Genomic DNA, 112,531 nt, shown 5'->3' on the forward strand with positions numbered 1-112,531 from the left:
GGCGGCGTGAACTCTCCCGTACGTGCCTTCCGCGCCGTGGGCGGTACGCCCCGGTTCATGGTGTCCGGTACCGGCCCGTACCTCACTGACGCGGACGGGCGCGAGTATGTCGACCTCGTCTGCTCGTGGGGTCCGATGATCCTCGGGCACTCCCACCCGGCCGTCATCGAGGCGGTGCAGGCCGCGGTCGCCCGCGGCACCTCCTTCGGCACGCCGGGCGAGGGCGAGGTCGCCCTCGCCGAGGAGATCGTGGCCCGCGTCGAGCCGGTGGAGCAGGTACGGCTTGTTTCCAGCGGTACGGAAGCGACGATGTCCGCGATCCGCCTCGCCCGCGGTTTCACCGGCCGGGCCAAGGTCGTGAAGTTCGCCGGCTGCTACCACGGACATGTGGACGCGCTGCTCGCCGCGGCCGGCTCCGGGGTGGCGACCTTCGGGCTGCCGGACACCCCGGGGGTCACGGGCGCGCAGGCCGGCGACACCATCGTGCTGCCTTACAACGATCTCGAAGCGGTGCACGAGGCCTTCCACAACCACCCGGGCGAGATCGCGTGCGTGATCACCGAGGCCTCGCCGGGCAACATGGGCGTCGTGCCGCCGCGGCCGGGCTTCAACGAGGGGCTCAAGGCGGCCTGCGCCAAGAACGGCGCGCTGTACATCTCCGACGAGGTCATGACCGGCTTCCGTACGTCGAAGGCCGGCTGGTACGGCGTCGACGGCGTCGCGCCCGACCTGATGACCTTCGGCAAGGTCATGGGCGGCGGCTTCCCGGCCGCCGCGTTCGGCGGCCGCAGGGACGTCATGGAGTACCTCGCCCCGGCCGGCCCCGTCTACCAGGCGGGCACCCTCTCCGGTAACCCCGTCGCCACCGCCGCCGGCCTCGCGCAGCTGCGGCTGCTCGACGACGCCGCGTACGAGAAGATCGACGCGGTCTCGGCCGCGATCCAGACGCTGCTGACGGACGCGCTCGCCAAGGAGGGCGTCGCCCACCGGCTGCAGACCGCGAGCAATATGTTCTCCGTCTTCTTCACGGACAGCGACGTCAGGAACTACGAGGACGCGAAGAAGCAGGAGTCCTTCCGCTTCAACGCGTTCTTCCACGTGATGCTCTCCCAGGGCGTCTATCTGCCGCCGTCCGCCTTCGAGTCCTGGTTCGTCTCCACGGCCCACGACGAGCGGGCGATCGAGCGGATCGCCGCCGCACTTCCCTCCGCCGCCCGCGCCGCCGCCGAGGCGACGGAGGTGTCCGCATGAGCGAGATCACCGTCGTCCATCTGGTGCGGCACGGCGAGGTCCACAACCCCGACGGGGTGTTGTACGGCCGCCGTTCCGGCTACCACCTCTCCGAGCTCGGCCGGCAGATGGCCGACCGGGTCGCCGAGCATCTCGCGGGCCGCGACATCACCCATGTGGTGTCCTCGCCGCTGGAGCGCGCGCAGGAGACCGCCGCGCCCGTCGCCAAGAGCCACGGCCTCACCCTCGACACCGACGAGCGGCTGATCGAGGCAGGCAATGTCTTCGAGGGCAAGACCTTCGGAGTGGGCGACGGCGCGCTGCGCAAGCCGGCCAACTGGAAGCATCTGACCAACCCGTTCCGCCCGTCCTGGGGTGAGCCGTACGTCGATCAGGTCGTACGGATGATGGGCGCGCTGAACTCCGCGCGGGACGCGGCCCGCGGGCACGAGGCCGTCTGCGTCAGCCATCAGCTGCCGATCTGGATCGTGCGGAGCTTTGTCGAGCGGCGCCGGCTCTGGCACGATCCGCGCCGCCGGCAGTGCACTCTCGCGTCCCTGACCACCTTCACGTATCAGGACGACAACATTGTCTCGGTCGGCTACACCGAGCCGGCGCGCGATCTCGTACCGGCGCATCTTCTGGCGGGCGCGAAACCCGTGAAGGGCAAGTCCAAAGCATTCGGTGCGTAGTTGCTCACGAAATTAGTTGGCACCCTTCGGAACCTCCGCCTTCCACCCGGCATCTAAGTCGGTGCCGGTGTGGATGGGCTCTCTGGACCAAGAGAGAGCGCGGATGGGGACGATATGCGCGACGTCAGTCGAAGGGGTTTGCTCGGGGCGGGACTTGGGGCGGCGGCCGCGATCGGGATCGCGGGCTGCGGCTCCACCGGCCAGGGCGGAGCGGGACAGGCCGGGTCCGGCAAGGGCAGCGGCAAGGGCGGCAAACCCTCCAAGATCGAAGGCCGGCCGATCGGCGACGGTTCCACGTCCGACACCGGAAAGCAGCCGCATCAGCCGCCGAAGCCCGTTCCTCTCGAACCGGGCCAGACGCCGCCGCAATTCGTGATCTTTTCCTGGGACGGGGCGGGCGAGGTCGGCAACGGCCTCTTCCCGCGCTTCCTCGAACTCGCCAAGAATCACGATGCGGCGATGACCTTCTTCCTCTCCGGGATCTATCTGCTCCCCGAGTCGAAGAAGACGCTCTACCGCCCTCCGAACAACGGCATCGGCGCGTCCGACATCGGCTATCTCACCGACGACCACATCAAGGCGACGCTGAAGTACATACGCCAGGCATGGCTCGACGGCCATGAGATAGGCACGCACTTCAACGGGCACTTCTGCGCCGGTTCCGGAACGGTCGGCAACTGGTCGCCCGCGGACTGGCAGAACGAGATCGACCAGGCTGTGAAGTTCGTCACCGAGTGGCGTACGAACACCGGCTGGACCGACATCGACCCGCTGCCGTTCGACTACCGCAAGGAACTGGTCGGCGCCCGCACCCCCTGTCTGCTCGGCCAGGACAAGCTGCTGCCCACCGCGAAGAAGCTCGGCTGGCGCTACGACGCGAGCTCGCCCGGCGGCCGCCAGATGTGGCCCGAAAAGCGACAGGGCCTCTGGGATCTGCCGCTGCAGCAGGTGCCGTTCCCCGGGCACTCCTTCGAGGTGCTCTCGATGGACTACAACATCCTCGCCAATCAGTCGCAGAATTCGACCAAGGGCATGCCCGAGCGCTATCCCGGCTGGAAGAAGCAGGCCACCGAGGCCTATCTCGCCGGATTCAAGCGCGCCTACGAGTCGAATCGCGCGCCGCTCTACATAGGCAACCACTTCGAGCAGTGGAACGGCGGCATCTACATGGACGCCGTCGAGGAAGCCCTCAAGGGCATGGCCGGCAAGAAGGACGTACGGCTGGTCTCCTTCCGCCAGTTCTGCGACTGGCTCGACGTCCAGGACCCGAAGGTGCTCGCCAAGCTCCGCACGCTCGAGGTCGGTCAGTCCCCGGCCGGCGGCTGGAACACATTCCTTAAGGCAGCCTGACAAGGGGCTATCCGGGCACCCCGGGGGGCGCGGAAAGATCCCCGGAACGGCCATGCGAAACTTTTCACATGAGCCTTAGCCGTGCCTCCCGCGCCGCCCTGCTGACCGCCGTGGTCGCAGTCGGCGCGCTCAGTCTGTCGGCCTGCAGCGGTGACTCCAACGGCAAGTCCGGGGGTGGCGGCAACACCAACTTCGTCACCGACTCCGGCGGTATCTCCACCGTCGCGAAGGGGAAGCGCACGGCCCCCAACAAGCTGTCCGGCGAGACCCTCGAGGGCAAGCCGCTCGACATCGCCGACTTCAAGGGCAAGGTCGTCGTGATGAACGCCTGGGGCTCGTGGTGCCCGCCATGCCGCGCCGAGGCCCCGCATTTCGCGAAGGTCTCGAAGGAGACGAAGGCGAAGGGTGTGGAGTTCGTCGGGATCAATACCCGAGACCCCAACAAGGGCCCGGCGCTCGCCTTCGAGAAGGATTTCGAGATCGGGTACCCCAGTCTGTACGACCCGGTGAGCAAGCTGATCGTCAATGGCTTCCCCAAGGGCAGCCTCAATCCGCAGTCCATTCCCTCGACGATCGTGCTCGACCGCGAGGGAAAGATCGCCGCCCGCTCCCTCAAAGCGCTCAACGCCACGGAACTCCGCAAGATCATCGACCCGTTGATCGCGGAGAAGTGATCCTGTGGAAGCTCTGACGCCGTGCTCCTGGGGGGAGCCCCAGTGAACGAGACGGTCTTCAGCGGGGCGCTGCTGGTCGCGCTGCCCATCGCCGTACTCGGCGGCCTCGTCTCCTTCTTCTCGCCCTGCGTACTGCCGCTCGTACCCGGCTATCTCTCGTACGTCACCGGGGTCAGCGGCAGCGACCTGGCCGAGGCCAAGCGCGGCCGGATGGTCGCCGGAGCCTCCCTCTTCGTCCTCGGCTTCACCGCCGTCTTCGTCTCCGGCGGCGCGCTCTTCGGCTACTTCGGCGCGACCCTCCAGGGCGAGAAGGAGACCCTCTCCAAGGTTCTCGGCGTGCTGATGATCCTGTTGGGCGTCTTCTTCATGGGGCTGATGCCCTGGCTCACCCAGCGCGAATTCCGCCTCCACAAGCGGCCGGTGACCGGTCTGGTCGGCGCACCGCTGCTGGGCGCGCTGTTCGGCGTCGGCTGGACGCCCTGCATCGGCCCGACGCTCGCGTCCGTGAACGCCCTCGCCGCCGAGCAGGCGAGCGCGGGCCGTGGGGCCATACTGACGGTCGCGTACTGCATCGGCCTCGGCCTGCCGTTCGTCCTCGCCGCGGTGGCCTTCCGTAAGGCGCTCGGCGCGTTCGGCTGGGTCAAGCGCCACTACGCCTGGGTGATGCGGACCGGCGGCATCATGATGATCGCGACCGGTCTGCTGCTGCTGACCGGTGTCTGGGACAGCCTGGTGCAGGGCATGCAGGGCTGGACCAACGGCTTCACGGTGGGGATCTGAGTTCCATGAGCAAGACAGAGTCCGACGAGCAGAGGGACAGCCAGGACGGCAAGGACCTCGGAGCGGCCGGAGCCCAGCTCTCCACCGCTCCCAGGGAAGAGCTCATCGCCGGTCCCTCCCTCTCCGTCCTCGGCTGGGTCCGCTGGTTCTGGCGGCAGCTGACCTCCATGCGGGTCGCGCTGATCCTGCTGTTCCTGCTCTCCCTCGGCGCGATCCCCGGCTCCCTCATCCCGCAGAACAGCGTGGACGAGCTGAAGGTGCAGACCTTCAAGGAGGCGCACAGGACGGTCTCGCCGCTCTACGAGAAGCTGCAGTTCTTCGACGTCTACAGCTCGGTGTGGTTCTCGGCGATCTACATCCTGCTGTTCGTCTCCCTCATCGGCTGCATCGTGCCGCGCACCTGGCAGTTCGTCGGCCAGCTCCGCGGCCGGCCGCCGGGCGCCCCCGGCCGGCTGACCCGGCTGCCCGCGTACACCACATGGCGCAGTGAGGCGGAGCCCGAGCAGGTGCGCGCCGCCGCGCTCGCGATACTGAAGCAGCGCCGCTTCCGCGCCCACACCGTCGGCGACGCGGTCGCCGCGGAGAAGGGCTATCTGCGCGAGGCCGGCAATCTCCTCTTCCACATCGCGCTGATCGTGATGCTGGTCGCCTTCGCCGTCGGCCAGCTCTTCAAGTCGGAGGGCGGCAAGCTGATCGTCGAGGGCGACGGCTTCTCCAACAGCCTCACCCAGTACGACGACTTCAAGTCCGGCTCGATGTTCAGTACGGACGAGCTCGCACCGTTCAGCTTCACGCTGGACAAGTTCACGGGCACGTACGAGAAGAACGGGCCGCAGCGCGGCACGGCGCGCACCTTCGAGGCCGACGTCAGCTACTCCCAGGGCGACGGCCCGGACAAGAAGTCCGTCATCCAGGTCAACAAGCCCCTGGTCGTCGACGGCACCAAGGTCTATCTGCTGTCGCACGGATACGCGCCCGTCGTGACCGTCCGGGACGGCAGGGGCAAGGTCGTCTTCAACGGCGCGGTGCCGCTGCTGCCGATCGACAACAACATCACATCGACCGGCGCGATCAAGGTGATGGACGGCTACCGCGACAAGAACGGCAAGAAGGACCAGCTGGGCTTCCAGGCGTTCTTCGTGCCGACGTTCGGGGGCGCGGGCAAGGGCACGATGTTCTCGCAGTTCCCGGGTCTCGAGTTCCCGGTGCTCGCCCTCACCGGCTACCACGGCAGCCTCGGCGTCAACGCCGGTCTGCCGCAGAACGTGTACCAGCTCGACACCCGCAAGCTGACGCAGTTCAAGGACGCCAAGGGCCAGATCCTCAAGGCACGGCTGCTGCCCACCGAGACGATGACGCTGCCGGACGGCGCGGGCTCCATCACCTTCGAGAAGGAAGTGAAGGAGTGGGCCAGCTTCCAGATCTCGCAGCAGCCGGGCAACGGCTGGGCGCTGACCGGCGCGATCGCCGCCATCGGGGGCCTCGTCGGCTCGCTGTTCATCCAGCGCCGCCGGGTCTGGGTCCGGGCCGTGGCGGGGGAGGACGGCGTGACCGTCGTCGAAATGGCGGGGCTCGGCCGCAGCGAGTCCCCGAAGCTTCCCGAGGAGCTGGCCGACCTGGCGGTCACGCTCCATGCAGAGGCGCCGACCGCGCCAGATCCCGATCCCGCAGATGTACCTGCCGAAGGGGCTGAGAAGTGACTCTCGCCGCCGCAACCACCAACGAAAATCTGGCGCACATCAGCAATGTGCTGATCTATTCGTCGATGGCCGTCTACACGCTGGCCTTTCTCGCCCATGTCTCCGAATGGGTCTTCGGCAGCCGCAGCAAGGTGGGCCGTACCGCCGCCGCGCTGACCGGCACCGGCACCGCTGCCGCGGCCGGCTCGGTGAAGGTCCAGGTGAAGCAGCAGGGTGGCGGCACCGCCGTACTGGACAAGCCCAAGGTCATCACCCGCTCGGCGGCCGGCACGCGTGACGTCCCGGACGGGCCCGGCGCCGCGGGCGGCACCGAGAAGGGCGATCTGTACGGCCGGATCGCCGTCTCGCTGACCGTCCTCGGTTTCTTCATCGCGGCGGGCGGCGTCGTCACCCGCGCACTGTCGGTGCAGCGGGCCCCCTGGGGCAACATGTACGAGTTCTCCATCACCTTCTCCACGGTGGCGGTCGGCGCGTACCTCGGCTTCCTGCTCGCCGGGAAGAACGTCCGCTGGATGGGCCTGCTGCTGGTCGCGACCGTGCTCGCCGACCTGGGCATCGCCACCACCTGGCTGTACACCGACAGCGATCAGCTGGTCCCGGCCCTGCACTCGTACTGGCTGTGGATCCACGTCTCCACCGCGATCTTCTGCGGTGCGGTCTTCTACCTCGGCGCGGTCGGCACGCTGCTCTATCTGTTCCGTGACAGCTACGAGAACAAGCTCGCCCGCGGCGAGCAGCCCGGCGCCTTCGCGACCTCGGTCCTGGAGCGGCTGCCCGCGGCCGCCTCGCTCGACAAGTTCGCGTACCGCATCAACGCCGCGGTCTTCCCGCTCTGGACCTTCACGATCATCGCGGGCGCGATCTGGGCCGGCGACGCCTGGGGCCGCTACTGGGGCTGGGACCCCAAGGAGGTCTGGTCCTTCATCACGTGGGTTGCGTACGCCTGCTATCTGCACGCCCGCGCCACCGCAGGCTGGAAGGGCCGGAAGGCGGCAACCCTGGCGCTCATCGCCTTCGGCTGCTGGCTCTTCAACTACTACGGCGTGAACATCTTCGTCACCGGCAAGCACTCCTACGCCGGCGTCTGACCGTTACGCACGCGTCCGACCGTCGCCCACGGCCCCCGGGCGCAGGCGTGCGGAACGGCTGAGTGCGCGCGAGGCTGGTGCCATGACCGCAACCATCGACCAGGGCACCAGCCGGAGCGAGGGACACACCCACACCCTTCACTTCGAGCTCCGCCTCGCCCACCCTGTGGACCGGGTCTGGGCGGCCGTGGCCACACCCGGGGGCCTGCTGGGCTGGCTCGCGGCCGCCGATGTGCTCGAGCCCCGGCTCGGCGGCGTGGTCACGCTGCGCCGGCTGGACACGGATGCCGAGGGACGGCACACGGTCGTCGAGGGCCGCATCACCGCCTGGGACGTCGAGCGCGTCGCCGAGTACACAGTGGACACCCTCCCCGGCCGGATGCGCTTCCATCTGGAGCCGGCCGGCAGCACCGGCACGACGGTCCGCTTCACCAACGAGTTCAACGGCGACGACGAGCTGCGTCTGGACTCCCTGGCGGGCTGGCACAACCACTTCGAGTACCTCGTCGACGCACTCGACGGGCGGCCGAAGGACTGGTCCGGCTGGACTCCGGAGCGCCGGCAGGAGCTGCGCGAGGCATACGTGGCCAGGGGGCGGGACGTCAGCCGGCCGTGATCGCGTCGAGCTGGGCCCGCAGATAGGTGTGCGAATCGATGCCCCGGACCTCGGTGCCCGGATCGCACTCGTAGAAGTAGACGAGCGAGATCAGCTCCTCGGCCGGTACGTCCGCCGGCGGCGGCAGCACCCGGTGGCGGCCCGAGCGCCAGCGCTCGCCCGTCCAGCGGGCCATCAGATCCCCGATGTTGATGGTGAACGCCTCGGGGTCGTACGGCGCGTCCTCCCAGCCGCCCTCGTCGGTGAACACCTGCAGCCCGCCCTTGCCCGCCTGCCGGTCCAGGACCGTGACCGTGCCGAAGTCGGTGTGCGGGCCGATGCGGAACTGGCCGGGCTGCGGCTCGCCGACGGTGTCCGTCCCCGGGTACCAGTTGATGTTGAAGCCCCAGGTGGGATGCCCGGTGTGCCGGGTGAAGAAGTCCTCGGCCTCGCCCAGCGCGACCGCGAGAAGCTCCAGCAGCAGATCGGAGAGCGCCCGCAGTTGCCCGAGATACGTCTCCACCCGCTCCTTCAGTCCCGGCACCTCGGCCGGCCAGGTGTTGGGCAGGAACCACTCGGCGTCGACCGCCGGCTCGCCGGTGGGGGCCTCGGCCGCGAAGGACAGCGACTCCTTCAGGTCCGGTGGTGTCTCGGTACCCTCGGCGTACCCGTTCGCCTCGGCGCCGGGTCCCAGCCAGCCGCGTCCGCCGACCTTGACGGCGTACGGCTCCTTGACGCCGGACGGCAGCCGGAAGAACTCCCTTGCCACCTCCCGGATCTCGGCACGCAGCCCTGGGTCGATTCCGTGTCCTGTGACCAGGAGGAATCCGGCGGTCCGCAGGGCCTGGTCGACGGTCGCCGCGATCTCCGCGCGGACGGCCGCATCCCCGGTGAGCCAGGGGCGCAGGTCGATGCTGGGAATCCTGGAATCAGTCACCGATGTCCTCGTTCCACAGTTCGGTGTCGGCCTTGATGACGTCACGCATCAGGCTCCCGCACTCGGCGCCGTTCAGGACTGCTTGGGGTCGTCGCCGTCCTCGCGGCGCTTGAGCTCCTCCTCGCGGCGGCGCAGATCCGCCTCCCAGTCCTTGAGGAGCGCCTCGTCCTCTACATCTTTGGAAGGTGCGGCCTCGTCCTTGAGGGACTTGAGGAAGTCGGGGTTGTCGTCGGGCGCGACCCACTCCGTGCGGTGGTTGCGATGCCGCTCGGGGGATGTGCTGCCGTCGGCGGAGACCTTGCGTGCCCGGCCGGCGACGAGCCAGGCGACCGGGCCGATCAGCACCTCGCCGAAGAGCAGCACGATGATGATCCACACCACCTTGGGGAGGTGTTTGACCTCTTGCTCAGGGGTGTTGAGGCAGTCGATGAAGGCGTAGATCCACAGCGCCAGGACCAGCAGGAAGGGCAGATACCGGAGCATGGTGGTGCGATCCCCTCGGGGGAGCGGTGGCGGGGCGGCGTGGGCCCCGGTGACGGGTACAGGGTAGTGGGTGGCCGATACTGGTTGGCATGGCTTACGACGATCTTCGCTCCCTGCTCCGGGCGCTGGAGCGCGAGGGAGACCTCAAGCGCATCAAGGCCGAGGTCGATCCCTGTCTGGAGGTCGGGGAGATCGTCGACCGCGTGAACAAGGCGGGCGGTCCCGCGCTGCTCTTCGAGAATGTGCGCGGATCCGCGATGCCGCTCGCGATGAACGTCTTCGGTACGGACCGCCGGCTGCTCAAGGCGCTCGGCCTGAAGTCCTACTCGGAGATCAGCGACAAGATCGGCGGGCTGCTCAAGCCGGAGCTGCCGCACGGCTTCGTCGGTGTGCGCGAGGCCTTCGGGAAGCTCGGCACGATGGTGCACGTACCGCCGAAGAAGGTGAAGGACGCGCCGGTGCAGGAGGTCGTCCTGCACGGCGACGACGTGGACCTGGACCAGCTGCCGGCGCTGTTCACCTGGCCGGAGGACGGCGGTTCCTTCTTCAACCTGGGCCTCACGCACACCAAGCATCCGGAGACGGGCGTACGCAACCTCGGTCTCTACCGCCTGCAGCGCCACGACAGGCGCACCATCGGCATGCACTGGCAGATCCACAAGGACAGCCGCAACCACTACCAAGTGGCGGCCAAACGCGGTGAGCGGCTGCCGGTCGCGATCGCCTTCGGCTGCCCGCCGGCCGTGACGTACGCGTCCACCGCGCCGCTGCCCGGTGATATCGACGAGTACCTCTTCGCGGGCTTCGTCCAGGGCAAGCGGATCGAGATGGTCGACTGCAAGACGGTGCCGCTGCAGGTCCCGGCGAACGCCGAGGTCGTCATCGAGGGTTGGCTGGAGCCCGGCCAGATGCTCCCCGAGGGCCCCTTCGGCGACCACACCGGCTTCTACACCCCGCAGGAGCCCTTCCCGGCACTGACCATCGACTGCGTCACGATGCGCAAGCGCCCGCTGCTGCAGTCGATCGTGGTGGGCCGGCCGCCGACGGAGGACGGTCCGCTGGGCCGGGCCACGGAGCGGTTCTTCCTGCCCCTGCTCAAGATCATCGTGCCGGACATCGTGGACTACCACCTGCCCGAGTCCGGCGGCTTCCACAACTGCGCGATCGTCTCGATCGACAAGAAGTACCCGAAGCACGCACAGAAGGTCATGCACGCCATCTGGGGCGCGCACATGATGTCGCTGACGAAACTGATCGTCGTCGTGGACGCCGACTGTGACGTCCACGATCTGCACGAGGTCTCGTGGCGGGCGCTCGGCAACACCGACTACGCCCGTGACCTGACCGTCGTCGAGGGCCCGGTCGACCACCTCGACCACGCCTCGTACCAGCAGTTCTGGGGTGGCAAGGCGGGCATCGACGCGACGAAGAAGCTCCCCGAGGAGGGGTACGTACGGGACGGCGGCTGGCCGAACATGGTCGAGTCCGACCCGGAGACGGCGGCGAAGGTCGACCGCCGCTGGAAGGAGTACGGCCTGTGAGCAGTGCCGCCGCCGCCGCAGTCCCGCAACCCGGTGGGACCAAGGCCTTTCTCCGGCTGGTGATGATCGAGCACTCGGTCTTCGCGCTCCCTTTCGCGTACATCGCCTCGCTGACCGCGATGTTCCAGCTGGACGGGAACATCCACTGGGGGCGGCTGCTGCTGGTGACGATCGCGATGGTGGGTCTGCGCACCTTCGCGATGGCCTGCAACCGCATCATCGACCGCGAGATCGACGCCCGTAATCCGCGTACCGCGGGACGCGAGCTGGTGACCGGCGCGGTCTCGGTGAGGTCGGCCTGGACCGGCGCACTGGTCGCCGTGGTCGTCTTCCTCGGGGCGGCCGCCGCGCTGAACCCGCTGTGCCTCGCGCTCGCCCCCATCGCGGTGATCCCGATGGTGGTCTATCCGTACGGCAAGCGGTTCACGAACTTCCCGCACGCCATCCTCGGACTCGCCCAGGCGATGGGGCCGGTCGGCGCATGGATCGCGATCACCGGCCAGTGGTCCTGGGACGCGGTGATCCTCGGTCTCGCGGTCGGCGTCTGGATCGGCGGCTTCGACCTGATCTTCGGCTGCCAGGACGTCCAGGCGGACCGTGCGCACGGCGTGATGTCCGTCCCGGCCCGCTTCGGCATCCCGGCCGCGCTGTACGGCGCGCGCGTCTCGCATGTCGTCACCACGGTCCTGCTGGTCTGGTACGCGCTGGCCACGGACGCGGGCGGGTTCTTCTGGCTGGGCCTGGTGATCGTCGCGGCTGCGTTCCTGTACGAGCACACGATCGTGACGCCGCACGACCTGTCCCGTCTCGACCGTGCGTTCTTCACGGTCAACGGCTTCATCGGGATCGCTCTCTTCGCGTGTGCGCTGCTCGATCTGCTGGTGCGCGGCCTGACCGTGTAGCCATGGCGCACGTGACGGCTGAAGACCGCGAGCCGCCGGATATGGTCAGAGGTGTGGAGCCTGTGGAAGTGAAGAGCCGTCAGCCGTGGGTGGTGGGGGTCTCCGGCGCGTCCGGGACGCCGTATGCCGCCGCTGTACTGCGCGGGCTGCTGGCCGCGGGCGAGAGTGTGGACCTGGTGGTCAGCCGCGCCTCGCGGCTGACGCTGCTCGACGAGACCGGGATCGCCTTCCGCGACGCGTACTGGCGCGAGGATCTGCGGGAGTGGCTGGCGCGCGGGGCCGACGGGAAGCCGGGCACCTTCCGGGTCGATGTCGATGCCGTACGGCACTGGGCCGCGGGGGATCTGGCCGCCGGGCCTTCGTCCGGTTCGTATCCTGTGAAGGGGATGCTGATCGTGCCGGCGTCCACGGCGTGTGTGGCCGGGGTGGCGCTCGGGCTCTCGAAGGACCTGCTGCAACGCGCGGCGAGCGTGACGCTCAAGGAGCGGCGGAAGCTCGTGGTCGCGGTGCGGGAGACCCCGCTGAACGGGCAGACCCTCAAGCATCTGGTGACACTGGACGAGGCGGGCGCCGTGGTGCTGCCCGCCTCTCCGGCGTTCTACGCGGGGGCGACGCACATCCAGGATCTGGTGGACTTCGTCGCTGGGCGGGTGCTGGACGCGGCAGGGGTGCCGCATCAGCTGTACCGCCGTTGGGAGGGAGAGCTGGGTGGCTCTCGTACGGATTAGCCCGGGTTAGCGCTTCTTGGCGCGGCGAGCCGTGCGGGTCTTGTCGACCCGGTGGGCGGCAGCGGGCTGATGGGCACGCGAGCGGTTGGCCAGCTCCTGCAGCTGTCGCATGTGGGCGTAGGCCATCTCGATCGAGTACACGGTGCCACTCCTGAAGTTTCGAAGGATCATTGCTGATCGTCTGAAAGATTTGCAGGGTGTTGACCCTGCGTGCCTTAGATTCTATACGTAAACTTGCGAGATCGCTGAACAATGGAAGGGTCCAGGCATATGGACGCGGTGGACAGGCAGCTCATCCAGGCGCTCAGGGAGAACGGCCGGGCTTCGTACGCCGAGCTCGGCCGGCTCGTCGGGCTCTCGGGGCCCTCCGTCACCGATCGCATCAACCGCCTCGAGGCGGCAGGCGTCATCACCGGCTACCGGGCCACCGTCGACGCCGCCTCGCTCGGTCTCGGTGTCACGGCACTGATCGGGATCTCGCTCTCCGACGCGGCCGACCATGAGGATGTGGCGCGCCGGCTGAAGGACCTCGCCGAGATCGAGGACTGCTGGTTCATCGCGGGCGACGACTCGTACATGCTCAAGGTGCGGGCCGACAACGTGGACGGTCTGGAGAAGACGATCCGCCGGCTCTCCGGCACGAGGGGCGTCTCCCGTACGCGTACCACGATCGTGCTCTCCACCAAGTGGGAGAACCGGGTCGGCGATCTGCCCGAGGAGGGCTAGGCGTACGGTGGTGGAGCCTCCGGGGGTCCCGGGGGTGTCCCCTCGGGACAGCATGGCGCAGACATATGGGAGGCGGCCTAAGTGACTGCATCTATTCAAGATGTGGGCCTCAAGCGCGAGCTGGAGGAGAAGGTCAGGGCCGGGGAGCGGCTGACCCGCGAGGACGGCATCGCCCTCTACGAGTCGGACGACCTGGCATGGCTCGGCGGACTCGCGCACGAGGTGCGGACGCGCAAGAACGGTGACGTCGTCCACTTCAACGTCAACCGCCACCTCAATATGACGAATGTGTGCACCGCGTCGTGTGCGTACTGCTCGTTCCAGCGCAAGCCGGGCGAGAAGGACGCGTACACCATGCGCATCGAGGAGGCCGTCCGTCTCGCCAAGGCGATGGAGGGCGAGAACCTCACCGAGCTGCACATCGTCAACGGGCTCCACCCCAACCTGCCGTGGCGGTACTACCCGCGCTCGCTCAGTGAGCTCAAGAAGGCTCTGCCGAACGTCTCCCTGAAGGCCTTCACCGCCACCGAGATCCACCACTTCGAGACCATCTCCGGGATGTCCGCCTCCGACATCCTCGACGAGCTGATCGAGGCCGGTCTGGAGTCGCTGACCGGTGGCGGCGCCGAGATCTTCGACTGGGAGGTCCGGCAGCACATCGTCGACCACCGCACCCACTGGGAAGACTGGTCGCGCATCCACCGCCTCGCGCACTCCAAGGGGCTCAAGACCCCGAGCACCATGCTGTACGGCCATATCGAGGAGCCCCGCCACCGCGTCGACCATGTGCTGCGGCTGCGTGAGCTGCAGGACGAGACCGGCGGTTTCCAGGTCTTCATCCCGCTGCGCTACCAGCACGACTTCGTGGACATGCAGGACGGCAAGGTCCGCAACCGGCTGCAGGCACGGACGACGATGGCGACCGGTGCCGAGGCGCTGAAGACCTTCGCGGTCTCGCGGCTGCTGTTCGACAACGTGCCGCACGTCAAGGTGTTCTGGGTGATGCACGGTGTGCAGACCGCGCAGCTCGCGCTGCAGCACGGCGCGGACGACATGGACGGCTCGGTCGTCGAGTACAAGATCACGCATGACGCGGACAACTACGGCACGCCGAACAAGCTGACCCGCGACGATCTGCTGGACCTGATCCGCGATGCGGGCTTCCGTCCGATGGAGCGGAACACGCGCTACGAGATCATCCGCGAGTACCCGGGCCCGGACGCGGATCGGCGCGAGTCGCCGCAGCCGATGCGGGTCTGACCCCAACTCCCAACTCTCCAACTCATCGGGAAGCCCCGGCCGCAGGCCGGGGTTTCCCGCGTTCTGGACACGGCTTGAGCATCGCCACTTGTAATGACTAGCCTCGCCCCATGGGCCTTACCTTTGAGCTGGATCCACCGATCGACCGTCCCCTGCGGGACGGGGTCGTCTCGCTCTGGGCCGACGTGTCCAACACCGGCGGCGCCGTCGGCTTCGTGCCGCCGGTGACCGACGACGCCGTGCGGCCCGAGTTCGTGAAGCATCTCGTCGCGATGGCCGAGGGTCGCACCCGGCTGCTCGTCGGCTACGACGACGAGGGCGCCGTCGCGGCCACCGCCTTCTTCACGTACAACACGCACCGGCTGATGCTGCACTGGGTCTGGCTCTACACGGTGATGGTGCACCCCAAGCACCAGGGCAAGGGGTACGGGCGCGAGCTGATGGCCGCGGCCGCCGAAGCCGCCCGGAGCTTCGACGGGATCGAGGCGATACGGCTCACCTGCCGCGGCGGCACCGGAGCCGACCACTTCTACGCCGCCTGCGGCTACAAGGAGGTCGGACGCGTGCCCGGCGGGATCCGGGTCGCCGAGGGCGACGACCGCGACGACATCGTGATGCTGCTGCCGCTGATCTGAACCCCCTTGAATCGGACAGGACGGGGCGTGCTTCACTGGACGGGCACGACCTGTCGTACGAAGAGAGAAGGCCCGCCGTGTCCGCTGCCAAGTCGAGCGCCGCGATCCGGTACACCACGATGCGCCTCGCCATCTTCATCGGCTGCTTCGTCCTCGTGGGCACCCTGGTCCAGGTCGGCGTACTGCCCAAGGGGCTTGGTGACTCCAACTTCGTCTGGGTGATCCTGCTCGCGCTCGTCGTGTCCGCGCCGCTCAGCTTCATCCTGCTGCGCAAGCAGCGTGACGCCATGTCCGAGCAGATCGTCGGCAAGGTCGACCAGGCCAAGGCCAGGCTCGAGGCCAACCGATCGCAGGAGGACGGCGCCGTCCAGTAGACGCCGCGTCAGCTTCTTCACACTCAACCCGCGCCCCGGCAGGAGCAGTCGCTCCGCTGCCGGGGCGTCGGCGTTCCCGGCGTGCCAGGCCTGCCCGGGACCCAAAGGGGAGCTTTGAGGTTCTCAAAGTTCAAGTGTTAACGTGTTCGATGTGAAGACAGCAGTGCGCCACCACGACGCCGTGAGCATCCCGCTCGTGGCGCGCCTGCATGTCGATCTGTGCCGCTGTATGTCCGCGGTCTGTTGCCGCTCGGTCTGATCCCGGCATCACAGCGGCGCTGCGCACTGCGCATGGGCGCCGCACCCCCGTCCCCGTATGTCTTCGATACGCCATATCTGGAGTGTGTCCTCCGTGTCCGCGAACACCGCGTCCACCACGGCCGGAAAGCCCTCGGGCTCCGGTTTCCGTATACCCAAGCTCCCCTTCTGGGCCCAGATCGCCGCCGGTCTGGCGCTCGGCGTCCTGCTCGGCTGGCTCGCCCGCAGCCAGGACATCGGCTGGCTGAAGGACACGCTCGACCAGGTCGGCTCGATCTTCGTGCAGCTGCTGAAGCTGGCCGTCGCACCGCTCGTCTTCTTCGCGATCCTGGTGTCGATCACCAACCTCCGTAAGGTCAACAACGCGGCCAGGCTGGCCACCCGCACGCTTCTCTGGTTCATGATCACGTCGCTGATCGCGGTCGCCATCGGCCTCGCGATCGGCCTGCTCACCAACCCGGGCGCGGGCACCGGGCTTACGCCGAAGGACGGCAAGGCCCCCGAGCACCACGGGACCTGGATCGACTTCCTCACCGGAATCATCCCGACGGACATCGTCACGCCGTTCGCCACGCTCGAGGTTCTCCAGATCGTCTTCCTGGCCGTCGTCGCCGGTATCGCCGCGCTGGCGCTCGGCGAGAAGGCCAAGCCGATCCTCACGCTCAGCGAGGCCGTGCTCGAGCTGCTGCAGAAGGCGCTGTGGTGGGTCATCCGCCTGGCGCCCATCGGTACCGTCGGCCTCATCGGCTTCGCCATCGCCGACTACGGCTGGAACCTGATCAGCAAGTACGCGACGTTCACTGCGGACGTCTACATCGGCTGCGCGCTGGTGCTGTTCGGCGTCTACCCGCTGCTGCTGGCGACCGTCGCCAAGGTCAACCCGGTCCAGTTCTTCAAGGGCGCCTGGCCGGCCATCCAGCTGGCCTTCGTCTCCCGCTCCTCGGTCGGCACGATGCCGGTCACCCAGAAGGTCACCGAACGTCTCGGCGTACCGAAGGAGTACACCTCGTTCGCCGTTCCGTTCGGCGCGACGACCAAGATGGACGGCTGCGCCGCGATCTATCCGGCGCTCGCCGCGATCTTCATCGCGCAGATCTTCGATGTGCAGCTCGGTGTCCAGGACTACCTGCTGATCGCCTTCGTCTCGGTCGTCGGCTCGGCGGCCACCGCCGGACTGACCGGCGCGACGGTCATGCTGACGCTGACTCTCTCCACGCTGGGTCTGCCGCTGGAGGGTGTGGGTCTGCTGATGGCGATCGACCCGATTCTGGACATGATGAGGACTGCCACGAACGTCGCAGGCCAAGCGCTGGTTCCGGTCATCGTCGCGGCCCGCGAGAAGATCCTCGACCACGACGCGTACAACTCGGCGACGTCCTCGCCGATCGACGAGTACGACGTCCGCGAGGCCGAGCAGAAGGTGGCCGTGCCGGTCGCCGCGCAGGTCACAACGGTCTGAGACACCTGTGCCCGCACCCGGACCTCCGGGTGCGGGCACAGCCGCTGTCGCGGGGCCGCCGTTCCGCAACGCGGGCTTTCGGCCGTTCTGGGCTTTCAGTCTTCCTTCGGGCCCACCCGCAGTGCCTTTGGCATCTGAACCGCGGCGGTCGGTTCAGGGATCGTGGCCACCCGCTTCGCGGCGAATTTGCGGTTGGCGACCGTCTGCTTGCGATAGGCGTCGGGAAGGTCGGGCATCGCAAGAAGGCGGTCGCACGCCTGGAGCGAGCCGGCGTAGTCGCCCACCCAGTAGGCAGTGATCGAGAACTCGAACAGCAGTCCCCAGCGGTACACCCACGGCTGGATGAACAGCAGGTCGTCCGGCGGCTCCTGGCCCAGCCCGGCACGGACGATCGCGTGCGCGGCATGATGGCGGCCCAGTTTGCGCAGCCGCGCGGAGAGTTCGTAGGACGCTTCGAGCCGCTGTGGACGCGACTCCCAGGCGCGGGAGAAGGCGTCCATCGCTCCCGGCCAGTCGTCGGAACCGTCCTTGAGAATCCCGACCTGCAACAGCGAGTAGTACACCTCTTCGACCCAGCCCCCCATCGCGGCGCGGCGCTCGTACAGGGTGATCGCCTCGTCGGTGTTGCCCATGTCGCGCATGGTCTGTGCCAGGTAGAAGACCGTGCGGGTATTGGCGGGGTCGCGCTCCATCTCGGCGCTCAGCAGGCGCGCGTCGCGCTCGAACTTGTCGTGCCGTGAGCCTCCGTCGTGGAAGTCCTCGATGATGAGCGCGTCGAGATTCTCCTGGTCGTGCCGCTGGTCGGCAGTGAGGTACTCGTGGGTGACGCCTTCGTAGCGCCAGGCGATGTCGCCGCGGACCAGGCGCCTGATGCGGTACTCGGTCGCGCCTTCGTGCCGCAGCATGTAGGCGTCGGCGGTCAGCCGGGGCAGCGGGCCGTCCCGGCGGATCACGAGGTCGGCGTCGAGGAGGAGCAGATAGTCGGCCTTGCCGTGGGCGTGCCTGATGTTCAGGGTCCGGTTGTGGCCGAAGTTGACCCAGGGCTCCTCGTGCAACTCGCCCGGGATGCCGTGCATTGCCGTACGGATCAACTCCTGGGTTCCGTCGGTCGAACCGGTGTCGGAGATCACCCAGGTGTCCACCAGGTCACGCACTGAGGCGAGGCATCGTTCGATGACTTTCGACTCGTTCTTGACGATCATGCACAGGCACACGGACGGCTTCACAGCATCACCACTTCCGGCGGGTCGGTCCGGCGGCGACCCTATGCACCGGACTCAGCGGCGCGGAGACGGCACGCCGACGGCCCGTGCCGGTTCGCTGCCGCGTACGCACCCATTGGTGTGTCTCTCATAGGCCATTCCGTTGATAACCCTGGGAGGGTCTCAAGGCGTTGCGTCCGCGAACCGATGATGCCGAAGGAAGCCCGAACTCGCTTCCGGAGCGTCACTCGAACTGGTTCAAAAAGGAGCAGTGTATGAGTCCTGAACACAGGACCAAGTCCCCGCTGGGCCCGCTTCCAAGGCGGCGTGCCTGGCTGACCGGCGGCACGATCGCGTCGATCGCGCTTGTGCTTACGGGGATGGCGAGTCCCACGATTGCCGCCGCGCAGGCCACCAAGGCGAACTCTGACGTTGTCGCGGCCGGCCAATCGGACAGAGACAGATGCGACAACAAAACGAAGGCGCAGCCCAGGGCGGAGACAGCGCCGCAGGCAGCGGGCGGCAAGGACAAGTGCAAGGTGGGCCCCACCGGGCCTACGGGTCCCAGAGGGCGCAAGGGGGCCACGGGGCCCACCGGGCCCACCGGGGAGCCGGGTCCCACGGGTCCGACCGGGCCCGCTGGTCTGGACGGTCTGGACGGCAACACGGGTCCGACCGGTCCCACGGGTGACATCGGGCCGACGGGTGACACGGGTCCGACCGGGCCGGCGGGTGACACCGGGCCGACGGGGCCGACGGGTGACATCGGGCCGACGGGTGACACGGGTCCGACCGGGCCGGCGGGTGACACCGGGCCGACGGGGCCGACGGGTGACATCGGGCCGACGGGTGACACGGGTCCGACCGGGCCGGCGGGTGACACCGGGCCGACCGGGCCGGCGGGTGAAACCGGGCCGACCGGGCCGGCGGGTGAAACCGGGCCGACCGGGCCGGCGGGTGAAACCGGGCCGACGGGTCCGACGGGACCGGCGGGTGACACGGGGCCGACCGGGCCGGCGGGTGAAACCGGGCCGACGGGTCCGACCGGGCCGGCGGGTGAAACCGGGCCGACGGGTCCGACGGGACCGACCGGGCCGAGGGGTAACACCGGGCCGACCGGGCCGACCGGGCCCACCGGTCCCAAGGGGCACTGCAATGACACCGAGAGCTACACTGCCACGCTCACGGCAGGTGGGACGGTCCAGCACCACGTCCTGCTCGTCGAGGGGGTTGCGTACGACCTGAACGAAGTGACAACGGTCCATACCAACCTCAGCACCCTCGCGGGCTTCCCGCTGGACGTCTGCGGCGTGGACGTCGAGGTGAACGGCCTCATTGTCACCGTCAGAGTGGTGGCCGGGGACGGGGGCATTTGGGAGATCACCGGCACCATCGATCCGCTCACGGGTGGCGTGACCTTCGTTGGCCCGTGGGTCCAGGTGGCACTGCCGCCGCCGCTGTTCCGGACAACCGAGTTGAAGGGTCCCCTGTCTGCCAACGGCGAGATGAACTATGGCCTGATGGGTATGGACCGCCCCTGATCCCGTCGGGATCGTGACGACGCGTGCTGTGCCCGTTCTCGGGTACAGCACGCGTCTTCTTGTGTGGCTCCAACTGGACCTACGCCCAGGGCAAGCGCTCACAGCGTTGCTCTCGGCCTTGCTCACCGCTCCGCGTCACCGCCGCTGTGAAGGGGCCGTAGGCTTACCGCGGAGTTGGGGTGTGGGGTGGGGAGGATGTCTGACATGGGTGCTGTGAAGGGCATGAAAAGCAAACGCATGCCGCGCGCCGTGCGCGAGCGGCAGATGATGGACGCGGCCGTGCAGACTTTCGGGCAGCGCGGCTACCGGGCAGCCTCGATGGATGAGATCGCGGAGCTGGCCGGGGTCTCCAAGCCGCTGGTCTATCTGTACTTGAACTCCAAGGAAGAGCTCTTCACGGCGTGCATCCGGCGCGAGGCGGAGGCGCTGATCGTCGCCGTGCGAGCGGGAGCCGAGCCGGGGCTCGCAGCGGACTGTCAGCTGTGGTCGGGGCTCGCGGCGTTCTTCACGCACACCGCCGAGAACCCGGACGGCTGGGCGATCCTGCACCGGCAGGCGCGCACGCACGGAGAGCCGTTCGCCGCTGAAGTGGCGGCCATGCGGGACGAGATAGTGGCCTTTGTGACCGGGTTGATCGGGGCCGCGGCACGCGAGAAGCAACACAACCCCGAGCTGGCCGGCCGGGATGTCGGGGGGCTGGCGCAGGCACTGGTGGGCGCGGCGGAGTCGCTCGCAGGGTGGGCGAACGAGACCGAGGGCGTCTCGGCGAAGGAAGCGGCGGGGACGCTGATGAACTTCGCCTGGATGGGGCTCGGGGACCTCATGAAGGGTCAGCGCTGGTCTCCCCGGTGAGGTGGACACGGTCGCCGCTGCGGAGTTGGAACGCCGAGCCGTCGGCCGCGTATGTCACGGTCGTGGGGAGCGGTACGGGTGCCTTGAACTCCGCGCGTACGTACGTCACTTGATCCGGATCGGCCTCGGCGAGGCAGCGGGCGAAGGTCCACATGCCGTGCGCGATCGCGCGTGGAAAGCCGAAGAGCTTCGCCGTCAGCGGATGAAGATGGATGGGGTTGCGGTCGCCGGACACCGCGCCGTAGCGGCGTCCGAGGCCGGCGGGCAGCCGCCACTCGGCGACCGGGGGCAGGGCCGGTACCGGAGTGGCCTCGCGAGGAGCGTCGGGACGGTCGTACGTGGTGCTGTGCCGGGCGAGGTAGCCGCTGCGTGACTCCCACACCAGCTCGCCGTTCAGCCGCGCCTCCGTCACCATGGTGACTTCGGTGCCGCGCCGGTGTGGCAGCAACTCCTCTGCGTACACGGTCAGTTCATGGCTTTCCTTGGCATGTGTCGCTCGGTGCCGGGTGATTTCGATGCGTGTGTGGACCAGGCCGAGGAGGGGCAGCGGGAAGCGCCGGTCCGCCATCAGCCGCATCGCGAGCGGGAATCCGAGTATGTGCGGATACGGGAGGGGCAGCGGGTCCGTCTGTCGGAAGCCGCAGATCTCTGCGTACGCGACGAGGCGGGCCGGACTGATCCGTACACCCCGCTCCACCAGCCGGGTCGCGGGCAGCCGGGCCTCCGCGTGGACGTTCCGCTTCAATGGTGAGGTCAGTGCCCCGCGGGCCAGGGTCAGCGCCGGCAACGGCCCGTCCAGGGACCGGTGTTCCGGGCTCCAGCGGTGCGGCGGTGCCGGCCCCGGCCGCCGGTTCGGGAAACGGCCGAATGCTGAGCGAGAGAAGTGCGGATGCCGGTCGGCCATTGTCCAGGCTCCCTGCGCGGTCGTGGATTTACTCCGAAGTAAGTTTACTTGGGAGTCAGGAACTGGTCGAGATGGCGCACGCGGTCGGCGAGTTCGGGGCGCGGCGGCGCCGTCCTGAAGTACGGCCGGGACGTCAACCTCGCCCGGGAGGCGACGGGGAATCGAGCTGCGCGGCGCGCCGCAACGGGCGGTCGACGCGGCCAACCGCCCGGTGTCACGGGCTCAAGAGGGCAGCGGTCGTACGGGACTTCGCGGCGGAGATCGAGGCGCTGTACGCGGGGCCGGCCCGGTGACCTTCTGAGAGGGCCCGGTTGCCCAGAGTGCGGACGAACGGGGCGGCCGACGAGTGCGGTTCGCCACAATCGGGCCTTCGGGGCCGGGTCGTACGGTGGTAGTGAGGACGGCTCCGGTGACGGTCCTGAGCAGGATCGATGCGATTCGACCAGGAGCCGCGCGGGCTGATGCGGTCCGGTGGGCTGAGCCGCGTACAACAGGCGAGTTGGGTCAACGCTGGATAAACTCCTCGTTTGCCGTGCGCGGGATGGGGATTCGGCGCGCACTCCACACGACCGACGGAGAGTGAGAGATGCGTACGAGCCAGCCTGGCATCCACCGGAGCCAACCCGCATGGAGCGACCTGTCGGCCGACGATCGGTGCGCTGTATGACTATGGCCCCGGAGTCCCCGGCACTCCTCGATCCGCTGCTCGACGAGGCACCGGCGCCCGCGCTCTTCACCGCGGGAGGTGCCGCCTCCGAGCGCACTCTGCTCGACATCCTCGACGAGACCGCACGCCGTCACCCGGACGCACCAGCCGTCGACGACGGTGACGCACCGCTCACGTACCGCGCGCTGCTCGACGAGGTCGAGTCGCTGCGACTGCGCCTCGCCGCCGCCGGGATAGGCATCGGCGACCGGGTCGGCGTACGCGTGCCGTCAGGAACCGCCGACCTGTATGTCTCGATCCTCGCGGTGCTGGCGGCGGGCGCCGCGTATGTCCCGGTCGACGCCGAGGACCCCGACGAGCGGGCGGAGCTGGTCTTCACCGAGGCGGCGGTGAGCGCCGTGATAGGCGCGGGCCGGGCCATCGAGCCGTGCGGCACCGCGGCGGGTGCGGCGGGTGCCGGCCCGGGGCCGGAGGGTGCCCCTGGTGATGCCGTCGGCAGTCGGCCGGGCCCGGACGACGACGCGTGGATCATCTTCACCTCGGGCTCCACCGGCAAGCCCAAGGGCGTCGCCGTCAGCCACCGCAGCGCTGCCGCCTTCGTCGACGCCGAGGCCCGGATCTTCCTGGCGAAAGAGCCTCTCGGCCCGGACGACCGGGTCCTCGCCGGGCTCTCCGTCGCCTTCGACGCCTCCTGCGAGGAGATGTGGCTCGCCTGGCGTCACGGCGCCTGCCTCGTCCCCGCACCCCGCTCCCTCGTACGCACCGGCCTCGACCTTGGCCCCTGGCTGGTCGAGCAGCGCATCACTGTCGTGTCGACGGTCCCCACGCTCGCGGCCCTCTGGCCCGCCGCGGCGCTCGACGACGTACGACTGCTGATCTTCGGCGGTGAGGCCTGCCCGCCCGAGCTTGCCGAGCGGATGGCCGTCACGGACCGTGAGGTCTGGAATACGTACGGCCCGACCGAGGCCACGGTCGTCGCCTGCGCGGCACCGCTCACCGGCGAAGGGCCGGTACGGATCGGGCTGCCGCTGGACGGTTGGGAGCTCGCCGTCGTGGACGGCGCCGGTGACCTCGTCCCCATGGGCGGGACCGGTGAGCTCGTCATCGGCGGCGTCGGCCTCGCCCGCTACCTGGACGCCGACAAGGACGCAGAGAAGTACGCGCCACTGCCCGCGCTCGGCTGGGCGCGCGCCTACCGCAGCGGCGACCTGGTCCGGGCGGAGGAGGACGGCCTGCTCTTCGTGGGCCGGGCGGACGAGCAGATCAAGCTCGGCGGCCGCCGTATCGAACTCGGCGAGATCGACGCGGCGCTGCAGGCGCTGCCGGGCGTCGCGGGGGCCGCGGCTGCGGTACGTACGACGGCCGGCGGGCATCAGCTGCTGGTCGGCTATGTGGTGCCGAGCGAGCCGGCCGCCGGCGACCTGGCGATCGCGGACACCGCGGACGGCGCGGGCTCTGCGGCCCCTGGCCTCGTCGACGGCCCGGCCTCCGCCCCGGTGGCCGACGCCGACGTGCCCGGCGCCCCCGGCATCGGTGCCGCTGCAGACCGCGCTGACAGCGCACACGCCTCCAGCGACGCGAGCGTCGGCGCTGCGCCCAGCAGCCGGTCCGGCCTTGTGTCCGAGGTGGGCAGGGACGCCGTGTCCGGCGTCGGTGTGCCGGATGGCGCGGGCCTTGCGGCTCGTAGTCTCGTCGGCGATGCGGCCGTCGGCCCGTCGGCGGACCCTGGTGCCCGCGGCCCTGTGTCCGAGGCGGGCACGGACGCTGACTCCGGCGTCGGTGTGCCGGATGGCGCGGGCCTTGCGGCTCGTAGTCTCGTCGGCGATGCGGCCGTCGGCCCGTTGGCGGACCCTGGTGCCCGCGGCCCTGTGTCCGAGGCGGGCACCGACGCCGATGCCGGCGCGGCCTCCGCCGCCGCAGGCGGCACCCGCCCCGCCGACGCACCCGACGTCGTCGCCGACGCGCTGCCCCTCGACGCGGATTCCTTCGACCAGGCCGACGCCCTCGCGCGGCTGCGCAAGGAGCTGCCCGCCGCTCTCGTGCCGCTGCTCGCCGTCGTGGACACCCTCCCGACCCGTACCTCGGGCAAGGTGGACCGGGCCGCGCTGCCGTGGCCGCTGCCCGCTCTGGACATTCCGGCCACCGGTCAGGCCGAGCTCACGGCCACCGAGGCCTGGCTGGCCGAGCAGTGGACCGATCTTCTCGGGGCGCCGGTGAACAGCCCCGACGTGGACTTCTTCGCGAGCGGCGGCGGCAGTCTGGCCGCCGCGCAGCTGGTGTCCCGGATCCGGGAGCGGTACGCCGCCGGATCGGTCGGCGACATCTACCAGAACCCGACGCTCGGCGCGCTCGCCCGGACGCTGGAGGCGCCCTCCGCGGGCGCGGCGCCGGAGCGGGACGTGCGGCCGGTGCCGCGCCTGACCGGTGTCGCGCAGGTGGTGCTGATGCTGCCGCTGCTCGGCGTCGCCGGGCTGCGCTGGGGCGTGGTCGCGGCCGCGGTCAGCAATGTCATCGGGCTGCCGTGGGCGCCGACGGTGTCGTGGTGGTGGGTGGCGCTCGGCTGGCTGCTGCTCGTCAGCCCGCCCGGACGGATCGTGATCGCGGCGGGCGGTGCGCGGCTGCTGCTGCGCGGGCTGCGCCCCGGCACGTATCGGAGAGGCGGCAGCGCGCACCTGCGGTTGTGGACGGCGGAACGCCTTGCCGAACTGAGCGGCGCGACCAGCCTTGCCGGGGCGTGGCTCACGTACTACGCACGGGCGCTGGGCGTCCGTATCGGCGAGGGCGTCGATCTGCACGCCCTGCCGCCGGTGACCGGCATGCTGCGGCTCGGCAAGGGCTGCGCGGTCGAGCCCGAGGTGGATCTGTCCGGGCACTGGCTCGACGGCGACCGGCTGCACATCGGCGCCGTCCGTATCGGTGCCGGAGCCACCGTCGGCGCCCGCAGCACGCTCTTCCCCGGCGCGCGGATCGGCAAGCGGGCCGAGATCGCCCCCGGGTCGGGTGTGACGGGCGCGGTTCCGGCCGGCGAGCGCTGGGCCGGCGTGCCGGCGGCCCGCAAGGGCAAGGCCAACCGCCGTCTGCCCGACGGCCGCCCGCTGCGCAAGCGCCGCTGGACGGCGGTCTACACGCTCACCTCGCTGGTCCTCGGCCTGCTGCCCGCGCTCGCGGCGCTGCCCGGCCTGCTGGTGGTCGGCCTGTTTGTGCACGGCCGGACCGGCCTCGGCCAGGCGCTGACGGCCGCGCTGACCGCCGTACCGCTCGCGACGGTCGCCTCCATGATCACGTACGCGCTGATCGTTCTCGCCGGTGTGCGCCTGCTCAGCATCGGGCTGCGCGAGGGCTACCACCCCGTCCACGGCCGGATCGCCTGGCAGGCGTGGGCGACCGAGCGACTGATGGACATGGCCCGGGTGCACCTCTTCCCGCTGTACGCGAGCCTGTTCACGCCCGTGTGGCTGCGGGCGCTGGGCATGAAGGTGGGCCGCGGCGTCGAGGCGTCGACCGTGCTGGCGCTGCCCGCGATGACGACGGTCGGCGACGGCGCGTTCCTCGCCGACGACACGATGGTCGCCTCGTACGAACTCGGCGGCGGCTGGCTGCGGATCGCCGAGGCGCGGGTGGGGAAGCGGGCCTTCCTCGGCAACTCCGGTATGACGGCCGCGGGCCGCTCCGTGCCCAAGCGCGGCCTGGTCGGCGTGCTGTCGTCGACCCCGAAGCGGGCGAAGGCGGGCAGCTCCTGGCTCGGAATGCCGCCGATGAAGCTGCCGCGGGCGGCCGAGGGGGGCGATCAGAGTCGTACTTTCGCCCCGCCGAAGCGGCTGAAGTGGGCACGCGCGACCGTCGAGATCTGCCGGATCGTGCCGGTCATGTGCAGCGTGGCGCTCGCCGTACTCGCGCTCGCCGCCTTCGAGCTGCTGGCCGACCGCCTCGGCCTCGCGCTCGCGGTGCTGAGCGGCGGCGCGGTGCTGCTGGCCGGCGGAGTGGTGGCCTGTGTCGTCGCGATCGCGGCGAAGTGGCTGCTCGTCGGCCGCTTCCGGGCGGTGGAGCACCCCTTGTGGTCGTCCTTCGTATGGCGCAACGAGCTCGCGGACACCTTTGTGGAGGTGCTCGCCGTGCCGTGGCTGGTCGGCGCGACCGCCGGCACACCGCTGATGAACCTGTGGCTGCGCGGGCTCGGCGCCCGCATCGGCCGCGGAGCCTGGTGCGAGACGTACTGGCTGCCGGAGGCCGACCTGGTCACCGTCGGCGTCGGTGCGAGCGTCAATCGCGGGTGTGTTGTGCAGACGCACCTCTTCCACGACCGGATCATGCGCATGGACAATGTCGTTCTCGGAACGGGCGCGACGCTCGGTCCGCACGGAATCGCGCTGCCCGGCGCGGTCATCGGCGCCCGGGCCGCGGTCGGTCCGGCGTCGCTCGTGATGCGTGGGGAGCGAGTGCCCGCGGGCACCCGCTGGCTGGGTAATCCGATCGCGGCGTGGAAGCCGTAGCACCTAGAACACGCGCAAGACAGGCAAGACAGGCAAGACGGGCGAGACCGGCAAGACGAGCAAGACGCAGAGGACGCACAAGGGTGACGGATTCGTACCTGCCGCAGCACGGCGACAGCGGCTACCGGACGACGGAGTACGACCTGGAGCTGGACTACCGCCCGCACGCAGGCCGGCTCTCCGGCCGGGCCAGGATCACCGCCGTCGCCCAGCGCGCACTGTCCGAAGTCGTCCTGGATCTGGGCCCGTTCCGGATCAACCGCGTCATGGTGGGCGGCGCCCGCCCGGCCCGGTACACGCACCGCGCCGACAAGCTGCGCGTACGGCCCGCCAGGCCGCTGCGCGCCGGGGTGCCCTTCACCGTCGAGGTGCGCTACACCGGCGTCCCCCGCCCCGTCCGCACGCGCGACTGGGGCGACCTCGGCTGGGAGCAGCTGGAGGAGGGGGCGCTGGTGGCCTCCCAGCCGAGCGGTGCCCGGTCCTGGTTCCCGTGCAACGACCGCCCGGACGACAAGGCCGTCTACCGGATCGCGGTGACCACTCCGTCGCCGTACACCGTGGTCGCCAACGGCTCCCTCGTCTCCCGGACGATCAGTGCCTCCACCACCACCTGGGTGTACGAGCAGTCGGCGCCGATGGCCAGCTATCTCGCGACCGTCCAGATCGGCCCGTACGAACTGGTCGACGTGGCGCATGCCGGGCGGGTGCCGCAGCCGGCCGCCGTGCCCCGCGGGCTGCTCGAGCGCTTCGAGTACGACTTCGCCCGGCAGCCGCAGATGATGACGGCCTTCACGGACCTCTTCGGCCCCTACCCCTTCGACGACTACGCGGTCGTGGTGGTGGACGAGGAACTGGACGTGCCCGTCGAGGCGCAGGGCCTGTCGATCTTCGGCGCCAACCATGTGGACGGGCGGCGCGGCAGCGAGCGTCTGGTCGCGCACGAGCTGGCCCACCAGTGGTTCGGCAACAGTCTGACCGTCGCCGACTGGCGGGACATCTGGCTCAACGAGGGCTTCGCGAAGTACGCGGAGTGGCTGTGGTCCGAGGTGTCGGGCGGGCCGTCGGCGGCGGCTCTCGCGGCCAAGTCCCGGGCCCGACTCGCCCTGATGCGGCAGGACATCAAGATCGGCGATCCGGGCCTGCGGCGGCTGTTCGACGACCAGGTCTACGAGCGCGGCGGCCTCACGCTGCACGCGCTGCGTACGGTGATCGGGCACGCGGCCTTCGTGGCGGTGCTGCGCGAGTGGACCGCGACCCACCGGCACGGCACCGTGACCACCGAGGAGTTCATCGCCCTCGCGCAGCGGCACTCGGCGCATCCGCTCGACGGGCTCTTCAGGATGTGGCTGTACGACGAGAAGCTCCCGGCCCTGCCGCAGCCGCGGCGCTGAGGCGTTGGGCGGTCCGGGTCGCTCTGCGGCGGGCCCCCGGGCCCCGTACGCCGGCGGGACACATCAGCCTCGCCGGCGATTGAGGCGCGGGGTCTGCGGCGGAGCCCCGGTTACGGACGGGCCGCGCGCCAGTCGCGTACGACAGCCTCGACGTCGAAGGGCGTGAGCCCCAGCGGCGGGCCCGGCGGCGGGCGGCGGATCGCCGCCTCGATCTTCTCGTTGACCTCGGTGAGGATGCGCCGTACCTGGGCCTCCGTCGCGGCGCTGTCGACCGCCTCCCGCGCATCCTCGGCCTCCTTGCGCAGGGCGAGCGTCGGAGGTAGGACGGAGACGCCCTCGCGGTGCAACTTGCCCTTGACCCACCACAGTTCGTCGTACGGGGCGGTGTCGTCCGGCAGCGGCTTCCCGAAGCCGGCCAGGGACGAGAAGTCGCCGCGGTCGGTCGCCTCCCGGATCTGCCTGTCCACCCACGACTCGAAGCTGACGCCGGGGGGTTTGCGCTCGGTCACGGTCGGCTCCTCACGTCTCGTCCTTCCATCGTAGGAGCGGAGCGTGCGGTGACCGGAAAAGCCGCCCCCGGTATACCCCGGGTACAAAGGCAGGAGCCCCGATCCATACGGAACGGGGCTCCTTGGTACTGCTGAGTCGTGCGCGATCGCCGACCCTGGCTGACTAGGCCGGGGTGACGTTCTCCGCCTGCGGGCCCTTCGGGCCCTGGGTGACGTCGAAGTTCACGACCTGGTTCTCCTCGAGAGAGCGGAAACCAGACGCGTTGATCGCGGAGTAGTGGACGAAGACATCCGGGCCGCCGCCGTCCTGGGCGATGAAGCCGAAGCCCTTTTCAGCGTTGAACCACTTGACGGTTCCGGTAGCCATAAGCCCTCCTTGGGCCAAAGGGTTGCCCTGCTCCAGAACCTGCAAGAAGTCTGAAAACTACAAAAGCCTGCGGGTTACATGCTCCGCAGGCTCTGTACTGCAAGGGAAACCAAACTGCAACTTGCGTCGAGCCTAGCACGCAGCGTGTGCGCAGCGGTAGAGGGAAAGATCACGTCACCCGTGAGTTTGATGAGACCCAAATCGGCTGACGGTGCAGCTCGGACGGGGGCGAGAAGTCGTACGGCGTCGGCCCGGCCCCGGCGCGGTCAACGGCGGGCCGCGGGTCTAGCCTCGCGATGTGGACAGTCTTGGAGAAAGCACAGCAACCGACCACCGTCGCAGCCGGCCACGTGTCGGCCACATCCAGTTCCTGAACTGTCTGCCCCTCTACTGGGGGCTGGCGCGGACCGGAACTCTCCTCGATTTCGAGCTGACGAAGGACACCCCGGAGAAGCTCAGCGAGAAGCTGGTGCGAGGCGAACTCGACATCGCGCCGATCACCCTCGTGGAATTCCTGCGCAACGCCGATCAGCTGGTCGCCTTCCCCGATCTCGCGGTCGGCTGCGACGGGCCTGTCATGTCCTGCGTGATCGTGTCCCAGGTGCCGCTGGAACAGCTGGACGGGGCGCGGGTGGCGCTCGGTTCCACCTCGCGCACGTCGGTACGGCTGGCGCAGCTGCTGCTCGCCGAGCAGTACAAGGTGACGCCCGACTACTACTCGTGTCCGCCCGACCTCGGTCTGATGATGCAGGAGGCGGAGGCGGCCGTGCTGATCGGGGACGCCGCGCTGCGCGCTTCGCTGCACGACGCCCCGAAGCTCGGCCTCCAGGTCCACGACCTGGGGCTGATGTGGAAGGAGTGGACGGGACTGCCCTTCGTGTTCGCGGTGTGGGCGGCGCGCAAGGACTATCTGGCGCGCGAGCCCTTCGTCGTACAGAAGGTGCACGAGGCCTTCCTCGCCTCGCGGGACCTGTCCCTGGAGGAGGTCACCAAGGTCGCGGAGCAGGCGGCGCGCTGGGAGATCTTCGACGCGGAGCTGCTGGAGCGCTACTTCACGACGCTGGACTTCCGCTTCGGGGCCGAGCAGCTCGCCGGCGTACGGGAATTCGCGCGCAGGACCGGACCGACGACCGGGTTCGCGGCGGATGTGACGGTCGAGCTGCTCGGCGGCTGACGGTCTGCGGGGTGGGACCGTCCACGGGGTGGAACTGGGCCGGGCGGTCTACGGGGTGGGGATGGGCGCCTGCATGTGCTCGCTGATCCACTGGATCGTCCCGTCCTCCATGCCCTTCACATAGGTCTTGGCGTTGTGCTCGCCGCCCTGGATGATCTGCAGGCGGGTCTTCACCGGGCCCTTGCCGTAGTTCCGGATGAAGTGCTTGAGGTTGTTCATCCCGCGCTCCTTGGTGCCTATCTGGAACGCGAGACAGACGTCCTTGTCCTTGCCTGCGGGCGAGGTGGAAAGGGCCTTCGCGAGCTTTTCCGGGTTGTTGGCCGCCTTCTCCTTCGTGTGGCTGCCCCAGAGCGGGGAGTCGGGCACGGTGTCCGGGCCGGAAGCGATCACGGCCTTGAACTTGTCCGGGTGCTGCAGTACGGACTTCAGGCCGACGAACGCGCCGGACGACGATCCCATGAAGGCCCAGCCGTCGCGGGACTTGAAGGTACGGAAATTGGCCTTCACGAAGTCGGGGACGTCCTCGCTCATCCAGGTACCCATTTTCGGCTGCCCCGGAATGTCGCTGCCGTCGTAGTAGTACTTGGCGTCCGGATTGAGTACCGGCATCACCACGATGAACGGGAGGCTCTTGCCTTCCTTCGACCACTTGCTGATGCTGCTCTGCAGCTTGAGGTCGGTGCCCATCCAGTAGTTCTTCGGATAGCCGTTGCCGCCGGGCAGGGCTATCAGTACGGGGAAACCGCTGTTCGCGTACTGAGGGTCGAAGTACTGCTTCGGCGCCCACACCCATACCTTGCCCGTGAAACCGGACTTGGCGCCTTCCAGGGTGGTGACGCCGATCTTCGTGCCGTCGTCCAGGGTGTTCTGCGTGGTGAACGAGGCCTTCGGGCCGGTCGGCATCAGGGTCTTCGCGGAGGCTTCGTTCGCCGCTGTGCCGCCGTTGCTGTCCTGTGCGCCGCCGCCCGACTGACCGGCGGCGGGGGCCTTGGCGCTGGGGCCGTCGAAGGAGACCGGATCGCCCTCGTCCGAGCAGCCGGCGACGAGCGCGACAGAGCCGATGGCGACGGCGGCTATGAGGGCCTTGGACAGGCGTTTCATGGAAGGCTCCGAGGGTTCTGGCACCGTCGGCACGGACGGTTTCGGACAACACGTGTGAATTACGCCCAGGGAGACGGCGGTTGGCTCTGTTCGGTTGGCTCCGCGGCGGCGGGAATCCTCGTGATGCGGCACACGGCGGGCCCTAGGCTGAAGCGCAGCACGCGCAATACAAGGCGAAAACGCGAGGTAATCGGGGGAGTGCAGATGCAGCCGCTGGACCCGGGCGATCCGCAGAACATCGGTGCGTACCGGCTGCTCGGCAGGCTCGGAGCGGGCGGAATGGGCCGCGTCTATCTGGGTCGCAGCGCCGGTGGCCGCACGGTCGCGGTGAAGGTCGTCCATCCGCATTTCGCGCTCGACGAGGAGTTCCGGGCGCGGTTCAGGCGTGAGGTGGAGGCGGCGCGGCGGGTCGGCGGGGAGTGGACGGCGCCGGTGCTGGACGCCGACCCGGAGGCGTCCGTGCCGTGGGTCGCCACCGGCTATGTGGCCGGTCCGGCCCTGTCCCAGGCGGTGACCTCGCACGGTCCGCTGCCCGCCCGTTCGGTACGGGTGCTGGGCGCCGGACTCGCGCAGGCGCTGGCGGCCGTCCATGCGCTGGAGCTGGTGCACCGGGATGTGAAGCCGTCCAATGTGCTGCTCACGCTGGACGGTCCGCGGCTGATCGACTTCGGGATCGCCCGGGCCACCGACGGCACCGCCTCGCTCACCTCCACCGGGGTCTCGGTCGGCTCGCCCGGCTATATGTCGCCGGAGCAGATCCTCGGCAAGGGCGTCACGGCAGCGGCCGATGTGTTCTCCCTGGGCGCGGTCCTGGCGTACGCGGCGACGGGCGAGGCACCCTTCCCGGGCGACTCCTCGGCCGCTCTGCTCTACAAGGTGGTGCACGAGGAGCCCGAACTGGGTTCACTCGAGGGCGACTTGCGGGAGCTGGTCGCCGACTGCCTCGCCAAGGAGCCGACGGCGCGGCCCGCGCCGGCCGAGATCGCGAGCAGGATCGCGCCCGGTGGGGCGGCCGGACCGGTCGGGGCCGGGTGGCTGCCCGGACCGCTGGTGGAGCAGGTCAGCAGGGCGGCGGTGACGCTGCTGAACCTGGAGCCTTCGGCGGACCCGGTGGTGTCGGGGCCGGTGGCGTTCAGCAGCCCGGCGGTCGGGGTCTTCGGCCCACCGGTGGAGCCGCCCCAGGACGCGCCGCCGAAGACGGAGGGCGCCTCCAACGGGCGGCTGTCCCTGTCGGTGACGGCCGATTCCGTACCGACGGAGTCCGTTGCTCCTGGCGCACGCCGGGGCCGGAAGGTGAGCTGCACGGTGGCCCTGGCGGTGGCGGGTGCGCTCGCCGGCGTGACGGTGGGCGGCGCGGTGCTGTTCGATCTGCTCCCGGGCGAGAACGACAAGGCCAGCGACACGGCGGCCCGACCGCCGGCCAGTAGCCCGTCGGCGCCGGACGGTTCGTCGGCCGAGCCGGGCGAGCCGGGCGAGCCGGATGAGCCGGTGAAGGAGGTGCCGAAGGCCTTCATCGGCGCCTGGAAGGGGCCGTTCGACGTCGACCTCGCCGGCAGCAAGATCAGCGCCGGGACCTTCAGGGTCGTGATCGGCACCGGGAAGGCGGGCGCGAAGATCGGCACGGTCACCCAGTTCGACGTCCTGGGGAACTTCGCCTGCGAGGACAACCTGGTGCTGCGGAGCGCGACCGCGACGGAACTGGTCGCCGACGGCAAGTCCAGCGGCAAGGCGGGAAACCACTGCACGCCGGGCACGCACACGGTGAAGCTGCGACTCACCGGAGCCCGCCTGCAGTACACGTCCCAGGAACCACGGGCGGGCGACCCGCGCGCGCTGCTGGACCGGGAGCAGTGACAGGGCGGGCCGGCCGGCCCCGGAGCGGTGACCGGCTGCCGTGCCTCCCGACCGCGCCCGCGGATCGTGACAACGGCTGGCGTAGGCTGGATCGGCCCGCAGATGCTCTGAAACACCGCCGAAAGGTGACGCCCGGTGACCGAGAAGGCCGACCTTCAGTCCGTGCTGGACCGTGCTGCCGAGGGGGGCCGGATCACCCCGGAGGAGGCGCTCGACCTCTACCGTTCCGCGCCGCTGCACGCGCTGGGCGCTGCGGCGGACGCCGTACGGCGGCGGCGGTACGCCGGTACGGAGCACATCGCGACGTACATCATCGAGCGCAACATCAACTACACCAATGTGTGCGTCACGGCGTGCAAGTTCTGCGCCTTCTACGCCCCGCCGAAGGACGTCGAGAAGGGCTGGACGCGCGACCTCGACGACATTCTGCGGCGCTGCGCCGAGACCGTGGAGCTCGGCGGCACGCAGATCATGTTCCAGGGCGGGCACCACCCGGACTACGGCGTCGAGTACTACGAGAAGCACTTCGCCGCGATCAAGAAGGCGTACCCGCAGCTGGTCATCCACTCCCTCGGCGCCTCCGAGGTCGAGCACATGGCCCGTATCTCCAAAGTCTCCGTCGAGGAGGCGATCCAGCGCATCCACGCCGCCGGACTCGACTCCTTCGCGGGCGCCGGCGCCGAGTTGCTGCCCGAGCGGCCGCGCAAGGCGATCGCGCCGCTCAAGGAGTCCGGCGAGCGCTGGCTGGAGATCATGGAGGCCGCGCACCGTCTCGGCGTCGAGTCCACGTCCACCATGCTCATGGGCACCGGCGAGACCAACGCCGAGCGGATCGAGCATCTGCGGATGATCCGCGAGGTGCAGGACCGGACGGGCGGCTTCCGGGCCTTCATCCCGTACACGTACCAGCCGGAGAACAACCATCTCAAGGGCCGTACGCAGGCGACGCTCTTCGAGTACCTGCGCATGATCGCGATCGCGCGGCTCTTCCTCGACAATGTCGCGCACATCCAGGGCTCGTGGCTGACCACGGGCAAGGAGGTCGGCCAGCTGTCGCTGCACTACGGCGCGGACGACCTGGGCTCGATCATGCTCGAGGAGAATGTGGTCTCCTCGGCGGGCGCGAAGCACCGGTCGAACCGGATGGAGATCATCGACCTGATCCGTAAGTCGGGCCGTGTCCCGGCGCAGCGGACGACGACGTACGAGCACATCGTGGTGCACGACGACCCGGCGAACGACCCGGTCGACGAGCGCGTCGCCTCGCACATCTCGTCGACGGCGATCGCGGGCGGTACGGCGCATCCCGAGCTGAAGCTGCTCGCGTCCAACTGAGGCTGTTTTGCTGACTATTCATGCCGCGCCGCTGGTTCTGCCGGTCGGCGGGGCGCCGGTGCCGGGCGGTGCGGTCGTCGTCGACGGCAACCGGATCGCGGCCATCGGCCCGTACGAGGAGCTGGCGGCGGACCGTCCGCGGGCCCGCGTCCGGCGCTGGCCCGGTGTTCTGACGCCCGGCTTGCGTCAGTGGCACGGCACCTGGCTGCTGAAGCGCTGCTACCACCCCGACCCGCGGGAGGCCGACGAGCTCGGTGAACTGCCGCTGTCCGGAGCGGAGCTGGAGGCGCTGGAGCTGGACGGTGCCCGCTGGGCGGGCAGCGTGCGCCGCGGTCTGCAGCGGATGCTGCGGCACGGCACCACGGCGCTGGCGGTCACTCTGAACGAACCGGTCGTACGTACCGCGGTCGTCCGCTCCGGCCTGACCGTCGTCTCCACGGTGGGCGCCCCGGGAATCCTCGCCGAGGGTCCGGATCTCGACCCCTTCGTGGCGGGGCATGACCTCGCGGGCTCCGTGCACGCCCCACTGGTCGTCGGCGCCCGGGCCGACTTCGCCGTGTTCGACGTGGCGGACGAGGCCGCTCTGCAGGCCACCGGCGCCGGGAGTTGCGTGGCCACCGTCCTCGACGGGCGGCTCGTCCACCGGGCGCGCTGACTGATCACCGAGGACAACTGGATGTTCCCGCCCGCAGAGGGCTGGGCCGTCGACCGGGTGAAGGACTTGGACCTGGCCGCCCTGCTCGAACCCTGATCCCGCCCGACCGGCACAATGGAGCCGTGACCCGAGCATCCCTGGACAAGCAGCCGCACGAAGTCGCCTCGATGTTCGACGACGTGGCGGCGAACTACGACCTCACCAACGATGTGCTCTCGCTCGGCCAGGACAGGCTGTGGCGCAGGGAGGTCGCGAAGGCGGTGGACGCCCGCCCGGCGCAGAAGGTCCTCGACCTGGCCGCCGGCACCGGCACATCTTCGCTGCCGTTCACCGTCACCGGCGCGTATGTCGTGCCGTGCGACTTCTCCCTCGGCATGCTGCGCGAGGGCAAGAAGCGCAACCCCTGGCTGCCGCTCACCGCGGGCGATGCGACGAAGCTGCCGTTCCGCGACGATGTCTTCGACGCCGTGACGATCTCCTTCGGGCTGCGCAATGTGCAGGACACGGACACGGCGCTGCGCGAGCTGTACCGGGTGACCAAGCCGGGCGGGCGGGTCGTGATCTGTGAGTTCTCGCAGCCGACCTGGGCGCCGTTCCGGACCGTGTACACCGAGTATCTGATGCGGGCGCTGCCGCCGGTGGCGCGGGCGGTCTCGTCCAACCCCGACGCGTACGTCTATCTCGCCGAGTCCATCCGCGCCTGGCCCGACCAGGCGGGACTGGCGAAGCGGCTGCAGCAGGCCGGCTGGTCCAAGGTCGCGTGGCGGAATCTGACGGGTGGGGTGGTGGCGCTGCACCGCGGCACCAAGCCCGCGACCCCGTCCGTGTCCCAGTCCCAGTAAGCCTCGATGAACTACCAGTCCGTTCTGGAACGGATCGCTCAGGACGTCACACAGCAGGTCGGCAGCGGCAGACCCGCCGAGTACATCCCGGCACTCGCCTCCGTCGACCGGCACCGCTTCGGCATGGCCCTCGCGGATGTGGACGGCAAGGTGTACGGAGTCGGGGACTGGCAGCGCCCCTTCTCCGCCCAGTCGATCACCAAGGTATTCACGCTCGCGCTGGCGCTGGCCCAGGGCGGCGACAGCCTCTGGGAGCGGGTCGGCCGTGAGCCCTCCGGCAACCCCTTCAACTCGCTGGTGCAGCTGGAGTACGAGAACGGGATCCCGCGCAATCCCTTCATCAACGCGGGCGCGCTCGTCGTCACCGACCGCCTGCAGACCCTGACCGGCGACGCGAGCAGCGAGCTCCTGGAATTCCTGCGACAGGAGAGCGGGAACCCGGAGCTGGCCTTCGACGCGGAGGTCGCCGAGTCGGAGTCCGCGTTCGGTGACCGCAACGCCGCCCTGGCCCACTTCATGGCCTCCTACGGCAACATCACCAACCCCGTCCCCACCCTCCTCGAGCACTACTTCTGGCAGTGCGCGATCGAGATGAGCTGCGCCGATCTGGCCCTGGCGGCCCGCTTCCTGGCCCGCCACGGGCTGCGCGCCGACGGCTCTCGCCTGCTGACCCGCAGCGAGGCCAAGCAGATCAATGCCGTGATGCTCACCTGCGGCACGTACGACGCGGCCGGAGAGTTCGCCTACCGCGTCGGACTGCCGGGCAAGAGCGGCGTGGGCGGCGGGATCGTCGCGGTCGTGCCGGGGCGCTGCACGCTGTCCGTATGGAGCCCGGGCCTCGACGAACGCGGCAACTCGGTGGTGGGCGTGGCGGCGCTGGACCGCTTCACGACGCTGACCGGGCTCTCGGTCTTCTAGGGCGCCGCGGAGAAGGACCGGAGACCGAGGCTCGTGCCCCGAATCGGCGTGTACGAGCGGCGAGTTGACGGGAACCGGCGGGCGGGGAAGATGAGTCAGTTGTTTACGACTTTCTTATCTCCCCGTCCCCGCCTGTCACCTCGGAGTGCTCCCCATGGCGTCGTACTGCCCGCATTGCGGAAACCCATCCCCGGATGAGGCGCGCTTCTGTATGAAATGCGGGCGTGAGCGGCTGCCGGAAGCCTCGGCGGCGCCGCCGCCCGCGATGCCTCCGGCGGCCGCCCCCGCCGCGCTTCCGGCTCTTCCCCCGGCCCTGCCCGCCGCTCAGCCGGCCGCGCCCGCCTACGCGCCGGTGCCCGCTCAGCCGTCGCCCGTCGGGGCGTTCCTCGGCCGGGCGTTCCGCGGTGACTGGCTCGCTTCGGCGAAGGCCGCCGCCTGGCCGGCCGGACTGCTGCTGGCGCTCGCGGTGGCGCTCGCCATCCCCTCGTACGGTCAGGACGACGAGGTCGTCGTCGGCTGGAGCGACCGGCTGCGGATCGCGCTCGCGATGCTGCTGCAGGCGTTCGGCGGCGGCTTCGAAGTGAAGGCCACGGACAGCTCCTCGCCGTTCGGCTCCGGCGGCTCGGGCTCCGGGTCCTACGGCGGCGGTTCCTCGGACGGGATGTACGGCGACGGTTCCGGATTCCCCGGCACCTCCGGCTCCGGCTCCTCGGGATTCTCCGACTCGGGCATGGACGCGATCGCACAGGGCAGCGCCTCGCTCTCGCTGGTGCCGCTGACGGTGACCGTGCTGTGGATCGGCGCGCTCTTCCTGGGTGCGCGGATGCTGCGTACGAGGGGTGCCGGGCTGGAAGCGGCCGTCCGGATCTCGGTGTTGGCCACCGGCGTGGTGCTGGTACTCGGCCTGTTCGCACAGCCGGAGATCGAGGGCGTGGAGATCTCCTCGTCCCCGCTGCTTGCCGCGCTCGGCGCGCTGGCGATCTCGCTCGCGGTGACCGCCGGGGTGCTCCAGCGCGACGACCTCGCCGCGTGGCTGGCGCAGCGGCCCGCCGCCCGGTCGACGGTGCGCGCCCTGGGGACGGCGGTGCGGGCGCTCGGCGCCGTCGTGGCCCTCTGCTCGCTGGTCGGCTTCATCGCGTACGCCAACGCGGACGGCGTGGACGGTACGGGCCTGCTCATCGCGCTGCCGATCCTGCCGAACATCGGCCTGGCGGTGCTCGGGCTGAGCTGGGGCGTACCGGTGAAGTACGACGTCCAGGGCCGGTTCAGCCTGATCGGCTCCGGCACGGAGCACGGCAGTTTCGGTCTTCCGGAGATCAGCGATGTGTGGGGTGGTGGCGCGGTCGCCGGGGCGGTGGCTCTCGGTGTGGTCTGCGCGCTCACGCTCGGTGTCTGGGCGGCCCGCCGCTCGGCGGACCGTCGCGAACAGCTGCTGGCCGGAGGCTTCTCGCTGGGCCTCGTCCTGCTGTTCACGGGCGTGAGTGGGGTCTCCGCCGAAATGGCGGGCGGTATGTCGGACTGGGGCGGCCAGGGCACATCGGAGTTCGCCCCGAGCGTTCCGGATGCGTTGCTGTTCGGCCTGCTGTGGGTGGGTGCGGCGACGTTCCTGGGCCCGTATGTGCTGCGGATGGTGGGTCAACAGGCGGCGGCGGTGCCACTGCCGGCGTACGGGCAGGGCCCGGCGTACATGCCCGGCGCCCCGGCCGCTCCCGCTGCCCCCGCGGCCACCCCGTTCGTGGCTGAGGCGCCCGCCCCGCCCGCGCCCTCTCCGTACGTCCCGCAGCCCCCAGTCCCCGGCGCGTACGACCCGCACACCGTGCAGCTCTCCGCTTCACCGAGCGCTGCCGCGGCTGCCTCACCGGCAGCCGCCGCCCACGATCCCGCCGCCGCGGCAGCCGCCGCCGAACGCAAGCGCAAGGTCCTCGTGTGGACGGCCACCCTCACCGCCGCGTTCGTCATCGGCGGTGGCGCGACGGCCGGGGCGCTGCTGCTGAAGAACAACGACGCGTCCGACGAGGCGAAGAACAAGCAGCCGGCCGCATCGCAGTCCCCTTCCCCGAAGCAGGACCCACAGGCCCCGGCGTCCCCTTCCGCAACCCCGTCCGGCAGTCCCTCCGCCACACCCTCCACGAGCCCGTCGACACCTCCGCCGGGCGGTGCCACGGTCCCGGAAGGCTTTGCGCTGAAGCAGGACCCCGCCGGGTTCACCGTCGCGGTGATGGACGGCTGGAAGCGCCGGCAGTCGGGCAGCCAGGTCTTCTACGAAGCCCCCACGGGCGGTTCGTATGTCCAGATCGGCGTCATCAAGAACACGCCGACGACCTCGTACGAGAACTTCCTCACCCTGGAGAAGAAGCACCTGGAGACTCCCGAGACCCAGTACGAGCGCACGCAGCTGATCCAGAACACGTATCAGGGACGGCCGGGCGCGCTCTGGGAGTTCACCCATGTCCCGGAGCCGGACGAGGGCAGCCTGAAGCGCCATGTCATCGACCAGGCGTTCGTCGCGGCGGACGGCACGGAGTACGCGATCCTTGCCGCCGGCCGCGCCGATCTCTGGGACCCGGCCAAGGACGTGGTCTTCTCGACCGCCCTCAACACCTTCAAAGTGAGCCAGTGAGCCAGTGAGCTAGGGCTGCTGGAGCTCCAGCCGGAACCGGTATCCCTTCTGCTGGGACACCGGCGTCGTGAACGTCTCGGCCAGCTCCATCCCCAGCCGCCGGATCACCGCGATCGAACGCTCATTGCGCGCGTTCACCATCGCCACCACCCGCTCCACCCCGGCCGCCCGTACCCGCTCCAGCGTGGTGCGGGCGGCGGCGGTCGCATACCCCTTGCCCCACGCGGCCCGCGCCAGCCGCCAGCCGATCTCGATCTCGCCGACCGGGCCGAAGGTCTCGTGCGGCCAGGGCTGCGCACCGGTGAAGCCGATGACCTCGCCGTCCTCGTCGAGCATGGTCCAGAAGCAGAAGCCGTGCTCGGCGTCGTGTCTGCGCTGCCGGGCGGTCAGCTCCTCGTAGACGGACAGCTCCGCCGCCTTCCCGCCGTGGAACTCCATCACCTCCGGATCGTTGAAGACCCGGTGCCAGGCCAGGGCGTCCTCGTCGGTGGGCACACGCAGCTGTACGGCGGGGAGCGGCCTGCTCATAGGGGGGAGCCCTTCAGTTTGTGGATCAGTACGCCCCCATAGACTGCACATGTCCTGTGCCATTCGGTACGCAATATCGAGTCTTCGGGAGAACCCGCCGTGACCGAGCCCCTCTCCGAACACACCGCCGATGTGATCGTCGTCGGGGCAGGCCCGGCCGGCTCCACGACCGCGTACTACCTGGCCAAGGCGGGGCTCGACGTCCTTCTCCTCGAGAAGACGGCCTTCCCGCGCGAGAAGGTCTGCGGTGACGGCCTCACCCCGCGTGCCACGAAGCAGCTGGTGGCGATGGGTATCGACATCTCCGAGGAAGCCGGCTGGCTGCGCAACAAGGGCCTGCGGATCATCGGCGGCGGCGTGCGGCTCCAGCTCGACTGGCCGGATCTCGCCTCTTTCCCGGACTACGGACTCGTACGCAAGCGCGACGACTTCGACGAGCAGCTCGCCAGGCAGGCGCAGAAGGCGGGCGCGCGGCTGTACGAGCGGTGCAACGTCGGGGCCCCGATCATCGACGAGCGGACAGGCCGCATCACCGGCGTCAACGCCAAGCTGGGCGAGGAGAAGACCCCGGTCACCTTCCACGCGCCGCTCGTCGTCGCCGCCGACGGCAATTCGACCCGGCTCTCCCTCGCCATGGGGCTGCACCGTCGCGAGGACCGTCCGATGGGTGTCGCCGTACGGACGTACTTCACCTCGCCGCGCCACGACGACGACTATCTGGAGTCCTGGCTGGAGCTCTGGGACCGCCGTGGCCCGCAGGACCGGCTTCTCCCCGGCTACGGCTGGATCTTCGGCATGGGCGACGGCACCTCGAACGTCGGCCTCGGCGTACTGAACACCTCCGCCGCCTTCAAGGAGCTGGACTGGCGCGAGGTGCTGAAGGCCTGGTGTGCCTCGATGCCGGAGGACTGGGGCTACACCGAGGACAACATGACGATGCCGATCCGCGGCGCCGCGCTCCCGATGGCGTTCAACCGTCAGCCGCACTACACCAAGGGCCTGCTGCTGGTCGGCGACGCGGGCGGCCTCGTCAACCCGTTCAACGGCGAGGGCATCGCGTACGCCATGGAGTCCGGCCAGATCGCCGCCGACGTGATCGTGCAGGCGCATGCCCGGCAGACCCCGGCGCAGCGGGAGCTGGCGCTGCACCGCTACCCGAAGATCCTCAAGGACACGTACGGCGGTTACTACACCCTGGGCCGCGCCTTCGTGAAGCTCATCGGCAACCCGAAGGTCATGAAGATCGCGACGCAGCGCGGTCTGACGCACCCGCTGCTGATGAAGTTCACGCTGAAGATGCTGGCCAACCTCACCGACCCGACGGGCGGCGACGCGATGGACCGGATCATCAACGGGCTCTCGAAGGTGGCCCCGAAGGCCTGATACGGCCAGGACCAGGGTGCCGAACTTCTTCCTCGCGGGGGACTACGTACGCACCGGCATGAACCTGGCGTCCGTGGAGGGCGCCAACGAAGCGGCCCGGTACGCCGTCAACGCCCTGCTGGACGCCGATGCCTCGGGCGCCGCGCGCTGCACCACCTGGGGCCGCTACCGGCCGCCGGAGCTGGAGCCGCTCAAGCGGGGGCCCGGCGGCCGCGGCACGACGCGACCGGCGGCACACCCGGGGTGAACGGACGAAGGGCCGCGGCTCCACCCCCGAGCGGGGGAGCCGCGGCCCTTCGAAGCGTGCCGGTCAGTGCGCGGGGCGGTCAGAGAACGCGGACCGCGCCGCTCGCCGGGTAGCCCGACAGGTCCTGGATCACGACGCCCTTGCCGGGGTTGGCGGCGTCGAGGTACTGGCCATCGCCGATGTAGACACCGACGTGGTACGCGGAACCGGCGCCGCCCCAGTAGAGGATGTCGCCGATCTGGAGGTTGCTGGTGCCCACCTGGGTGCCGGCCACCGACTGGTCCTGGGAGACGCGGGGCAGGTCGACGCCGACCTGCCGGAAGGCGGCCTGGACGAGGCTGGAGCAGTCCCACGAGTTGGGTCCGGTGGCGCCCATGACGTAGGCGTCGCCGAGCTGTGCCTTGAGGAAGGCGACGACGGTCGCGGCGGAGCCCGTGGCGTTCGAGGTGTTGGAGGGCGCGGAGAGCGTGGTGCGCTCGGACGACCGGGAGGCGCGCTGTGCCTCGGCGTCGGCGCGCTTCTTCGCCTCGGACTTCTCCTTGGCCTCGGCCTTGCGGTCCGCCTCGGCCTTGGCCTTCTTGGCGGTCTGCGCGGCCTTGACGGCGGCGGCGTTCTCCTGGGCCTGCAACTCGAGGTCGAGCGCGATCTCCTGAGTGGCCTCGGCGGACTGCGAGACGGCGGCGGAGAGCGAGGGGCCGGACGTGAGCGTCGGCATCTCGATGGTCTCGGTCACCGGCTCGGCGTTCGCCGGCCCGGCAGCTCCGGCCACCGCGATGGTGCTGAGGACGCCACCGGCAACTCCGGCCCGAAGCGCCAACTTCGAGGCACTGCGGCGGGGCTTCCGGTGGCTGGGTATGTGAGCGGTGTGGGACATGAGTACAACCGGTATCAAGTACTCACGGTTCCCTTCAAGAAACGTGTGTTGCGCCACAGTTGTGACCGGAACGTCTGAATCCGCTCTGCTCCGGCCTTTATTGACGCCGTAACGGGCAATTCGGGCACGAGCGATCACGGCTGTGATCATGGGCTTTCCGTAAAAGGTCCGAATTGCCTGGCACTTACCATCCCTTCACGCCGATGGCCAAGCCCCCTTTTATTGATGAATGAAGCGAGTGGTGCAGGTCACAGAAAGGTCAACGTCCTGGCGTCCGGCAGCTCGTGAATGCGAGCACGTGTCCACCCGGATCCGCGCGGGTCCCTCGGGTGGGTGAAGCGGAGTCCACTATCACCCGATGCGGCCCATTGCCAATTTGCCTGTACGGGCCATCGCTTGATAGGGCGCATGCCCTCCGACCTGCGGTAACACCACCGGATGTCACGTCTGGTGACCACTCGGGCGCTTCGCGTATGAAGATCACCGCTCATCCGACTTCATGATCGTTCGCCGGGTGGTGGAGATCACAAAGACGTTGTCGTACCCCGTGTCGCAGATCACAGACCGGCAGGCATAGGATGCGGAGCAGTCGGGCTTGTGAACTGCCTCACATGTACACGATCTTCGCGAGGCAGCGAGGCGGATGCCCGGTGCGGTCCAACGGTCAAGGACGACTGGAAGGAGCGAGGAGGGTGAATGCTTACGCGCCCATCCTTGTGCTCGGCGCCCTCGGGGCAGGGTTTGCGATCTTCTCCGTGGTCATGGCCACGCTTATCGGTCCAAAGCGCTACAACCGGGCAAAACTAGAGGCGTACGAGTGCGGCATCGAGCCGACCCCTACGCCGGCCGGAGGCGGCCGCTTTCCCATCAAGTACTACCTGACGGCGATGCTCTTCATCGTCTTCGACATCGAGATCGTCTTCCTCTACCCCTGGGCGGTCACCTTCGACGCCCTGGGGCTTTTCGGGCTCGTGGAGATGCTGCTCTTCGTGCTCACCGTCTTCGTCGCCTACGCGTATGTATGGCGGCGCGGCGGCCTGGAATGGGACTGAGGGGCTGAGGGGCACACCAATGGGAATCGAAGAGAAGCTGCCGAGCGGTTTTCTGCTGACCACCGTCGAACAGGCCGCGGGCTGGGTGCGCAAATCATCCGTCTTCCCGGCGACCTTCGGTCTGGCCTGCTGCGCCATCGAGATGATGACGACCGGCGCCGGCCGCTACGACCTGGCCCGCTTCGGCATGGAGGTCTTCCGCGGATCGCCGCGCCAGGCCGACCTGATGATCGTCGCCGGCCGGGTGAGCCAGAAGATGGCGCCCGTCCTGCGGCAGGTCTACGACCAGATGCCCAATCCCAAGTGGGTCATTTCCATGGGCGTTTGCGCCTCATCGGGCGGAATGTTCAACAATTACGCGATTGTGCAGGGTGTTGATCACATTGTCCCCGTCGACATCTATTTGCCTGGCTGCCCGCCGCGTCCCGAGATGCTGATCGACGCGATTCTCAAGCTGCACCACAAGATCCAGACCTCCAAGCTCGGCGTGAACGCGGAGGAAGCGGCCCGCGAGGCGGAGGAGGCGGCCCTCAAGGCGCTCCCCACCATCGAGATGAAGGGGCTGCTCCGGTGAGTGAGAGCAAGAACACCAACGGTAACAACGTCCCTGCGCCACGGGACGAGTCCGGCGACGTCATCGGCGTACGCAAGGGCATGTTCGGCGCAGGCAACGGCGGCGATACGAGTGGCTACGGCGGTCTCGTCAGGACGGTGACCCTGCCGGGCGCCTCCCACCGCCCCTACGGCGGCTACTTCGACGAGGTCGCCGACGAGCTCGAAGGCGCACTGGAGGAGCAGGGCCTCGTCCCCGAGAACGCCATCGAGAAGACGGTCGTCGACCGCGGCGAGCTCACCTTCTACATCGCCCGCGAGCATCTGCTCACCGTGGCGCAGACCCTGCGCGACGACCCGGCCCTGCGCTTCGAGCTCTGTACGGGCGTCTCCGGCGTCCACTACCTCGAGGACAAGGGCCGCGAGCTGCACGCCGTCTACCACCTGCGCTCGCTCACCCACGGCCGGCTGATCCGCCTCGAGGTCTCCGCACCGGACAGCGACCCGCATGTGCCGTCCCTGGTCACGGTCTATCCGACCAACGACTGGCACGAGCGCGAGACGTACGACTTCTTCGGGCTCATCTTCGACGGCCACCCCGCCCTCACCCGGATCATGATGCCGGACGACTGGCAGGGCTTCCCGCAGCGCAAGGACTATCCGCTCGGCGGCATCGCCGTCGAGTACAAGGGCGCCCAGATCCCGGCTCCGGACCAGCGGAGGTCGTACAGCTGATGTCTGCTTCACAGGGAACTTCCCCCGCTTCCGCCCGCGAGACCACCGAGGGGACCGTATATACGGTCACCGGCGGCGACTGGGACGAGGTCGTCCAGTCCGCGGCCAAGGCCGACGACGAGCGGATCGTCGTCAACATGGGCCCGCAGCACCCCTCCACGCACGGCGTGCTCCGGCTGATCCTGGAGATCGACGGCGAGACGGTCACCGAGGCCCGCTGCGGCATCGGCTATCTGCACACCGGGATCGAGAAAAACCTCGAGTACCGGACCTGGGTGCAGGGCACCACCTTCGTCACGCGCATGGATTATCTGACGCCGTTCTTCAACGAGGCGGCGTACTGCCTGGGCGTGGAGAAGCTGCTCGGCATCACCGACGAGATCCCGGACCGGGCGACGATCATCCGCGTCCTGCTGATGGAGCTCAACCGGCTCTCCTCCCACCTGGTGTGCATCGCCACCGGCGGTATGGAGCTCGGCGCCACCACGATCATGATCTACGGATTCCGGGATCGTGAACTGATTCTCGACATCTATGAGTTGATCACCGGCCTGCGGATGAACCACGCGTTCATCCGGCCCGGCGGACTCGCGCAGGACCTGCCGCCCGGCGCCATCGACCAGCTTCGCGAGTTCGTGAAGACGATGAAGAAGAACCTGCCGGAGTACGACAAGCTCGCCACCGGCAACCCCATCTTCAAGGCCCGTATGCAGGACATCGGCTATCTCGATCTGACCGGCTGCCTGGCGCTCGGCGCGACCGGACCGATCCTGCGCTCCGCCGGTCTCGCCCACGATCTGCGCAAGACCGACCCCTACTGCGGTTACGAGACGTACGAGTTCGACGTCCCGACCGCCGACAGCTGCGACGCGTACGGCCGCTTCCTCATCCGCCTCGAGGAGATGCGGCAGTCGCTGCGCATCGTCGAGCAGTGCCTGGACCGGCTCGAGCCGGGACCGGTGATGGTCGCCGACAAGAAGATCGCCTGGCCCGCGCAGCTCGCTCTCGGCCCCGACGGGCTCGGCAACTCCCTCGACCACATCAAGAAGATCATGGGCACCTCCATGGAGGCCCTGATCCATCACTTCAAGCTGGTGACCGAGGGCTTCCGGGTCCCGGCCGGACAGGCGTACACCGCGGTCGAATCGCCCAAGGGCGAACTCGGCGTCCATGTCGTGAGCGACGGCGGCACCCGCCCCTACCGGGTCCACTTCCGTGACCCGTCCTTCACCAATCTGCAGGCCATGGCGGCGATGTGCGAAGGCGGCCAGGTCGCCGACGTCATCGTCGCCGTCGCGTCCATCGACCCCGTGATGGGAGGCGTCGACCGGTGACAGACATCAGCTTGGGGATGCCACAGCTCCCCGCCCCCGACTACCCGGCCGATGTGCGTGCCAGGCTCGAAGCGGACGCGAAGGAGATCATCGCCCGCTACCCCGACAGCCGGTCCGCCCTGCTGCCGCTGCTGCATCTGGTGCAGGCGGAGGAGGGGTACGTCACCCGCACCGGCGTCCGGTTCTGCGCCGAGATGCTGGAGCTGACCACTGCCGAGGTCACCGCGGTGTCCACCTTCTACTCGATGTACCGGCGCAAGCCCTCCGGCGACTACCAGGTCGGGGTCTGCACCAACACGCTCTGCGCGGTGATGGGCGGCGACGCCATTTTCGAGGAGCTCAAGGAGCACCTCGGCGTCGGCAACAACGAGACGACCGAGGACGGCAAGGTCACCCTCGAGCACATCGAGTGCAACGCGGCCTGCGACTTCGCCCCTGTGGTGATGGTCAACTGGGAGTTCTTCGACAACCAGACGCCGGAGACAGCCAAGCGGCTCGTCGACGATCTGCGTGCGGGACGGCAGGTCCAGCCCACCCGCGGCGCTCCCCTCTGTACGTACAAGGAGACCGCGCGGATCCTCGCGGGCTTCCCCGACCGGCGCCCCGGCGCCGTCGAGGCGACCGGCGGGGCCGGACCCGCCTCGCTGATCGGCCTGCGCCTCGCCAAAGGCGAGCAGCCGGCCGCCCGGGTGGTCGCCCCGCGCGGTGAGGTCGCCCACGATGCCCCGCAGCCCGGGTCCGAGCACCTCAGCTCGCACGACGCGCCACAGCAGACCTCGGACTCCGACCCCGCGCACCCGGCCGGGCCCGCAGCCGAGGAGGGGGAGTGATGACCTTGGCACCCGAGCTCAACGAGACGAGCCCCGAGAAGCTCCTCGCGCCCGTCCTCTCCGCCTTCTGGGACGAGGCGGAGCCCTGGACGCTGGACACCTACCGGCGGCACGAGGGGTACGAGGGGCTGCGCAAGGCGCTGGCCATGTCGCCCGACGACCTCATCGCGTACGTCAAGGACTCCGGACTGCGCGGCCGCGGCGGCGCCGGCTTCCCCACCGGAATGAAGTGGCAGTTCATTCCGCAGGGCGACGGAAAGCCGCACTATCTTGTTGTCAACGCCGACGAGTCGGAGCCCGGGACCTGCAAGGACATCCCGCTCCTCTTCGCCAACCCGCACTCCCTCATCGAGGGGATCGTGATCGCCTGCTATGCGATCCGGTCGAATCACGCGTTCATCTATCTGCGCGGTGAAGTCGTCCCCGTACTGCGACGGCTGCACGAAGCCGTGCGCGAGGCGTACGAGGCGGGCTACCTCGGCAAGAACGTTCTCGGCAGCGGACTCGACCTCGAACTCACCGTGCACGCGGGCGCAGGCGCGTACATCTGCGGTGAGGAGACCGCGCTGCTGGACTCCCTGGAGGGCCGTCGCGGCCAGCCCCGGCTGCGACCGCCCTTCCCCGCGGTCGCCGGTCTCTACGCGTGCCCCACTGTGGTGAACAACGTCGAGTCCATCGCGTCCGTTCCCGCGATCCTCCAACGCGGCAAGGACTGGTTCAAGTCGATGGGCAGCGAGAAGTCCCCGGGCTTCACGCTCTACTCGCTCAGCGGCCATGTCACCAACCCCGGCCAGTACGAGGCCCCGCTCGGCATCACGCTGCGCCAGCTGCTCGACATGAGCGGCGGGATCAGGGCCGGGCACCGCCTCAAGTTCTGGACCCCGGGCGGCTCTTCGACCCCGATGTTCACCGACGAGCACCTCGATGTCCCGCTGGACTACGAGGGCGTCGGCGCCGCCGGTTCGATGCTCGGCACCAAGGCGCTGCAGTGCTTCGACGAGACCACGTGTGTCGTACGGGCCGTGACGCGATGGACCGAGTTCTACGCCCACGAGTCCTGCGGCAAGTGCACGCCCTGCCGCGAAGGCACGTACTGGCTGGTGCAACTGCTGCGCGACATCGAGGCCGGCAAGGGCGTCATGTCCGATCTCGACAAGCTCAACGACATCGCCGACAACATCAACGGCAAGTCCTTCTGCGCGCTGGGCGACGGTGCCGCGTCCCCCATCTTCTCCTCGCTCAAGTACTTCCGCGAGGAGTACGAGCAGCACATCACCGGCAAGGGCTGCCCCTTCGACCCTGCCAAGTCGACCGTCTGGGCCGACAAGCACCTGGAGGTGAACGCATGACTGAGGCGTATGCGCCGAGCCCCGGCCGCGGCTTCGCCGCCCACCGCCCTGCGGGCGAAGCACCGCAGTCCGACTCACCTCGTGCGGAGGTACGGGCATGACCGTCACGACGTCCAACCCCGCCGGAGGCGGCAGCGCGGCCGTTCCGCCGGAAGATCTTGTCTCGCTGACGATCGACGGCATCGAGATCTCCGTCCCCAAGGGCACGCTGGTCATCCGGGCCGCCGAGCTGCTGGGCATCGAGATCCCGCGGTTCTGCGACCACCCCCTCCTCGACCCGGTCGGCGCCTGCCGCCAGTGCATCGTCGAGGTCGAGGGCCAGCGCAAGCCGATGGCGTCCTGCACCATCACCTGCACCGACGGCATGGTCGTCAAGTCGCAGCTCACCTCGCCGGTCGCAGAGAAGGCCCAGCGCGGTGTGATGGAGCTGCTGCTGATCAACCACCCGCTGGACTGCCCGGTCTGCGACAAGGGCGGCGAATGCCCCCTGCAGAACCAGGCCATGCAGGTGGGCGACCCGGACACCCGCTTCGAGGGCCGTAAGCGCACATACGAGAAGCCCGTGCCGATCTCCACACAGGTGTTGCTCGACCGTGAGCGGTGCGTGCTCTGCGCCCGCTGCACCCGCTTCTCCAACCAGGTCGCGGGCGACCCGATGATCGAGCTGATCGAGCGGGGCGCCCTCCAGCAGGTCGGCACGGGTGAGGGCGACCCCTTCGAGTCGTACTTCTCCGGCAACACCATCCAGATCTGCCCGGTGGGCGCGCTGACCTCGGCGGCGTACCGATTCCGCTCCCGCCCCTTCGACCTGGTCTCGTCGCCGAGCGTGTGCGAGCACTGCGCCGGCGGCTGCGCGACCCGCACCGACCACCGGCGCGGCAAGGTCATGCGGCGCCTCGCGGCGGAGGACCCCGAGGTCAACGAGGAGTGGCTCTGCGACAAGGGGCGCTTCGGCTTCCGTTACGCGCAGAAGCCGGACCGGCTCACCACCCCTCTCGTACGCAATGACGAAGGCGTCCTGGAACCGGCGAGCTGGCCGGAGGCGCTGGAGGCGGCGGCCCGCGGGCTGAGCGGGGCGCGCGGCCGGGCCGGTGTCCTCGTGGGCGGCCGGCTCACCGTCGAGGACTCCTATGCGTACGCCAAGTTCGCGCGCGTCGCCCTCGACACCAATGACGTCGACTTCCGGGCGCGCGTGCACAGCAGCGAGGAGGCCGACTTCCTGGCCGCCCGCGTCGCCGGGCAGGGCCGCGATCTGGACGGCAGCGGCGTCACCTACACCTCCCTGGAGAAGGCCCCGGCCGTACTGCTGGCCGGGTTCGAGTCCGAGGAGGAGGCGCCCGGCGTCTTCCTGCGGCTGCGCAAGGCGCATCGCAAGCACGGCCAGCGCACCTTCGCGCTGGCCACGCACGCCACCCGGGGTCTGGCGAAGGCGGGCGGCACGCTGCTGGCCGCCGCCCCCGGCACCGAGACCGAGTGGCTGAACGCGCTGGCGGCCGGCACCGGTCTGGAGGGCGACGGCGCGAAGGCGGCCGAGGCGCTGCGCTCCGCAGGCGCGGTGATCGTGGTCGGCGAGCGGCTCGCGGCCGTGCCCGGCGGACTCACCGCCGCCGCACGGGCCGCCACCGCGACCGGTGCCCAGCTGGTGTGGATCCCGCGCAGGGCGGGTGAGCGCGGCGCCATCGAGGCGGGCGCGATCCCCTCGCTGCTGCCCGGCGGCCGCCCGGCCACCGACCCGCGGGCCCGTGAGGAGACCGCGGCGGCCTGGCGCGTACGCGAACTCCCGCACCGCTACGGCCGCGACACCGGCCAGATCGTCGAGGCCGCGGCCACCGGCGAACTGGGCGCGCTGCTGGTGGCGGGCGTCGAGGTCGCGGACCTGCCCGACCCGGCACGCGCACGCGCGGCACTCGACGCGGTCGGCTTCCTGGTCTCTCTGGAACTGCGGCCGAGTGAGGTCACCGAGCGGGCGGACGTGGTCTTCCCGGTCGCGGCCGTCGCCGAGAAGCCGGGCACGTTCCTCAACTGGGAGGGCAGGGCGAGGCTGTTCGAGGCCGCGCTCAAGCCGGAGCAGATGACCCGCCGCCTGGCGCCGACCGACGCGCGGGTGCTGCACATGCTCGCGGACGCGCTCGACGTCAGCTTCGGGCTGCCGGACCTCAAGTCCGTACGCACGGAGCTCGACCGGCTCGGCGGCTGGCAGGGCCCCCGGGCCACCGAGCCGACGGAGTCCGCGCAGTCCCTGCCCCGACCGGGCGAGGGCGAGGCGGTCCTCGCGGGGCACCGGCTGTTGCTCGACCAGGGTCTGCTGCAGCAGGGCGACGAGGCGCTGGCGGGTACTCGCCATGCGGCGGTCGCCCGGCTCTCCGCGGCGACAGCGGCCGAGACGGGCGTCAAGGACGGTGACGTCCTGGCCGTCAGCGGCCCGGCCGGCTCGGTCCGGCTCCCGCTCCAGGTGAGCGAGATGCCCGACCGGGTGGTGTGGCTGCCGCTGAACTCCGTGGGCGGCGGCGTCACTTCGGACACCGGCGCCGTCCCCGGACAGCTCGTCCGCATCGGCCCGGCGGCGCCGGAAGTCGTCCCCGCTGACGCACCGGAGGTGCAGTCGTGAACCCGACCCTCCTCGCGGCCGAGGATCTCTCGATGTTCGGGCACGACCCCTGGTGGCTCGTCGTCATCAAGGCAGTGTTCTGCTTCGCCTTCCTGATGATCACCGTGCTCTTCTCCATCGTGTGGGAGCGCAAGGTTGTCGCCTGGATGCAGCTGCGCATCGGCCCCAACCGGCACGGGCCCTGGGGCATGCTCCAGTCCCTCGCCGACGGCATCAAGCTGATGCTGAAGGAAGACGTCATCGTCAAGCGCGCGGACAAGGTCGTCTATGTCCTCGCGCCGATCGTCGCCGCGATCCCGGCCTTCATGGCGATCGCCGTGATCCCCTTCGGTCCGGCCGGCAACGAGATCTCGATCTTCGGCCACCGCACCACGATGCAGCTCACCGACCTACCGATCGCGATGCTCTACATCCTCGCGGTCGCCTCGGTCGGCATCTACGGCATCGTCCTCGCCGGCTGGTCGTCGGGCTCGACGTACCCGCTGCTCGGCGGACTCCGCTCCTGCGCGCAGATGATCTCGTACGAGATCGCCATGGGCGCGGCCTTTGCCTCCGTCTTCCTCTACTCCGGGTCGATGTCGACCTCGAAGATCGTCGAGGCGCAGGCGGACCGCTGGTACATCATCCTGCTGCCGGTCTCCTTCATCATCTACATCGTCACGATGGTGGCCGAGACCAACCGCGCCCCCTTCGACATGCCGGAGTCCGAGGGCGACCTCGTCGGCGGCTTCAACACCGAGTACAGCTCGATCAAGTTCGCGATGTTCATGCTGGCCGAGTACGTCAACATGGTCACCGTCTCGGCGGTCTCGGTCACCCTCTTCCTGGGCGGCTGGCGGGTCCCGTACCCGGTCTCCACTCTCTGGGAGGGCGCGAACCACGGCTGGTGGCCGATGCTCTGGTTCGTCATCAAGGTCCAGCTGCTGCTGTTCTTCTTCATCTGGCTGCGCGGCACGCTGCCCCGGGTCCGCTACGACCAGCTGATGAAGCTCGGCTGGAAGGTCCTGATCCCGGTATCGGTGGTCTGGCTGATGCTGGTGGCGACCGTACGGGCGCTGCGGAACGAGAACTACGACTTCCAGCAGATCGTGCTGTACGTCGGCGGCGCGGTGATCGCGGTGCTGCTGCTCTCCTTCGTCGCCGACATGTTCCGCGGCAAGAAGGAGAAGGAGGCGGAGGCCGCCAAGGGCGAGCCGCCGGCCTTCGACCCGATGGCGGGCGGTTTCCCCGTACCGCCGCTGCCGGGACAGACCCTGCCGCCCGTGCCCCGTCGACGGCCGCGCCGTGAGCGCGAGTTGATTGTCAGTGGTGGCACGGACACTGTGAGTGACGGTCCTGGTGACGGAAAGGAGGCTGACGGTGTCTGAGGAACCTGAGAACAAGTTCGAGAATCCGGTTGCCGGCTTCGGCGTGACCTTCAAGGCAATGTTCAAGAAGCGGCTGACCGAGCAGTACCCGGAGCAGCAGAAGATCACGGCGCCGCGCTTCCACGGCCGGCACCAGCTCAACCGCCATCCCGACGGGCTTGAGAAGTGCATCGGATGCGAGCTGTGCGCCTGGGCCTGTCCGGCGGACGCGATCTATGTGGAGGGCGCGGAGAACACCGACGAGGAGCGCTACTCCCCGGGTGAGCGCTACGGCCGCGTCTACCAGATCAACTATGCCCGCTGCATTCTGTGCGGACTGTGCATCGAAGCCTGCCCGACCCGGGCGCTGACGATGACCAACGAGTTCGAACTGGCCGACAGCAGCCGGGAGAACCTCATCTATACGAAGGAGCAGCTGCTCGCCGGACTCGAGGAGGGCATGGTCGACTCCCCGCACTCGATCTTCCCGGGCACGGACGAGCAGGACTACTACCGGGGCCTGGTCACCGAGGCCGCTCCCGGCACGGTCCAGCAGGTCGCCGTCTCCAAGGGGGAGAAGGGCGAGGAGGTGGACGTATGAACACGCTTGCCGCCTCCACCACTTCGGCGGGTGAGGCCTTCCAGTTCTGGGTCCTCGGCACCATCGCCGTCCTCGGGGCGCTCGGCACGATCCTGATGAAGCGGGCCGTGCACAGTGCGCTGAGTCTCGCCGGAACCATGATCGTCCTGGCGGTCTTCTACCTCGCCAACGGCGCGTACTTCCTCGGTGTCGTCCAGATCATCGTCTACACCGGCGCGATCATGATGCTGTTCCTCTTCGTCGTCATGCTGGTCGGTGTCACCGCCGCCGACTCGCTCAAGGAGACGCTGAAGGGCCAGCGCTGGTGGGCCGCTGCCTGCGGGCTCGGCTTCGGTGTGCTGCTGATCGCCGGAATCGGCAATGCCTCGCTGAAGACCTTCAACGGGCTCGGTCCGGCCAACAGCGCACACGGCGGCAATGTCGAGGGACTCGCCCGGCTCATCTTCACCAAGTACGTCTTCGCCTTCGAGATCACCGGCGCGCTGCTGATCACGGCGGCCGTCGGCGCGATGGTGCTCACGCACCGGGAGCGCACCGAGCGCGCCAAGACACAGCGGGAGATGTCCGAGGAGCGCGTACGCGGGAAGCAACTGCCGCCGCTGCCGGCGCCCGGTGTCTACGCCCGGCACAACGCCGTGGACATCCCCGGTCTGCTGCCGGACGGCACCACGTCCGCGCTCACCGTCAGTAAGACGCTGCGGGAGCGCGGCCAGATCCGCGATGTGTCGAGCGCCGCGCTGAACGACCTCAAGGCGCTGGAGCAGCGCTCGGAGGAGCGGCTCGGACGGGACCAGGAATCGCCGGAATCGCAGCAGTCGCAGCAATCGCGCGAAGGGAAGGTCGCGAAGTGAATCCCGTCAATTATCTGTATCTCGCGGCGCTGTTGTTCACCATCGGCGCGGCAGGGGTGCTGATCCGGCGGAACGCGATCGTGGTCTTCATGTGCGTCGAGCTGATGCTCAACGCCTGCAACCTCGCGTTCGTCGCCTTCTCCCGGATGCACGGCAATCTCGACGGCCAGATCATCGCCTTCTTCACGATGGTCGTCGCCGCCGCGGAGGTCGTGGTCGGGCTCGCGATCATCGTGTCGCTGTTCCGCTCCCGCCACTCGGCCTCGGTCGACGACGCCAGCCTGATGAAGCTGTAAGGGGTCGCTGAATCGTGGAGAACCTGATTGCGCTGCTTGTCGCGGCGCCCTTGCTCGGAGCGGCGGTCCTGCTGTGCGGCGGGCGGCGGCTCGACCGCAGCGGCCACTGGATCGGCACGCTGCTCGCGGCCGCGTCGTTCGTGATCGGCGTGGTGCTCTTCGTCAACATGCTGGGCAAGGGCGCGGAGGAACGCACCCTGCACAGCACGCTGTTCAGCTGGATCCCGGTCGGGAGTTTCCAGGCCGACGTCGCCTTCCAGCTCGACCAGCTGTCGATGACGTTCGTCCTGCTGATCACCGGTGTGGGCTCGCTGATCCACCTCTACTCCATCGGGTACATGGAGCACGACGAACGGCGACGCCGCTTCTTCGGCTATCTGAACCTCTTCCTCGCGGCGATGCTGCTGCTGGTCCTCGCCGACAACTACCTTCTGCTGTACGTCGGCTGGGAAGGTGTCGGTCTCGCCTCGTATCTGCTGATCGGCTTCTGGCAGCACAAGCCCAGCGCGGCGACCGCGGCGAAGAAGGCATTCCTCGTCAACCGCGTCGGCGATATGGGCCTGTCGATCGCGATCATGCTGATGTTCACCACCTTCGGGACCTTCACCTTCGGCCCGGTCTTCGGGGCGACGGGGGACACCTCGGAGGGCAAGCTCACCGCGATCGGTCTGATGCTGCTGCTCGCCGCCTGCGGCAAGTCGGCCCAGGTGCCGCTGCAGTCCTGGCTCGGGGACGCGATGGAGGGCCCGACCCCGGTCTCGGCCCTGATCCACGCGGCGACCATGGTGACCGCCGGCGTGTATCTCATCGTCCGCTCCGCCGCGATCTTCAACGCGGCCCCGGACGCACAGTTGGCGGTCGTGGCCGTCGGCGCCGTGACGCTCCTCTTCGGTGCGATCGTCGGTTGCGCGAAGGACGACATCAAGAAGGCGCTGGCCGGTTCGACGATGTCGCAGATCGGCTACATGATCCTGGCGGCGGGCCTCGGTCCGATCGGCTACGTCTTCGCGATCATGCACCTGGTGACGCACGGCTTCTTCAAGGCCGGGCTCTTCCTCGGCGCCGGTTCGGTCATGCACGGCATGAACGACGAGGTCGACATGCGCAAGTACGGCGGCCTGCGGAAGTACATGCCGATCACGTATGTCACCTTCGGTCTCGGCTATCTGGCCATCATCGGCTTCCCGGGTCTGTCCGGCTTCTTCTCCAAGGACAAGATCATCGAGGCGGCCTTCGCCAAGGGCGGCACGGAGGGCTGGATCCTCGGTGGCGTGGCCCTGCTGGGCGCGGCCATCACCGCGTTCTACATGACCCGCGTGATGCTGCTGACCTTCTTCGGTGAGAAGCGCTGGCAGCCCGACGCGGAAGGCAATGAACCGCATCCGCACGAGTCCCCGAAGTCGATGACCATCCCCATGATCGTCCTGGCCTTCGGATCGGTCTTCGCCGGCGGATTCTTCAGCATCGGCGACAGGTTCCTGAACTGGCTGGAGCCCGTCACCGGGCACGCGCACGGAGACTCGCCGCTGAGCGTGGCCACGATCACCGGAGCGACCATGGTCTGCCTGGTCATCGGCGTCGCCATCGCCTGGGCGATGTACGGACGCAGGCCGGTGCCGGTACTCGCGCCCCGCGGCTCGCTGCTCACCCGGGCCGCCCGCCGCGATCTCTACCAGGACGACTTCAACCATGTGGTCCTGGTCCGCGGCGGCGAACACCTCACCCGCTCCCTGGTCTACGTCGACCACACCCTGGTCGACGGCGTGGTCAACGGAACGGCCGCCTCGTTCGGCGGCCTTTCGGGCCGGCTGCGCAAGCTGCAGAACGGCTACGCCCGCTCCTACGCGATCTCGATGTTCGGCGGTACGGCGATCGTCATCGCCGCGACCCTGCTGATGAGGGCGGTCTGAGATGTCCTTCCCGATCCTGACGGCCACGGCGGCGATCCCGGCGATCGGCGCCATCGCCACCGCCGCCGTGCCGGCCGCGAGGCGCACCGCCGCCAAGTGGCTGGCGCTGCTCTTCTCGCTCGCCACGCTCGTACTGGCCGCGGTCGTGCTCGTACGATTCGAGCCCGGCGGCGCCCGCTATCAGCTCACCGAATCCCACACCTGGATCAAGGACTTCGGCGTCCGGTACGAACTGGGCGTGGACGGTATCGCGGTGGCGCTCCTTGCACTGACCGCGCTGCTGATCCCCTTTGTGATCCTGGCCGGCTGGCACGACGCCGACCCGCTGGAAACGAAGAGTTCGCGCTGGCGGCCGACCCAGGGCTTCTTCGCCATGATCCTCGCCGTCGAGGCGATGGTGATCCTCTCCTTCGAGGCCACCGACGTCTTCCTCTTCTACATCCTGTTCGAAGCCATGCTCATCCCGATGTACTTCCTCATCGGCGGCTTCGGGGACCGGGCGCACGCGGGCGGCGACGAGGCGGCGGCGACCCAACGGTCGTACGCGGCCGTGAAGTTCCTGCTCTACAACCTGGTCGGCGGCCTGATCATGCTGGCCGCGGTCATCGGGCTCAATGTCGTCGCCGGGAGCTTCTCGCTCACCGAGATCGCCGCGGCGCGGGCGAACGGCTCGCTGGACATGGCGACCAACACCGAGCGGCTGCTCTTCCTCGGCTTCTTCTTCGCCTTTGCGATCAAGGCGCCGCTGTGGCCGCTGCACACCTGGCTGCCCAACGCCATGGGTGAGGCGACCGCGCCGGTCGCGGTGCTGATCACCGCGGTCGTCGACAAGGTCGGCACCTTCGCGATGCTGCGCTTCTGCCTCCAGCTGTTCCCGGAGGCGTCGAAGTGGGCCACGCCGGTGATCCTGGTGCTCGCGCTGATCAGCATTGTCTACGGAGCGCTGCTCGCGGTCGGCCAGCGCGATATCAAGCGGCTGGTCGCCTACGCCTCGATCTCGCACTTCGGCTTCATCGTCCTGGGCATCTTCGCGATGACCACCCAGGGCCAGTCCGGCGCGACGCTCTACATGGTCAACCACGGGATCTCGACCGCCGCACTGATGCTGGTGGCCGGCTTCCTGATCTCCCGGCGCGGCTCGCGACTCATCGCGGACTACGGCGGAGTGCAGAAGGTCGCCCCGGTGCTCGCCGGCACCTTCCTGATCGGCGGTCTGGCGACGCTCTCCCTGCCGGGCCTCGCGCCATTCGTGAGTGAATTCCTGGTCCTGGTCGGCACGTTCGCGCGCTATCCGGTGGCCGGGATTGTCGCCACCACCGGCATCGTGCTCGCCGCGCTCTACACCCTCGTCCTCTACCAGCGGACGATGACGGGCCCGGTGAAGGCCGAGGTGTCGAAGATGCCGGATCTCAAGGCCCGTGAGCTGGTGGTGGTCGCGCCACTGATCGCGCTGCTGCTCTTCCTCGGCGTCTTCCCGAAGCCGCTGACGGACATCATCAACCCGGCGGTGGAGCACACGATGTCCGACGTACAGAAGAAGGACCCCCAGCCCGAGGTGGAGGCGGCCAAGTGAGCACTACAGTTGTCCACAGCCTGTGGACGACGGCGGCCGAGCCGATCGACAAGATCCCGGCCCCGAGTGTCGAGTACGCCCAACTGGCACCCGCGCTGATCGTTGTCGGCGCCGCTGTCGTGGGCGTGCTCGTGGAGGCCTTCGTCCCGCGCAAGGCCCGCTACTACGTGCAGGTGTTCCTCACCGTCGTCGCCCTGGCCGCCGCATTCGCCGCGGTCGTCGGGCTCGCGGCCGGCGGATACGGCACCACCAAGGCGCATATCGCGGCGATGGGCGCGATCGCGATCGACGGTCCGGCGCTCTTCCTGCAGGGCACCATCCTGCTGGCGTCGCTGGTCGCCGTCTTCACCTTCGCGGAGCGGCGCCTCGACCCGGCGGCGCACGGCAACCGCATCGACTCGTTCGCCGCGCAGGCCGCGTCCGTACCCGGCAGCGACAGCGAAAAGGCAGCGGTCAAGGCCGGGTTCACCACCACCGAGGTCTTCCCGCTGGCGCTCTTCGCGATCACCGGCATGCTGGTCTTCCCGGCCGCCAACGATCTGCTGACGCTGTTCGTGGCACTGGAAGTCTTCTCGCTCCCGCTCTACCTCCTGTGCGCCGTCGCCCGCCGCAAGCGGCTGATGTCGCAGGAGGCCGCGGTGAAGTACTTCCTGCTCGGTGCCTTCTCGTCGGCCTTCCTGCTGTTCGGTATCGCGCTGATGTACGGGTACGCGGGCTCCGTCTCGTATGCGAAGATCGCGGGCGTCGTCGACGGCAGCGTCCGCACCATCGACCCGGCGCTCGCCGACACCATGGGGAACGACGCGCTGCTGCTGATCGGCGGCGCGATGATCCTGACCGGGCTGCTCTTCAAGGTCGGCGCGGTGCCGTTCCACATGTGGACGCCGGACGTCTACCAGGGCGCGCCGACTCCGGTCACCGGCTTCATGGCCGCGGCCACCAAGGTCGCCGCCTTCGGCGCGCTGCTGCGGTTGCTGTACGTCGTGCTGCCGGGGCTGAGCTGGGACTGGCGGCCGGTCATGTGGGCCATCGCGATCGTAACCATGCTGGGCGGTGCGATCGTCGCGATCACCCAGACCGACATCAAGCGGCTCCTCGCGTACTCCTCGATCGCGCACGCCGGCTTCATCCTCGCCGGTGTCATCGCAACGACGCCTGAAGGTGTCTCGTCCGTTCTCTTCTACCTGGGTGCGTACTCCTTTGTGACGATCGGCGCGTTCGCGGTGGTCACGCTGGTGCGGGACGCGGGCGGCGAGGCGACGCATCTGTCCAAGTGGGCGGGGCTGGGCCGTCGTTCACCGCTGGTGGCGGCCGTGTTCGCTGTCTTCCTGCTGGCCTTCGCCGGTATCCCGCTGACCTCCGGCTTCACCGGGAAGTTCGCGGTCTTCAAGGCGGCGGCAGAGGGCGGCGCGGGTGCGCTGGTCGTGGTCGGTGTGATCTCGTCGGCGATCGCGGCGTTCTTCTACATCCGGGTCATCGTGCTGATGTTCTTCAGCGAGCCGAAGGCGGACGGCCCCACGGTCGCCGTGCCGTCGCCGCTGACGATGACGACGATCGGGGTGGGTGTGGCGGTGACGCTGGTGCTCGGTGTGGCGCCGCAGTACTTCCTGGACCTGGCGAGCCAGGCGAGCGTGTTCGTGCGGTAGCCGGGCTGCTGAGCGCTCGCCGTGGTGTCTTCGTTTTCAACGACGCCACGGCGAGCGCTTTTTCATGCCGCGAGGAGCGCGCCGTGTCTCGCGCAGCCGCGGCAGCAGCCCGGCTCGGCGGCCCGAAGGCGCGGACGCAGGATTCGCAGGTGTCCATCGGCACCTGCGCACGCGCCTTCGGAACCCCTTGCATCGCAAGAAGAGCGGACCGGTATCCCTCGGACTTCCCCTGGTTCCTCATCAAAAGCCCCAGGTCGCACAAGGGTGATCAGGAGCGCGGAGACCAACAGGGCGGTCTGATGCAGGCCTGGTCGGTCAGATACATGCCGTTCATCCCGGCCGCCCTCAAGTCCGCGAAGCCCTTGGTGCCTGTTTCTGAAGCCCTGGCAGGTCTAAGCTCCGCGGATGACCTTGGAATGGGAACAGGTAATTGTTCACTCGGTAGATCCGGTGGCCTTGGGGCAGTGGTGGGCTACGGCTCTTGGTTGGGTTGTGGTCCACTCCTCTGATGAGGAGTTCGAGATCCGCCCGGAGCCGGATCGCCTGCCGGGGTTGGACTTCGTCCGGCTTGATGAGAGCAAGAAGGTCAAGAGCCGACTGCATCTCGACTTCAGGCCTGATGACCAGGACGCCGAGGTGGCTCGTCTGGTGGCTCATGGCGCACAGCGTGTTGATATTGGCCAGGGTGATCAATCTTGGGTTGTTTTGGCGGACCCCGAAGGTAACGAGTTCTGTGTCCTTGGCCAGCGACGTCAATAAGTGGCTGTTTTGTCTCGTTCATCGGGCGCCGCCCAGCGACGAATTGGTGCAGAGAAGACCGCGGCCGGGGTCTCCGGTGCCGAGGCCGGTCTCACGCCCGGCTGGTTGTACGACACGGTGTGCGTGACGATCTGGTCGCTGGGGAGTCGTTTCCGGGTGCGCTCCAGGTAGCCGAATGCCTCAAGTCCCGTAACGCAGCGGCGATCCGGACCTCGCCCTCGGGGAGGGCGGTGAGGGTCTTGATGTCGACGCGGGCTCCGGCGGGCACCGACTGGATGTGGACGGCCAGCGCGCCCTCGCGCGCTGGGTCTTTGCCTCGGTGCATTGAAGGCTTTTGATGTCGTGCCGCACCGGCTGGTGGCCGACCGAGACGGGCGGCCCCGCGTTCCGGTGGGGGCCGGTCAGAGCACAAGATCAAACTCGGCCCACACGGTTTTGCAGGGCGCCGGGCCGGGGGTGACGCCCCAGCGGTCGGCGAAGGCGTCGACGAGGATGAGTCCGCGGCCCGACTCGTCGTCTCCGGGGTGCCGGGCGACGGGGAGACGGTCACCGCGGGTGTCGGTCACCTCGATACGGAGAGTGCCCTCGGCGGCGGTGAGGGCGAGGCGGAAGTCCCGTCCGGGTACGCGGCCGTGCAGCGCGGCGTTGGTGGCGAGTTCGGCGACGACGTGGGCCGCCGACTCGAACGGCAGCCCCCAGGAGCGGAGTTGCTCCGTCGCCAGCAGGCGGGCAAGACGTGCACCTCTGCGGGTGGCGGAGAGCTGCACGCTGAACTGGCGGACGGTGGTGTCGGCTTGGGTGATTTCTGGGTTCACGTAACTCAGCGTGGCCGTGCGTGAGTAGCCTGAACAGTGATGATGCCGATGCGTACGGTGACTGTCAGGGGGCTGTCCAGGCCTGTACAGGCTGTCCACCGTGACATTCTCGGAGGTGGGCTCGGATGAGCGTGGGCGGGGAACGTGCGGAGCACGCGGCGGAAGGGGCGGACGAGCCCGGCTGGGACGTCGATCCGGAGAACGACTCGGCGGCGGTGGTCGCGGCACTCGGCCACCAGCTCAAGCTCTGGCGGGAGGCGGCGGGGCTGCGGCCGGCCGAGTTCGGGGCGGCCATCGGGTACGGCGAGAACCTCATCTACAAGGTGGAGAGCGGCAAGCGCATCCCGAGGCCCGAGTTCCTGGACAAGGCTGACGAGGCACTCGGAGCGGGCGGAAAGATCGCCGCGATGAAGAAGGACATCGCGGAGGCGCGGTACCCGAAGAAGGTCCGCGACCTGGCGAAGCTGGAGGCGCAAGCGGTCGAGCTTGGGGCGTATGGCAACCACAACCTGCATGGGCTGTTGCAGACGGAGGAGTATGCCCAGGCGCTGTTTGAGATGCGGCGCCCCGCGTACTCACAGGACCACGTAGAACGGCTGGTGGCTGCGCGCATGGCACGACAGTCGATCTTCGACCGGTCACCGGCTCCGGCGTTCACGTTCGTCCAAGAAGAGATCACGCTGCGACGTCCGATCGGAGGCAGAATGGTCCTACGCAAGCAGCTCGAACGCCTGTTGGAGGTAGGTCAGTTGCGGAACGTCGAGATCCAGGTGATGCCGACGGACCTTGAGGACCACGCCGGCATGGGCGGTCGGATCCAGGTGCTGAAGTTCAGCGACGGTTCGGTGGTGGGTCGCTCCGACGACCAGTCGACCAGTGGCTTGGTCTCCGACCCGAAGGAGATCCGGATCCTTGAGCTGCGGTACGGAATCATCCGGGCGCAGGCTCTCACGCCAAGGGAGTCTCTGGCCTTCATCGAGAAAGTGCGGGGAGACACATGACCGACAAGCCCTCTGCTGGGAATGACGCCGGGCTGGACTGGTTCAAGAGCAGCTACAGCGACGACAGTGACAGCAACGAGTGCGTCGAGGTCGCAGCCACCCCCGGCACGGTCCACGTCCGCGACTCCAAGAACGCCCAGGGCCCCCGACTCGCGTTCACCGAAGCCCAGTGGGCGACCTTCGTGACGTACACGTCCAAGCCCTGACCCGCCGGGGGACCCCGCGGCCGGTCGCCGCAACCACGGATGACGTCGCTTGCCACGTGTCGCCCATCTAAGCGCTGTCCCGTAAATGATCTACGCCATGCCAGTTGACCAGACCGTCCGCGAGAAAATGCGCCTCGAACAACTCTGGGTGCGCGAGGCCTTGGAGGGCCGCTGGTTCGGCGAACTCCGCACGGTCTGCGACCACTTCATCGCTTCCTGCGCGTCCCGAGTCAGGGGCGCGGTGCGCTGGCACCTGGGCCGTGGCACGGCCCAGACCCGGTCGATCGTCGCGGAGCGCCCTCGGTACATAGGGGATCGGGAGGCGTGGGAGAAGGGGCGGCCCTGACACCCCGGCCCGCCGGTACCGACCCCGACACCGCTACCGATGCCGTCCCGGGCGAGGCGGGTCACGTTACGTCGCGATGACCGATGCCCTCCTGAATCGGGGTGCCTAGTGTCATCTCGTCCCTGGTGGCAACGGATCGGAATCGGACCCGCATGCGTCTGCTCACGTACCTCGTCGGCTGCAGTGTCGACGGCTTCACCGCCGGTCCTGACGGACAGTGCGACCCCTTCGGCTTCGACGGCGATCTCAAGGCCGCCGTTCTGGCCGAGTACCCCGAGACCGTCCCGGACCATGCCCGCAGGCCGCTGGGCGTCGTCAGCACGGCGAACAGATTGTTCGACACGGTCGTCATGGGGCGCGGCGTCTACGAATCCGCTCGGGCGGCCGGTGCCGACAGCCCGTATCCCTGGCTGCGGCAGTACGTCGTCTCCTCGTCCCTGAAACGGCCCGCGTCAGGCGTCGATGTCGTCGCCGGGGACCCGGCGGAGTTCGTCCGCGGGCTGAAGCGGCGGCCGGGCATGGGCATCTGGCTGTGCGGCGGCCGGGTGCTGGCCGGGCGCTTGCTGCGCGAGGTCGACAAGCTCGTGGTCCACCGCCACCCGGTGGTGTTCGGGGCCGGCGTTCCGCTGTTCCACGCGGCATTCGACCCTGCCGCCTTCACGCTGACCGACTTCCGGGTCTTCGCCACCGGCGCGACTGTCACTACGTACACCAAGCAGTAGGAGCAAACGTGTTGTTTCGCCCCACGACCGAGGCCGATCAAGAGTGTGTCGCAGCGGTCATCGTGGATGAACCGGTGGGCTGGATCGACGCCGACCGCTACCTGGACGAGTTGAAACAGGGGATGTACCGGCCGGAGTGGACCTGGATCGCCGAGGACGACGGGCGGATCGTGGGCCGTTCCTTGTGGTGGGGGCAGCAGGACAGCGCTCACCCCGTCGCCCTGGACTGTCTGCATGTCGACCCGACGCTCCCGACCGCGCGGAGGTGGCGGCCGGGCTGCTGACCGCCGCGCTGCGGGCGTTCGCCGACGCCGGTGCGCCCAAAACTCCGCTGTACAACCTGACGCTGCCCGTCGGCTGGCGTGACACCCCGGCCGCGGTGGCCGCCGTGGAGTGGCGGCGCCGGGCCGCCGTGGCAGCAGGCCTCACGCACGAGGTGGAACGGCTGCGCCTGCAATGGACGGCCGACGTCGGCCTCCCCGCGTCCAGGGGCCGGCTGACGTTCGCCCCCGCTTCGGACGAGGAGTTCCTCCGGCTGTTCCGTCGGATAGCCGTCGGCAGCCTGGACGACGAGACCCGCAGGAACATCGCCGTCAAGGGCGCCGAAGCCACGGCCAGGGACGAGATGGACTTCTATCTCGGCTGCCCCGGTCGGCGCGAGTGGTGGCGCGTGGCCCACACGCCGGACGGGCAGGTCGCGGGCCTCGCCCTCCCCTCCGCGACACCGTATGCCCGCAACGTGGGCTACCTGGGCGTCGTCCCCGAGTTCCGCGGCCATGGGTACGTGGACGACCTCCTCACCGAGATCACCCTCATCCATGCGGAATCCGGTGCCGAACTGATCACAGCCACCACGGACACCGGCAACGCCCCCATGGTCGCGGCCTTCGCCCGCGCCGACTACCGGACTTCGGAGATCCGCATGCTGTATTCGGCGCCGGTGGCGTAGGGCGGAGAGACGGAGGCCCCTTCGCCCGAGGGAGACGGACGGTCGATGAAGGGCGGCAGCGGGCGCGCCGTATGAAGAGAGCCGTATGAGCCGTATCAAGAGAGGAGAGCCGGTCTGATGCCGGTTTTCATCGAAGAGTTCACCTTGGCCGGGAGCGACAGCGGTCCCTACGCGCTCACCACGGGCCCGGACGGGGCGCTGTGGTTCACGCTGGTTCACAGCGGGGGCATCGGGCGTCTCGTGCCCGGAGGGGTACTCACGCACCATCAACTCGATCCGGACTGCGGGCCGACGATCATCGCTGTCGGGCCGGACGACGCCTTGTGGTTCACCGAGCACCGGGCGCACCGCATCGGCCGGATCGCCCTCGACGGCAAGGTCGAGGAATTCACCGTGCCGACTGCGGAGTGCGGTCCGTTCGGAATCGCCGCCGGGCCGGACGGAGCGCTGTGGTTCACCGAGACCGCCGCCGACCGGATCGGCAGGATCACCACCGACGGCCGGGTGACCGAGTTCCCGCTGCCGGCCACGGGGACCTACCCCTCCGCGATCACCGCAGGCGCCGACGACGGGATGTGGTTCACCCTGAACCAGGCCGACGCGATCGGGCGGATCGGCATGGACGGAGCCGTCACTCTGCACCCGTTGCCGACCAGGTCCGCCGCCCCGGTGGGCATCGCGGCCGGGCACGACGGGGCGGTCTGGTTCGTCGAGATCGGTGCAGGGCAGATCGGGCGGATCACTCCCGACGGCGGGATCACCGAGTTCCCGCTGCCCGACCGGACGTCCCGGCCGCATGCCATCACCCCCGGCAGCGACGGCACGTTGTGGTTCACCGAGTGGGCCGGCAACCGGGTGGGCTCCCTCACCCCCGACGGCACTGTCACCGTGCACGACCTGCCGACCCCGGGCTCGGAGCCGCACGGGATCGCCCTGGGCCCGGACGGAGCTCTGTGGACGGCGCTGGAAATCGGCGCACTCGCCCGCGTCGGCGTCCGTGTCCGCACGCAACGAAGCAACGAAGCAACGAACAACGAGGGAACGAAAGGGAACGCTCATGAAGTACGCACTCGTGATCTTCGAGACCGATGAGTCGCGCCACCGGATCCGGACCGACCGGGCCGCTCACCGAGCGGCGTACGAGACCTGGATCGGCAAGATCGCGGCGGCAGGCAAACTGATCAGTGGCGATGCCCTGGACACCGAGTCGGCCTCCGCGGCGACCGTGCGCAAGACCACCGAAGCAGCTCCCGCCACGGTGACCGACGGGCCCGCACACCCCGGCGAGGAGACCCTGGGCGGCTGGTTCGTCATCGACGTGGCCGACCGTGAGGAAGCCGTGGAACTCGCCAAGGGGCTCGGCACCTTGGAGACCATCGAGATCCGGCCGGTGCTCGAAGGCGCCTGAGGACGGCCCGTTGCGGCATCGCCCCTCCCCCGACGTACAGTGTCGATCATGATGCTCGGTTGCTGGCCGGGGGGAGCGGACGGTGCAGGGGCGCGCAGAAGAAGGACGCCACATCGAGCGGATGCTCGCCAACTCTCGGCGCGGAGCGAGCAGTTCACTGCTGCTGCACGGCGAGGCCGGCATCGGCAAGACCACTCTCCTTGAGCATGCGGCCGCCCACGCGGACGGCATGCGCGTGCTGCGGGTCGAGGGCATCGAGTCGGAGATGGAGCTCGCTTTCGGAGGGCTCCATCAGCTCTTCCTGCCGGTGCTCGATCTACTCGACCGGCTGCCGGGACCCCAGGCCGGGGCTCTGCGCGCCGTCTTCGGCCTGAGCGACGAGCCCGTACGGGACCGTCTCACCCTGGGGCTCGCCACACTGTCGCTGCTGTCCGAGGCGGCCACGGGCGACCCCCTGCTGTGCCTGGTCGACGATCTGCAATGGCTCGACCGGCCGTCCGGGGACGCGCTGACCTTTGCCGCCCGGCGGCTGCGGGACGAAGGCATCGTCATGCTCTTCGCCACCCGCGGCACCTCGCCGGAGAGCGGATCGAGGGCGCTGCCGCGCGTACACGTCACCGGCATCGACCGGCGGTCGGCCGTGGCGCTGCTGCCCGGCCTCGCTCCCCCGGTCGCCGAGCACATCCTCGACCAGGCGCAGGGAAACCCGCTGGCGCTGCGGGAGTTGGCCGCCGCGCTGACCCCGGCGCAGCGCGCCGGACAGCTGGGGCCGCTGGCGCCGGCCGAGGCGCGGCCCGAGCTGCCCCATCAGCTCCAGGACGCGTTCGCACAGCAGATCCGCCGCCTTCCCGACGCGACCCAGCGCACTCTCGCGGTGGCCGCGGCCGACGACACCGGGGACCTTCCCACTGTGCTGGCAGCCGCGGGCCGGCTCGACGGGGAGGTCAGGGATCTAGAGCCCGCCGAGCGTGCCGGACTGGTCTTCGTCTCCGCGCAGAAACTGCGTTTCCGGCACCCCCTCATCCGGTTCGCCGCCTACCAACAGGCCCCGCTGGCCTGGCGGATCGCGGCGCACCGGGCGTTGGCGGCGGACCTGGACGGCGCCCAGCACGCGCACCGGCGCGCCTGGCACCTGGCCGCCGCGACGACCGGCCCGGACGAACAGGTCGCCGCGGAGTTGGAACGGGTCGCCGAGTGGGCCGGAAGCAGGCAGGCGATGGCGTCCGCGTCCGCGGCGTACGAGCGGGCCGCCCGCCTGACCGCCGATCCGCACCGGCACGCCCGCCGCCTGATCACCGCCGCGCAGAAGGCGAGCGAGGCCGGCCAGGACGAACGGTGCCGCGCTCTCACCGACCAGGTGTCACTGCCGTTGCGGGACCCAGGGATGGCGGCGGACTTCGCCCGCGTACGCTCCGTGGTCGAGCTCGGCTACGGCAGCCCCCGCCGGGCCGCCCGCATCCTGGCCGACTGCGCGGACACGATCTCGGCCGACCGCCCCGACAAGCTCGCGCCGCTGCTGACCGACGCCATCCACGCGGCCTTCTGCGCGGGCGACGCACCCCTCATGGTGGAGATCGGCGTCCGCACGCCCCATCTGCCGATCCTGGCCGTGCCCGCCCACCTCCTGGCGGGCGACCTGCCCGGCGCGCGCCGGGCCCTGGACACTCTCGTACGGGCCGGACGCCTCGCCGACGTCGGGCTCATGGACCAGTTGGTGACCGCGATCTACTGCCACCTGATGGCCGATCACGCGACCGCGCACGAACTGGCCGCCGCGGCGGTCGCCCACTGCCGCGAGCAGGGCATCGGTGGATGGCTGCCCACCACGCTGCATCTGCGCGCCCAGGTGGAGCTGGCGCTCGGCCGGCTCGACGACGCGCACGCACACGCCACCGAAGCGCTCCGGCTGGCCGACGGCTACGACCTGGACCACCGAGCAGCCCATCTGCGCGCCCTGTTGGCGGTGCTGGCCGCCGTCCAAGGGGAGGAGGCGCAGACCCGGAAAATGGCCGAACAGGCACTGGAGTACACCCGCCCGCGCGAGGTCGGACGGGGCGCGGCGGAGGCGCTGTGGGCGCTGGGGCTGCTCGACCTCGGCCTCGGGCGGGCGCAGGACGCGCTGCGCCATCTGGAGGCGGCCCGGCAGGCGGCGGGCCACCCCTTCCTGGCCCGGCACCTGTTGCCGGATCTGATCGAGGCGGCCGTGCGCGCCGGACATCCGGAAGGGGCGCGGGCACCCGCGGACCAGCTCATGACATGGGCGGCCGACCTCGGACAGCTCCACTTCACGGCCCAAGCGCACCGCTGCGCGGCCCTGACCAGCCCGGACACACAGGCCGAGCAGCACTATCTGGCCGCCTTGGACCTGCACACCGACGGTAACGACTTCGATCGGGCGCGCACCCAACTCCTCTACGGCGAATGGCTGCGCCGCTCGCGCCGCAAAATCGACGCCCGCGACCAACTGCGCACCGCACTGAAAATCTTCGATCAGCTGAACGCCCGACCCTGGGCCCACCGCGCTCGCACGGAACTCCAGGCAGCCGGCGAAACCCACGACCCGTCCGACGCCACCGACTCCCCCCTGACCCGCCTGAGCGCCCAGGAGCGCGAAGTCGTCCGCCTCGCGGCCACCGGCGCCACCAACCGCGAAATCGCCACGCACCTGTTCCTGAGCCCACGCACCGTCGGCCACCACCTCTACCGCGCGTTCCCCAAGCTCGGCATCAGCTCCCGAACAGAACTCGCCGACCTGCTCACGCCCTGACGGGCGCAGAAGAACAGGCAGGTCAGGAGCCCTTCCCGACCACAGGCACAAGCTGGGCCGAGCCGGGACGCCAGCTGCGACCGAGAGAGAACCGCTCGGGGGGACCCGTCTCGTTCCGAGGGCCTGTGCCAAGCCCCGCCGACCCAGCGGAGTCTTCCTCCGCAAGGGGGACGGAACCTCCGGTCACGCCGCGATCCCGAACAGAAACGTATCGTCCCGTTGGGAAGCTCACGGGGTGGACGGCTGCGAGGCCAATGTGATCATCGTGGCGCGGGGGCTCGCCCCGGCTGAGCAGCGCCTCAACCGGGGTTGGAGCGAGGCAGAGTGGCAGGCGGCCACGCCCGTCTGCGTCCGCTCGCCCGGCGGATCGTCGAGGCGGGCGGGGTTCCCTTCCCCAATGCGATGGGGCTCCCGCCGCTCAGGCCGGGGTAGCCGCCCGAGAAGCGTAGGCGCGGACGTCCGCGTCCGGGTCGGTGACCGCGGTGGCGAGCGCGGCGCGGGCGTCCTCGTGGGCGGAGTGCCTGAGCAGGGCCAGCACCGCCTGCTTCCGGACGTCGGCGTTCGTGTCGCCGAGGGCCTTGGCCAGGGCGGGCACGGCGAGTTCGGGATCCGCGCCGCCCAGAGCGGTGGCGGCTCCCGCGCGGACCTGCCAGGACGGATGGGCCAGCGCGGTGACGGCCGCGGCGGCGTACGGGGCGGGGCAGCCGGCGGTGGAGAGCGCGGCGAGTGCCGCCGCGCGGACGAGGATGTCCGGGTCCTGGACCAGCGGCTCCAGGGCCTCCGGGTCGTCCAGGCTGCGCGCCACGGCGACGCGGACCTCGCGGGCCGGGTCGGCGGTGGCGCGGGCGACGACATCGAGGGCGTCGACCGAGACCAGAGCGCGTACGGCCTCGATGCGGACCTCGATGTCCGGGTCGTCGAGCGTACGGGCGTAGGCGGCGGCGTCGCCCAGGCGCAGCGCGCGCAGCACATCGAGTGCGGCGGCCCGGACCCGAGGATCGTCGTTGCCGAGCGCCTCGGTGAGACTTCGGGACAACTCGGCTTCCGGGGGCAGGACTTCGACCAGCTCGCGCAGGGACGCCGCGGCCGCGGTACGGACGCCGGGGTCCGCGTCCGCGAGTGTCGCGGCGAGCGCCGGGCCGGTGCCCGGCGGGACGGTCTCGGTGAGCGCGGCGACCGCGGCGCGGCGCACGGCGGGGTCCGGATCGGTCAAGAAGGGACGCAGCTGCGGGAGTTCGGGCTCGTCCTCGGCGAGACCGAGGAGCTCCAGGATGCGGGGCGAGTGGGAGACGGCGGTGGCGTCCTCCCGGATCGTGGCGCGGACGCCGGAGCCGACCGACGCGATGTCCCGAGGGCCCGCCGTGGCGACCTGCTCCGCGTGGACCTCGCCGAGGTGGCGGGACGCGCCACCGGTGGGGGCGTACTCCTCGACGGGGACGAGATAGGGAGCGACCGGCCGCGCCGTGAACTCCATCGCCCCGGACGGGGATTTGCGCAGGTCCAGGTGGTGCAGCCAGTCCTTGTCGTCGCGCTGCGGATGGTCCGTACGCTCGTGGTAGAGACCCCAGCGGGACTCCGTACGGGCGAGGGAGGAGCGGGCCGCCATCTCGGCGCAGTCGCGGATGAAGGTGACCTCGGCGCAGCGCATCAGCTCGTGCGCGGTCTCCGCGCCCATCTCCGCGATCTCGCCGCGCATCCGCTCGAAGTGGTCCACGGCGAGGGAGAGCCGGGCGCCGGACTTGGGCGGGGCGACGTAGTCGTTCACGAAACGGCGGAGTTTGTACTCGACCTGGGGCTGGGGCGGTCCTTCCGGATTGCGGAGGGGCCGGTAGATCAGTTCGTGGGCGTCGCGAAGCTGGTCGGCGGGCAACTCGCCGTCGTACGCCCGGTACTGGGACGCGTCGGCGCCCGCCAGATCGCCGAAGACGAAGGCGCCGATCATGTAGTTGTGCGGGACGCAGGCCAGATCACCGGCGGCGTACAGACCGGGCACGGTGGTGCGGGCGTGGTCGTCGACGCGTACGCCCGAGGCCGAGTGGCCGCCGCACAGGCCGATCTCCGAGATGTGCATCTCGACGTCGTGGGTGCGGTAGTCGTGGCCGCGGTTCGCATGGAAGGTGCCGCGGGTGGGGCGCTCGGTGGAGTGCAGGATGCCTTCCAGCGCGCTGATGGACTCCTCGGGGAGGTGGCTGAGCTTGAGGTAGACCGGGCCGCGGTCGGAGGCGAGTTCGTTCGCGAACTCGGCCATCATCTGGCCCGACCAGTAGTCGGAGTCGACGAAGCGCTCGCCGTGCCGGTTGACCTGGTAGCCGCCGAAGGGGTTGGCGACGTAGGCGCAGGCCGGACCGTTGTAGTCCTTGATCAACGGGTTGATCTGGAAGCACTCGATGCCGGTGAGCTCGGCGCCCGCGTGGTACGCCATGGCGTAGCCGTCACCGGCGTTGGTGGGGTTCTCGTATGTGCCGTAGAGATAGCCGGAGGCGGGGAGTCCGAGGCGGCCGCAGGCGCCCGTGGCGAGAATCACCGCGCCCGCCCGTACCTTCACGAACTCGCCCGTACGGGTGTTGAAGCCGGCGGCTCCGACGGCCTTTCCTTCGGCGGTGAGGACCCGCACCGGCATCACCCGGTTCTCGATCCGGATGCGTTCGCGCATCTCGCGGCGGCGCAGTTGCCGGTAGAGGACCTTTTTGACGTCCTTGCCCTCGGGCATGGGCAGCACGTACGAGCCGGAGCGGTGCACCTGGCGCACCGCGTACTCGCCGTGTTCGTCCTTCTCGAACTTCACGCCGTACGACTCGAGCCGCTGGACCATGCCGAAACCGCGGGTCGCCGTCTGGCGGACGGTTGACTGGTCGACGATGCCGTCGTTGGCGCGGGTGATCTCGGCGACGTAGTCGTCGGGTTCGGCGCGGCCGGGGATCACGGCGTTGTTGACGCCGTCCATGCCCATGGCGAGAGCTCCGGAGTGGCGTACGTGTGCCTTCTCCAGGAGGAGGACGTCTGCGCCGTGCTCGGCCGCGGTGAGCGCCGCCATGGTGCCGGCCGTGCCGCCGCCGATGACGAGGACGTCGCAGGTGAGCTCCTCGGCGTCGGAGAGAGCGGGAATCTGCACGGTCGTGCCTTTCAGTCGGTGGTGATGCTGCCGAGGGATTCGAGGACCTCGCGGCGCAGGGCGACGGTGGCGGGGTCGGAGTGCGCGGCGCGTTCGCGCGGCTTCGGTACGTCGAGGACACGGCCGGCGCCGAGGAGCGCGACGCGGTCGCCGAGGAAGAGCGCCTCGTCCACGTCGTGCGTGACGAAGACGACGGTGGCGCCGGTGCCGCGCAGCACGTCGACGAGCAGCTGCTGCATCCCTGCCCGGGTCTGTGCGTCGAGCGCGCCGAAGGGCTCGTCCATGAGGACGGCGCGGGGCTCGGAGGCGAGGGCGCGGGCGAGCTGGACGCGCTGCCGCTGCCCGCCGGACATCCGGTGCGGGAGCTTGGGCCCGTGCCCGTCGAGCCCGACGCGCTCCAGCCACGCCTCGGCGCGACGGCGACGCTCGGCACGCGGAACGCCCTTGATCGCGAGGGGCAGTTCGACATTGGCCCGGACGGTGCGCCAGGGCAGCAGCGCGTCGTCCTGGAAGACCAGGGCCCGTTCGGCGCGGGGGGCGATGATGGGCTCGCCGTCCTGTGTGACCTCGCCGTCCAGCACGGCCAGCAGCCCGGCGAGGGTGCGCAGGAGGGTCGACTTGCCGCACCCGGAGGGCCCGACGACGGTGAGGATCTCCCCGGGCGCGATGTCGAGATCCAGCCTGTCGAGGATGGTGGCTCCGGGGCGGCCGAGGGCTGCGCGGGAGAGGGTGAGACGGGCGCCGCGGGGTGGGGTTTTGGTGGCGGGGGAGAGCGTTTTGGAGGGGGTGGTCATGGGTTACGCCTCCTTGTGTGTGTGCGTGCGTGTGGAGTGGGGTGCGGGTGCGGGTGGGGGCGCCTGCGGCGGGCCACGGGGCTCCGCCCCGGACCCCGCGCCTCAATCGCCGGCGGGGCTTGCTTGTCAGCCCGTCCGGCGATTGAGGACACGACCGAACGGCGTTCGGGGGCCTGGGGGCTTGCCCCCACTGACGGGAAGGGGCGGGATGGGGGAAATCCCCCGGGTCCGCCGGGCCGTGGGCCCGTGCTCCGTGCGCGGGAGCCACCGCGTCACCCGGCGCCCCGCCAGCTCCACCGCCGTCGACGTCAGCCAGCCCAGGACGCCGATCGTCGCCATGCCGACGAACACGCCCGGGTAGTCGACCACCGTGTAGTCCTGCCAGGTCCGGTACCCCACCCCGTACTCCCCGGAGATCATCTCCGCCGAGATCACACAGATCCACGAGACACCGATGCCCACCGAAAGACCCCCGAGGATCCCCGGCAGCGCGCCCGGCAGGACCACCGAGCCCAGTACCCGCCACCGGCCGCCGCCCATCGTGAGGACCGCCTCCTCCCAGACCGGGGTCAGGGCGCGTACCGCATGGCGGGTGGAGACCATGACCGGGAAGAAGGCCGCGGTGAAGGTGATGAAGACGATGCCTTGCTCATTGCTGGGGAAGAGCAGGATCGCCACGGGGACCAGGGCGATCGCCGGGATGGGGCGCAGCACCTCCAGGACCGGGCCGAGCAGGTCGGCGGCGAGGCGGGAGCGGGCGATCGCCGTGCCGACCGTTACTCCCGCGACCGCCGCCAGTGCGAAGCCCGTGACGATACGGGTGAGGCTGTCGGACAGGTCCTGCCAGTACGGGCCGCTGCCGATCCGTTCCCCGAACTCTCGCGCGACGTCCAGGACCGTCGGGAACTGCTCGAAACGCAGCCACATATTCACGTCGAACGCGGTCAGCAGCTGCCACAGGCCGAGCGCGCCGGCGAGCGAGAGGGCGCGCAGGGCGTACCGGGGCCAGGCGGCGGTCATGACGCCGACGCCTGCTTCAGTGCATCGGCGTACGGGACGGTACGGGCACCCGGGTGCCCCGCGACAAACGCGGCGGCCGTGGACGGCGCGACGAAGGGCCGCAGTGTTGTGCCGTCCGCCACCCACACCGCCTTGTCGGCGAACCAGAGCGTTCCGGTGGTGGCGTCGGGGACATACGCCGCCCGCACCGCGTCCCGATGAGCGGAGATATAACGCAGCAGCTCCGCAGGGGAGTTGAAGGGCTGCGTGTCGGTCTTGCCCGTCAGCCACACCTCACTCCTCGCGGCAGCGGACGTGGCGGTGAGCGCCTTCGCATAGCCGTCGCCGTACGCCCGCTTCACATACTGGTCGTCGACGAACGCGTCCACATCCACGTCGCCCACCAGCTTCGCCGACTTCAGCACCGGCACGTCCTTCTTCAGGGCGTCCACCAGCCGCGGCTTGAGCGTCGGGTCGAAGGTGGCGATGCCATTGGCTCCGTTGTAGAGGTAGACCACCTCGGGCGGCAGTCCGGTCGCCTTGGCCACCGACTCCGCGGCCGCCACCGGGTGCGCACGCAGATACTCCGTCGCGTCGGCCTGCGCCCGCAGGAAGTCCTCGAGCACCGCGGACCGCTTCTTCGCGAAGTCCTCGCGCGCCGTGACGCCGTGGAACGTCGGCAGGTTCAGCTCCGCCCCGTCGTACAGCGCCTTCGCCCGGCCCTGGAACGCGAGCAGCCCCGGCCACGCCACGAACTGCGAGAGCGCGTCCGCGCTGCCCGCCTGCAGTGCGGAGGCGCCCACCGCCGGCTGCTGGTTGAGCTTGCGGATGTCCTTCTCCGGGTCGATGTCCGCCCGCTGCAGCGCCCGTACGAGCGTGCCGTCGGCTGCCGAACCGACACTTGTCGACACCTTCTTGCCGCGCAGATCCTTCAGCGACGCCACCTTCGAATCCGGCGCCGTCACCACCGTGTTGAGGCCGCCGCGCAGGTTGTAGCCGGTGACCGAGACCAGCCGCGTCGGCCGGTTCAGCTGTTTGCCGCGGGCCGCGTTGATCAGCAGCGGGAAGTCGCCCATCGAACCGATGTCGATCTTGCCGGCGGTCATCTGCGCGGTGATCGGCGCGCCCGTGGCGTAGTCCTGCCACTTCACCTTGTAGGTGATGCCGTCACGCTTGCCGCGTGCGGCGAGCTCCCGCTCGAAGTAGCCGAGCGAGCGCAGCAGCGTGCCGGCCGTGACGGTGTTGATGGTCTTGGACTGGTAGCCGACCGTGACGGTGACGGTCGAGCCGTCGCCCGCCTCCGCGGAGCCGCCGCAGCTGGCGAGCGGCAGCAGCAGGGCGGCGGCGAGGAGCGCAACTGGCTTGCGTGGCATGGGAGTTCGTACCTCTCAGCGAAGCAGATAGGGCATGTTGACGGTGACCGCGTCCGTGGGACACCGGGCCGCGCACGGGCCGCAGTACCAGCACTCGTCCACGTGCATAAAGGCCTTGCCGCTGTCCGGGTTGATCGCGAGGGAGTCGAGCGGGCACATGTCGACGCAGAGCGTGCAGCCGTCGATGCACTTCGACTCGTCGATGGTCACGGGCACGTCGGCGCGCTGGGGTGCCAGAGGCATGGCTGTCTCCAGGAGAGGGGTACGGGGTGAAGGTCAGAGGGAGCGGTGGAGCAGCCCGCTCATGGTGATGCGGTCGCCGCGGAAGCGGATGAACTCCAGGTCCACGGGCCGGCCGTCGGAGAGATGGGTGAGCCGTTCCAGCATGAGTACGGCCGCGCCGCGCGGGGCTTCGAGTACGGCGGCGGAGTGCGCGTCGGCGTTGACGGCCTCCAGGGTGATCTCGGCCGTGCCGAGCGGCTGCCCGGTGAGCGTCTCGAGCAGCCGGAACACATCGGTGTGCTCCAGGTCGCAGCCGAGCAGACAGGTGCCGATGTCCATCGGGATGTAGGTGAGGTCGAGGGAGAGCGGCAGGCCGTTCAGCCGGCGCAGCCGCTCGATGTAGAGCACGTCGGTGTGCTCTGCGAGGCCGAGCCGTCGGGCCACGGGTGCGGGCGCGGCGACCGGACCGACCGTACGGACTTCGTTGGTGACGTCGCCGTGTTCGTGCAGGGTTTCGGCGAGGCCCTGCAGCCGGTCGAGACCGTGCGAGTACTTCTCGGACACCACGACCGTGCCGACGCCCGGCTGCCGTTCGACCAGCCCCTCCGTACGCAGCAGGTCCAGCGCCTGCCTGACGGTGTTGCGGGACACGCGGTAGTCGTCGCCGATCGCGCCTTCGAGCGGCAGCACGCCACCGGGGAAGCCGCCGGTGCGCGCCTGGTGGCGCAGCAGGTCGGCGAGCTGCCGCGCCTGGTCCGCGCGCAGCCGCCGCCGTCGGGCGGCGGCGACCGGCACGGTGTGCTCGCGGATACGTTCGGCTGGCATGCGAGGGACCATACCGACACTGTGTCGACGGTGGTGTTGCCAGAGTGTTGCGCCACTCAGGGCGTGGATCACACCGCTTTGACCTGCATGTTTGTGGAAGTGGTGGAAAGATCTGCCACCCCGGGGGCGTCAGTCGCCGCCGCCGCCGCCATCCCCGCCTCCGCCGCCGTCCCCGCCGCCGTCGACGGCGCCGCCCCCGTCCCCGAAGCTGCCACTACTGCTGGACTGCTTGTCCTGCTGTACGGCGCGGTGCACCGCGTACGGCGCCCACTCCTCCCGTACGAGAACCCGCAGCTGGCCCCGCTCCCGCCAGGACCCGAATCCCGGATACAGCACCCCGGCAAGCCCGATCGCCGAGGTGAAGGCGGCCAGCAACCGGCTGCGGCGGTCCGGGAAGCCGACCGTCATCGACTCGGCGTAGCGCCCCCGCGCCCGCGCCGACCAGTCCTCGGCCGCCGCGGGGTAGCGGTGGTACGGGAAGAGCCCCAGAAAGCGGCGCCTCTCCACCCGCAGTACACCGCGCCCCACCAGTTGGTGCAGGCACAGCTCTTCGACTTCCCGCCCGGTGCGCCTGACCCAGGGCCGGGCCCGTATGCCGTCGCCGAACCGGCTCTTGCCCGGGGCCGGGAGGCTCGCCAGGATCTGCGCCGACAGCCGGTCCTGCGGCGGCAGTGGATTGACCACCGTCACCCGGCCGTGTGCCTCGGCGACCCTGCCCTGGAGCTCGAGCTCGGCCAGGGCGGCGCCGGCCAGCCCGTACTGCAGATAGCGCCGACCGCAGTGCCGGCGGCCCGTCACCGGGTCCAGGGCAAGCAGCAACAACTCCTCGGGCAGGGTGAGTTCGGTCATTACCCGGCGCTCGGTACGATCCGGCCGGTCACTTCGCCCAGGCCCACCCGTACGCCGTCCGGGCCCGGCGCCCAGGCGGTCATGGTCACCACATCGCCGTCCTCCAGGAAGGTCCGCTTGCCCTCGGGCAGTTCGAGGGCGTCCCGGCCGTTCCAGGTGAGCTCGAGCAGCGAGCCGCGCTGGTGGACCTCGGGGCCGCTGACCGTGCCGGAGCCGAAGAGGTCTCCTGTACGGAGCGAGGCGCCGTTGACCGTCATATGGGCCAGCTGCTGGGCGGCCGTCCAGTACATCGTGGCGAACGGCGGCTCGGCGACCACATGCCCGTTGATCGCCACCGTGATGCGCAGGTCGAAGCCGCCCGGCTCCTCCTCGGCGGAGTCGTCGAGATAGGGGAGCAGATCGAAGTCCCTGACAGGTGCGGCGGCCCTGGCCGCGTCCAGGGCCTCGAGCGGGGTCACCCAGGCGGATACGGACGTGGCGAAGGACTTCCCGAGGAACGGGCCGAGCGGGACGTACTCCCAGGCCTGGATGTCGCGCGCCGACCAGTCGTTGAGGAGCGAGAGCCCGAAGACATGGTCGCGGAAGTCGCCGAGTGCGACCGGCCTGCCCAGCTCGGAGGGGGTGCCGACGAGGAAGGCCACCTCGGCCTCGATGTCGAGCTTCACGGACGGGCCGAAGAGCGGCGCGGCGTCGGCGGGGGTCTTGCGCTGGCCGCAGGGGCGTACCACGTCCGTGCCGGAGACGACGACGGTGCCGGAGCGGCCGTGGTAACCGATCGGCAGATGCTTCCAGTTGGGGGTCAGCGCGTCCCCGTCCGGCCGGAAGATCTTGCCGACGTTGGTCGCGTGGTGCTCGCTCGCGTAGAAGTCGACATAGTCCGCGACGTCGTACGGGAGGTGCAGCGTGACCGAGCCGAGCGGGTGGAGGAGCGGCTCGATGTCCGGCCGGTGGGCGGGCACCGTGACCCAGGCGGTGAGCGCGCGGCGTACATCGCGCCAGGCGGTGCGGCCCGCGGCGAGCAGCGGATTGAGGCTCGGCTGCGCCAGCAGGGCAGCGTAGGGGGAGCCGAGGGCGTGCGCCGCCGCTCCCGCGTCGAGCACCTGGTCGCCGATGCGGACGCCGAGCCGCCGGCGGTCGGGCTCGTCGGCGGTGGTGAAGACGCCGTACGGGAGGTTGTGCGGGCCGAAGGGATCGCCTTCGGCCAGATCGAGCGGGCTCTGCTCGGGCATCGGTGCTTGCCTCGCTTTCCACGGGTGTGAGTGACACGTTACGTGGACGTTGCCCTGCGGCGGCAGGTCGCCCGCCCGACCCTGTCAGCCCGCCATGCGCGGGATGCGCTTCTCCCAGGTGCGGTGGAAGACGATCTCGCGGCCGTCCTTGCACACCACCTCGTTCGAGGTGATGAAGTCGGCCGCGTCGCAGCTGATTTCGGAGCGCGTCTCGATCCGGACGTCCCAGGCCAGCTCCGGCCGGTGCAGCCGGATCGTCCAGTCGGATCGGGTGTGCGCGGAGTGCGGGTCGTTCTCCTGGATCGTGTACGTCTCCAGGGTGTCCTCGGTGAACTCGAGGCCGTCCGGATGGACGCGGGTGCCGCCGTGGCGCGGGTCGACCTCGAGGCGCCATTCGCCCTTCGCGACATCCCGGATCACCAGCCGCTCAGGGCGCTGCTCGTCGAAGGTCGCCGGGACGCTGACGCCGAGCGGTTCGGACTGTTCGGGCTCCTCGAAGGTGATCTTGTCCGCTGTGTTCTCACCGGTCTCGGTGTTCTCACCGGTCTCGCGTACGGGCAGTCCGAGGCGGGAGCCCGCCGGGTCGAGCGTGAAGCCGGCCGAGCCGGTCTGCGGCCAGATCCAGGGCCAGTACGCGGAGGAGACGGCGAGCCGGATGCGGTGGCCCGGCGGGAAGGTGTGGCCGATGGCGTTGAGCTCGAAGGTGACGTCCTCCGTCGTGCCGGGCGGCCAGGCGTTGGCGCGTTCGTGGCCGTGGCGGGCGGAGAGGTTGAGGACGCCGCGGGTCACCAGGGTGGAGGAGCCGTCCGGGGCGACGTCGCAGAGCCGGGCGATCGCCTGGCCGTAGGGCACGTCAAGGCGCAGCCGCAGGGTCACCCGGGGGCGGCCGAGGATCTCGATCGGGTCGCCGGTGACCGGGAACTCGAAGCAGGCCGAGCCGGCGTCCTCGTCACGCTGGTCGGGCGGCAGGTCGGCGTCGTTCCCGGAGGGCAGGAAGCGGCCGGCGTCCAGGCCGGTGTGGAGCGGCGAGTCGACGATCACCGGCGCGCCCTGGAGCGCGTACGGGACGGTGGTGATGTGCGGCGAGGGCCAGGCGTTGTCGCCGACCCAGTGGCCCGGCAGCTCGGCGTAGGTCGTCGCGGGCGGATGCGACTCGCTGATCCAGGAGCGCAGCAGGGGCTCGGCCATGATGTCGTTCTCGAGGCCTTTGAGGTGGTGGTCCCACCAGCGCAGGGTCTCCTGCAGAAAGCCGATAGCGGGCCCGGGCGGCCGCCCCCGGTCCGGGTACTGGTGCGACCACGGGCCGATCAGCCCTCGTACACGATCGGGCGGAAGATGCTCCACCAGTCGCAGCACCGTGTCCCGGTACGGGTCGTGCCAGCCGCCCACCGCCAGCACCGCCGCGTCGATCGCCGAGCAGTCCTCGCGGACGCTGCCGTGCTTCCAGTAGTCGTCGCGGATCTGGTGGGCGAGCCAGGTGTGGATGCGGGGTTCGACGGCTTCCAGCCGCTTCAGCCACATCTCGCGCCACTCGTCGCCGACGAAGAGGGGGTCGGGCGGGCGGGCGACGGAGGCGAGCAGGGTGGCGGACCAGGCGTGCATCCCGGCGGCGAGCACCGAACCGCCCATGTAGTGCATGTCGTTGTCGTACCCGTCGTCCCCGGTGCAGACCGTGACGACCGCCTTCAGCGGCTCGGGCGCGAGCGCCGCGATCCGGAGCGCGTTGCGGCCGCCCCAGCCGATCCCGAACATGCCGACCCGGCCGGTGCACCAGGGCTGCCGGGCCAGCCAGTTGACGACGGCGACCCCGTCGGCCGGCTCGGTCGTGTCGTAGGCGTCGCCCGGCATGCCCTCGCTGTTGCCGTGTCCGCGGATGTCGACCCGTACCGAGGCGTAGCCGTGGCCCGCGTACCAGGGATGACGCTGGTGGTCGCGCGGCGCGGTCCCGTCGCTGAGCCGGTGCGGCAGATATTCGAGGAGTGCCGGTACGGGCTCGTCGGTGAGCGGCCGCCAGACGCGCGCATACAGCTTCGTCCCGTCCGGGAGCGGGATACGGACATCCTCATGGCCGGTGTCGTACGGGAACTCGGTACGGATGCGCATGGCAGGACCTCGGTTCAGTACAAAAGGCCCACTCATGGGTGTATGAGCTGATCCTGAACATACCGGGGGAGGCGGGAAGGCGCCCACGGTGATCGAAACGCGACCGGATACGCTGACTTGAGTGAATCCAGCGACACATCGACAATCCGTTTGATCGTCAGCAGACAGGAGATCCCCTCGTGACCGTCGTCGGGCCGTTCGGGCTGAGCGTGCGGGACCAGGCTCTTGAGGCCGATGTCCAGACCGGATTGGCGGCTGTCGAGGCGGGGCTCCTCGATGCCACCAAGAGCGAGGTTCCCTTCATCACGGAGGCCGCACAGCACCTCGTACGCGCCGGGGGCAAGCGCTTCCGGCCGCTGCTGGTGATGCTCGCCGCCCAGTTCGGTGATCCGCACGCGCCGGGTGTCGTGCCCTCGGCCGTGGTCGTCGAGCTGACCCATCTCGCGACGCTGTACCACGACGATGTGATGGACGAGGCCGAGGTCAGGCGCGGTGTGGACAGCGCCAATGTGCGCTGGGGCAACGCCGTCGCCGTGCTGACGGGCGACTTCTTGTTCGCGAGGGCCTCGCACATACTGGCCGACCTGGGCCCGGAGGCCGTGCGCATCCAGGCGGAGGCCTTCGAGCGCCTGGTCACCGGCCAGATCCTGGAGACCGCGGGGCCGCGCGACGGCCGCGACCCGGTCGAGCACTACCTCGATGTCATCGGGGGCAAGACGGGCTCGCTGATCGCGGTCTCGGGGCGGTTCGGCGCGATGATGTCGGGCGCTGACGAGGGTGTCGTGGACATCCTCACCCAGTACGGGGAGCGGCTCGGCGTGGCCTTCCAGCTCGCCGACGACGTACTCGACATCGCCAGCGACTCGCACGAGTCGGGCAAGACGCCCGGCACGGATCTGCGTGAGGGCATCCCGACCCTGCCCGTGCTGCATCTGCGTGCACAGGCGGCGGCGCACGAGCGGCCCGAGGACCTGGAGCTCGTCGCGCTGCTCGACGGGGATCTGACGGACGACGACCGGCATGCCGAGGCGCTGCGGCTGCTGCGCGCCCATCCGGCCCTCGAGCAGGCCAGGCGGGACACCGTGCGGTACGCGGAGGAGGCGCGGGCGATGCTCGCTCCGCTGCCCGAGTGCTACGCCAGGGCCGCTCTGGAAGAGCTGTGCGACGCGGTGGTCCACCGCGCGGGCTGACCCCGTCTGTTTGCCTGTACGACACCTCCCGTACACCCTCCTGGCGGGTGTGCGCACGCCCTTTCGCGATCTGTGACGCGGGTCACATTGTTGGATTGAGTCTAACCTAGGATCCACTCCGTACTCATGCCCAGAAGCTGACGCAGTGGGCGTTGGCATCGTGTACGGGGAGATTTCGTAATGAAGCGGAACACGACCATCCTTATCGGTACCACCGCCGTCGCCGCCGCGGCCGGCGTCGCCCTCACCGTCCTGCCGGCCTTCGCCGACAGCAACAGCTCCGCCACCGGGCACTCGGGCCACGCGGACAGCAGCGCGGGCATCGCCGTACAGAGTGGCGCCGGCAGCCGCTCCGACCGCGGCGCCGCCCTCTTCGTGGCGAGCCTGAACGGTGCGAGCGAGGTGCCGGTCCAGGGCGGGCCCGCCGTCGGTGACGGCGACGGTGCCGCGCTGGAGTTCGTGAAGGTCACGGGGGACAAGGTGTCCGTCGCCGTGAAGTTCCGCGGCACCGACAAGCCGACCGCCCTCCACATCCACCAGGGCGTGAAGGGCGCCAACGGCGGCATCAAGATCGACTTCACCGGGCTGCTGAGCAAGGGCAAGACCAAGAGCAAGGGCTGGACCGGCGCGGTCACCGGCACGGTCAAGGTCACGGACAAGGCCGTGCTCGACGCCTTCAAGGCAGACCCGAGCGGTTTCTACGCCAATCTGCACACCGCCGAGTTCCCGGGCGGCGCGGTCCGCGGCCAGTTCCACAAGGTGACCAACTCCTTCGCCTTCGACAAGGCGCTCGACAACGTGCAGGCCTCCGTCGTCAAGGGCAAGCAGATCTACGAGTGCAAGAAGGGCGACGACGGCAAGCTCTCCTTCCAGCAGCGTGATGTGCGCGCCGTCCTCGGCGGGCACATCGCCCACTCCTTCATCGCCCCCAACTCCGGCACGCCGCAGTGGATCGCACCGGACCACAGCGCCGTCACCGGCAAGCTGATCAGCAAGACACCGAACGGCGACAAGAACATCGCCGAGCTGGATCTCCAGGCCACCCAGTCCGGCAAGAAGCGGGGGCTGTTGGCGAACACCCAGGAGATCTTCCGGCTGAACACCGTGGGCGGCGTCGCCCCGGCCGGCAGCTGCGAGCAGGGAGCGATCGTGGGCGTCCCCTACGGGGCGGACTACGTCTTCATTCAGAAGTAACCGGTGCGGCAACAGGGCTTGCGGCGCTTCCCCCACTGGTTGGGGGAGGCGCCGCGCCTCTACTGTCATCCCAGAGCAGTACGCCAAGTTGCTCCCGCGGTCTGACGCTTCTGCAGGCCCGGTTTGGTCAGATGAATACACCACGCCTGACCAACCACGGAGGTAGGGCACACCATGGCACCGAACGACAGCGCACAGACCACCGAAGAGGCCCAGGACCTCGCAGCGGGCCGCCGCAAGGCAGCGCGCTACATCGTCCCGGTCGCGGTGGCCGGGGTGGCGGCGGCGACCATCGGGCTCGTCCCGGCGCTCGCTGCCTCCGGTGACCCCGATCTGCCGAAGATCAGCGCGCAGAAACTCATCGAGAAGATGGCCGCGTCGGACACCCAGCAGCTCTCCGGCACGGTGAAGATCAACACCGACCTCGGCATCCCGTCGCTGGGCGGCCTGGCGGGCCTGGGCGGCGGCTCCCTCGGCCCCAAGGGCGGGGAGCAGGACGGGTCGGGCTCGTCCGCCGCTCCCGAGGGCAAGCTGATGGAGCTGGCCTCCGGCTCGCACACCCTGCGGGTCGCGGCCGACGGTCCCGACAAGGCGAAGGTGTCGATCCTGGAGGACACCGCCGAGTACAGCCTGATCCACAACGGCGACGAGGTCTGGGCTTACGACAGCGACTCGAACGAGGCCTTCCACGCCAAGGGCGACGGCAAGGGCGACGGCTCCGGCAAGGAGCACCAGGCCCTGCCGAAGGACCTCCCGAGCACGCCCAAGCAGTTTGCCGAAGAGGCGCTCAAGGCCGCCGGCGACACCACCTCGGTGACCGTCGGCGGTACGGCGCAGGTGGCCGGCCGCGATGCGTACCAGCTGGTCATCAAGCCCAAGCAGAGCGGCTCGACGATCGGCTCGATCAAGGTCGCGGTGGACGCCAAGAACGGCGTGCCGCTGAAGTTCACGCTCACCCCCAGCAGCGGTGGCAAGGCCGCGATCGACGTCGGCTTCACCAAGGTCGACTTCTCCAAGCCGGACGCGTCGACCTTCAACTTCACCCCGCCCAAGGGCGCGAAGGTGACGGAGGCCGACGAGCTGAAGCAGGACAAGGAAGCCAGGAACCACGAGGACTTCATGGGCCTGGAGGACTTCCAGGGGCTGAACGTCATCGGCAAGGGCTGGAACGCCATCGCCAAGATCGAGGCGCCGGGCGGCGAGGGCATCACCCCGCCGAAGAAGGACGGCGATGTGCCGCCGGAGGCCGAGAAGTTCCTGGACGCGCTGGGCGACCAGGTCCACGGGAAGTTCGGCTCGGGCACGGTCTTCAAGACCCGCCTGGTCAATGCCCTGATGACGGACGACGGCACGGTCTACGTCGGCGCCGTGACCCAGGACGCGCTCGTGAAGGCCGCGAACGAGGCAAAGTAACACCAGGTCAGGCATGACGACGCGTGCTTACCGTCCGCCCCGCCGTACGCTCCGTACGGTGGGGCGGACCGCTGACCGAGTGAACGGGGGACCGGAATGACAGCCGTCATCGAGACGCATGGGCTCACCAAGCGTTACCGGGGCGGGCAGTTGGCCGTCGAGCGGCTCGATCTCAGCGTGCCTGACGGCAGCGTCTTCGGGTTCCTCGGCCCCAATGGCTCCGGCAAGACCACCACCATCCGGATGCTGATGGGGCTCATCGAGCCGACCGCAGGCAGCGCCACGGTCCTCGGTCTGCCCATGCCTCGCGCGGTCCGCACCGTACTTCCGCAGGTGGGGGCGCTGATCGAAGGGCCCGCGCTGTACGGGTTCCTGAGTGGCCGCGACAATCTGCTGCGCTACGACTCCGCCGATCCGAGCGCCGATCCCCGAACGCGGCGCGCCCGTGTCGCCGCCGCGCTGGACCGGGTCGGGCTGACGCAGGCCGCGGGCAAGAAGGCCAAGGCGTACTCGCTCGGGATGAAGCAGCGGCTGGGGCTGGCCGCCGCGCTGCTGCAGCCGCGGAAACTGCTGGTGCTCGACGAACCGACGAACGGTCTCGATCCGCAGGGCATGCGGGAGATCCGTTCCCTGGTACGGGAGCTGGCCGCCGACGGCACCACGGTCTTTCTCTCGTCCCATCTGCTCGACGAGATCGAGCAGGTCTGCACGCATGCCGCGGTGATGGCCCAGGGCCGGCTTCTCACCCAGGGGCCGGTCGCCGATCTCGCGGCGGGCGCGCGCGGGCGGCTGGCCGTCACCACTCCCGACCCCGCCGACGCCGCCCGGCTCCTCAAGGAGCTGGGGGTCACCGATCTGGACGTGACCGGGGACCGGGTGACGGGTGAACTGCCGGCCAAGGAAGTCGAGCTGGCGGAGATCAACGCCGCGCTGGTGCAGGGCGGCGTACGGGTACGAGGCTTCGGCATCGAGCGCGCCTCGCTCGAGGACGCCTTTGTCGCGCTGACCGGAGAGGGCTTCGATGTCGCAGGCTGACACTCTCGTACGCGAAAGGACGAGCAGCCCGCTGTGGACGCTCGGCCTCTTCCGCTCCGAGCTGACCATCACGTTCCGCCGCTGGCGCACGCTCGCGCTGCTGGGAGTGCTGGCCGCCGTCCCCGTACTGATCGGCATCGCCATCAGGGTCGAGACGAGCGGCGGCGGGCCGGTCGGCGACGGCAGGGGTGGCGGCCCCGCTTTCATCACCCAGATCACCAACAATGGCCTGTTCCTGGTCTTCGCCGCGCTCGCCGCGACCCTGCCGGTCTTCCTCCCGATGGCGGTCGGCGTCGTCGCGGGTGATGCGATCGCGGGCGAGGCGAACTCCGGCACCCTGCGCTATCTGCTGGTCGCCCCGGCCGGACGCAGCCGGCTGCTGCTCGCCAAGTACGCCACCGCCTGCGCCTTCTGCCTCGTGGCGACCCTGGTCGTGGCGGTGTCCGCGCTCGCCGTCGGCTCGCTGCTCTTCCCGCTCGGCGATGTCACGACCATTTCCGGCACCAGGATCTCCTTCGGCGACGGACTGCTGCGCGCCGCGCTGGTCGCGGCCGTCGTCGCCGCGTCGCTGAGCGGGATCGCGGCGCTCGGTCTCTTCATCTCGACGCTCACCGGCAGCGGTATCGCGGCGATGGCGACGACGGTCGGACTGCTGATCACGGTGCAGATCCTGGACACGATTCCGCAGCTGCACGGGATCCATCCGTACCTCTTCCCGCACTACTGGCTGTCGTTCGCGGACCTGATGCGGGAGCCGGTCTACTGGGACGAGGTGCTGAAGAACCTCGGTCTGCAGGGGGTGTACGCAGCGGTGTTCGGGTCGGCGGCGTGGGCGCGCTTCACGGCGAAGGACATCACCGCGTGAAGAACCTCACCGGGTGAGGAACTCCTTGGCCCGGGCGGCCGCGTGCGTGTCGCTCTCCGCCTGACCCGTGCGCGTACTCCAAAGATGACTGCATGCGTGCGCAGTGTATGCACACGCATGCAGCCTGTGGGGGGTGGCGGTCGTGGGACCTCTCAGAAGGTGAGCTTGAAGCTGTTGATGTAGCCGGTGTCCTGCGCCGCCTTGTCCTGGACCCGCAGTTTCCAGGCGCCGTTGGCGACTTCGGAGGAGGCGTTGACCGTGTACGTCGCCTGGACGTTGTCCGCCGAGTCGGAGGAGCTGAACGGCTTCAGGTTGTACACCGTTCCGTCCGGGGCGACCAGATCGACGACCAGGTCCCCGCGCCAGGTGTGGACGATGTCCACGCCCGCCTTGAGGGTGGCCGGGGCGTTGCCCGTACGGCCCGTGACGTTGACCGTCGAGGTGACAGCCGCGCCGTTGTCCGGGATCGCGACGTCCGTCGTGGTCTCGTACACGTCACCCGGAGGTGTGGTCGTCCCGGCGGACAGCGTCCAGATCGCGTGCGCGATCGCATCGCTGTTGCGGTCGAGCGCGGTGTCGTCGATGTTCGACGTGGTGTCGCAGGAGGAGTGGTAGCAGCGGTCGAAGGCCTGGCCGGCCGTGCCGCCCCACTTCTGGGCCTGGGCCGCCGTCTTGGTGTAGTCGGCGCCGGTGAACAGGCCGCCGACGGGGACGCCCGCGTTCTTGAACGGCGCGTGGTCGGAGCGGCCGTCGCCCTCGGTCTCGATCTCGGTCGGGATGCTGAGCCCCGCGAAGTAGTCCTTGAGGGTCTTCTCGATCGTCGGGTCGTCGTCGTACACGAAGTAACCGGGGTTCGGCGAGCCGATCATGTCGAAGTTCAGATAGCCGGAGATCTTCGAACGCTCGGCGGCGGGAAGGTTGTTGACGTAGTACTTCGACCCGACCAGACCCAGCTCCTCGGCACCCCACCAGCCGAAGCGCAAATGCTTCGCCGGCTTGAACTGGGCGCGGGAGACGGCCAGCGCGGTCTCCAGGACGGCCGCCGAGCCGGAGCCGTTGTCGTTGATCCCGGCGCCCGCGCTGACCGAGTCGAGGTGCGAGCCGGCCATCAGAATCTGGTTGGCGTCACCGCCCGGCCAGTCGGCGATCAGGTTGTAGCCCGTCGCGCCGCTGGAGGTGAACTGCTGGAGGGACGTGGTGAATCCGGCCGCGTCCAGCTTGGCCTTCACATAGTCGATGGACGCCTTGTAACCGGCCCGGCCGTGCGCACGGTTGCCGCCGTTGGCGGTGGCTATCGACTGGAGCTGGGTGAGATGCGCCTTGACGTTGGCGAGCGGTATGTCGGGGGCGGCGAGCGCGGGTGCCGGGGGCGCGGGTGCCGAGGCCGCGGTCGCTGCGGGCGCGGCGCTGACGAGCAGCCCGGCGAGGGCGAGCGCGGCGGCCGCGGCCGTGCGTCTGGTGACGGAGAGGTTCATGTGTGGGGGCTCCGGATTCCGAACGGGGGCGGGACGGAACGTGCGAGACGCCCTGGGACGGCGGGTCCCAGGGCGTTGGAGCTGTTGGTGCGCAGTGCGTGCTGAGAGTTCAGCGAGAGTTTGACTCACCGTCAAGGGCGGAAACCGGACAGTCGCGTTCGTATAGCGGACTGGACGGATCGCGGAATGGTCAATGTCGCGACGCTGTTCGAGTACGAGGCTCGCAGGTCAGGAGCGGATGGCGCAGTTGGGCCGCAAGCTGTGTGCATGCCCATGCCCGCACCGATGTCCATGCATATGCACGTGGACCTGTTCCCCATCCTGGAGGCCTTGGTCCGCCAGGTTCTGCGCGTCGGTGTGGTCACGCTGCTCTTCACCGTGTGCGCGATGGGTCTGCTGGTGGGCGTTCTTGCGCTGGGCACACGGCGCGTTCGCCGCCGCCGGAGAGCGGCCGAGGAGGAGTGCGGGGGGCTGGAGTCCTTCACTTGGGAGGAATCGGAGTAGGCGGATCCGCCGGCCCACTGCCCCACTGCCCCACCGCCCACTACTCCACGCAGAACTCATTGCCCTCGGGGTCGGCCATGGTCGACCAGACGCCCACCGGCTCGTCCGCGTGGTACAGAACCGTCGCTCCCAGGCCCTCCAGCCGTGCGACCTCCGCCTCGCGCCGCTCGGGGCCGACGTGCAGGTCGAGATGGAGCCGGTTCTTGGTCGTCTTCCCCTCCGGTACGCGCTGGAAGAGGAGCCTGCGCCCGTGGCCCATCCCGCTGTCCTTGTCGAAGGGGTCGTCCGGATGCCGGACGGCGGCGTAATCGCGAAAGGCGTCCCGGTCGTGCGACTGGACCGTCGAGTCGTCCGGCAGTTGACCGTGTCCGCGCAGGCGCTCGATGAGGGCGCTGTGGTCCTCGAGCTCGTAGCCGAGGGCCGCGGCCCAGAAGTCGGCCTGCGCGTGCGGGTCGGACGTATCGATGACGAGCTTCCAGTGCAGTGTCATGCTAACCAGTTATATTGGTTACGTGAGCGAGCCTGCAAGAGGACTGACCCTGCGTACGCGGGAAGGGCGGCCCTATCGGTTCGACCCCGGCGCGCTCTGCCTTGAGCTGCTGACCACCGGAGGGCCCGGCGGCTTTGCGCGGTACGAGGTGCTGCACGAGCCCGCCGACCTGGTGCGCTGGGCGGGCGAGAGCCGGCTGCCGGACGGCCTTGAGCCGGTCGTCGCGCCCGACGAGGTGGCGGCTGCCCGTGTGCTCAGGGATGCCCTGTGGCGGCTGACCGCCGACCGGGCACATGGCCGCGCGCTGCGCCCCGCCGACCTGGCCGTGGTCAACGAGGCCGCGGCGCAGCCCCCGCTCGCACCTCGGATCACCGACCGGGGCGGCCGCGACTGGGCGCCCGGAGCCACCGGCACCCAGCTGCTGTCGGCCGTGGCGCGCGATGCCGTGGACCTCTTCACCGGTCCGTACGCACACCGCATCCGCGAATGCGGTGCGCACGACTGCTATTTGGTCTTCGTCGACACTTCACGACCGGGCCGCCGCCGCTGGTGCGCGATGGAACGGTGCGGCAATCGCAGCAAGGTCCGGGCGCATCGCGTCCGCCACGCAGAGCTCGCAGAAGGAGACGAACGATGCCCACAGGACTGACCCGGGACGCCGGCTGGGAGATCGGCGTCTCCAGGACCTTGCCGCTGCCCGTGTCCACCGTGTGGGACTTCATCGTCAGCCCGGAAGGCGTCGCCCGCCGGCTCGGCAAGGGCGCCCAACTGCCCACCGGTAAGGGGGAGTCGTACGAAACCGGGGACGGCATCGCGGGCGAGGTGCGCAGTTACCGGCCCGGTGACCGCATCCGACTGACGTACGGCACGACCACCCTCCAGGTCGCGGTCTCGGCGTCCGGGGAGGGAAAGACACTGCTCCGCTTCCACCAGGAGCATCTCGCGGACGCCGAGGAGCGCGAGCGGCAGCGGGCGCACTGGAAGGCTGTGATGGACGAGATCACCGGCGCCCTGGCAGCGGTCTGAGGCGCTTCGCCTGCTGACGACGCCCGCGGTATACGCGCCCAATGCGAGCGCGTAGTGCACGCCGCGGGCGTCAGGCGGTTCTGCGGGCCGGGGCGCTGCTGCGTCACGCCCAAGGAGCACTTGGGCCTGCCGGCATCCCGAGGCCGGGCCGCGCGCCGGCGTCGGCGGGAGTACGAGAGCGCCGACCCCGAGGAGACCTTCACGCTGATCGACGAGCTGTCGCGGCGTGGTGCCGCGGCGTGCCGCGCAACGCGGGGCTCGGCCGCGGCGCGTGCGTGGCCGCGCGTCAGGCGTCGGTTCCGCCTGCGGTGCGGGGGCCGCGGCCCGCGTCGCGCCCGCCGGAAGGCGGGTCCGGCCGGTCCGGGAGTCCCGCCGTGCGTCAGACGGTGGGTTCCGTCTGCGGTGCGGGAGCCGAAGCCGGTGCGGGTGCGGGTGCGGATGCGGCCGCCGCAGCCGTGCGGGCCGCGCTCGCGAGGCGCAGCGCCGCCGCCTTAGTACGCCGAGCCGTCCGCAGCGCGTCCCACGTCAGGCAGGTCAGCGCCAGCCACACCAGCGCGAAGCCCGCCCACCGCTCCGCAGGCATCGCCTCGTGGAAGTACAGGATCCCCAGCAGGAACTGGAAGACCGGAGCCAGATACTGCAGCAGCCCCAGCGTGGAGAGCGGTACCCGGATCGCCGCCGCGCCGAAGCAGACCAGCGGCGCGGCGGTCACCACGCCCGTCGCGGCGAGCAGCGCCGCATGGCCGGTGCCGTGGGTGCCGAAGGTGGCCGAGCCGTCCGCGCCCAGCCAGAGCAGAAAGCCCAGCGCCGGGAGGAACTGGATCGCGGTCTCCGCGGCCAGCGACTCGAGACCGCCGATGTTGACCTTCTTCTTGACCAGGCCGTACGTGGCGAACGAGAACGCGAGCGTGAGCGAGATCCACGGCGGCTGGCCGTAGCCGATCGCCAGCACCAGCACCGCCGCGAACCCGATGGCGACCGCCGCCCACTGCATCGGGCGCAGCCGCTCCTTCAGCAGCAGTACGCCCATCGCGATGGTGACCAGCGGGTTGATGAAGTAGCCGAGCGAGGCCTCGACGACATGGCCCGAGTTCACGGCCCAGATGTAGACGCCCCAGTTGACGGTGATGACCGCCGCCGCGACCGTGATGAGCCCCAGCTTCCGGGGCTGCCGTATCAGCTCACGGATCCAGCCCCACCGCTTCAGCGCCAGCAGCGCGATGCCGACGACGACCAGCGACCAGACCATCCGGTGGGCGAGGATCTCCACCGCACCGGACGGCTTCAGCAGCGGCCAGAAGAGCGGGACCAGGCCCCACATCCCGTAGGCCCCGATCCCGTACAGCAGTCCCGCCCGCTGTTCACCGTCCGACTTCACTGGCCCCTCCTGCCCTGCGTGCATCACCTCGTCGAAGGTACGCGGCGCAGGGGCAGGCTGTCATGTCCGTATCGCTATACGGTCATGACGGAACTGGTCCGTCATGCCGTGTCGTCCGAGCGGTTCAGACCGTCGCGAGGGCCGCCGCGACCGAGTCGGCGAGCGGGGTCGTAGGACGGCCGGTCAGCCGGGCCAGGTCGCCCGTCGTGCCGGCCAGCAGGCCGCGCCCGACCGCCGCGTCGACGTCGACGAAGATCTCGGCGAGAGGCCCGGGCAGGCCCGCGCCGGTGAGGATCTGCAGGTGCGTCCCCGCCGGGACGTTGTTGTACGCGATCGTCCGGCCGGTCTGCCGGGACAGCTCGGCGGCGTACTCCTCGAAGGACCAGGCCGCGTCGCCGCTCAGTTCGTACGTCTGCGCCAGGTGGCCCTCGCCGGTCAGTACGGCGGCCGCCGCCGCGGCGTAGTCCGCGCGGGCGGCGGAGGCTATCCGGCCCTCGCCCGCGCTCGCGACCACGGCGGAGTGCTCCAGCACCGGGGCGAGGTGCTCGGTGTAGTTCTCGGTGTACCAGCCGTTGCGCAGGAAGGTGTACGGCAGCCCGGAGTCGAGGATCACCTGCTCGGTGGCCTTGTGCTCGGCGGCCAGCTGGAAGTCGGCGTCGGGCCCGCCCAGTACGCCGGTGTACGCGAGCTGCGCGATGCCCGCCGCCTTTGCGGCCTCGATCACCGCGGTGTGCTGCGGCACCCGTTGTCCGACCTCGCTGCTGGAAATCAGCAGGACGCGGTCGCCGGCGCGGAAGGCCCCGGCCAGCGACTCGGGCTCGCTGTAGTCGGCGATGCGCACCTCGACGCCGCGCGCCGTGAGGTCCGCGGCCTTCTCCTTGCTGCGGACGACGGCGGCGATCCGCTCCGCGGGGACCGTGGCCAGCAGCTCGTCGACGACGAGACGGCCGAGGGCTCCGGTGGCTCCGGTGACAACGATGCTCATGGGTGATTTCTCCTTCTTCGATGCGGTTCCAGAGCTCACCCTATGTGGGGCACTAACCATGCGTAAGTACCCACTTTGAAGTAAGGTACTGGTATGGCCGTAAGTAGAGATCCCGACGTCAATCACGCGATGTGCCCCTCGCGTCTGATCCTCGAGCACGTCACCAGCCGCTGGGGTGTGCTCGTTCTCGCCGCCCTGCTGGAGCGCTCGTACCGCTTCAGCGAGCTGCGCCGCGAGGTCGGTGGTGTCAGCGAGAAGATGCTCGCCCAGACCCTCCAAACGCTGGAGCGCGACGGCTTTGTGCACCGCGATGCCAAGCCGGTGATCCCGCCGCGCGTCGACTACTCGCTGACCGCGCTCGGCAAGGAGGCCGCCGAGCAGGTGTGGGGGCTGGCCCGCTGGACGGAACGGCGGATGCAAGAGGTCCTGGTGGCGCGCACGGCGTACGACGAAGCCCGGACCTCCTGACGGGAGATCCGGGCCTCGGACGGTGCGTGGAGCGTCAGCCGACGACGGTCCAGGTGTCGTTCCCGGCGAGCAGCGCGGCCAGGTCACCCTTGCCGTTCTGCTCGATGGCGGTGTCGAGCTGGTCGGCCATCATCGTGTCGTAGACCGGCCGGTCCACACTGCGCAGCACCCCGATGGGCGTGTGGTGCAGAGTGTCCGGGTCGGCAAGGCGGGAGAGCGCGAAGGCCGTGGTCGGGCTGGCGCTGTGCGCGTCGTGGACCAGGATCTGCGACTCGTTCTCCGGCGTGACGGCGACGACCTTCAGGTCACCCGTCGCCAGGTCCCGTACGACACCCTTGTTGCCGTCGTTCCCGAAGCGGATGGGCTGTCCGTGCTCGAGGCGGATGATCGCCTCCTCCGCCTGCTGCTTGTCCTTCAGTACCTCGAAGGCGCCGTCGTTGAAGATATTGCAGTTCTGGTAGATCTCCACCAGCGCCGTGCCCCGGTGGTCGGCGGCCTGGCGGAGCACTTCGGTGAGGTGCTTGCGGTCGGAGTCCACGGTGCGTGCCACGAAGGTCGCCTCGGCGCCGATCGCCAGCGACACCGGGTTGAAGGGCGCGTCCAGCGAGCCCATCGGCGTCGACTTGGTGATCTTGCCGACCTCGGAGGTCGGGCTGTACTGGCCCTTGGTGAGTCCGTAGATGCGGTTGTTGAAGAGCAGGATCTTCAGGTTCACATTGCGGCGCAGCGCGTGGATCAGGTGGTTTCCGCCGATGGAGAGGGCGTCGCCGTCACCGGTGACGACCCAGACCGACAGATCGCGCCGCGAGGACGCCAGCCCGGTCGCGATGGCGGGAGCGCGGCCGTGGATGGAGTGCATCCCGTAGGTGTTCATGTAGTACGGGAAGCGGGAGGAGCAGCCGATTCCGGAGACGAAGACGATGTTCTCCTTCGCCAGGCCGAGTTCGGGCATGAAGCCCTGCACGGCGGCGAGGATCGCGTAGTCACCGCAGCCTGGGCACCAGCGCACTTCCTGATCGGACTTGAAGTCCTTCATGGACTGCTTGGCGTCGGCCTTGGGCACCAGCGAGAGCGCCTCAGTCATTGATGGCCTCCTTGAGAGCTGCGGCGAGCTGCTCGGCCTTGAACGGCATGCCGTTGACCTGGTTGTAGCTCTGTGCGTCGACCAGATACCTCGCCCGGATCAAGGTGGCGAGCTGGCCGAGGTTCATCTCGGGTACCACTACCTTCTGGTAACGCTCCAGAACCTCGCCCAGATTCCTCGGGAACGGGTTGAGGTGGCGCAGATGGGCCTGCGCGATGGGGAGGCCGGCGGTGCGCAGTCGGCGTACGGCGGCCGTGATCGGCCCGTACGTCGAGCCCCAGCCCAGGACGAGCGTGGTCGCGCCGTGCGGATCGTCGACCTCGATGTCGGGGACCTCGATGCCGTCGATCTTGGCCTGGCGGGTGCGGACCATGAAGTCGTGGTTGGCGGGGTCGTAGGAGATGTTGCCGGTGCCGTCCTGCTTCTCGATGCCGCCGATCCGGTGCTCGAGTCCGGGCGTCCCCGGAACCGCCCAGGGACGCGCCAGGGTCTGCGGATCACGCTTGTACGGCCAGAACACCTCCGTACCGTCAGCCAGCTCGTGATTCGGGCCGGTGGCGAACTGCACACGCAGGTCCGGGAGCTCGTCGATCTCGGGGATCCGCCACGGTTCTGAGCCGTTGGCCAGATAGCCGTCGCTCAGCAGCAGCACCGGGGTGCGGTAGGTGAGCGCGATCCGGGCCGCCTCGAGAGCGGCGTCGAAGCAGTCGGCGGGCGTACGGGGCGCGACGATCGGGACCGGGGCCTCGCCGTTGCGTCCGTACATCGCCTGCAGCAGATCGGCCTGCTCGGTCTTGGTGGGCAGACCGGTCGAGGGGCCGCCGCGCTGGATGTCCACGATCAGCAGCGGCAGCTCCAGGGAGACCGCAAGACCGATGGTCTCCGACTTCAGCGCCACGCCGGGGCCGGAAGTGGTGGTGACGCCGAGCGCGCCGCCGAAGGCCGCACCCAGCGCCGCGCCGATGCCCGCGATCTCGTCCTCGGCCTGGAAGGTCCGTACGCCGAAGTTCTTGTGCTTCGAGAGCTCGTGCAGGATGTCGGAGGCCGGCGTGATGGGGTATGAGCCCAGGTAGAGCGGCAGATCGGCCTGCTTGCTCGCGGCGACCAGCCCGTAGGAGAGGGCCAGATTCCCGGAGATATTGCGGTAGGTGCCGGTGGGGAACGCCTTGCTCGCCGGCGCGACCTCGTAGGACACCGCGAAGTCCTCGGTCGTCTCGCCGAAGTTCCAACCCGCCCTGAACGCCGTGATGTTCGCCTCGGCGATCTGCGGCTTCTTGGCGAACTTGGTGCGCAGGAAGGTCTCGGTGCCCTCGGTCGGCCGGTGGTACATCCAGCTCAGGAGCCCCAGCGCGAACATGTTCTTGGAGCGCTCGGCCTCCTTGCGGGAGAGTCCGTACTCCTTGAGCGCCTCGATGGTGAGTGTCGTCAGCGGCACCGGGTGGACGCGGTAGGCATCCAGCGAGCCGTCGTCCAGGGGTGAGGCGTCGTAGCCGACCTTGGCCATCGCCCGCTTGGCGAATTCGTCGGTGTTGACGATGATCTCGCCGCCGCGCGGCACATCGGCGATATTCGCCTTGAGGGCGGCGGGGTTCATGGCGACCAGCACGTTCGGCGCGTCGCCCGGGGTGAGGATGTCGTGGTCTGCGAAATGCAGCTGGAAGCTGGAGACGCCCGGGAGGGTTCCGGCAGGCGCCCGGATCTCGGCGGGGAAGTTCGGAAGTGTGGAGAGGTCGTTGCCGAACGACGCGGTCTCCGAGGTGAACCTGTCACCTGTGAGCTGCATACCGTCACCGGAGTCACCCGCGAAGCGGATGATCACCCGGTCCAGTCGACGGATTTCCTTCTCGCCGGCGGGCCTGCGCTGCTCCCCGACGAGAGCCTCATCGGCCTCGTCATCGGCCTGCTCGGCTGGGCTACTGACCTGGCTGGTCACTGAACTGGACCTCCCTCGAGGCGGCTGTTCGGGCCCGGTCGGCCCACCGGCCGTCCCAATGCCACCCTACGTCCGTAAGGGTGGCCTTCCCTGGACCGCTCATATGCCGGACGTCTTTTTGAGACGCTCTGATGCCCTGGTTTGCCATGCTCCGCTCCGCCCCCCGGGTCCATGGGTAAAGACGCTCCCTGTCCATTATTTGGTTCTGGGTCTGCCGCTCCACTCAATATCTGACAGAGTGTCAGTCAATTAGGAGTTCAGGTAGGTCAGCACCGCCAGTACACGCCGATGATCCCCGTCACTGGGGGAGAGTCCGAGCTTCAGGAAGATATTGCTGACATGCTTCTCGACCGCGCCGTCGCTCACCACGAGCTGCTTGGCGACCGCGGAGTTCGTCCGGCCCTCGGCCATGAGACCGAGGACTTCGCGCTCACGCGGCGTGAGCCCGGCCAGCACATCCTGCTTACGGCTCCGGCCCAGCAGCTGCGCCACCACCTCGGGGTCCAGCGCGGTACCGCCCCGCGCCACCCGGACCACGGCGTCCACGAACTCACGCACCTCGGCGACCCGGTCCTTGAGCAGATAGCCCACGCCGCGGCTGCTGCCCGCGAGCAGCTCGGTGGCGTACTGCTCCTCGACGTACTGCGAAAGGACCAGTACCCCGACCCCGGGATGTTCCTTGCGCAGCCGCACCGCCGCCCGTACGCCCTCATCCGTATGAGTGGGCGGCATCCGCACGTCCGCGACCACCACATCCGGCAGCGCGTCCTGCGCGGCCAGGTCGGCGACCGTCTTGATCAGCGCATCCGCGTCCCCCACGCCGGCCACGACATCGTGTCCGCGGTCGGTCAGCAGCCGGGTCAGGCCCTCCCGAAGCAGCACTGAATCCTCGGCGATGACCACCCGCACTCTGTCCTCCACAACCCTGCAGCCCCCATGTCGATTGCTTCCCACCCCTGCACCTTCCAGCATCCCAGTATTCGGACCGGATTGCGGGGCATTCAGCCTCGTGGGGGACCCCCGGACGAAGTCTGGGGGAGTCTGGGGTTCGGGCTCGGGGCTCGGGGGTCGAGGCCTCGGGCCGGGGAGCCCCGACGTGGGGCAGGAGCTCTCGGGGTCAGCCGCGCCAGGGAAGCTCGGCCGTCACGGTCGTCGGGCCTCCGACCGGTGAGTCCACGGCCAGGATTCCGTCCACGGCGTCCAGTCGCTCGGCCAGACCCGCGAGGCCGGTGCCGGCCGAGGTGTCCGCGCCGCCCCGGCCGTCGTCCGTGACCTGCAGCATCAGCCGGTCCTGGGAGCGCCAGACATCCACCGTGGCACGGCCTGCCTGCGCGTGTTTGCTGACGTTCTGGAGCAGCTCGGAGACGGTGAAGTACGCGATGCCCTCGATGGCGGGGGCCGGCCTGGCGGGCAGGTCCACCTCCACGCTCACCGGGACTGTGCAGCGTGAGGCGACGGACGAGAGTGCGGCGTCCAGTCCGCGGTCGGTCAGTACGGCGGGATGGATGCCGCGGGCCAGATCGCGCAGCTCCTGCAGGGCCACCTTCACCTCGCCGTGCGCCTCGTCCACCATGCGGGCGGCAGCGTCCGGATCCTCGAGGAGTTTCTCCTTGGCGAGACCGAGGTCCATGGCGAGCGCGACCAGGCGGGCCTGCGCGCCGTCGTGCAGATCGCGCTCGATACGGCGCAGATCCGCCGCTGCCGTGTCGACGACCACACCCCGGTCCGACTCCAGCTCGACGACGCGCGTGGCGAGCCTGGAGGGCCCGAGGAGCCCGGCGACCATCACCCGGTCCACGCTCACCAGACCGCGCATGAGCCAGGGGGTGGCGAGCGTGAGGACCAGGCCGATCAGGCTGGTCACGGCGAGCTCGAAGGGCTCGTCCAGGTAGAAGTTGCGCGTGCCGTCGCCGTACACCTGCAGGCCGTCCTGGCCGGCGTACAGCGGGAAGACCCAGTGGTACAGCGGGTAGAGCAGCAGGGTCCAGCCGGTCACCCAGAAGGTCAGCGAGACGCAGAAGGCGAAGACCGCCCACGGGAAGTGCAGTACCGCGTAGATCAGATGCCGCCAGGATGCCCCGCTCTTGAGGACCGCGCCGACCCAGGGCATCAGCCCGCTCTTCTTGCCGCGCAGGGGCGCGGGGTCGGCGACGTCGAGGCCCAGCAGGGCGCGGGCCCGGGCCCGCTCCAGCGCGCCGAGCCCGCGGCAGCCGACCAGACCGGCGGCCAGGACCGGGATCCCGAGAAAGGTGACGAGCAGCCCCGCACCGAGCGAGACGGTGGTGATCGCGAAGGTGAAGAACACGATGCTCATCGGGAGGCTCAGCAGCAGATAGCCGAACTCGCGCCAGGTGCGGCCCTCGAGCGGTGCGCGCAGTGCGGGGGGGATGAAGTGATCCCGGGTCTCCGGTCGGTAATCCGTGGCCATCGATGTCGTCCGTTCTGCGATGCGGGCTGTCATGACTCAAGGCTGATGCGGCTGCGAGCCACACACCATGAGGGCGGTTACCGTCTTGGGGCGGGGGTTTTCCCCACCATGGGGGTATGTCGGGGCGGGGCGGACCGGCACCCCCCGAAACCCCCGGCGCCCCGGCGCCCCGGCGCCGCTCCCGCGGGCCGCGCTGCCCCCGTCAGCGTTTGCCGCTGCCGCGCTCCCGCCACGGCAGCTCCGCCGTGACGATGGTCGGCCCGCCGACCGGTGAGTCCAGCACGAAGAGTCCGTCCACCGCGCCCAGCCGCTCGGCCAGACCCGCCATGCCCGTACCGCCGTCCAGTGACGCACCGCCGCGTCCGTCGTCCTGGACCTGGATCAGCAGCCGGTCGTTCGCCCGCCAGACATCCACCGAGACGTTCTTCGCCTGTGCGTGTTTGCTGACGTTCTGGAGCAGCTCGGAGACGGTGAAGTACGCGATGCCCTCGATCGCCTCGGCCGGGCGCTCGGTCAGATCGACGGTCACCTTCACCGGGGCCGTGCAGCGTGAGGCGACGGAGGAGAGCGCGGCATCCAGGCCGCGGTCGGTCAGTACGGCGGGATGGATGCCGCGGGCCAGATCGCGCAGCTCCTGCAGGGCCACCTTCACCTCGCCGTGCGCCTCGTCCACCATGCGGGCGGCAGCGTCCGGATCCTCGAGCAGCTTCTCCTTGGCGAGACCGAGCCCCATGGCGAGCGCGACCAGGCGGGCCTGCGCGCCGTCGTGCAGATCGCGCTCGATACGGCGCAGATCCGCCGCTGCCGTGTCGACGACCACACCCCGGTCCGACTCCAACTCGGCGACACGGCGCTCCAGTTCGTCGGAGGGGGAGAGCAGACCGCGCACCATCGCACGGTCGGCGTTGGCCAGTCCGCGTGCGACGAAGGGGAGTACGGGCCAGAGCACGAACAGGCTCACCAGCGTGATCGTGAAGGTCAGCACACCCCAGGGCAGCCGGATGAAGGAGTACAGCACCGACCGCCACGCCACCGGGTCCTTCAGGCCCACCCATAGCCAGGAGACGAGTCCGTCGCGGCGCTGGGATCCGTGCAGGGACCCGTGCAACGGGCTCGGCTCATCTATCCGTACGCCGAGCAGCGCGCGGGCCCGGGCCCGCTCCGCCTTGCCGAGGCGGCGCGCGCCCGCGAGGCCGAGGGCGAGGAGCGGCAGACCGATCACCGTCACCGACAGTGCCACGCCGGTGAAGATCGTGAACGCTACGTAAACAAACCCGACCAGGGCGATCGGCAGATTGGCGAGGAGATGCGCGACCTCCGTCCAGGTGTGGCGGCCGAAGGCGAAGCGCGCGGGTGGCAGCCGGTCGTTGTCGGGAACGGTGATGCTTGCGGTCATACGCCCCACCCTGCCGGGCCGGGTCGCCGTACGCCATGGGGTACATGGGTGGGATGAAGTAGGGATAACCCCACCTGAAGCGAGACGCGACTGCTTACCGTCGCTTTAGCAGGGCCTAGACTCGCGTGCGTATAGATCGTCGTACAGATCGTCGAATAGATCACCTAGATCACCTGGATCACCAACGAGGTCAGGGAGCGAGGGGCGGACGTGCCGGAACCGACCGTGGCCGTGCTCGCGGCGGACCACTTTGCCAGCTATTTCGAGAGCTATTCGGTCGTCGGGCTGCTCGCGCTGATCGGCGTGCTGTTCGTCGCCGTGGCCTTCGGGGCGGGGCGGCTGCTGCGGCCTGTGGTGCCGACGCCGGAGAAACTGCTGACGTACGAATGCGGAGTGGACCCGGTGGGTGAGGGCTGGGCGCACACCCAGGTCCGCTACTACATCTATGCCTTTCTGTACGTGATCTTCGCCGTCGACTCGATCTTTCTCTTCCCGTGGGCGACGATCTTCGCCGCCGCCGGATACGGCGCGACGACACTCGTGGAGATGTTCATCTTCCTCGGCTTCCTGGCCGTGGGACTGCTCTACGCATGGAAGAAGGGCGTCCTGACATGGGCGTGACCCCGGAGATCCCCTCGACCCCGGAGATCTCTTCGAACCCGGCGACTCCGGCGAACCCGGCGGCGACTCCGGCGACTCCGGAGCTCCTGCCGGAGCCGAAGCGTCTGGGCGTTCTTTCGCGCCTGGCCCCGGAACCCATGAAGGTGGTCCTCAACTGGGGGCGCCGCTACAGCCTCTGGGTCTTCAACTTCGGGCTCGCCTGCTGTGCGATCGAGTTCATCGCCGCCTCGATGGCGCGCCACGACTTCATCCGGCTCGGCGTGATCCCCTTCGCGCCCGGCCCGCGTCAGGCGGACCTGATGGTCGTCTCGGGCACAGTGACGGACAAGATGGCGCCTGCGGTGAAGCGCCTGTACGAGCAGATGCCCGAGCCCAAGTACGTCATCTCCTTCGGTGCCTGCTCCAACTGCGGCGGCCCGTACTGGGATTCGTACTCCGTGACCAAGGGCGTCGACCAGATCATCCCGGTCGATGTGTACGTGCCCGGCTGCCCGCCCCGTCCCGAGGCGCTGCTGCAGGGCATCCTGATGCTGCAGGAGAAGATCGCGCGCGAGTCGCTCGGCGAGCGGTACTCCGCACGTCCCTCTGCCGCTGCTCTGCAGAGCGGCCTGGTGCGGCCGCCGGCCGCGCCGTCCCCGGCCACGGCTCCGGCTCCGGAGGAGAGTGCCGAGTGACCACCACCGCCTACGACCGCCTTCCGGAAGCCGCCGCCGAGATCTTCGGCGAGGAGGCCACTGCCGAGCGGACGTACGACCTGCTCACGGTCGACGTCCCCGTCGGCTCCTGGATCGCCGCGCTCGAGATCGCCCGCGACAAGCTGGGCTGCACCTACTTCGACTGGCTGAGCGCGGTCGACGAACCGGGTACGGGCTTCCGGGTCTGCGCCCATGTCGTGTCTCTCGAGGGCCGGAGCGTACGCCGCCTGCTGGTGCGCACCACGGTCCCGCACGAGGCCCCCGAACTCCCGTCCGCCGTCGAGATCTACGCGGGCGCCGCCTGGCACGAGCGCGAGACGCACGAGATGTTCGGCATCTCCTTCACCGATCACCCGCACCTGGTCCCGCTGCTCCTGCCGGACGGCTTCGAGGGCCACCCGCTGCGCAAGGACTTCGTCCTGGCGGCCCGGGTCGTGAAGGCGTGGCCGGGCGCGAAGGAGCCGGGGGAGTCGGAGCACGGCGGCCCCAAGCGCCGCCAGATGCTCCCGCCCGGCGTCCCGGACCCGAACGAATGGGGCCCCCTCAAGGGTCAGCTCCCCCCGGCCACTGCCCGCCCGGCGAGGGCGGCGCGCACGGCCGGCGCCGGCGCCACCGGCGACCGCCCGCCTCGTCGCGCCCGTAGCGTCTCGGAGGGCTCGGCGTCCCAGACACCGGAGGCGACGCCGACGACTCCCGAGGCTCCGGCCACGCCTCGTCGTGCCCGGAGCGTGTCGGAGGGCTCGGCGACGCAGCGGACAGCGACGACGGAGGAGAAGCAGGGGACGGAGGCGACGGAGGGCAAGCCCGCGACGCCGGAGGCCCCCGCGACGCGCGAGGCTCCCGCGGCGCCCAGCGAGCCCGCGGCGCCCTCCCCGCAGTCGGCGCAGGGGACCCGCAGTTCGGACGCCCCCTGGCACAAACCGCGCCCCGCCTTCGACGACGCAGCCGCACCCGAGGCTCCCGCACCTGAAGGTCCGGCACCCGAGGCTCCCGCACCCGTGGCTCCCGCACCTGAAGGTCCGGCACCCGAGGCTCCCGCGGCGGCCGAAGAAGCCGCCCCAACCAAGCCCGCCTCGCCCGAACCCACCCCGCCCGAGACCGACGAATCCGCACCCGACTCGGCCGAACGCCCCGGAGGAGACGCGTGAACGACGCTCTCGACGTCGCCACCCGGCTGGTCATCATCTTCGCCGTGTTCCTCGTCCTTCCTCTTGTCATCGGGCAGACCGAGCACAAGGTGATGGCCCATATGCAAGGCCGCCTCGGCCCCATGTACGCGGGCGGTTTCCACGGCTGGGCCCAGCTCGTCGCGGACGGCGTGAAGTTCGCGCAGAAGGAGGACGTGGTCCCGGCCAACGCCGACCGCCGGATCTTCCAACTCGCCCCCGCCGTCGCCCTCCTTCCGTACCTCCTCGTACTGGTCGCGATCCCGATCGGCCCGAGCGAGGGCGCGGTCGGGATGGTCGTCGACGCGGGCATCTTCTTCGTGCTCGCCGTGATGGGTGTCGGGGTGCTCGGCTCGCTGATGGCGGGCTGGGCCTCGGCCAATAAGTTCTCCCTCCTCGGCGGTCTCCGTACCGCCGCGCAGCTGCTGGCGTACGAGCTGCCGATGTTGTTGACCGCCGCCTCCGTCGCCATGGCGGCCGGCACCGTCTCGCTGCCCGGCATCCTGAACGCCTTCGAGTGGTGGTGGCTGCCCTGGCAGATCGTGGGCGCCCTGGTCTTCTTCGTCGCGGGCCTCGCCGAACTCCAGCGCCCGCCCTTCGACATGCCGGTCGCCGACTCCGAGATCATCTTCGGTGCCTACACCGAGTACACCGGCCTCCGTTTCGCGCTGTTCCTGCTTGCCGAATACGCGGGCATCGTCGTCCTGTGCAGTCTGACCACCGTCCTTTTCCTGGGCGGCTGGCACGGCCCGTTCGGGGCCGACGGCCTCGGCTGGGTCTGGACCCTGCTCAAGACGGCCGTGCTCGCCTTCGTCGTCATCTGGCTGCGCGTGAGCTATCCACGCATGCGCGAGGACCAGTTGCAGAAACTCGCCTGGACCACACTCGTCCCGCTCGCCCTCGCCCAGATCGCCCTCACCGGCATCGTGAAGGTGGTGATCCAGTAATGCCTCCGATCCCCGGATCCGGCCTCGCGAAGGGCCTCGCCGTCACCCTGCGGACGATGACGAAGAAGACCGTCACCGCGCAGTACCCGGACACCCAGCCCGAACTCCCGCCCCGCACCCGCGGCGTGATCGGTCTGTTCGAGGAGAACTGCACGGTCTGCATGCTCTGCGCCCGTGAGTGCCCCGACTGGTGCATCTACATCGACTCCCACAAGGAGACGGTCCCGGCCGCGGCCCCCGGCGGCCGCGAGCGCAGCCGCAATGTCCTCGACCGGTTCGCCATCGACTTCGCGCTCTGTATGTACTGCGGTATCTGCATCGAGGTCTGTCCTTTCGACGCGCTGTTCTGGTCCCCGGAGTTCGAGTACGCGGAGACGGACATCCGCGAGCTCACCCACGAACGCGACAAGCTCCGCGAGTGGATGTGGACGGTGCCCGCGCCGCCCGCGCTCGACCCGGCCGCCGAGGAGCCGAAGGAGCTCGGCGCCGCCCGCAAGGCGGCCGAGAAGCTCGTGGCCGCGCAGGCGGAGGCCAACGAGGCACCGGCCGACCCGTCCGACGGCACGACCCGGACCGACGGCACCACCACCCGGGGGGCAGGGGGCACCCCGCCGTCCGACGGCACCCCACCGGCCTCGCCGCCCGCGGGCGAGGGAGGCCCGGCATGATGCTCGCCGCAGCCGAAACCCCTGGCTTCCTCTCCCCGACCGGCGTCGAGATCCTCTTCGCCCTCGTCGGCCTCGCCACCCTCGGCGCGGCCGTCATGGCCGTCACGACAAAGCAGCTGGTGCACGCAGCCCTCTGGCTGGTCGTGGCGCTCGGCGGCCTCGCCGTCGAGTACCTGCTGCTGACGGCGGAGTTCATCGCCTGGGTACAGGTCCTGATCTACGTCGGTTCCGTGGTCGTCCTCCTTCTCTTCGGGCTGATGCTCACCAAGGCCCCCATCGGCCGCTCCCCGGACGCCGACTCCGGAAACCGCTGGGTCGCCCTCTCCGTGGCCGTCGCCGCCGCGGGCTCCCTGGTCTGGATGGTCGTGGACGCGTTCCGTACGACTTGGATCGACATGGACGGACCGGCCCAGGGCTCCACCCAGGTGGCCGGCCAGATCCTTTTCCGGCACTGGGTACTGCCTTTCGAGGCGCTCTCCGTACTGCTGCTCGCCGCCCTCGTCGGCGCGATCGTCCTGTCCCGCAAGGACGCCAAGGACGCCAAGGACCCCGAGGGGAAGAGCTGATGCACCTCGCCTATCCCGCCGTGCTCGCCGTCCTCCTCTTCAGCGTGGGGCTGTACGGAGTACTCGCACGCCGCAACGCGATCCTTGTCCTGATGTCCGTCGAGCTGATGCTCAACGCCGTCAACCTCAACCTCGTCGCCTTCGACGTCTGGCTGCGCGACACCCTGCACGCCGGCCAGGCACTCACCCTCTTCACCATCGCCATCGCCGCCGCGGAGATCGGCATCGGCCTGGCGATCGTCCTGACGGTCTACCGCAACCGCGGAAGCTCGGACGTCGACAGACTCCGCGACACCGCCGAGGGCCCCGACGACACTCCTGACACCTCCGACGCCTCCGACGCGACCGCCACGGCGAAGAAGGCGGAGGCCACCGCGTGACCACTACGACCCTCGCCGTCCTCGTCCCCCTCCTTCCGTTCCTGGGCGCCGCTGCCGGACTACTGCTCGGCCGCACCGCCCCCGGTTTCGTACGGCCCCTGGCCGTCCTGCCGACACTCGGCGCAGCCGCCATCGCCGTCGTCGTCGCGATCCGCCAGGGTGGGGGGAAGGCGATCGACGCCTCGACCCAGCTCACGCCCACCGGGTCGGTCCCGATCGACCTCGCCCTCTACCTCGACGGATTCGCGGTCCTCGTCGCCGTGCTGGTCGGGGTCGTCGCGTCCTGTGTGCAGATCTACTCGACGGGCTATCTCCGCGACGACCCGCGCTATCCCTCGTACGCGGCTCTCGTCTCCCTCTTCACCTCCGCGATGCTGCTCGTCGTCTACTCCGGCGACCTGATGGTGCTCCTGGTCGGCTGGGAGATCATGGGCATCTGCTCGTACTTCCTCGTCGGCCACTACTGGGAGACGCCCGAGGCACGAGCCGCCTCCCTCAAGGCCTTCCTGGTCACCAAGCTCGGCGATGTCCCCTTTCTGATCGGTCTGTTCGCACTCGCTGCCGACGCCGGCACGTTCCAGATCACCGGGATCCTCGGCTCCGTCGCGGCCGGTGGCATCCAGCACCCCACCCTCGTCGCGCTGCTGCTCCTCGCGGGCGTGGCGGGCAAGTCGGCGCAGTTCCCGCTGCACACCTGGCTGCCCGACGCGATGGCGGGCCCCACTCCCGTCTCCGCGCTGATCCACGCCGCGACGATGGTCGCGGCCGGTATCTACTTCGTGGCCCGGCTCCTTCCCGTCTTCGCAGCCTCCGCGGCAGCTCTCACCGTCCTCGCCGTGATGGCCGCGGTCACCATGGTCGGCTCGGGGCTCGCGGCCCTCGCCCAGGACGACATCAAGCGTGTCCTCGCCTACTCGACGATGGGCCAGCTCGGCTATATGTCGGGTGCCCTGGCCGTCGGTGACCGTGGTGCCGCCGTCTTCCACCTCATGTCTCACGGAGCGTTCAAGGCACTGCTCTTCCTTGCCGCCGGCGTGATCATCCACGCCTCCGGCACCAACTCGCTCGCCACCATGTCCCGGATGAGCGGCCTCGCGAAGCGCGTTCCCGACGCCTACTGGACGATGACTGTCGCCCTGCTCGCGCTCGCCGCGATCCCTCCCTTCGCCGGCTTCTTCTCCAAAGAAGCCGTCCTCGTGGCCGCCGAGCACGCCGCGCTCGGCGAAACCGACATCGCACCCGGGGCCGCGGGGTGGCTGGTGCTCGTCGCCGGACTGCTGACCGCCCTCCTCACCGCCGCATACGCGACCCGCCTCTGGCTGCTCACCTTCCGCGGCCGTGGAGTCGAAGCCCCCGACCACGGCCGACAGCCCATCACCATGAACGCCGTGCTCTGGGTTCTCGCCATCCCCTCACTCGGTTTCGGGCTGACCTTGACCTACATCGACGACTGGTTCGACGGCCACAGCCTCACCCCGACCGTCACCACCGCCGTACTCGGCACCGGCGTCGCGCTCGTCGGCGGACTGATCACCTATGGCACCTGGCGCGCCCTGCAGTTCCGGCAGGACGCCGCCCGTACGCCCATGGGTGTCGTCGCCGCCCACCCGGACGCCGCGCCGTTCGTTTCCGAGGCCGAGGCCATCGCCGCCCACACCGCCGCCTTCGGCGGTCCCGCTGCCGCCCCCGATCCGAGCGACCCTGGCCGCCTCCTGCTCGGCCCGCTCCACCGCCACGCGGCGGTCGGCTTCCACCTCGACGCCGTCTACTCCGCTCTGTTCGTACGTCCCGTCCGGGCTGCCGCCCAGCTGGTCCGCTTCCTCGACCGCGAGGTCGTCGAGACGTACGTACGCGGCGCGGGCACCGGTCCCCGCTGGCTCGGCGCCGCCGTCCGCCGCGCCCAGACCGGAAATGTGCAGACCTACCTCGGTGCGCTGCTCGCCGGTTCCGTCGCTCTGGCGATCGCCGCCGTCGTCCTTGCCAACGTCAACGCCGGATCGTGAGCCGTGATCGATATCAGCGAGTCCGTGATGCAGTTCCTTCTCGCGTTCATCGTCGTCGGCCCGCTCGTCGGCGCCGCGGCCGCGCTCCTGCCCGCCCCGCCCGGGCTGCGCGGCAAGAGCCCGGACCAGGCGGTCCTGCGCCACGGCGTGACCGTCACCGGCGTGATCCTCGTCGCCGCGATCGTCCTGGCGCTCGGCTTCGACCATGACCAGCCGTCCAAGATGCAGGCCACGACGGACATCAGCTGGATCGCCGCACTCGATGTGCGGATCCACTTCGGCATCGACGGCATTTCTCTCCCCCTTGTCGTCCTGACCGCGCTGCTGACCTTCCTCTGCGCGCTGTACAGCTACTTCAAGATGCCTTCGGGCCCGTCCCCGAAGGCCTTCGTCGCGCTGCTGCTCGTCCTCGAATCCGGGACTCTCGCGACCTTCGCCGTCCTCGATCTGCTGCTCTTCTTCCTGGCCTTCGAGATCGTCCTCATCCCGATGTACTTCCTCATCGCCCGCTGGGGCGGCGAGGCGCGGCAGTCCGCCGCCTGGAAGTTCATCCTCTACACGCTGCTCGGCTCCGTCGTGATGCTGCTCGGCCTGCTGCTGATCGGGCTGAAGACCGGCACCTTCGACATGGTGGCACTCGCCACTGACAACGGCCGTGGGCTCAGCGTATCCGTGCAGGTCATCGCGGTTCTGGCGATCGGGATCGGCCTCGCCGTGAAGACTCCGATGTGGCCGCTGCACAGCTGGCTCCCGGACGCCCACACCGCGGCGCCGACTGTCGGCTCCGTCCTGCTCGCCGGCGTGCTGCTGAAGATGGGTACGTATGGATTTGTCCGTATCGTGCTCCCCATCGCCCCCGACGGCATGCACACTTTCGCGCCGTATCTCGCCGCCTTCGCCGTCGCCGGCATCGTCTACGGATCCCTCGCCTGCCTCGCACTTGCCAAGCAGGGTGCGGGCGGCGATCTCAAGCGACTGATCGCATACTCCTCCGTCGGCCACATGGGCTTCGTGCTCCTCGGCATCGCCACGTTGACCCCCACCGGCGTCAACGGCGCGCTCTTCGCCAACATCGCCCACGGCCTCATCACCGGCCTGCTCTTCTTCCTGGTCGGAGCGCTCAAGGACCGCTACGGCACGGCCGACCTCGACACCCTCGCCGGCGCAACCGGCGCCGCGCTCTACGGCCGCGCCCCGCGCCTCGGTGGCTTTCTCGCCTTCGGCGCCGTCGCCTCCCTCGGGCTACCGGGCCTGGCCGGATTCTGGGGCGAGATGCTCGCGATGTTCGGTGCCTTCCGCCCCGCCGACGGGCTCAGCCGCCCCGCCTTCCTCACCTTCATGGCGATCGCCGGCTTCGGCACGCTGCTCACCGCCGCGTACCTCCTCGTCGTCGTACGCCGTGTCTGCATGGGCGCGAAGCCCGCCGAGGGGACACCGGAGCTCGCCGACATCCAGACGTACGAATTCGCCGCCTGGACCCCGCTCGTCGCCCTCACCGTCCTCGCCGGACTGTGGCCCGCGGTCCTCCTCGGCCTCACCGACCCGGCCGTGCAGAAGCTCCTCGCAGGAGGCAAGTCGTGACCGTGGCAGCCGACAGCGTCACCAGCCTCGTCCAGTCCGTCGACTGGCTCACGATCGCGCCGCCCACCATCACCGCGGTGGTCGCCCTGATCGTGCTCGTCGCCGACCTTTTCGTGCCCGAGAAGCGCAAGCCGCTGCTCGGCGTCGTCGCGATCGCCGGCCTCGTCGCCGCGCTCATCACCCTCCTGCCGCTGCGCAAGGGCAACCGCGCGACGTTCTGCCTCACGACGGACGCCGACGCCTGCAGCTACACCGCCGATCACTTCGCGCTGGTCATCCAGTTCCTGGTGCTCGGGGGCGCGCTGCTCACCGGGCTGCTGTCGTTCCACGACACCAGGAGCAAGCTTCCCGCAGGGGAGTTCTGGTTCCTGCTGCTCTCCTCCGCGGCCGGCGCCGCCCTGCTGCCCGCCTCGCGCGACCTCGCCACCCTCGTCGTCGCCCTCGAGGTCGCCTCGCTGCCCGCCTTCGCGCTCGTCGGCCTCAGGCGCGGAGACCGGCTGTCCAGCGAAGCAGCCCTGAAGTTCTTCCTCTCCTCGGTCACCGCGACTGCTGTGATGCTCCTCGGCGTGAGCTTCGTGTACGCCGCGACGGGCACCCTCCACCTCACGCAGGTCGCCGCCGGACTCGACAACGTCCCCGGTCAGCTGGGCACCCTCGCCAAGACAGGCGTCGCCCTGACCCTCGTCGGCTTCGCCTTCAAGACGGCCGCGGTCCCCTTCCACTTCTGGGTCCCCGACACCTATGTGGGCGCCCCACTGCCCGTCGCCGCGTATCTCTCCGTCGTCGGAAAGGCGGTCGGGTTCTCCGGACTCATCCTGGTGACGGTCATCGCGTTCCCCGCTTACGCCGACGTCTGGGGTCCGGCCATCGCCGTCCTCGCCGGTCTCACCATGACGGCGGGCAATGTCGCGGCGCTGCGCCAGTCGGCCACGCGCGCGTGGAGCGCGGTACGCCTGCTGGCCTGGTCCTCCGTGGCGCAGGCCGGCTACCTCCTGGTGCCGATCGCGGCCGCGGCGTACTCCAGCGACGACCAGATCGGCGCGACCGTCGCGTACGCCCTCATGTACGCCGTGGTGAACCTCGGGGCCTTCGCGGTCGCGGCGCTCGTCGCCCGTACGAAGCCGCTGAACCGGATCTCCGACTACCGCGGCCTCTACGCCACCCGACCGCTCGTCGCCCTCGCCATGGGCTTCTTCCTGCTCTGCCTCGCCGGTCTGCCGCCCGGCATCATCGGCCTGTTCGCCAAGGTGACCGTCTTCTCCTCGGCCGTCGAAGCGGGCCTCGGCTGGCTGGCCGTCGTCATGGCCATCAATGTCGTGATCGCCCTTTACTACTACCTGCAGTGGACGGCGATCCTCTTCCGAGCCCCGGAGGCTGTCACGGAGACCGCCGAAGAGGGTGCCGAGACGGCCGAACCGGTCCGCAGCAGCGCCCCGACGCCGGTCACTGTCGCCATCGTCCTGACCGCCGTCGTCGGTGTCGTCCTCTCCGGCTACCCCCAGCTGGTTCTTCGCTTCGCTGCGAGCAGCCTGTTCTGAGCGCCACCCGAACGGCCCAGCCCAGGGCCGAGCGCACAAGGGAACTAGCCTCCTTCGCCTGGCGTTGACCAGTAGAGAAGGGTCCACTGAACAGTGAGCAGCACCACGCAAAGGGTCCCCTGCCGCACCATTTGGAGGGCGTACCGTGCACCGCCGGCACAATGGGCTGAAGACCGCCGTACTCCTCGGGGGACTGTCCGCACTCATCCTCGTCATCGGCAGCTTCTTCGGCCGTACGGGCCTGCTCGTCGCGCTCCTCGTGGCGCTCGGCACCAATGCGTACGCCTACTGGAACAGCGACAAGCTGGCGCTGCGGGCCATGCGCGCCCGCCCCGTCAGTGAATTCGAGGCACCCGCGCTCTACCGCATCGTCCGCGAGCTGTCGACCGCCGCCCGCCAGCCCATGCCCCGCCTCTACATCTCGCCGACCCAGGCCCCCAATGCCTTCGCCACCGGCCGCAACCCGCGCAATGCCGCGGTCTGTTGCACCGAGGGGATCCTGCGGATCCTCGACGAACGCGAGCTGCGCGGCGTCATCGGCCACGAGCTGAGCCATGTCTACAACCGCGACATCCTCATCTCCTCGGTCGCCGGCGCGCTCGCCTCCGTGGTGATGTTCCTGGTGAACTTCGCCTGGCTGATCCCCATCGGCCGCTCCGACGACGACGAGGGTCCGGGCCTCGTCGGCATGCTGCTGGTCATGATCCTGGGCCCGCTGGCCGCTTCCGTGATCCAGCTCGCCGTCAGCCGTTCGCGCGAGTACGAGGCCGACACTTCGGGCGCTCAGCTCACCGGCGACCCGCTCGCCCTGGCGAGCGCCCTGCGCAAACTCGACGCCGGTACGAAGCAGTTGCCGCTGCCGCCCGAGCCGCGGCTGGAGACTGCGAGCCATATGATGATCGCGAATCCCTTCCGTCCAGGCCAGGGGCTCTCCAGAATGTTCTCCACCCACCCACCCATGGCGGAGCGCATCGCCAGACTCGAGCAAATGGCAGGTCACCGACCGTGAAGACAATCCTGAACGTCATATGGCTGATCCTGTGCGGCTTCTGGATGTTCCTCGGCTACCTGTTCGCCGGACTGCTGCTGTGCATCACCATCATCGGCATCCCCTTCGGCCTGGCCGCGTTCCGTATCGGTATCTACGCTCTCTGGCCCTTCGGCTACACCGTGGTCGAGCGCCGCGACGCCGGCGCGCCGTCCTGCGTCGGCAATGTGCTGTGGCTGGTCCTGGCCGGCTGGTGGCTGGCACTGGGCCACATCGTCACCGGCATCGCCCTGTTCATCACGATCATCGGCATCCCGTTGGCCATCGCCAACTTCAAGCTGATCCCGGTCTCCCTGCTGCCCTTCGGCAAGGAGATCGTCCGCACGGACCAGCCGTTCACCTCTCGTTAGGCGCGGAACGGCCCTTCGCCGACCGCCCTCGTAGCCGGGCCGTGCCGGGCGGAGTTCCGCGCCCGAATGTGAGGCTTCAGAGCCGCCGCACCCCGTACACCACCGCGCCCACCGCCAGCACTGCCGCGCCCGCGGCCACAGACGACAGTGGTAGCGCGAAAGCCAGCACCAGGCAACCGACAAGGCCAGTACTCGCCACTACTCGGCCCCGGGAACTCAGCGTCCAGGCCGAGGCGTTGGCGATTGTGTAGTACACCAGCACTCCGAACGACGAAAAGCCGATCGCCCCACGCACATCCGCCGTCGCCGCCACCACCGCGACGACCGCCCCCACGGCCAGCTCCGCACGGTGCGGCACCTGGAACCGCGGGTGCACGGCGGCCAGCGCTCCCGGCAGATGGCCGTCCCGGGCCATCGCCAGCGTCGTACGGGAGACGCCGAGAATCAGCGCGAGCAGAGACCCGAGCGCCGCCACCGCGGCCCCCACCCGAACGACGGGCGCCAGCCACTGGGCGCCCGCCGCCCGTACGGCATCGACGAGCGGAGCTGTCGCCCGCCCCAAATCACCGGCTCCCAGCACAGAGAGGACGGAGACCGCGACGCACACATAGACCACCAGAGCGATGCCCAGCGCCAGCGGGACGGCGCGCGGGATGGTACGTGCCGGATCGCGCACCTCCTCGCCCAGCGTGGCGATCCGCGCGTACCCGGCGAAGGCGAAGAACAGCAGCCCCGCCGCCTGCAGCACCCCGCCGGCCGAGGCGTCCGCGCCCACGTCCAGCCGTCCGAAGTCCGCAGCCCCCGACCCGAGGGAGACCACCACGACCGCCGCGAGGACCGCCAGCACCACAGCCACGATCGCCCGCGTCAGCCACGCCGACTTCTGAACGCCCCCATAGTTCACGGCAGTCAGCGCCGCCACCGCGGCGACCGCCACCGCGTGCGCCTGCCCCGGCCACGCGTAGGCCCCGACCGTCAGCGCCATCGCCGCACACGATGCCGTCTTCCCCACGACGAACGCCCAGCCCGCCAGATACCCCCAGAACGCGCCGAGCCGCTCCCGTCCGTACACGTAGGTCCCGCCGGATGCCGGATACAGGGCGGCGAGCCTTGCCGACGACATGGCGTTGCAGTACGCGACCACCGCGGCCAGCGCCAGGCCGAGCAACAGCCCCGACCCGGCAGCACTGGCCGCCGGGCCCAGCGCCACGAAGATGCCCGCCCCGACCATCGACCCCAGCCCGATCACGACCGCGTCGAAGACCCCCAGTGACCGCCGCAACTCCTGTGCCATGCGTCGCAGGCTACTGATCTCCGCAACCACGCCGTGTCCGGCCTGCGTCCTCCACGGCAACACCGTACGAAAGGCAGGTTCACGGCATGGGAATCATCAGCTGGCTCATCCTCGGACTGCTTGCCGGGGCCATAGCCAAGATCCTGCTCCCGGGACGCGACCCGGGCGGCCTGATCGGCACCACTCTCATCGGTATCGCCGGTGCCTTCACGGGCGGCTGGATATCGGCCCGCTTCCTGGACCGGCCGATCACCAATGAGTTCTACGACGGCGCCACTTGGGCCGCGGCCATCGGCGGCGCGCTCGTCCTGCTGATCGCCTACCGGATCGTGTTCGGCCACTCCCGCTCGCGCTAGCCGGCGCCGCTTCCGGGCCCTGCATGGTCCGCATCCGGACGCGGGCCCGGAAGCGGGCCCGGACGCGGACGCGCACCATCGACTCGGACCCGGCTCGAACCGGAGCCCGCCCCGGGTCCGCTCAGTCCGGCAGTCCGGTCTCCCGCAGGGTGATGTTCAGGCGTCCACCGCTCATCCCCGTCGCCGGGTCGGCCGTCCCCGCGTACACCTTCGGCACCCCGTGGTACGCGAAGCGCGACGGGCCTCCGAAGACGAACAGGTCCCCGGACGCCAGCTCCACATCCGTGTACGGCCGCCCCCGCGTCTCGGTGTTGCCGAACCGGAAGACGCAGCTGTCGCCGATGCTCAGCGACACCACCGGCGCACCGGACCGTTCCTCCTTGTCCCGGTGCATGCCCATCCTCGCCGCGCCGTCATAAAAGTTGA

Annotated in this window: 105 protein-coding genes and 1 pseudogene (2 of these 106 running past the window's edge); 75 read left to right on the forward strand and 31 right to left on the reverse strand. The window is 69.6% G+C overall.

Going from position 1 to position 112,531, the window contains the following annotated elements; translation table 11 throughout:
- The 8 genes from hemL to ACFYXH_RS00330 form a co-directional block, all read left to right on the forward strand.
- Window positions 1-1,251: the 3' portion of a glutamate-1-semialdehyde 2,1-aminomutase gene (gene hemL / locus ACFYXH_RS00295; protein WP_389559334.1), read on the forward strand. Its footprint begins 66 nt before the window's first position; only the last 1,251 of its 1,317 coding nucleotides appear in the window; the start codon falls outside the window, past its left edge; it ends in the stop codon at window positions 1,249-1,251.
- The gene (locus ACFYXH_RS00300) at window positions 1,248-1,922 is read left to right on the forward strand and encodes a histidine phosphatase family protein (RefSeq protein ID WP_389559336.1); all 675 of its coding nucleotides are present in this window, start codon (window positions 1,248-1,250) and stop codon (window positions 1,920-1,922) included. Before hemL ends, ACFYXH_RS00300 begins: the two co-directional genes overlap by 4 nt.
- A gap of 114 nt (window positions 1,923-2,036) precedes the next feature.
- Window positions 2,037-3,272 carry a hypothetical protein gene (locus ACFYXH_RS00305; protein WP_389559337.1) on the forward strand — a complete coding sequence of 412 codons (1,236 nt, stop codon included), beginning with the start codon at window positions 2,037-2,039 and terminating at the stop codon, window positions 3,270-3,272.
- 68 nt (window positions 3,273-3,340) lie between these two features.
- Window positions 3,341-3,946: a TlpA family protein disulfide reductase gene (locus ACFYXH_RS00310; protein WP_389559339.1), complete on the forward strand. Its 606-nt coding sequence runs from the start codon at window positions 3,341-3,343 to the stop codon at window positions 3,944-3,946.
- 42 nt (window positions 3,947-3,988) lie between these two features.
- Complete coding sequence (locus ACFYXH_RS00315) at window positions 3,989-4,726, forward strand: cytochrome c biogenesis CcdA family protein (protein WP_389559340.1); 738 nt, start codon at window positions 3,989-3,991, stop codon at window positions 4,724-4,726.
- A 5-nt stretch (window positions 4,727-4,731) separates the two neighbouring features.
- Window positions 4,732-6,426, forward strand: a complete 1,695-nt coding sequence (locus ACFYXH_RS00320) for a cytochrome c biogenesis protein ResB (RefSeq protein WP_389559341.1) — start codon at window positions 4,732-4,734, stop codon at window positions 6,424-6,426.
- Window positions 6,423-7,514, forward strand: coding sequence for a c-type cytochrome biogenesis protein CcsB (gene ccsB, locus ACFYXH_RS00325; protein ID WP_389559343.1), 1,092 nt, complete (start codon window positions 6,423-6,425; stop codon window positions 7,512-7,514). The genes ACFYXH_RS00320 and ccsB overlap by 4 nt, the downstream gene beginning before the upstream one ends.
- Window positions 7,515-7,596: 82 nt before the next feature.
- Window positions 7,597-8,130 (forward strand): SRPBCC domain-containing protein, encoded by a 534-nt coding sequence (locus tag ACFYXH_RS00330; RefSeq protein ID WP_389559345.1) that lies wholly within the window; start codon window positions 7,597-7,599, stop codon window positions 8,128-8,130.
- Here ACFYXH_RS00330 and ACFYXH_RS00335 read toward each other — a convergent pair.
- Entirely contained in the window at window positions 8,117-9,046 is a 930-nt protein-coding gene (locus tag ACFYXH_RS00335; protein ID WP_389559346.1) for an isopenicillin N synthase family dioxygenase, read from the reverse strand. The genes ACFYXH_RS00330 and ACFYXH_RS00335 overlap by 14 nt on opposite strands.
- A 72-nt stretch (window positions 9,047-9,118) precedes the next feature.
- Window positions 9,119-9,529: a PLD nuclease N-terminal domain-containing protein gene (locus ACFYXH_RS00340; protein WP_389559348.1), complete on the reverse strand. Its 411-nt coding sequence runs from the start codon at window positions 9,527-9,529 to the stop codon at window positions 9,119-9,121.
- A gap of 89 nt (window positions 9,530-9,618) precedes the next feature.
- Between ACFYXH_RS00340 and ACFYXH_RS00345 the strand changes: the two genes are divergently transcribed.
- From ACFYXH_RS00345 to ACFYXH_RS00355, 3 genes are read left to right on the forward strand one after another with little or no spacing between them, the layout of a single operon-like run.
- Complete coding sequence (locus ACFYXH_RS00345) at window positions 9,619-11,070, forward strand: menaquinone biosynthesis decarboxylase (protein ID WP_389559349.1); 1,452 nt, start codon at window positions 9,619-9,621, stop codon at window positions 11,068-11,070.
- Complete coding sequence (gene mqnP, locus ACFYXH_RS00350) at window positions 11,067-11,972, forward strand: menaquinone biosynthesis prenyltransferase MqnP (RefSeq protein ID WP_389559350.1); 906 nt, start codon at window positions 11,067-11,069, stop codon at window positions 11,970-11,972. The genes ACFYXH_RS00345 and mqnP overlap by 4 nt, the downstream gene beginning before the upstream one ends.
- 41 nt (window positions 11,973-12,013) lie before the next feature.
- Window positions 12,014-12,700, forward strand: coding sequence for a UbiX family flavin prenyltransferase (locus ACFYXH_RS00355; protein ID WP_389560599.1), 687 nt, complete (start codon window positions 12,014-12,016; stop codon window positions 12,698-12,700).
- A gap of 6 nt (window positions 12,701-12,706) precedes the next feature.
- Here the strand turns inward: ACFYXH_RS00355 and ACFYXH_RS00360 are convergent, their stop codons facing one another.
- Window positions 12,707-12,841, reverse strand: a complete 135-nt coding sequence (locus ACFYXH_RS00360) for a hypothetical protein (RefSeq protein WP_389560672.1) — start codon at window positions 12,839-12,841, stop codon at window positions 12,707-12,709.
- Window positions 12,842-12,970: 129 nt separating this feature from the next.
- Between ACFYXH_RS00360 and ACFYXH_RS00365 the strand changes: the two genes are divergently transcribed.
- The 5 genes from ACFYXH_RS00365 (at window position 12,971) to ACFYXH_RS00385 (ending at window position 17,412) form a co-directional block, all read left to right on the forward strand.
- Window positions 12,971-13,426, forward strand: coding sequence for an Lrp/AsnC family transcriptional regulator (locus ACFYXH_RS00365; protein WP_327325384.1), 456 nt, complete (start codon window positions 12,971-12,973; stop codon window positions 13,424-13,426).
- Between the two features lie 93 nt (window positions 13,427-13,519).
- Window positions 13,520-14,686 (forward strand): aminofutalosine synthase MqnE, encoded by a 1,167-nt coding sequence (mqnE, locus tag ACFYXH_RS00370; RefSeq protein WP_389560601.1) that lies wholly within the window; start codon window positions 13,520-13,522, stop codon window positions 14,684-14,686.
- Between the two features lie 110 nt (window positions 14,687-14,796).
- Window positions 14,797-15,321, forward strand: a complete 525-nt coding sequence (locus ACFYXH_RS00375) for a GNAT family N-acetyltransferase (RefSeq protein WP_327325385.1) — start codon at window positions 14,797-14,799, stop codon at window positions 15,319-15,321.
- Between the two features lie 77 nt (window positions 15,322-15,398).
- Entirely contained in the window at window positions 15,399-15,695 is a 297-nt protein-coding gene (locus ACFYXH_RS00380) for a DUF4229 domain-containing protein (RefSeq protein WP_362678150.1), read from the forward strand.
- Between the two features lie 352 nt (window positions 15,696-16,047).
- Window positions 16,048-17,412 carry a dicarboxylate/amino acid:cation symporter gene (locus tag ACFYXH_RS00385; protein WP_389559353.1) on the forward strand — a complete coding sequence of 455 codons (1,365 nt, stop codon included), beginning with the start codon at window positions 16,048-16,050 and terminating at the stop codon, window positions 17,410-17,412.
- Window positions 17,413-17,507: 95 nt separating this feature from the next.
- Here the strand turns inward: ACFYXH_RS00385 and ACFYXH_RS00390 are convergent, their stop codons facing one another.
- A complete protein-coding gene (locus ACFYXH_RS00390) occupies window positions 17,508-18,638 on the reverse strand; it encodes a glycosyltransferase (protein WP_389559355.1) in 1,131 nt (376 codons plus the stop codon).
- A gap of 1,226 nt (window positions 18,639-19,864) precedes the next feature.
- Between ACFYXH_RS00390 and ACFYXH_RS00395 the strand changes: the two genes are divergently transcribed.
- Window positions 19,865-20,155 carry a hypothetical protein gene (locus tag ACFYXH_RS00395; RefSeq protein ID WP_389559356.1) on the forward strand — a complete coding sequence of 97 codons (291 nt, stop codon included), beginning with the start codon at window positions 19,865-19,867 and terminating at the stop codon, window positions 20,153-20,155.
- 204 nt (window positions 20,156-20,359) lie between these two features.
- Window positions 20,360-21,007 (forward strand): TetR/AcrR family transcriptional regulator, encoded by a 648-nt coding sequence (locus tag ACFYXH_RS00400; RefSeq protein WP_389559358.1) that lies wholly within the window; start codon window positions 20,360-20,362, stop codon window positions 21,005-21,007.
- On the opposite strand, the gene ACFYXH_RS00405 is transcribed toward ACFYXH_RS00400, so the two are convergent.
- Window positions 20,976-21,911, reverse strand: coding sequence for a MaoC family dehydratase (locus ACFYXH_RS00405; protein ID WP_389559360.1), 936 nt, complete (start codon window positions 21,909-21,911; stop codon window positions 20,976-20,978). The two genes, ACFYXH_RS00400 and ACFYXH_RS00405, sit on opposite strands and share 32 nt — an antisense overlap.
- 663 nt (window positions 21,912-22,574) lie before the next feature.
- On the opposite strand from ACFYXH_RS00405, the gene ACFYXH_RS00410 reads away from it, so the two are divergent.
- Both ACFYXH_RS00410 and ACFYXH_RS00415 read left to right on the forward strand, forming a co-directional pair.
- A complete protein-coding gene (locus ACFYXH_RS00410) occupies window positions 22,575-27,068 on the forward strand; it encodes a Pls/PosA family non-ribosomal peptide synthetase (protein WP_389559362.1) in 4,494 nt (1,497 codons plus the stop codon).
- Window positions 27,069-27,151: 83 nt separating this feature from the next.
- The gene (locus tag ACFYXH_RS00415) at window positions 27,152-28,459 is read left to right on the forward strand and encodes a M1 family metallopeptidase (protein WP_389559363.1); all 1,308 of its coding nucleotides are present in this window, start codon (window positions 27,152-27,154) and stop codon (window positions 28,457-28,459) included.
- A 110-nt stretch (window positions 28,460-28,569) separates the two neighbouring features.
- Here the strand turns inward: ACFYXH_RS00415 and ACFYXH_RS00420 are convergent, their stop codons facing one another.
- Window positions 28,570-28,968 carry a DUF1992 domain-containing protein gene (locus ACFYXH_RS00420; protein ID WP_389559364.1) on the reverse strand — a complete coding sequence of 133 codons (399 nt, stop codon included), beginning with the start codon at window positions 28,966-28,968 and terminating at the stop codon, window positions 28,570-28,572.
- A gap of 163 nt (window positions 28,969-29,131) precedes the next feature.
- The gene (locus tag ACFYXH_RS00425; protein WP_003967102.1) at window positions 29,132-29,335 is read right to left on the reverse strand and encodes a cold-shock protein; all 204 of its coding nucleotides are present in this window, start codon (window positions 29,333-29,335) and stop codon (window positions 29,132-29,134) included.
- A 298-nt stretch (window positions 29,336-29,633) separates the two neighbouring features.
- Here ACFYXH_RS00425 and ACFYXH_RS00430 point away from each other — a divergent pair, with 298 nt between their 5' ends.
- A complete protein-coding gene (locus ACFYXH_RS00430; RefSeq protein ID WP_389559365.1) occupies window positions 29,634-30,509 on the forward strand; it encodes a menaquinone biosynthetic enzyme MqnA/MqnD family protein in 876 nt (291 codons plus the stop codon).
- 48 nt (window positions 30,510-30,557) lie between these two features.
- Here the strand turns inward: ACFYXH_RS00430 and ACFYXH_RS00435 are convergent, their stop codons facing one another.
- Window positions 30,558-31,610 (reverse strand): alpha/beta hydrolase, encoded by a 1,053-nt coding sequence (locus ACFYXH_RS00435; protein ID WP_389559367.1) that lies wholly within the window; start codon window positions 31,608-31,610, stop codon window positions 30,558-30,560.
- 204 nt (window positions 31,611-31,814) lie between these two features.
- Between ACFYXH_RS00435 and ACFYXH_RS00440 the strand changes: the two genes are divergently transcribed.
- From ACFYXH_RS00440 to ACFYXH_RS00465, 6 genes are all read left to right on the forward strand, one after another.
- Entirely contained in the window at window positions 31,815-33,464 is a 1,650-nt protein-coding gene (locus ACFYXH_RS00440) for a serine/threonine-protein kinase (RefSeq protein ID WP_389559368.1), read from the forward strand.
- Between the two features lie 135 nt (window positions 33,465-33,599).
- Window positions 33,600-34,799, forward strand: a complete 1,200-nt coding sequence (gene mqnC, locus ACFYXH_RS00445; RefSeq protein WP_327325397.1) for a cyclic dehypoxanthinyl futalosine synthase — start codon at window positions 33,600-33,602, stop codon at window positions 34,797-34,799.
- A gap of 7 nt (window positions 34,800-34,806) precedes the next feature.
- On the forward strand, window positions 34,807-35,454 hold the full coding sequence (locus ACFYXH_RS00450; protein WP_389559370.1) for a hypothetical protein: 648 nt from the start codon (window positions 34,807-34,809) through the stop codon (window positions 35,452-35,454).
- 122 nt (window positions 35,455-35,576) lie between these two features.
- Entirely contained in the window at window positions 35,577-36,296 is a 720-nt protein-coding gene (locus ACFYXH_RS00455; protein ID WP_389559372.1) for a demethylmenaquinone methyltransferase, read from the forward strand.
- 6 nt (window positions 36,297-36,302) lie between these two features.
- On the forward strand, window positions 36,303-37,214 hold the full coding sequence (locus ACFYXH_RS00460) for a glutaminase (RefSeq protein WP_389559374.1): 912 nt from the start codon (window positions 36,303-36,305) through the stop codon (window positions 37,212-37,214).
- Between the two features lie 154 nt (window positions 37,215-37,368).
- Window positions 37,369-39,834 carry a zinc ribbon domain-containing protein gene (locus tag ACFYXH_RS00465; RefSeq protein ID WP_389559376.1) on the forward strand — a complete coding sequence of 822 codons (2,466 nt, stop codon included), beginning with the start codon at window positions 37,369-37,371 and terminating at the stop codon, window positions 39,832-39,834.
- 9 nt (window positions 39,835-39,843) lie between these two features.
- On the opposite strand, the gene ACFYXH_RS00470 is transcribed toward ACFYXH_RS00465, so the two are convergent.
- A complete protein-coding gene (locus ACFYXH_RS00470) occupies window positions 39,844-40,362 on the reverse strand; it encodes a GNAT family N-acetyltransferase (protein ID WP_327325401.1) in 519 nt (172 codons plus the stop codon).
- Between the two features lie 99 nt (window positions 40,363-40,461).
- On the opposite strand from ACFYXH_RS00470, the gene ACFYXH_RS00475 reads away from it, so the two are divergent.
- Both ACFYXH_RS00475 and ACFYXH_RS00480 read left to right on the forward strand, forming a co-directional pair.
- Window positions 40,462-41,745 (forward strand): geranylgeranyl reductase family protein, encoded by a 1,284-nt coding sequence (locus tag ACFYXH_RS00475; RefSeq protein WP_389559378.1) that lies wholly within the window; start codon window positions 40,462-40,464, stop codon window positions 41,743-41,745.
- A pseudogene (locus tag ACFYXH_RS00480) lies at window positions 41,720-41,992 on the forward strand (FAD-dependent oxidoreductase); the annotation flags it as partial. The gene ACFYXH_RS00475 and the pseudogene ACFYXH_RS00480, both read left to right, overlap by 26 nt.
- Before the next feature lie 79 nt (window positions 41,993-42,071).
- Here ACFYXH_RS00480 and ACFYXH_RS00485 read toward each other — a convergent pair.
- Entirely contained in the window at window positions 42,072-42,866 is a 795-nt protein-coding gene (locus ACFYXH_RS00485) for a C40 family peptidase (protein WP_389559380.1), read from the reverse strand.
- A gap of 692 nt (window positions 42,867-43,558) precedes the next feature.
- On the opposite strand from ACFYXH_RS00485, the gene ACFYXH_RS00490 reads away from it, so the two are divergent.
- From ACFYXH_RS00490 to ACFYXH_RS00560, 15 genes are all read left to right on the forward strand, one after another.
- Window positions 43,559-43,918, forward strand: a complete 360-nt coding sequence (locus ACFYXH_RS00490) for an NADH-quinone oxidoreductase subunit A (RefSeq protein WP_030494815.1) — start codon at window positions 43,559-43,561, stop codon at window positions 43,916-43,918.
- 19 nt (window positions 43,919-43,937) lie between these two features.
- Window positions 43,938-44,492 carry an NADH-quinone oxidoreductase subunit B family protein gene (locus ACFYXH_RS00495; protein ID WP_327325411.1) on the forward strand — a complete coding sequence of 185 codons (555 nt, stop codon included), beginning with the start codon at window positions 43,938-43,940 and terminating at the stop codon, window positions 44,490-44,492.
- Window positions 44,489-45,205, forward strand: coding sequence for an NADH-quinone oxidoreductase subunit C (locus ACFYXH_RS00500; RefSeq protein ID WP_389559382.1), 717 nt, complete (start codon window positions 44,489-44,491; stop codon window positions 45,203-45,205). The genes ACFYXH_RS00495 and ACFYXH_RS00500 overlap by 4 nt, the downstream gene beginning before the upstream one ends.
- Window positions 45,205-46,539 (forward strand): NADH-quinone oxidoreductase subunit D, encoded by a 1,335-nt coding sequence (locus ACFYXH_RS00505; RefSeq protein ID WP_327325413.1) that lies wholly within the window; start codon window positions 45,205-45,207, stop codon window positions 46,537-46,539. The genes ACFYXH_RS00500 and ACFYXH_RS00505 overlap by 1 nt, the downstream gene beginning before the upstream one ends.
- A gap of 17 nt (window positions 46,540-46,556) precedes the next feature.
- Entirely contained in the window at window positions 46,557-47,369 is an 813-nt protein-coding gene (gene nuoE / locus ACFYXH_RS00510; protein WP_389560603.1) for an NADH-quinone oxidoreductase subunit NuoE, read from the forward strand.
- Window positions 47,369-48,718: an NADH-quinone oxidoreductase subunit NuoF gene (gene nuoF, locus ACFYXH_RS00515; RefSeq protein WP_327325414.1), complete on the forward strand. Its 1,350-nt coding sequence runs from the start codon at window positions 47,369-47,371 to the stop codon at window positions 48,716-48,718. Before nuoE ends, nuoF begins: the two co-directional genes overlap by 1 nt.
- Window positions 48,719-48,815: 97 nt before the next feature.
- The gene (locus ACFYXH_RS00520; RefSeq protein ID WP_389559383.1) at window positions 48,816-51,326 is read left to right on the forward strand and encodes an NADH-quinone oxidoreductase subunit G; all 2,511 of its coding nucleotides are present in this window, start codon (window positions 48,816-48,818) and stop codon (window positions 51,324-51,326) included.
- Window positions 51,327-51,358: 32 nt separating this feature from the next.
- Window positions 51,359-52,693, forward strand: a complete 1,335-nt coding sequence (gene nuoH, locus ACFYXH_RS00525) for an NADH-quinone oxidoreductase subunit NuoH (protein WP_389560605.1) — start codon at window positions 51,359-51,361, stop codon at window positions 52,691-52,693.
- Window positions 52,686-53,273, forward strand: coding sequence for an NADH-quinone oxidoreductase subunit NuoI (gene nuoI, locus ACFYXH_RS00530; RefSeq protein WP_389559384.1), 588 nt, complete (start codon window positions 52,686-52,688; stop codon window positions 53,271-53,273). Before nuoH ends, nuoI begins: the two co-directional genes overlap by 8 nt.
- A complete protein-coding gene (locus ACFYXH_RS00535) occupies window positions 53,270-54,124 on the forward strand; it encodes an NADH-quinone oxidoreductase subunit J (protein ID WP_389559385.1) in 855 nt (284 codons plus the stop codon). The genes nuoI and ACFYXH_RS00535 overlap by 4 nt, the downstream gene beginning before the upstream one ends.
- Complete coding sequence (nuoK, locus tag ACFYXH_RS00540; RefSeq protein WP_069927518.1) at window positions 54,121-54,420, forward strand: NADH-quinone oxidoreductase subunit NuoK; 300 nt, start codon at window positions 54,121-54,123, stop codon at window positions 54,418-54,420. Before ACFYXH_RS00535 ends, nuoK (ACFYXH_RS00540) begins: the two co-directional genes overlap by 4 nt.
- A gap of 14 nt (window positions 54,421-54,434) precedes the next feature.
- Window positions 54,435-56,330 carry an NADH-quinone oxidoreductase subunit L gene (gene nuoL / locus ACFYXH_RS00545; RefSeq protein ID WP_389559386.1) on the forward strand — a complete coding sequence of 632 codons (1,896 nt, stop codon included), beginning with the start codon at window positions 54,435-54,437 and terminating at the stop codon, window positions 56,328-56,330.
- 1 nt (window position 56,331) lies between these two features.
- Window positions 56,332-57,903 carry an NADH-quinone oxidoreductase subunit M gene (locus tag ACFYXH_RS00550; protein WP_389559388.1) on the forward strand — a complete coding sequence of 524 codons (1,572 nt, stop codon included), beginning with the start codon at window positions 56,332-56,334 and terminating at the stop codon, window positions 57,901-57,903.
- Window positions 57,900-59,549 (forward strand): NADH-quinone oxidoreductase subunit NuoN, encoded by a 1,650-nt coding sequence (gene nuoN / locus ACFYXH_RS00555; RefSeq protein WP_389559389.1) that lies wholly within the window; start codon window positions 57,900-57,902, stop codon window positions 59,547-59,549. Before ACFYXH_RS00550 ends, nuoN begins: the two co-directional genes overlap by 4 nt.
- A gap of 405 nt (window positions 59,550-59,954) precedes the next feature.
- Complete coding sequence (locus ACFYXH_RS00560) at window positions 59,955-60,308, forward strand: VOC family protein (protein ID WP_215016539.1); 354 nt, start codon at window positions 59,955-59,957, stop codon at window positions 60,306-60,308.
- A gap of 401 nt (window positions 60,309-60,709) precedes the next feature.
- Here ACFYXH_RS00560 and ACFYXH_RS00565 read toward each other — a convergent pair whose 3' ends face one another.
- Window positions 60,710-61,123 carry an ATP-binding protein gene (locus ACFYXH_RS00565; protein WP_389559391.1) on the reverse strand — a complete coding sequence of 138 codons (414 nt, stop codon included), beginning with the start codon at window positions 61,121-61,123 and terminating at the stop codon, window positions 60,710-60,712.
- 125 nt (window positions 61,124-61,248) lie between these two features.
- On the opposite strand from ACFYXH_RS00565, the gene ACFYXH_RS00570 reads away from it, so the two are divergent.
- The 9 genes from ACFYXH_RS00570 to ACFYXH_RS00610 all read left to right on the forward strand — a co-directional run bounded on the left by ACFYXH_RS00570 (window position 61,249) and on the right by ACFYXH_RS00610 (window position 68,522).
- The gene (locus ACFYXH_RS00570) at window positions 61,249-62,124 is read left to right on the forward strand and encodes a helix-turn-helix domain-containing protein (protein ID WP_389559393.1); all 876 of its coding nucleotides are present in this window, start codon (window positions 61,249-61,251) and stop codon (window positions 62,122-62,124) included.
- A complete protein-coding gene (locus ACFYXH_RS00575) occupies window positions 62,121-62,330 on the forward strand; it encodes a DUF397 domain-containing protein (RefSeq protein WP_389559395.1) in 210 nt (69 codons plus the stop codon). The genes ACFYXH_RS00570 and ACFYXH_RS00575 overlap by 4 nt, the downstream gene beginning before the upstream one ends.
- A gap of 97 nt (window positions 62,331-62,427) precedes the next feature.
- Complete coding sequence (locus ACFYXH_RS00580) at window positions 62,428-62,676, forward strand: hypothetical protein (RefSeq protein WP_389559396.1); 249 nt, start codon at window positions 62,428-62,430, stop codon at window positions 62,674-62,676.
- 152 nt (window positions 62,677-62,828) lie between these two features.
- On the forward strand, window positions 62,829-63,398 hold the full coding sequence (locus tag ACFYXH_RS00585; protein WP_389559398.1) for a dihydrofolate reductase family protein: 570 nt from the start codon (window positions 62,829-62,831) through the stop codon (window positions 63,396-63,398).
- An 8-nt stretch (window positions 63,399-63,406) separates the two neighbouring features.
- Entirely contained in the window at window positions 63,407-63,682 is a 276-nt protein-coding gene (locus tag ACFYXH_RS00590) for a hypothetical protein (RefSeq protein WP_389559400.1), read from the forward strand.
- The gene (locus tag ACFYXH_RS00595) at window positions 63,664-64,347 is read left to right on the forward strand and encodes a GNAT family N-acetyltransferase (protein ID WP_389559402.1); all 684 of its coding nucleotides are present in this window, start codon (window positions 63,664-63,666) and stop codon (window positions 64,345-64,347) included. Before ACFYXH_RS00590 ends, ACFYXH_RS00595 begins: the two co-directional genes overlap by 19 nt.
- Window positions 64,348-64,464: 117 nt before the next feature.
- The gene (locus tag ACFYXH_RS00600) at window positions 64,465-65,439 is read left to right on the forward strand and encodes a virginiamycin B lyase (protein ID WP_389559403.1); all 975 of its coding nucleotides are present in this window, start codon (window positions 64,465-64,467) and stop codon (window positions 65,437-65,439) included.
- On the forward strand, window positions 65,405-65,755 hold the full coding sequence (locus ACFYXH_RS00605; RefSeq protein WP_389559404.1) for a YciI family protein: 351 nt from the start codon (window positions 65,405-65,407) through the stop codon (window positions 65,753-65,755). Before ACFYXH_RS00600 ends, ACFYXH_RS00605 begins: the two co-directional genes overlap by 35 nt.
- A gap of 82 nt (window positions 65,756-65,837) precedes the next feature.
- The gene (locus tag ACFYXH_RS00610; protein WP_389559406.1) at window positions 65,838-68,522 is read left to right on the forward strand and encodes an ATP-binding protein; all 2,685 of its coding nucleotides are present in this window, start codon (window positions 65,838-65,840) and stop codon (window positions 68,520-68,522) included.
- Window positions 68,523-68,940: 418 nt separating this feature from the next.
- On the opposite strand, the gene ACFYXH_RS00615 is transcribed toward ACFYXH_RS00610, so the two are convergent.
- The 9 genes from ACFYXH_RS00615 to ACFYXH_RS00655 form a co-directional block, all read right to left on the reverse strand.
- Window positions 68,941-71,634, reverse strand: a complete 2,694-nt coding sequence (locus ACFYXH_RS00615; protein ID WP_389559408.1) for a fumarate reductase/succinate dehydrogenase flavoprotein subunit — start codon at window positions 71,632-71,634, stop codon at window positions 68,941-68,943.
- Between the two features lie 11 nt (window positions 71,635-71,645).
- Window positions 71,646-72,428, reverse strand: coding sequence for an ABC transporter ATP-binding protein (locus ACFYXH_RS00620; protein ID WP_389559409.1), 783 nt, complete (start codon window positions 72,426-72,428; stop codon window positions 71,646-71,648).
- Between the two features lie 126 nt (window positions 72,429-72,554).
- The gene (locus ACFYXH_RS00625; RefSeq protein WP_389559410.1) at window positions 72,555-73,448 is read right to left on the reverse strand and encodes an ABC transporter permease; all 894 of its coding nucleotides are present in this window, start codon (window positions 73,446-73,448) and stop codon (window positions 72,555-72,557) included.
- On the reverse strand, window positions 73,445-74,800 hold the full coding sequence (locus ACFYXH_RS00630; protein WP_389559412.1) for an ABC transporter substrate-binding protein: 1,356 nt from the start codon (window positions 74,798-74,800) through the stop codon (window positions 73,445-73,447). Before ACFYXH_RS00630 ends, ACFYXH_RS00625 begins: the two co-directional genes overlap by 4 nt.
- Before the next feature lie 15 nt (window positions 74,801-74,815).
- The gene (locus ACFYXH_RS00635) at window positions 74,816-75,043 is read right to left on the reverse strand and encodes a ferredoxin family protein (protein WP_266533934.1); all 228 of its coding nucleotides are present in this window, start codon (window positions 75,041-75,043) and stop codon (window positions 74,816-74,818) included.
- Window positions 75,044-75,076: 33 nt separating this feature from the next.
- Window positions 75,077-75,847 (reverse strand): GntR family transcriptional regulator, encoded by a 771-nt coding sequence (locus ACFYXH_RS00640; protein WP_389559414.1) that lies wholly within the window; start codon window positions 75,845-75,847, stop codon window positions 75,077-75,079.
- Window positions 75,848-75,976: 129 nt separating this feature from the next.
- Entirely contained in the window at window positions 75,977-76,696 is a 720-nt protein-coding gene (locus ACFYXH_RS00645; protein WP_389559416.1) for a GPP34 family phosphoprotein, read from the reverse strand.
- Window positions 76,696-77,925 carry a fumarylacetoacetase gene (fahA, locus tag ACFYXH_RS00650; protein WP_389559418.1) on the reverse strand — a complete coding sequence of 410 codons (1,230 nt, stop codon included), beginning with the start codon at window positions 77,923-77,925 and terminating at the stop codon, window positions 76,696-76,698. The genes ACFYXH_RS00645 and fahA overlap by 1 nt, the downstream gene beginning before the upstream one ends.
- An 84-nt stretch (window positions 77,926-78,009) precedes the next feature.
- Window positions 78,010-80,028, reverse strand: coding sequence for a CocE/NonD family hydrolase (locus tag ACFYXH_RS00655; RefSeq protein ID WP_389559420.1), 2,019 nt, complete (start codon window positions 80,026-80,028; stop codon window positions 78,010-78,012).
- A 179-nt stretch (window positions 80,029-80,207) separates the two neighbouring features.
- Here ACFYXH_RS00655 and ACFYXH_RS00660 point away from each other — a divergent pair, with 179 nt between their 5' ends.
- The 5 genes from ACFYXH_RS00660 to ACFYXH_RS00680 all read left to right on the forward strand — a co-directional run bounded on the left by ACFYXH_RS00660 (window position 80,208) and on the right by ACFYXH_RS00680 (window position 85,725).
- Window positions 80,208-81,218, forward strand: a complete 1,011-nt coding sequence (locus ACFYXH_RS00660) for a polyprenyl synthetase family protein (RefSeq protein WP_389559422.1) — start codon at window positions 80,208-80,210, stop codon at window positions 81,216-81,218.
- 180 nt (window positions 81,219-81,398) lie between these two features.
- Window positions 81,399-82,412, forward strand: coding sequence for a CHRD domain-containing protein (locus ACFYXH_RS00665; protein WP_389559423.1), 1,014 nt, complete (start codon window positions 81,399-81,401; stop codon window positions 82,410-82,412).
- 174 nt (window positions 82,413-82,586) lie between these two features.
- Window positions 82,587-83,825 (forward strand): outer membrane lipoprotein carrier protein LolA, encoded by a 1,239-nt coding sequence (locus tag ACFYXH_RS00670; RefSeq protein WP_389559425.1) that lies wholly within the window; start codon window positions 82,587-82,589, stop codon window positions 83,823-83,825.
- 96 nt (window positions 83,826-83,921) lie between these two features.
- Complete coding sequence (locus ACFYXH_RS00675) at window positions 83,922-84,860, forward strand: ABC transporter ATP-binding protein (protein WP_389559427.1); 939 nt, start codon at window positions 83,922-83,924, stop codon at window positions 84,858-84,860.
- Window positions 84,847-85,725, forward strand: coding sequence for an ABC transporter permease (locus ACFYXH_RS00680; protein WP_389559429.1), 879 nt, complete (start codon window positions 84,847-84,849; stop codon window positions 85,723-85,725). Before ACFYXH_RS00675 ends, ACFYXH_RS00680 begins: the two co-directional genes overlap by 14 nt.
- Before the next feature lie 152 nt (window positions 85,726-85,877).
- Here ACFYXH_RS00680 and ACFYXH_RS00685 read toward each other — a convergent pair whose 3' ends face one another.
- The gene (locus ACFYXH_RS00685) at window positions 85,878-87,200 is read right to left on the reverse strand and encodes a M28 family metallopeptidase (protein ID WP_389559430.1); all 1,323 of its coding nucleotides are present in this window, start codon (window positions 87,198-87,200) and stop codon (window positions 85,878-85,880) included.
- Window positions 87,201-87,467: 267 nt separating this feature from the next.
- Between ACFYXH_RS00685 and ACFYXH_RS00690 the strand changes: the two genes are divergently transcribed.
- Window positions 87,468-87,704, forward strand: coding sequence for a hypothetical protein (locus ACFYXH_RS00690; protein ID WP_389559432.1), 237 nt, complete (start codon window positions 87,468-87,470; stop codon window positions 87,702-87,704).
- 40 nt (window positions 87,705-87,744) lie between these two features.
- On the opposite strand, the gene ACFYXH_RS00695 is transcribed toward ACFYXH_RS00690, so the two are convergent.
- Entirely contained in the window at window positions 87,745-88,194 is a 450-nt protein-coding gene (locus ACFYXH_RS00695) for a VOC family protein (RefSeq protein ID WP_389559434.1), read from the reverse strand.
- Between ACFYXH_RS00695 and ACFYXH_RS00700 the strand changes: the two genes are divergently transcribed.
- Entirely contained in the window at window positions 88,193-88,843 is a 651-nt protein-coding gene (locus ACFYXH_RS00700) for a CGNR zinc finger domain-containing protein (protein WP_389559435.1), read from the forward strand. The genes ACFYXH_RS00695 and ACFYXH_RS00700 overlap by 2 nt on opposite strands.
- Window positions 88,828-89,220: an SRPBCC domain-containing protein gene (locus ACFYXH_RS00705; protein ID WP_389559437.1), complete on the forward strand. Its 393-nt coding sequence runs from the start codon at window positions 88,828-88,830 to the stop codon at window positions 89,218-89,220. The genes ACFYXH_RS00700 and ACFYXH_RS00705 overlap by 16 nt, the downstream gene beginning before the upstream one ends.
- Window positions 89,221-89,599: 379 nt before the next feature.
- Here ACFYXH_RS00705 and rarD read toward each other — a convergent pair whose 3' ends face one another.
- Both rarD and ACFYXH_RS00715 read right to left on the reverse strand, forming a co-directional pair.
- Window positions 89,600-90,598 (reverse strand): EamA family transporter RarD, encoded by a 999-nt coding sequence (gene rarD / locus ACFYXH_RS00710; RefSeq protein WP_389559439.1) that lies wholly within the window; start codon window positions 90,596-90,598, stop codon window positions 89,600-89,602.
- A 124-nt stretch (window positions 90,599-90,722) separates the two neighbouring features.
- Window positions 90,723-91,583 (reverse strand): SDR family oxidoreductase, encoded by an 861-nt coding sequence (locus ACFYXH_RS00715; protein ID WP_389559441.1) that lies wholly within the window; start codon window positions 91,581-91,583, stop codon window positions 90,723-90,725.
- A 93-nt stretch (window positions 91,584-91,676) separates the two neighbouring features.
- Here ACFYXH_RS00715 and ACFYXH_RS00720 point away from each other — a divergent pair, with 93 nt between their 5' ends.
- Window positions 91,677-92,051 carry a winged helix-turn-helix transcriptional regulator gene (locus tag ACFYXH_RS00720; protein WP_389559442.1) on the forward strand — a complete coding sequence of 125 codons (375 nt, stop codon included), beginning with the start codon at window positions 91,677-91,679 and terminating at the stop codon, window positions 92,049-92,051.
- 34 nt (window positions 92,052-92,085) lie between these two features.
- Here ACFYXH_RS00720 and ACFYXH_RS00725 read toward each other — a convergent pair whose 3' ends face one another.
- The 5 genes from ACFYXH_RS00725 to ACFYXH_RS00745 form a co-directional block, all read right to left on the reverse strand.
- The gene (locus ACFYXH_RS00725) at window positions 92,086-93,135 is read right to left on the reverse strand and encodes a 2-oxoacid:ferredoxin oxidoreductase subunit beta (RefSeq protein WP_389559443.1); all 1,050 of its coding nucleotides are present in this window, start codon (window positions 93,133-93,135) and stop codon (window positions 92,086-92,088) included.
- On the reverse strand, window positions 93,128-95,068 hold the full coding sequence (locus tag ACFYXH_RS00730) for a 2-oxoacid:acceptor oxidoreductase subunit alpha (RefSeq protein WP_389559444.1): 1,941 nt from the start codon (window positions 95,066-95,068) through the stop codon (window positions 93,128-93,130). The genes ACFYXH_RS00725 and ACFYXH_RS00730 overlap by 8 nt, the downstream gene beginning before the upstream one ends.
- A gap of 249 nt (window positions 95,069-95,317) precedes the next feature.
- Window positions 95,318-95,977 carry a response regulator gene (locus ACFYXH_RS00735; RefSeq protein WP_389560607.1) on the reverse strand — a complete coding sequence of 220 codons (660 nt, stop codon included), beginning with the start codon at window positions 95,975-95,977 and terminating at the stop codon, window positions 95,318-95,320.
- 208 nt (window positions 95,978-96,185) lie between these two features.
- Window positions 96,186-97,496: a sensor histidine kinase gene (locus ACFYXH_RS00740; RefSeq protein WP_389560609.1), complete on the reverse strand. Its 1,311-nt coding sequence runs from the start codon at window positions 97,494-97,496 to the stop codon at window positions 96,186-96,188.
- A 202-nt stretch (window positions 97,497-97,698) separates the two neighbouring features.
- Window positions 97,699-98,892, reverse strand: a complete 1,194-nt coding sequence (locus ACFYXH_RS00745; protein ID WP_389559446.1) for a sensor histidine kinase — start codon at window positions 98,890-98,892, stop codon at window positions 97,699-97,701.
- A 210-nt stretch (window positions 98,893-99,102) separates the two neighbouring features.
- On the opposite strand from ACFYXH_RS00745, the gene ACFYXH_RS00750 reads away from it, so the two are divergent.
- From ACFYXH_RS00750 to ACFYXH_RS00805, 12 genes are all read left to right on the forward strand, one after another.
- Window positions 99,103-99,513, forward strand: coding sequence for an NADH-quinone oxidoreductase subunit A (locus ACFYXH_RS00750; protein ID WP_327325446.1), 411 nt, complete (start codon window positions 99,103-99,105; stop codon window positions 99,511-99,513).
- The gene (locus ACFYXH_RS00755; protein WP_389559449.1) at window positions 99,504-100,187 is read left to right on the forward strand and encodes an NADH-quinone oxidoreductase subunit B; all 684 of its coding nucleotides are present in this window, start codon (window positions 99,504-99,506) and stop codon (window positions 100,185-100,187) included. Before ACFYXH_RS00750 ends, ACFYXH_RS00755 begins: the two co-directional genes overlap by 10 nt.
- The gene (locus ACFYXH_RS00760) at window positions 100,184-101,356 is read left to right on the forward strand and encodes an NADH-quinone oxidoreductase subunit C (RefSeq protein WP_389559451.1); all 1,173 of its coding nucleotides are present in this window, start codon (window positions 100,184-100,186) and stop codon (window positions 101,354-101,356) included. The genes ACFYXH_RS00755 and ACFYXH_RS00760 overlap by 4 nt, the downstream gene beginning before the upstream one ends.
- Window positions 101,353-102,321, forward strand: coding sequence for a complex I subunit 1 family protein (locus ACFYXH_RS00765; RefSeq protein WP_327325449.1), 969 nt, complete (start codon window positions 101,353-101,355; stop codon window positions 102,319-102,321). The genes ACFYXH_RS00760 and ACFYXH_RS00765 overlap by 4 nt, the downstream gene beginning before the upstream one ends.
- Window positions 102,321-102,989 (forward strand): NuoI/complex I 23 kDa subunit family protein, encoded by a 669-nt coding sequence (locus tag ACFYXH_RS00770; protein ID WP_389559452.1) that lies wholly within the window; start codon window positions 102,321-102,323, stop codon window positions 102,987-102,989. The genes ACFYXH_RS00765 and ACFYXH_RS00770 overlap by 1 nt, the downstream gene beginning before the upstream one ends.
- On the forward strand, window positions 102,986-103,555 hold the full coding sequence (locus ACFYXH_RS00775; RefSeq protein WP_389559454.1) for an NADH-quinone oxidoreductase subunit J: 570 nt from the start codon (window positions 102,986-102,988) through the stop codon (window positions 103,553-103,555). Before ACFYXH_RS00770 ends, ACFYXH_RS00775 begins: the two co-directional genes overlap by 4 nt.
- A complete protein-coding gene (gene nuoK / locus ACFYXH_RS00780; protein WP_389559456.1) occupies window positions 103,555-103,935 on the forward strand; it encodes an NADH-quinone oxidoreductase subunit NuoK in 381 nt (126 codons plus the stop codon). Before ACFYXH_RS00775 ends, nuoK (ACFYXH_RS00780) begins: the two co-directional genes overlap by 1 nt.
- Entirely contained in the window at window positions 103,932-105,938 is a 2,007-nt protein-coding gene (locus ACFYXH_RS00785; RefSeq protein WP_389559458.1) for an NADH-quinone oxidoreductase subunit L, read from the forward strand. Before nuoK (ACFYXH_RS00780) ends, ACFYXH_RS00785 begins: the two co-directional genes overlap by 4 nt.
- 3 nt (window positions 105,939-105,941) lie before the next feature.
- Window positions 105,942-107,519 carry a NuoM family protein gene (locus tag ACFYXH_RS00790; RefSeq protein WP_389559460.1) on the forward strand — a complete coding sequence of 526 codons (1,578 nt, stop codon included), beginning with the start codon at window positions 105,942-105,944 and terminating at the stop codon, window positions 107,517-107,519.
- Window positions 107,516-109,057, forward strand: a complete 1,542-nt coding sequence (locus tag ACFYXH_RS00795) for an NADH-quinone oxidoreductase subunit N (RefSeq protein ID WP_389559461.1) — start codon at window positions 107,516-107,518, stop codon at window positions 109,055-109,057. Before ACFYXH_RS00790 ends, ACFYXH_RS00795 begins: the two co-directional genes overlap by 4 nt.
- A gap of 145 nt (window positions 109,058-109,202) precedes the next feature.
- Window positions 109,203-110,066 (forward strand): zinc metalloprotease HtpX, encoded by an 864-nt coding sequence (htpX, locus tag ACFYXH_RS00800; protein WP_389559463.1) that lies wholly within the window; start codon window positions 109,203-109,205, stop codon window positions 110,064-110,066.
- Complete coding sequence (locus tag ACFYXH_RS00805; RefSeq protein ID WP_389559465.1) at window positions 110,063-110,455, forward strand: YccF domain-containing protein; 393 nt, start codon at window positions 110,063-110,065, stop codon at window positions 110,453-110,455. Before htpX ends, ACFYXH_RS00805 begins: the two co-directional genes overlap by 4 nt.
- 76 nt (window positions 110,456-110,531) lie before the next feature.
- On the opposite strand, the gene ACFYXH_RS00810 is transcribed toward ACFYXH_RS00805, so the two are convergent.
- Window positions 110,532-111,749, reverse strand: a complete 1,218-nt coding sequence (locus tag ACFYXH_RS00810; RefSeq protein ID WP_389559467.1) for an APC family permease — start codon at window positions 111,747-111,749, stop codon at window positions 110,532-110,534.
- 86 nt (window positions 111,750-111,835) lie between these two features.
- Between ACFYXH_RS00810 and ACFYXH_RS00815 the strand changes: the two genes are divergently transcribed.
- Window positions 111,836-112,105, forward strand: a complete 270-nt coding sequence (locus ACFYXH_RS00815; RefSeq protein WP_389559469.1) for a GlsB/YeaQ/YmgE family stress response membrane protein — start codon at window positions 111,836-111,838, stop codon at window positions 112,103-112,105.
- A 121-nt stretch (window positions 112,106-112,226) separates the two neighbouring features.
- Here ACFYXH_RS00815 and ACFYXH_RS00820 read toward each other — a convergent pair whose 3' ends face one another.
- A protein-coding gene (locus ACFYXH_RS00820; RefSeq protein WP_389559471.1) for an alpha-ketoglutarate-dependent dioxygenase AlkB family protein crosses the window boundary here: on the reverse strand, window positions 112,227-112,531 show its end. The gene runs 364 nt beyond the window's last position; 305 of the gene's 669 nt are visible here — the last part of the coding sequence; the start codon falls outside the window, past its right edge — the gene reads right to left on this strand; it ends in the stop codon at window positions 112,227-112,229.

The sequence above is a fragment of the Streptomyces sp. NPDC002730 genome, assembly GCF_042888805.1.
GTDB lineage: Bacteria > Actinomycetota > Actinomycetes > Streptomycetales > Streptomycetaceae > Streptomyces.

Bases quoted from the DNA above. Each gene is read 5' to 3' on its own strand.
- nuoH (WP_389560605.1), top strand. From the start codon at position 51,359: ATGTTCGGGCACGACCCCTGGTGGCTCGTCGTCATCAAGGCAGTGTTC.
- ACFYXH_RS00300 (WP_389559336.1), top strand. From the start codon at position 1,248: ATGAGCGAGATCACCGTCGTCCATCTGGTGCGGCACGGCGAGGTCCAC.
- ACFYXH_RS00345 (WP_389559349.1), top strand. From the start codon at position 9,619: ATGGCTTACGACGATCTTCGCTCCCTGCTCCGGGCGCTGGAGCGCGAG.
- ACFYXH_RS00355 (WP_389560599.1), top strand. From the start codon at position 12,014: ATGGTCAGAGGTGTGGAGCCTGTGGAAGTGAAGAGCCGTCAGCCGTGG.
- ACFYXH_RS00685 (WP_389559430.1), bottom strand. From the start codon at position 87,200: ATGAACCTCTCCGTCACCAGACGCACGGCCGCGGCCGCCGCGCTCGCC.
- ACFYXH_RS00695 (WP_389559434.1), bottom strand. From the start codon at position 88,194: ATGACACTGCACTGGAAGCTCGTCATCGATACGTCCGACCCGCACGCG.
- ACFYXH_RS00505 (WP_327325413.1), top strand. From the start codon at position 45,205: ATGTCTGCTTCACAGGGAACTTCCCCCGCTTCCGCCCGCGAGACCACC.
- ACFYXH_RS00460 (WP_389559374.1), top strand. From the start codon at position 36,303: ATGAACTACCAGTCCGTTCTGGAACGGATCGCTCAGGACGTCACACAG.
- ACFYXH_RS00465 (WP_389559376.1), top strand. From the start codon at position 37,369: ATGGCGTCGTACTGCCCGCATTGCGGAAACCCATCCCCGGATGAGGCG.
- ACFYXH_RS00700 (WP_389559435.1), top strand. From the start codon at position 88,193: ATGCTAACCAGTTATATTGGTTACGTGAGCGAGCCTGCAAGAGGACTG.
- ACFYXH_RS00640 (WP_389559414.1), bottom strand. From the start codon at position 75,847: ATGCCAGCCGAACGTATCCGCGAGCACACCGTGCCGGTCGCCGCCGCC.
- ACFYXH_RS00620 (WP_389559409.1), bottom strand. From the start codon at position 72,428: ATGACCACCCCCTCCAAAACGCTCTCCCCCGCCACCAAAACCCCACCC.
- ACFYXH_RS00740 (WP_389560609.1), bottom strand. From the start codon at position 97,496: ATGGCCACGGATTACCGACCGGAGACCCGGGATCACTTCATCCCCCCC.
- ACFYXH_RS00550 (WP_389559388.1), top strand. From the start codon at position 56,332: ATGTCCTTCCCGATCCTGACGGCCACGGCGGCGATCCCGGCGATCGGC.
- ACFYXH_RS00605 (WP_389559404.1), top strand. From the start codon at position 65,405: ATGAAGTACGCACTCGTGATCTTCGAGACCGATGAGTCGCGCCACCGG.
- ACFYXH_RS00670 (WP_389559425.1), top strand. From the start codon at position 82,587: ATGGCACCGAACGACAGCGCACAGACCACCGAAGAGGCCCAGGACCTC.
- ACFYXH_RS00705 (WP_389559437.1), top strand. From the start codon at position 88,828: ATGCCCACAGGACTGACCCGGGACGCCGGCTGGGAGATCGGCGTCTCC.
- nuoE (WP_389560603.1), top strand. From the start codon at position 46,557: ATGCCACAGCTCCCCGCCCCCGACTACCCGGCCGATGTGCGTGCCAGG.
- ACFYXH_RS00365 (WP_327325384.1), top strand. From the start codon at position 12,971: ATGGACGCGGTGGACAGGCAGCTCATCCAGGCGCTCAGGGAGAACGGC.
- ACFYXH_RS00715 (WP_389559441.1), bottom strand. From the start codon at position 91,583: ATGAGCATCGTTGTCACCGGAGCCACCGGAGCCCTCGGCCGTCTCGTC.
- ACFYXH_RS00770 (WP_389559452.1), top strand. From the start codon at position 102,321: ATGCCTCCGATCCCCGGATCCGGCCTCGCGAAGGGCCTCGCCGTCACC.
- ACFYXH_RS00340 (WP_389559348.1), bottom strand. From the start codon at position 9,529: ATGCTCCGGTATCTGCCCTTCCTGCTGGTCCTGGCGCTGTGGATCTAC.
- ACFYXH_RS00400 (WP_389559358.1), top strand. From the start codon at position 20,360: ATGGGTGCTGTGAAGGGCATGAAAAGCAAACGCATGCCGCGCGCCGTG.
- ACFYXH_RS00425 (WP_003967102.1), bottom strand. From the start codon at position 29,335: ATGGCTACCGGAACCGTCAAGTGGTTCAACGCTGAAAAGGGCTTCGGC.
- ACFYXH_RS00815 (WP_389559469.1), top strand. From the start codon at position 111,836: ATGGGAATCATCAGCTGGCTCATCCTCGGACTGCTTGCCGGGGCCATA.
- ACFYXH_RS00625 (WP_389559410.1), bottom strand. From the start codon at position 73,448: ATGACCGCCGCCTGGCCCCGGTACGCCCTGCGCGCCCTCTCGCTCGCC.
- ACFYXH_RS00495 (WP_327325411.1), top strand. From the start codon at position 43,938: ATGGGAATCGAAGAGAAGCTGCCGAGCGGTTTTCTGCTGACCACCGTC.
- ACFYXH_RS00575 (WP_389559395.1), top strand. From the start codon at position 62,121: ATGACCGACAAGCCCTCTGCTGGGAATGACGCCGGGCTGGACTGGTTC.
- fahA (WP_389559418.1), bottom strand. From the start codon at position 77,925: ATGCCCGAGCAGAGCCCGCTCGATCTGGCCGAAGGCGATCCCTTCGGC.
- ACFYXH_RS00655 (WP_389559420.1), bottom strand. From the start codon at position 80,028: ATGCGCATCCGTACCGAGTTCCCGTACGACACCGGCCATGAGGATGTC.
- ACFYXH_RS00645 (WP_389559416.1), bottom strand. From the start codon at position 76,696: ATGACCGAACTCACCCTGCCCGAGGAGTTGTTGCTGCTTGCCCTGGAC.
- ACFYXH_RS00560 (WP_215016539.1), top strand. From the start codon at position 59,955: ATGACCTTGGAATGGGAACAGGTAATTGTTCACTCGGTAGATCCGGTG.
- ACFYXH_RS00320 (WP_389559341.1), top strand. From the start codon at position 4,732: ATGAGCAAGACAGAGTCCGACGAGCAGAGGGACAGCCAGGACGGCAAG.
- ACFYXH_RS00810 (WP_389559467.1), bottom strand. From the start codon at position 111,749: ATGGCACAGGAGTTGCGGCGGTCACTGGGGGTCTTCGACGCGGTCGTG.
- ACFYXH_RS00535 (WP_389559385.1), top strand. From the start codon at position 53,270: ATGAACACGCTTGCCGCCTCCACCACTTCGGCGGGTGAGGCCTTCCAG.
- nuoF (WP_327325414.1), top strand. From the start codon at position 47,369: ATGACCTTGGCACCCGAGCTCAACGAGACGAGCCCCGAGAAGCTCCTC.
- ACFYXH_RS00675 (WP_389559427.1), top strand. From the start codon at position 83,922: ATGACAGCCGTCATCGAGACGCATGGGCTCACCAAGCGTTACCGGGGC.
- ACFYXH_RS00570 (WP_389559393.1), top strand. From the start codon at position 61,249: ATGAGCGTGGGCGGGGAACGTGCGGAGCACGCGGCGGAAGGGGCGGAC.
- ACFYXH_RS00435 (WP_389559367.1), bottom strand. From the start codon at position 31,610: ATGAAACGCCTGTCCAAGGCCCTCATAGCCGCCGTCGCCATCGGCTCT.
- ACFYXH_RS00305 (WP_389559337.1), top strand. From the start codon at position 2,037: ATGCGCGACGTCAGTCGAAGGGGTTTGCTCGGGGCGGGACTTGGGGCG.
- ACFYXH_RS00775 (WP_389559454.1), top strand. From the start codon at position 102,986: ATGATGCTCGCCGCAGCCGAAACCCCTGGCTTCCTCTCCCCGACCGGC.
- ACFYXH_RS00725 (WP_389559443.1), bottom strand. From the start codon at position 93,135: ATGACTGAGGCGCTCTCGCTGGTGCCCAAGGCCGACGCCAAGCAGTCC.
- ACFYXH_RS00470 (WP_327325401.1), bottom strand. From the start codon at position 40,362: ATGAGCAGGCCGCTCCCCGCCGTACAGCTGCGTGTGCCCACCGACGAG.
- ACFYXH_RS00745 (WP_389559446.1), bottom strand. From the start codon at position 98,892: ATGACCGCAAGCATCACCGTTCCCGACAACGACCGGCTGCCACCCGCG.
- ACFYXH_RS00375 (WP_327325385.1), top strand. From the start codon at position 14,797: ATGGGCCTTACCTTTGAGCTGGATCCACCGATCGACCGTCCCCTGCGG.
- ACFYXH_RS00630 (WP_389559412.1), bottom strand. From the start codon at position 74,800: ATGCCACGCAAGCCAGTTGCGCTCCTCGCCGCCGCCCTGCTGCTGCCG.
- ACFYXH_RS00520 (WP_389559383.1), top strand. From the start codon at position 48,816: ATGACCGTCACGACGTCCAACCCCGCCGGAGGCGGCAGCGCGGCCGTT.
- ACFYXH_RS00440 (WP_389559368.1), top strand. From the start codon at position 31,815: ATGCAGCCGCTGGACCCGGGCGATCCGCAGAACATCGGTGCGTACCGG.
- ACFYXH_RS00680 (WP_389559429.1), top strand. From the start codon at position 84,847: ATGTCGCAGGCTGACACTCTCGTACGCGAAAGGACGAGCAGCCCGCTG.
- ACFYXH_RS00720 (WP_389559442.1), top strand. From the start codon at position 91,677: ATGGCCGTAAGTAGAGATCCCGACGTCAATCACGCGATGTGCCCCTCG.
- ACFYXH_RS00485 (WP_389559380.1), bottom strand. From the start codon at position 42,866: ATGTCCCACACCGCTCACATACCCAGCCACCGGAAGCCCCGCCGCAGT.
- ACFYXH_RS00665 (WP_389559423.1), top strand. From the start codon at position 81,399: ATGAAGCGGAACACGACCATCCTTATCGGTACCACCGCCGTCGCCGCC.
- ACFYXH_RS00755 (WP_389559449.1), top strand. From the start codon at position 99,504: ATGGGCGTGACCCCGGAGATCCCCTCGACCCCGGAGATCTCTTCGAAC.
- ACFYXH_RS00690 (WP_389559432.1), top strand. From the start codon at position 87,468: ATGCCCATGCCCGCACCGATGTCCATGCATATGCACGTGGACCTGTTC.
- ACFYXH_RS00635 (WP_266533934.1), bottom strand. From the start codon at position 75,043: ATGCCTCTGGCACCCCAGCGCGCCGACGTGCCCGTGACCATCGACGAG.
- ACFYXH_RS00330 (WP_389559345.1), top strand. From the start codon at position 7,597: ATGACCGCAACCATCGACCAGGGCACCAGCCGGAGCGAGGGACACACC.
- ACFYXH_RS00405 (WP_389559360.1), bottom strand. From the start codon at position 21,911: ATGGCCGACCGGCATCCGCACTTCTCTCGCTCAGCATTCGGCCGTTTC.
- nuoK (WP_389559456.1), top strand. From the start codon at position 103,555: ATGCACCTCGCCTATCCCGCCGTGCTCGCCGTCCTCCTCTTCAGCGTG.
- ACFYXH_RS00580 (WP_389559396.1), top strand. From the start codon at position 62,428: ATGCCAGTTGACCAGACCGTCCGCGAGAAAATGCGCCTCGAACAACTC.
- ACFYXH_RS00310 (WP_389559339.1), top strand. From the start codon at position 3,341: ATGAGCCTTAGCCGTGCCTCCCGCGCCGCCCTGCTGACCGCCGTGGTC.
- ACFYXH_RS00585 (WP_389559398.1), top strand. From the start codon at position 62,829: ATGCGTCTGCTCACGTACCTCGTCGGCTGCAGTGTCGACGGCTTCACC.
- ACFYXH_RS00600 (WP_389559403.1), top strand. From the start codon at position 64,465: ATGCCGGTTTTCATCGAAGAGTTCACCTTGGCCGGGAGCGACAGCGGT.
- ACFYXH_RS00410 (WP_389559362.1), top strand. From the start codon at position 22,575: ATGACTATGGCCCCGGAGTCCCCGGCACTCCTCGATCCGCTGCTCGAC.